This is a genomic window from Pseudomonas sp. FP1740, from assembly GCF_030687165.1.
Lineage (GTDB): Bacteria > Pseudomonadota > Gammaproteobacteria > Pseudomonadales > Pseudomonadaceae > Aquipseudomonas.
The window spans coordinates 4,722,768-4,837,416 of sequence record NZ_CP117461.1 but is presented as its reverse complement, the minus strand read 5'-3'; the positions used below and the strand labels follow the sequence as shown (position 1 = coordinate 4,837,416).

The following is a 114,649-nucleotide window of genomic DNA, read 5'->3' as shown; positions in this document are numbered from 1 at the left end:
GGCCTGGCCTTGATGTGCATGGCCCAGAACGCAGCGGCGGGTACAGTCCTGATCGTTGGCGATAGTATCAGCGCCGGTTTCGGCCTGGATACCCGGTTGGGGTGGGTGTCATTGCTCGAGCAACGGCTCAAGCACGAAGGTTTCGACGATAAGGTGGTCAATGCATCCATCAGTGGCGACACCAGTGCCGGAGGCCGGGCACGCCTGCCGGCGCTGCTTGCAGAGCATAAGCCTGAGCTCGTCATCCTCGAGTTGGGAGGCAATGATGGCTTGCGCGGAATGCCGCCAACACAATTGCAACAAAATCTTGCGTCGATGATCGACAGCTCCCGCGTCAGTGGCGCTAAGGTGCTGTTGCTGGGCATGCAATTGCCACCCAACTATGGCGTGCGTTACACCCAGGCATTCGCCGAGGTCTTCACCAAGGTGGCCGACGAGAAAAAAATCCCGCTGGTGCCGTTTTTTCTCGACGGTGTGGGCGGTCATCCAGACCTGATGCAATCCGACGGCCTGCACCCGGCGGCGGGGGCTCAGGGCAAGTTGCTGGAAAATGTCTGGCCGACACTGAAACCGCTGCTTTGACGCTTTTCTAGCGGCGGCGTTTCGGCTAAGGTGGCGCCCCCGATTTGGAGGCCCCGATGCCGCGTCCCGCCTGGTCCCTTTTTGCCTATCAACTGATCGAGCCTGACGAACAGCTGGATCTGTTCGCCTGCCAGGAAGTGCGGGTGCATCTGGTGACCCGTCAGCTGGAGCTGGGCGGCTCGGCGGACCGAACCCTGTGCGGCAGCCTGTTGCCGGCGCAACCACGCTGGTCGAGCGTCGATCGCACGGTCTTCCAGGACCAGCGCCTGTGCTCGCTGTGCCGGGCCATTCTGGAATCGCAAAAGCGCGGCACCTCGCCGATCTGGCCTGAGTTGCGGTTCGAACTGTAGGTCCCTCGCTACAAGCAAGCTCCCTTGCCACAGGAAAGCTTCCACCACAGGCAATCCCCCTCGCCGCAGGTCTTGCATCTCCCCGAAATAACGGGCGGCGGTGTACAATCGGGTTTTTATACCCTTGTCGATCATGCGAAGGATTTTCCGGATGTTGCCGCGCTTTCCCGCCGTCACCCGCTGCCTGTCTCTTGCTGCGCTCTGCGTGGCGGGTCCCGTTGCAGCATTGGAGTTGCCCCTGCCACCACCCGGTGAAGACATAGTCGGCCAGGTGCAAGTGATCAAGGCCAAATACGAAGACACCTTCGCCGACCTTGGCACCACCTACGACCTGGGCTATTTGGAAATGGTCGCGGCCAACCCTGGCGTCGATCCATGGCTGCCGGGCGCCGGTACCGAGATCGTCCTGCCGACGCGCTTCATCCTGCCGCCGGGCCCGCGTGAAGGCATCGTCATCAACCTGGCTGAATACCGCCTCTACTACTACCCGAAAGGCCGGAACGTGGTGTACACCTTCCCGCTGGGTATCGGTCGTGAAGGCTGGGGTTCGCCGATTGCCCACACCAGCATCGTCGCCAAGACGCCGAACCCGACTTGGACCCCTCCAGCGTCGATCAAGGCCGAGCACGCCGCCGATGGCGACCCACTGCCGAACGTAGTGCCGGCCGGTCCGGATAACCCGCTGGGGCCCTTCAAATTCACCCTGGGCACTCCTGGGTACCTTATCCACGGTTCGAACAAGAAGTTCGGCATTGGCATGCGTACCAGCCACGGTTGCTTCCGCATGTTCAACAACAACGTGCTGGAAATGGCCAGCATGGTGCCGGTAGGGACGTCGGTACGCATCCTCAACGATCCGTACAAGTTCGGCCTCAGTGGCGGCAAGGTTTATCTGGAAGCGCACACGCCGCTGGATGACAAGGGCAACCCTTCGGTGGTCGACAAGCACACCGCCGTGATCAATGCGATGCTCAAGCGTGAGGACATCACCAACAACTTGCGCATGAACTGGGATGTAGTGCGCGACGTGGTCGCCGCTGAGGATGGCCTGCCGGTGGAAATCGCCGTGCCGAATACGTCGGCACCGATGGTCTCGAGTGCGCCGATCGACCTGCAGCAGTAACGCGTTAAAGCAACCCGCCGATGCAGGCCGCATCGGCGGGTTTTTTATGGCCTGCAGAAACCTCAGGCAATAAAAAAGCCGACCCAAAAAATGGATCGGCTTGATAACAATCCCGAAGGATTATTACTTGCGGCTAGCTTTTTCCAGCATGCGCAGAGCACGCTCGTTAGCTTCGTCAGCAGTCTGTTGTGCTTTTTGAGCAGCAGCCAGAGCTTCATCAGCTTTACGGTAAGCTTCGTCTGCACGAGCTTGGGAGCGAGCTGCTGCGTCTTCAGTAGCAGTCAGACGTGCTTCAGTTTCTTTCGATACGCTGCTGCAACCGGTAGCCAGAACTGCGGCCAGAGCCAGAGCAGAGAATTTCAGAACGTTGTTCATCGTGTTCCCCTTCAAGGACTTTCTATTAAGTAGCTGTCTCCTCAGAGTGAGGAAATAGCCGGCGTACATACTACCCATTACTTGTAGTAAGTAAACTGACGTAGCGCAAGAAGCAAAAAAAATTGTAGGCGTTGATTCTTTTTCGAGCAACTTTTAACTGCGTTGTATAAAAAATATCCAGCTACGAGGCCCGAACTGAGCGAGCCGTTGGGAAAAAGTTCCCTGGCCCGGCAGCTGTTTTTTGGTCTTGCCCAAAGTCCGTCTAGATGGGTTTGTCTACACTTGTGTTCGAATTTTGCGCAGCCGCTCGCATAATCTTTATCCATGTTGAGGTGACTTAAACAAAGGGCGCTCGTCTTAAGTCTCAATATCCGGCAATGTTCAGGCTTTGACCCGTTCGGTCGAGCCGTTCCTGCGTAATCCGCGGCAACACCCGCCACCCGATGCACAATGACGAGCGTCCCTTGAGCATTTTTGCCAATGGTGCCTACTATTTGATACGTGCTCGGTTGCGCGAGATTGGTGCGGCTCTCTCGGTGTCCATTCAGGCACGGGGTGGCGTAGTTGTTCCTTCGCCGGAAAAACATCGGTAAGGTAGGGGTCAGAATTAAAGACCCGCGAGGAGTAGTGATGAGCGAGGCGTTGTCCATCCACCATGACCAGGCTGGTCATCAGTTCGAGACCACTGTGGACGGTTATCGTGCCTACCTGACCTATATGGATCTGGGAAAACAGACCCTGGATATTTATCGCACTTTTGTGCCCAACGCGTTGCGCGGTCGCGGCATTGCGGCGGCTCTGACCGAGCAGGCGCTGCAATACGCTGATGAAATGGGCTACACGGTGATTCCATCGTGCTCCTACGTGGAGCGCTACATGGAGCGTCATCAGCGGCATGCCGCCAAGTTGTGAGCAAAACCAACGCATAAAAAAACGCCAGGTTTAAACCTGGCGTTTTTTTATGCGCGAAACGGCGATCAGCTGCGATTGCGTTTAGGCAATACGTCCTTGAGCTTGGCATGCATGCTGCGCAAGGTGTTTTCAGTGGCAGTCCAATCGATGCAGGCATCGGTGATCGACACGCCGTATTGCAGGTCGGCGAGGTCTTTCGGGATTGCCTGGCAGCCCCAGTTCAGGTGGCTTTCGACCATCAGGCCGATGATTGACTGGTTGCCTTCGAGGATCTGGTTGGCGACGTTCTCCATCACCAGCGGTTGCAGGGCCGGATCCTTGTTGGAGTTGGCGTGGCTGCAATCGACCATGATGTTCGGCTTGATGTTGGCCTTTTTCAGCGCTTGCTCGCAGAGCGCGACGCTGACCGAATCGTAGTTCGGCTTGCCGTTGCCGCCGCGCAGTACCACGTGACCATAGGCGTTGCCCTTGGTGGTGACGATCGATACGCCACCTTCCTGGTTGATGCCCAGGAAACGGTGCGGGCTGGAAACCGATTGCAGGGCGTTGATGGCCACCGTCAGGCCGCCATCAGTGCCGTTCTTGAAGCCGACGGCCGAAGACAGGCCGGAAGCCATTTCACGGTGCGTCTGGGATTCGGTGGTGCGTGCGCCGATCGCCGACCAGCTGATCAGGTCCTGCAAGTATTGCGGGGAGATCGGGTCGAGGGCTTCGGTCGCGGTCGGCAGGCCCATCTCGGCCAGGTCCAGCAGCAACTGACGACCAATGTGCAGGCCATCCTGAATCTTGAACGAGTCGTCCAGGTACGGATCGTTGATCAAGCCTTTCCAGCCAACGGTGGTGCGTGGCTTCTCGAAATACACGCGCATGACCAGATACAGGGTATCGGACACTTCGGCCGCGAGCACTTTCAGGCGCTCGGCGTATTCGTGGGCGGCCTTGATGTCATGGATCGAGCACGGCCCGATCACGACGAACAGGCGGTGGTCGGTGCCATCAAGAATGTTGCGAATGACTTCGCGGCCCTTGGTGACGGTGCGCAGGGCAGCGTCGCTCAGAGGGATATCACGCTTGAGCTGATCGGGAGTGATCAGGGTCTCGTTGGAGGCGACGTTTAGGTCGTTGATCGGTAAATCAGCCATCGTTTACTCGTCAGGTCACGGGTGCCGGCCGCCAGCGAACCCGCGCGGCGGAGCACAGCAAATTAAGCGCGTCGGGGAGCAGAACCTTAGCGCGTTACACCGTGGCTCGACAATGGGCAGACACCGGTTTAATGGGCATTCCCCATCAGTTTCCCCCACCGTGGCGGGGAAACTGATGGGGAATGCACCCTAACCGGCCATTGGCTGCGCAAATGCCTTGCTGACCGTATCGTGGGAGAACTCGTCGGCGTGCTGCTGGACCCACTCGAGGGCCAGGGTCTCATTGTTCTGCTGTTGGCTTTGGGGTTCATGCTGACGGCAGTAACGTTCGATCTGGCAGATCTGCTCACCCATCCGCGCGCAAAACAGCGTCTGTTCGTCGACGAAGGCGATCCCCACCAGATAGCCACGTTTTCGTCGCAAACACCACGCCACATAACCCAGGAAACGCAAGTCCGGGTTCAGGGTCGGCATGCGTATTTCCAGCGCCGTACCGTGGCGCCACGCGCGGTGGTAATTGCAAGCCATGCCGCCGAGGCTGATAGTGTGCAGCTCTTGCCGCGAAATACACTCATGTTTGAGCAACGTTAATTCGACGGGTACATCGTCAGGATGAGGAAGATAACGTCTCATGAACACGGACTCCCTGTGTCGGCCACTTGACACTGTTTCTCCCAGTATAGTGGTCGAATCGGAACTGACCGATTTCGACGCCGACCAACGGTTGCTGGCGATGAGCGGCATTTCACTGGTGATTTTTACCAGCGTCGGCTGCGCCAGTTGCCGTTTTGCCCGCGAGCAGTTGCCCAGGCTCGAACTGGCGGTCGATCGGCTGTGCTGGATTGATGCCGGAAGCAATGGCGGGGTGGTCGAGCGTTATCGGGTCTTTCATTTGCCGGCACTGTTCGTGGTGCGCGACGGTGAGTATTTCGGGGCGCTACAGTCGCGCCTGACCCGCACAGCGCTCAACGAGGCTGTGGAGCAGGCGTTGAATCGACCAGCAGAGGAGCTGCCATGACAGGCACAGTGGCCAAGCCGACAATCGGCATTATCGGGACCGGCGCGATCGGTGGTTTCTACGGGCTGATGCTGGCGCGTGCCGGCTTCGATGTGCATTTTCTGTTGCGCAGCGAGTTTTCAGCGGTGGCCGAACGCGGCTTGCATCTTGACCATGCGTCGTTGGGCCCGCTGACCCTGAACCCGGTCCAGGCCTATTCGTCGGCTGCCGACATGCCGCCCTGTGACTGGCTGCTGGTGGGCGCCAAAACCACCAGCAACGCGGACCTGGCACCGGCCATTATTCAAGCCGCGGCACCTGATGCCAAAGTGCTGTTGCTGCAAAATGGCCTGGACGTCGAAGACCATCTGCGCGAGTTGCTCCCCGATTCGCTGCACCTGCTGGGCGGGCTTTGTCTGATCTGCGTCCATCGAGCCGGCCCCGGGGTCATCACCCATCAAGCACTGGGGGCGGTGAATGTCGGCTACCACAGTGGCCCCGCCGACGATGCACAGGCACGCATGAACATTGTCGAGGAGGGCGCCGGATTGTTCCGCACTGCCGGTATCGACGCCCAGGCCATGCCGAATCTGCAGCAGGCGCGCTGGCAGAAACTGGTCTGGAATATTCCCTACAACGGTCTGTCGGTGCTGCTCGGGGCCAGCACCACGCCGTTGATGGCGAATGCCGACAGCCGCGCACTGATTCAGGCCTTGATGGCCGAAGTGGTTCAGGGGGCCAAGGCCTGCGGTCATGACATGCCGCCGGGTTATGCCGATTATCTGTTCATGATGACCGAGAAAATGCCCGACTACTGGCCGAGCATGCATCACGATTTTCTGCACAAGCGGCCGCTGGAACTGGACGCCATCTACACTCGGCCACTGGCAGCGGCGAAGGCGGCGGGATGTGAGTTGCCGCGAATCGAGGCCTTGTATCGCAGCCTGAGTTTTATCGACCGACGTAACCACTGAGTCGGTCAAGAAGGGGGAAGGGCATGGCAAATGTCATAGACGACAAACTGGTGCTGGCGATTTCTTCGCGAGCGCTGTTCGACTTGAGCGAGAGCCACAAGGTCTATCTGTCGAGCGGCGTCGAGGCTTATCGGCAGTACCAGATCGAACACGAAGACGAAATTCTCGAGCCCGGCGATGCATTCCCGTTGGTGGAAAAACTCCTGTCCCTGAATACCCGTCTCGGCCGTGCCCGGGTCGAGGTGATCCTGGTGTCGCGCAACAGCGCCGACACCGGCCTGCGGGTTTTCAACTCGATTCATCACTATGGCCTGTCGATCTCGCGTGCGGCGTTCGTCGGCGGGCGCAGTCCTTATCCGTACCTCAAGGCTTTTGGTTGCGACCTGTTTCTTTCGACCCATGCCGAAGATGTGCGCAATGCGCTGGAGGCCGGATTCGCCGCAGCGACTATTCTATCGGGCGGTGCCAGTCGCGCCGCCAGTGATGAATTGCGCATTGCTTTCGACGGTGACGCGGTGCTGTTTTCCGACGAGTCGGAGCGGGTCTATCAGTCGGGAGGCCTGGCGGCGTTTCAGGCCAGCGAGCGTGAGGCGGCCCGTGAGCCTTTGCGTGGCGGGCCGTTCAAAGGCTTCCTCGCGGCGCTCAATCTGTTGCAGCAGGAGTTCCCCGATGATGCCTGTCCGATCCGCACCGCGCTGGTGACCGCGCGATCGGCGCCGGCCCATGAACGGGTGATCCGCACCTTGCGCGAATGGGACATTCGTCTGGATGAATCGCTGTTTCTTGGCGGCCTGACCAAATCGGCTTTTCTCGAGGCCTTTGCCGCCGACGTATTTTTCGACGATCAGGCAGGCCATTGCGAGTTGGCCCGTGAAGTGGTTGCCACCGGGCACGTGCCCCATGGCATCAGTAACGAACCGTCGGTTTAAAGCCCGGCGGTTCAATGCGTTGCGCCGGGCGCCGCACTCGCCACGGCACTGCTAAGCTGAATCAATCTCCGCCATGTTGGCATTCGAGGAGGTCATATGATTCGTTCGATGCTGTATGCCACTGACTTGGGTCTGTACGCACCATTGGTGATGCAGCATGCCTTGGAACTGGCTCGAACATTCAATGCCGACTTGTATGTGGTGCACGCGGTAGAGCCCATGGGGCTGTTTGCCGAATCCGTGTTGCAGAGCTATCTCGACGAGAAGGCCTTGAACGAATTTCACAGTCAGGGTCTGAACAATGTGATCGCCAATATTCAGCAACGGGTGCTCGACAACTTTCGCGAAGAGCTGGGGGATGAAGGAGTGCAGGATTTGCAGCGGATTCAGGCAGTGCGGGTGCTGCAGGGCGATCCGTCGCAAGTGATTCTCGACCAGGCGCAGAAACTCTCTGTCGATTTGCTGATCGTAGGGAGTCACAGCCATGGTGCTGGCGCGGAAACACCGTTGGGTCGAACCGCTGCGCGCGTGTTGCAACTGGCCAGGGTGCCGGTCTATCTGGTGCCGCTGGTGGAGCGTCGACGCAAAGGGGATCGCTAGAACACGAATAATGGCATTTTGACAAAAAAGTTCTAGATTTATTGGTCTAACCATTAATATAGTTATATACCGTCGCTGATGCCCGTGGCGTCTACCTGCTTTGAGGGATTCATATGAAGCTTCAACAATTGCGCTACATCTGGGAAGTGGCGCACCACGACCTCAACGTTTCTGCTACAGCCCAAAGCCTCTACACCTCGCAACCGGGCATCAGCAAACAGATTCGTCTGCTGGAAGACGAATTGGGGGTCGAGGTTTTCGCCCGCAGCGGCAAGCATCTGACCCGCGTTACCCCGGCCGGCGAGCGCATCATCACCACCGCCGGTGAGATCCTGCGCAAAGTTGAAAGCATCAAACAGATCGCCCAGGAATTCTCCAACGAGAAAAAAGGCACCCTGTCGATCGCCACCACCCACACCCAGGCGCGTTATGCATTGCCGCCGGTGATCAGCAATTTCATCAAGCAATACCCGGACGTTGCCCTGCACATGCACCAGGGTTCGCCGATGCAGATCGCCGAGATGGCTGCGGACGGCACCGTCGATTTCGCCATCGCCACCGAAGCCCTGGAGCTGTTCGGTGACCTGGTGATGATGCCGTGCTATCGCTGGAATCGCTGCGTGGTCGTGCCTCAGGGCCACCCGCTGACCAAGCTGTCGAAGCTGACCCTCGAAGCCCTGGCCGAATACCCGATCGTGACGTACGTATTCGGTTTCACCGGCCGTTCGAAACTCGACGAAGCCTTCAGCCACCGTGGCCTGACACCGAAAGTGGTGTTCACCGCCGCTGACGCCGACGTGATCAAGACATACGTTCGCCTGGGGCTGGGTGTGGGTATCGTGGCGAAAATGGCAGTCGATACCAAGCTCGATAGCGACCTGGTGGTGCTCGATGCCAGCGAGTTGTTCGAATCCAGTATTACCAAAATCGGTTTCCGTCGCGGCACTTTCCTGCGTGGCTTCATGTGCGACTTCATCGAGAAGTTCGCCCCGCATCTGACCCGCGAAGTGATGGCCAAGGCCATTCAGTGTCACAACAAACAGGAACTGGAAGAGCTGTTCGACGGCGTCGAACTGCCGGTCCATTAAGCGTCAACAGACGCTAGACCACCTCGGTGACAGCAAACTGTTGCCGAGCGCCCGCCACCAGAATCTCCACTTCATCCCCTTCGAACTTGCCCAGCAGGCTTTTACCCAGTGGCGAACGAGGGGTGATGACGGTAATCAGTTGCCCCACCAGATCAATCTTCAATCCGGCTGCGTCGGGGGCCAGGAACAGCCATTGTTCGCGACCCTTTTCGTCTTCCAGGCCGAGCAGGGCGCCGACCTCGATGCCGCGCCGCTCGTCATAAGGCCGCAGTGTCAGGTTCTGGCAAAGGGTCAATGACAGTTTGATTTCCTCCACTCGCCTGGCCTGCCCGGCCGCCAGATAAGATGCCTCCAGCCCCAGGGTGTCGTACTTGTTTTCGGCTATGTTTTCTTCGTGGGTCGCGGTTTCGTAAGCGGTTTGCGCGGCACGCTCGGCGATGTCGAGATCGATCCGCAGCTTGTCGATAATCAGTTGGTGGACGGTCGGCTTGTGCATAGAGAGCTTCATGATCAATCGCAGAATTGCAGGACGTTGGCGCGGCTTTTTTCGCTCGGCGCGGTCTGGTCCTGTTGCAGCCAGAACTGACATTTTGGATTGGCCAGATTGTGTTTGCTGCTTCTGGCCTGTTCCACCATTTGCTGCTGATCGTTCCTGCGCAGGTGTTCCTCGTACTGTTCGAACATCGGGTTTTGCGCAGCGGGTTGTTCAATCACCGGCGGCTTGGCCAGTTGCTCCACCGCCTGGGCCAAGGGTGCCAATTGCTCGTTGAACAACAGGCGCCAGGCGAGCCAGCAAGTCAGTGCGATCGCGATAAATCCCAGCCACAAACCGAGGGCGATGCTGCCGGTCAGTTGCAGCGCATTGAGCTGGATCGGCATGGAGCGGCGCGGGTGGGGACGGTAGGGCATGACTGCCTCCTGGCGGGTGGTCGCGGGCGAGTGGCGATTGTCGCACGAAGATTAATCGTCGTCGGCTCTTCTGCGCGGGGTAATTTATGCGGACAATCGGCGCTTTTGCCAACGGGAACCTGGAATGCCTGAAATGAAAACCCGCTGGGACATTTTTTGCACCGTGGTCGACAATTTCGGCGACATCGGTGTGACCTGGCGTCTGGCCCGCCAACTGGTGGCCGAACATTCAGTGACGGTGCGCTTGTGGGTCGATGACCTGCGGGCCTTCGAGCGGTTGTGTCCAGAAATCGACATCCACGCCACGCAGCAGTGGCAGCAGGGTGTCGAGGTGCGGCAGTGGTCAGCGCACTGGCAACCCACCGAAGCCGCAGATGTCGTTATTGCCGCGTTCGCCTGCCAGTTGCCGAGTGCTTATATGGAGGCCATGGCCGAGCGGGAAAAGCCGCCGCTGTGGATGAACCTCGATTATCTGAGCGCCGAAGACTGGGTCGTCGGTTGTCACGGCTTGCCGTCGGTGAAGTACAAGAACGTGCAGAAGTTCTTTTTCTTCCCGGGTTTTCGCAAGGGCACCGGTGGCTTGCTGCGTGAGAGGGGATTGCTCGAGCGGCGTCGGCAGTTTCAGCAAAGTCCCGAGGCTCAGCGAGAATTCCTGCAAGGCCTGGGGGTTGAACGCGCCCCGAATGCACAGCTGATCTCGCTGTTCGCCTACGAGAATAACGGGCTGGCCAGTTGGCTCGACGCCATGGCTGCCGACTCGACGCCCACTCATCTGTTGGTGCCCGAGGGGCGGATTCTCGGCGACGTCGAACGCTGGCTCGCAGTGGACGGGCTGACGGCCGGCGCGGTGCATGTGCGCGATGCCCTGACCGTGCAAGTGCTGCCGTTCGTCCGGCAGGATCAATATGACCTGCTGCTGTGGAGCTGCGATTTCAACGCCGTGCGCGGCGAAGATTCCTTTGTTCGCGCGCAATGGGCAGGCCGGCCACTGCTCTGGCACATCTATCGGCAGGACGAAGATATCCACCTGGACAAGCTCGACGCCTTCCTGACCCTGTACACCCAAGGCCTGTCCAAACCTGCTGGCGAGGCGATCAGCGGTCTATGGCGGGCATGGAATGCAGGTGAGACAATGGTCGAGCACTGGAAATCAACCCGCAAACATTGGCCGGAACTGGAAAAACATGCCGAGGCGTGGTGTCTGGAACAAGCCTTGCAGGCAGATCTTGCCGCAGCGCTGGTACAGTTTTACCTAAATTGGATATGATACGCGGCCTAGATTTTTGTAAATCCCATCCAAATTCGGATATTCGCAATGAAAACTGGTAAAGAACTGAAACCCGGTATGGTGATCCGTATCGACAACGATCCTTGGCTGGTTCAGAAAGCTGAATTCACCAAGTCGGGTCGTAACAGCGCGATCATGAAGACCAAGCTGAAAAACCTGTTGACCGGTTACAAGACCGAGACCGTTTACAGCGCCGACGACAAACTGGACGACGTGATCCTCGACCGCAAAGAAGCGACCCTGTCCTTCATCAGCGGCGACTCCTACACGTTCATGGACACCACTGACTACACCATGTACGAGCTGAACGCTGAAGACATCGAAGCCGTTCTGCCTTTCGTTGAAGAAGGCATGACCGATGTTTGCGAAGCGATCTTCTTCGAAGAGCGTCTGGTTTCCGTAGAACTGCCGACCACTATCGTGCGTCAGGTTGACTACACCGAAGGCTCCGCTCGCGGTGATACTTCCGGCAAGGTGATGAAGCCTGCCAAACTGAAGAACGGTACCGAGCTGTCGGTTGCTGACTTCATCGAAATCGGCGACATGATCGAGATCGATACCCGCGAAGGCGGTTCCTACAAAGGCCGTGCTAAATAAGCACTGCTTGAGGAATGAAAAAGCCCGACCATTGAGTCGGGCTTTTTTGTGGGCGCTGTTTCGTCCTTGGAGTCAGACGGTAACGTGCAGGCGCACATCGACGTTGCCACGCGTGGCGTTGGAGTACGGGCAGACCTGATGGGCGGCGTCGACCAGGCTTTGCGCATCGGCTTGTTCAAGGCCCGGCAGGTTGATGTTCAAGTCGATGTCCAGGCCGAAACCGCCAGGGATCTGGCCGATGCCGACATGGGCGGTGATCGAGGCGTCGTCGGGGATTTTGCGTTTGGTCTGGCTGGCGACGAATTTCAGCGCGCCGATGAAGCAGGCGGAATAGCCGGCGGCGAACAGTTGTTCAGGGTTGGTTGCCGCGCCGCCAGCACCGCCGAGTTCTTTCGGGGTAGCGAGTTTGACGTCGAGGACGTTGTCGCTGGAGATCGCACGACCGTCACGGCCGCCGGTGGAGGTTGCGATTGCGGTGTAGAGAGTTTGCATGGTGTGAGCCTCGTTTTGGATTGGGTGTTTCGCGCTAAATGTTTGCGCGCTAAGTAAGTTCGAAGTGAATCTAGCTCGCTAATATTTTGCGCGCAAGATAAATTTTTGAAAAAAATTGAGCCAGCCCATCACCTGGAGGTTCGATCAGGCGGGAGAGGCTTGAGATAGAGGCTTTCGTGCGGGATTTATGCGAAGTGAATTTTTTTGCGACGGAGAGGACGCCTTCGCGGGCAAGTCGGATCGCGAGCGGTGCGGCGATCCGACTTGCCCGCGAAGAGCGATAACGCGGTCTAAAGGCTGTCTTGCAGGTGGCTGCGCAGCTCCTGGAGATCCGCTTGCAGCTTCTTCAACTGTTCCAGCGTCTGCCCGCTGGCGCCGAGGATGCACTGCGGAATATCGCGTGCTTTGTCTCGCAGCGCATGGCCTTGCTCGGTGAGTTCGACAATCACCACCCGTTCGTCTTCGCGGCTGCGGGTGCGGCTCAGCAGGCCTTCGGCTTCCAGGCGTTTGAGCAGCGGGGTGAGGGAGCCGGGATCGGTCAGCAGTCGGCTGCTGATTTCGCCGACCGTCAATCCGTCCTTTTCCCACAACACCATCATTGCCAGGTACTGCGGATACGTCAGGCCCAGCGCTTGCAACAGCGGCTTGTAAACCTTGGTCATCAGCAACGAAGTGGAATGCAGGGCGAAGCAGACCTGATTATCCAGCAGCAGGTTATCGCAGTTGTCCGGGGTGTCGCGCTCGGTGTTCATTTCAAAGCCTTGATCAGTGATCGTCATGAATCTAGCGGGCGAATCTTTAATGCGCCAGATAATTATGGACTAGTGGCGGTCCAGGTTGGTTTGCAGCGCCAGATCCCACGGTGGGATGGGGCTGAAACGGGTCTTCAGGTATTCCAGCAGCAAGCGGCTACGCGAACTGGGCTGCTGCTCCAGGCGTAACGCATAAATACCGGTGCTTTCCGGTTTTGGCAGACCTTGTTCGCAGAACAGCGGCAGCAGTTCGCCGCGCAATAAATATTCACTGGCCAGCCAGGTCGGCAGATGCGCGACACCCAGCCCGGCCAGTGCGCCGCAGACCAGCGCCTCGGCGTTGTTGGCGCTCATGCGGATTCGCGCAGGCCGGTGCAAGTGCATCTGCCCATCCCGCTCGAAGCGCCAGGCGAACGGCGGAGCCAGGCCGTCCCAATCCAGGCCGTCGTGGTCGACCAATTGCGCCGGCTCGGTCGGCACGCCGCGGCGTTGCAGGTAATCGGGGCTGGCGCAGGCGATGCGCACCATGCTCGCCAGCGGCGTGGCCACCAGCCGGGTATCGGCCATTTGCCCGGCACGCAGTACCAGGTCGACCTTGCCCAGGTTCGAACCCTGCATGTCGACAAAGCTGTCGATCAGGTGCAATTGCACGTCGAGACCGGGGTAAAGGGTCAGGAAATCGGCAATCACCGGTGCCAGATGACGTCGTCCGAACGCTGCCGGCGCATCGACCCGAATCAAGCCTTCCGGCGCATTGCTCAGGGACACCGCTTCCGCCCGCGCCAGCCGCAGTTCCGCGACGATCCGCCGCGCGCGCTCGGCAAAGGCCAAGCCTGCCGGGGTAGCCCGCACCGCGTGGGTGCTGCGAATGAACAGCTGACTGCCGACGGCGCTTTCCAGGCTATCGATACGTCGCGCCACCGCCGATGGCGTCAGGGGATGACGGCGGGATGCAGCGGAAAAACTGCCGGTTTCCAGCACATCCAGAAACAGCCCGAGTTGTTCGGTCAATTGATTGGGGTTCATGGCTTCATCAACGCTTGTGCGAATTTGGCACAGCCATTGTGCGTTGCTATGCGTTTCCCTGCCAGAGCCGACTGCGTAGGATGAGCGGCCTGACAAGAGGAAACCGCCTGTGATTGAGTTCGTGATGTACCTGGTTTTTGGCGCCGCCATGGGCACCCTCGGCGGGCTCTTCGGCATTGGTGGCGGGTTGGTGGCGATTCCGCTACTGGGCGTGTGGTGCGGTCTCGATCAGCAGGTCGCCCAAGGCACGGCGCTGGTGATGGTGGTGCCGAACGTGATGCTGGCGCTATGGCGCTATCACCAGCGCAATCGCATCGAATTGCGTCATGCGCTGCCATTGGCTTCGATGGGATTCTGCTTCGCCTGGATCGGTTCGATCTGGGCGGTGGGCATCGATGCGCAATCCATGCGCGTGGGGTTTGTCGCGTTCCTGGTCGCGCTGTCGGCCTACAACCTGATGCGAATGTTCACCGCCACTGCGCCGGCGTCTTCACAGATGCATTATTCATGGCCGTGGCTGGGTGTGCTCGGCGCGGCTTCCGGGACCATGGGCGGGTTGTTTGGCGTGGGTGGGGCGGTGGTGGCCACGCCGGTGTTGACCAGTCTGTTCGGTACCAGCCAAGTGGTTGCCCAGGGCTTGTCGCTGGCACTGGCATTGCCGAGCACGGGCGTCACGTTGGCGACTTATGCGGTGCACCATCAGGTGCACTGGGCGATCGGTATACCGTTGGCGGTCGGTGGATTGATGAGCATCAGTTGGGGTGTGAGAATCGCCCACGCACTGCCGGAGCGGCTGTTGCGCGGGCTTTTCTGTGGGTTTCTGGTGTGCTGCGCGGTGATGCTCGCCTTTAAAGTTTGAAGCCTTCGACGATGTGCTCGGCCAGGCATTCGGTGATCGGCGAAGGGTTGTTCAGGTTGCGGATCAGCATGATGCTGGCTTCCGGTAACAGCGGCAGGTCTTCGTCGGCGCCAAGGATGCGCATGTCTGGCGTGATCAGGCTTTCCAGTTGCGCGGTGATCGCAAGCCCTGCACTGACCACGGCCATCAACGCCGACAGGCTGGAGCTGTTGTAGGCAATGCGATAATCGCGACCCATGGCGTCCAGCGCATTACACGCCCAGGCACGGCAGAAACAATCACTGTTGAACATCGCCAGCGGCAGCGGCGTCTGCTCGTGGGCGTTGAAGCATTGGGCCTCGGCCCAGACAAAACGCTCCTTGCGCAATAACTGGCCGATCTCGTTACCCGGCTCGCGGGTGACGATGGACAGGTCCAGGTCCTGGCGCTGCAACAGTTGCCGGGTTGATTCGCAATGAACCTCGATCTGGATCAGCGGGTAGAACTGCGCGAAGCGCGACAGGATGCCCGGCAGAAAGCGCATCACGTAATCGTCGGGCGTGCCGATGCGCACCGTGCCGACCATGTGCGGCTCGCGCAGGGTATTGAAGACTTCGCTGTGAAGTTTGAGTATGCGCCGCGCATAGCCGAGCAACACCTGGCCTTCGGCGGTCAGCTTGACCTGGCGCCCGTCGCGTTCGAACAGCTGGCGCTGCAACACGTCCTCTTCCAGACGTTTCATCTGCATGCTCACCGCCGACTGGGTGCGGTTGACCATTTCCCCGGCGCGGGTAAAGCCGCCCTGATCAGCGATCGCGACGAAGGTGCGCAGTACATCGGTGTCGATACTGGGGTAGGCGGACATTCATCAATCTCCGAGATGTATGCCATCAGAAACATTCGTTGGATTGATCTTAGCGCTGCGGCGAGACTGGATCCATCCCTAAAGGAGGGCTACACGATGAAAGGTCACAACGAGCATGTAACGGAACAAAAATTCTCAATCCACGCGGTATCCGATCTGCTGCACAAGTTTAGTCGCTGGTACGAACTTCACCGTGAACGTGAATTACTGGCGAGCTTGAGCGATGAAGCACTGAAGGATATCGGCGTGAGCCGCGCAGATGTGGAGCATGAGGCAGTAAGACCGTTCTGGGATGATCCGATGCACAAATGATGATGCCATCGCTACACAAACCGCTTTCGGGTGAGGTAGGTTGCGAGCAGACAAGGAGATGCTCATGCCCGCCACACTGTCCTTTTCCCTCAAACAGGCTCGGCGTCTGGCGCTGGCTGCCCAAGGGTTCAACGGGCGCCAGCCGCCGGCGGCGATCAAACCGGTTCAGCTCAACCGGCTGATCGAACGACTCGGCATTCTGCAGATCGATTCGGTCAATGCATTGGTGCGCTCGCACTACCTTCCCGTGTTTTCCCGTCTTGGCAATTATTCAACCGACTTGCTCGATCAAGCTGCCTGGAGTCAGGGCCGTCGGCGCACGTTGTTCGAGTATTGGGGCCACGAAGCTTCGATTGCCCGCGGGCGAGTGCGGCGAGGTTGCGGGGGGCATTGGTTCAAAGTGGCGGTGATTGAACTGGCGCCTTCGCGGGCAAGTCGGATCGCCGTACCGCTCGCTCCTACAAGAACGCGTGAACTGTAGGAGCGAGGCTGCCCGCGAAGGGCTCAACCGGATTTAACGCCGGACTTGCTTCAGGGTCTCTGCAATCAAAAACGCCAGTTCCAGCGACTGATCGGCATTCATCCGCGGGTCGCAATGGGTGTGATAACGATCCGACAACCCGTCTTCGGTAATCGGCCGCGCGCCGCCGATGCATTCGGTGACGTTCTGCCCGGTCATTTCGATGTGGATGCCGCCGGCATAACTGCCTTCCGCTTCGTGAACCTGGAAGAACTGCTTCACCTCGCCAAGGATCTGTGCGAAGTCGCGGGTCTTGTAACCGCTGCTGGCCTTGATGGTATTGCCGTGCATCGGGTCGGAGCTCCAAAGCACTTGCTTGCCTTCGCGCTGCACCGCGCGAATCAGCTGCGGCAGGTGATCGCCGACCTTGTTTGCGCCCATCCGCGCAATCAGGTTCAGGCGCCCCGGGTCGTTGTCCGGGTTGAGCACATCGATCAGGCGAATCAGGTCTTCAGGGTTCATGCTCGGGCCGACCTTGACCCCGATCGGGTTATGCACCCCGCGCAGGAATTCGACGTGAGCACCGTCCAGTTGACGGGTACGGTCACCGATCCACAGCATGTGGGCCGAGCAGTCGTAGTAGTCGTTGGTCAGGCTGTCGCGACGCACGAAGGCTTCTTCGTAGTTCAGCAGCAGCGCTTCGTGGGCGGTGAAGAAACTGGTTTCGCGCAGTTGCGGCGAGCTGTCCATGCCGCAGGCACGCATGAAGGCCAGGGTTTCATCGATGCGATCGGCCAGGTGGCTGTATTTCTCGGCCAGTGCCGAGTTGGCGATGAAGTCCAGGTTCCATTTGTGTACCTGATGCAGGTCGGCAAAGCCGCCCTGGGCAAAGGCGCGCAGCAGGTTCAGGGTCGCGGTGGACTGGTGGTAGGACTGCAGCAGGCGATCCGGGTCCGGCACGCGGCTTTTTTCGTCGAAACCGATGCCGTTGACGATGTCGCCACGGTAGGCCGGCAGCGTCACGCCGTTGATGGTTTCATCGTTGGCCGAACGGGGTTTGGCGAACTGACCGGCCATGCGTCCGACTTTGACTACCGGGCAACCGGCGGCGAAGGTCATGACGATTGCCATTTGCAGCAACACTTTAAAGGTGTCGCGAATTTTCGCGGCGGAGAATTCGGCGAAGCTTTCGGCGCAGTCGCCGCCCTGCAACAGAAACGCCCGGCCCTGGGTGACTTCGGCAAACTGACGGCGCAACTCCCGCGCTTCACCGGCAAACACCAGTGGCGGATAGCTCGCCAGGGTTTGCTCGACGTGCAGCAAATGCGCCGCGTCGGGGTATTGAGGTTGTTGCTGGATCGGCAGGGCGCGCCAGCTGTCAGGGCTCCAGGGTTGGCTCATCGCAGTCTCTAGTGTTTTACGCTCGGACGGTTATGTTATCAGCAATTAGTGCGTGACCTGCTCCCGTCGCTTCGCGGACAATCGCGCCTTTGCCGCTTTATGTTGCGGTTTATCGCGTTGCCGGGGCCGGTAATGATCAGGAGACGAAATGACTGAGGAGCGCGTCGAGCATCTGCTCGCCGAGGTACAGGATGAGTTCGGCGTGATTCGCGTGCTGGAAGTGGCCGATTACCGTTTTCTGGAGTTCGGTGACGCCATCGAACAGAGCTGCGTGTTCACCGCCGACCCTAGCTGGCTCGAGTACGATTACACCCGCGCGATGCTGATTGGTGCGCTGTGCCACGAGCAGCCGGAAAGCGCGCTGTTCCTCGGCCTTGGCGCCGGGACACTGACCCAGGCGTGCTTGAAGTTCCTGCCACTGGAAGATGTCGAAGCCATCGAGCTGCGCCCTGACGTACCGCGCCTGGCCATCGAATACCTGGGCCTGGATGACGATCCGCGGCTGTACATCCGCGTCGGCGATGCGCTGGAGTTGCTCGATACGGCTGAACCGGCCGATCTGATTTTCGTCGACCTGTATACCGATGTCGGGCCGGGTGTCGGGCACCTGGCCTGGAGCTTTCTGGAAAACTGTCAGAAACGCTTGAATCCGGGTGGCTGGCTGGTGATCAACCAGTGGGCCACCGACGACGGCAAGCCGTTGGGCGCAGCGTTGTTGCGCGGTCTCTATCACCGGCATTACTGGGAACTGCCAGTGAAGGAGGGCAATGTGATTCTGATCGTGCCATCGGAGCTGGATCAGGAGCTGGACATGGAAGGGCTGATCGCCCGTGCGGAAGGCCTGGCGCCGCGGTTGGGGTATTCGTTGCAATCGTTGATCAAGGATATTCGGCCGGCGACTTAATGCGATGAGGTCATCTGTGGCGAGGGAGCTTGCTCCCTCGCCACAAAAGCCGATCTGTCAGCAGCCTTTGAAGACGCCCGGCCGCTTCTCGATCATCGACCGCACACCCTCCTTGGCGTCCTCGCTGTTGAGCAGTTTCTTCACCAGCGGCGGCAATGCCTGGGCCGCAGCAATTTCACCCTCGTAGCGCGCCTGTCGCGCAGACATCAACGTCGCCTGAACCCCCAGCGGTGCCTGCCTCGCAATCCTCTCAGCCAACTCGATCGCCCGTGGCAGCAAGTCCTCGCTGGCCATGACTTCCTGCACCAGGCCCAGATGCAAGGCGTCATGTGCATCGAATTCATCGCCGGTGAGCAGCCAGCGCATGGCGTTGCCCCAACCGGCGACCTGATGCAGGCGCAAGGTGGCGCCGCCGAACGGGAGGAGTCCGCGCTGCACTTCCTTTTGGGCAAAACGGGTATTGCTGGCGCACAGGTTGATGTCGGCGGCCAGCATCAATTCGATGCCCGCGGTCAGGCAGTAGCCTTGCGCCGCGACAATCACCGGTTTGTTGACCCGGGGGCCGCCGAACACGCCCCAGGGGTCGCAGCCACCGGGCGGTGCCTGCCAGCCTTCGGCCAGGGCTGCGCCGGCGTTGACCAGGTCGAGCCCGGCAGTGAAATGCTCACCATGGCCGAACACCACCGCGACCCGCGCCTCACTGTCGGCTTCGAATTCGCCATAGGCCAGGCTGAGTGCATTGAGCAGGTCGAGGTCGAAGGCATTGCGCTTGGCCACCCGATCCAGGCCGATCATCAGGACATGACCGTGTCTTTCACGGGTGACACGACTGGGGCTGGGCTGATTCATGGAACATTTCCTCGGGCGGGAAGGGGGCGTCAGACCAAAGGTCTGCGTCGCAAGGGTGAACCGTTTTAGCGCCATCACCAGCAGGGCCGGGCCTTTGCAAAATAGACGGTTGTACGATTATCCGCAAAGCCCGTGACACAACGGCGTATGCCGGTTTTTTCCGATAAAAAAAGCTCCCTTTTTTGCCGAATTCCGGTATAGTGCGCGCCGGCCTTTAACCGGGCCGCGTTTAGGTAGCGCAATTCCCCGAAGCCAGCTTCGGCTGCACGTCCGCACCGCGGACTCTTCCTTGACGATTCTTTTCATTCATTCGTTTTCGCAAATCCCCGCCGACAAAGCTGCCAGGGCGACTCTTGAGTCTCAACACGGCATGCGCAGCTTTGGAGCATGGGTCTTTGCGGATGCACTTAGAGGCAGACCCATGACCCAGGAAATCGGCGGCTTCGCCGCTCTTGAACTTCACCCTAATATTGTCGCTGCAGTAGTCGCTACCGGCTATGAAGAGCCTTCGGCCATTCAGCAGCAGTCGATCCCGATCATTCTCGCCGGTCACGATATGATTGGCCAGGCGCAAACCGGTACCGGTAAAACCGCTGCCTTTGCCCTGCCGATCCTGCACCGCATTGATCCGTCCAAGCGCGAGCCGCAAGCTCTGATCCTGGCCCCAACTCGTGAGTTGGCGCTACAAGTTGCAACCGCTTTCGAAACTTACGCCAAGCAAATGCCGGGCGTAACTGTTGTGGCTGTCTACGGCGGCGCGCCGATGGGCCCACAATTGAAAGCAATCCGTAATGGCGCACAGATTGTTGTCGCCACTCCGGGTCGTCTGTGCGACCACCTGCGTCGCGACGAAAAAGTCCTGACTACCGTGAACCACCTGGTTCTCGACGAAGCGGACGAAATGCTCAAACTGGGCTTCATGGACGACCTGGAAGTTATCTTCAAGGCCATGCCGGAAACCCGTCAAACCGTATTGTTCTCGGCCACCCTGCCGCAATCGATCCGTGCCATCGCCGAACGCCACCTGCGCGATCCGAAGCACGTGAAGATCCAGAGCAAGACTCAGACCGTTACCGCGATCGAACAGGCTCACCTGTTGGTTCACGCTGACCAGAAGACTTCTGCCGTTCTCAGCTTGCTGGAAGTGGAAGATTTCGACGCCCTGATCATGTTCGTGCGCACCAAGCAAGCGACCCTGGACCTGGCCAGTGCCCTGGAAGCCAAAGGCTACAAAGCCGCTGCGCTGAACGGTGACATTGCTCAGAACCAGCGTGAGCGCGTAATCGAATCCCTCAAGGATGGCCGTCTGGACATCGTTGTGGCGACCGACGTTGCCGCTCGTGGCCTGGACGTTCCGCGTATCACTCACGTGTTCAACGTTGATATGCCGTACGACCCGGAATCCTACGTTCACCGTATCGGCCGTACCGGCCGTGCCGGTCGCGAAGGTCGTGCGCTGCTGCTGGTGACTCCTCGTGAGCGCCGCATGCTGCAAGTGATCGAGCGTGTGACTGGTCAGAAGGTTGCCGAAGTTCGTCTGCCGGACGCCCAGGCCGTTCTCGATGCCCGCATCAAGAAACTGACCAACAGCCTGTCGCCGCTGGTGGCTGATGCCGAATCGACTCACGGTGATCTGCTGGATCGTCTGACTGCCGATATCGGTTGCAGCCCGCGTGCCCTGGCCGCAGCCCTGCTGCGCAAGGCTACCAACGGTCAAGCGCTGACCCTGGCCGCGATCGAGAAAGAGCGTCCACTGGTGCCGAACAATGCACCGCGTGGCGATCGTCCAGAGCGTTCCGGTGATCGTCCGGACCGTGGTGACCGCGAGCGTCGTGCTCCGATCCCGCTGGCTGAAGGCCGTGCTCGTTGCCGTACCGCGCTGGGCGCGCGTGATGGTATCGCTGCCAAGAACCTGCTGGGCGCCATCCTCAACGAAGGTGGTCTGGCGCGTGAAGCCATCGGTCGCATTCAGGTGCGTGACAGCTTCAGCCTCGTCGAGCTGCCGGAAGATGGTCTGGAGCGTCTGCTGACCAAACTGAAGGACACTCGCGTTGCCGGTAAGCAGTTGAAGCTGCGTCGCTACCGCGAAGATTGATCTGCCCCCGGGCTGATTGATCGCACATAAAAAATCCCCGACTGGTTCGGGGATTTTTTTTGCCTGCTGTTTTGTGTCCGGCGTTTGAGCGGGGGCGGCGGTCGACTTATTAGCCGAAACGATAGATATCCATCCCCAGCGCCCCCATGGTGAACCCTTGGTGCACAATGCTGAACTCGCCCCCGGCCGCGCGGGCGAAGTACAGCGGTAGCAGATGTTCGTCACTCGGGTGGTTGCGCACCGCGTTCGGCGCTTGCTGGCGATAGTCGTGTAGCGCGGCTTCATCGTTCGCTTCGAGTTTTTCGATCATCCAGTCGCGGAACGCCTTGGCCCAGGGTTCGACGCTTTCCGGGCCGGCGTGCCAGTCCAGTTCGCGTAGGTTGTGGGTGATGCTGCCAGAGCCGATTAACAGCACGCCGCGCTCACGCAGGCTGGCCAGGGCATGTCCGACGCGGGTTTGTAGCGCCGGGCCGCCACGGGTGGGTAGCGAGACCTGCACCACCGGGACATCGGCCTGCGGGTACATCAACGACAAGGGGACCCAAACGCCGTGGTCGAAGGGGCGCTTGGCGTCGATGCGCGCAGGCAGGCCATCGGCTTTTAGCAGCTCGACAACCTCTGTCGCCAGTTGCGGGCTGCCGGGTGCCGGGTATTGCACCTCGAACAAGGCCCGCGGAAAACCGCCGAAGTCGTGCCAGGTTTCGGGTTGGGGGTTGCCGCTGACCAGCAATTCGCTGCTTTCCCAGTGTGCGGAAACGATCACGATGGCCTTGGGCTTGGGCATTGTCGCGGCCAGATTCGCGAGGGCCGGCCCACTGGCGCCAGGTTCCAGGGCCAGCATGGGGGAGCCATGAGAGATATACAGGCTGGGGAACATAATTGAGCTCCTGGGAGTAAGATGGCAGCATCTTCAGTCAGATCATTGATCTAAATCTAATATAAGTTTTAGAGTCTTTTGATCGAATTTTTCGGGGTTAATTATGCAGCCGGAGTTTTGGCACAAACGGTGGGCGTCGAATCAGATCGGCTTTCATCTGCCGGAAGTAAATCCCTATCTGCAACGGTTTTGGCCGCAACTGGGCCTTGATGAAGGTTCTCGCGTACTGGTGCCGTTGTGTGGCAAGAGCCTGGACCTGTTGTGGCTGGCGCACTGCGGTCATGAGGTGCTGGGTATCGAGTTGTCGGAAAAGGCCATCGAGGACTTTTTCAATGAGCATCAACTGGACCCGGCAATCAGCGACCAAGGGCCTTTCAACGTCTATCGGGCCGGGTCGATCGAGCTGTGGTGTGGCGATTTCTTCGAGTTGACGGCAGGCGATGTTGCCGATTGCAGTGCACTGTACGACCGCGCGGCGCTGATCGCGTTGCCGCCAGCGATGCGTGAGCAATACGCGGCTCATCTGATTCGGATTCTGCCGAAGGATTCTTTAGGGATTTTGATCACGCTGGATTACGACCAGATGCAAATGGCCGGGCCGCCATTTGCTGTGCTTGATGACGAAGTGCAACGGCTGCTGGGGGCTTCGTGGGGCCTGAAGATCCTGGAAGACCAGGATGTCCTGGGTGAGAGCTGGAAGTTTCTCGAGGCCGGTGTCACGCGGCTTGAGGAGCGTGTGTATCGGGTTTCCAGCTGATAAAGGCTGCTGATTATGCTGGCCTCATCGCCGGCTTGCCCGCGATGAGGCCCTGAAAAGCACCACACCACTTCGCAGACAAAAAAAGGCCTGCATTCACAGCGGGCCTTTTCTTTTAGTGCTGCGGAACCTGTCAGCCCCGACGACGCAGTGCGTCGATGCGTTCTTCCAGCGGCGGGTGGCTCATGAACATGCGGGCGAACCCTTGTTTGAGACCACCGTTGATGCCGAAGGCATTCAGGGTATCCGGCATATGCACCGGCAGCCCTTGTTCGGCACGCAGGCGCTGCAGGGCGCCGATCATTGCGCTGGTACCGGCCAGGCGTGCGCCGGCGTCGTCGGCGCGGAATTCACGCTTGCGCGAGAACCACATGACGATGGCGCTGGCCAGGATGCCCAGGACCAGTTCAGCGAAGATGGTCGCCACGTAGTAGGCGATACCCTGGCCTTCTTCGTTCTTGAAGATCACCTTGTCGACAAAGTTGCCGATGATTCGGGCGAAGAACATCACGAAGGTGTTCACCACGCCCTGGATCAGCGCCAGGGTGACCATGTCGCCATTGGCCACGTGGCCGATTTCGTGGGCCAGAACGGCTTTCACTTCATCCGGCGAGAAACGCTCGAGCAAGCCCTGGCTGACCGCGACCAGTGCGTCGTTCTTGTTCCAGCCGGTGGCGAAGGCGTTGGCTTCATAGGCCGGGAAAATCCCGACTTCGGGCATCTTGATCCCGGCTTCGCGGGACAGTTGCTCGACGGTTTGCAGCAGCCATTGCTCATGCCGGGTGCGCGGCTGGCTGATGATCTGGGTGCTGGTGCTCATTTTCGCCATCCACTTGGAGATGAATAGCGAGAACAGGGAACCGGCGAAACCAAAGACCGCACAGAAAATCAGCAGCTGATTGAGGTTGAGATCAACCCCGTTGGCCGCCATGAACCCGTTGAAGCCGAAAAGGCTCAGGGTGATGCTGGCAATCAGCACGACCGCCAGGTTAGTGGCCAAAAACAGCAAAATGCGCATCATGGTTGTAGAAATCTCCTCGTGCTAAAGATGTAGCGTACTGCGGGGTATATAAGGTGCTGCACCGGGCTATTCAACCGGGTGACTATTTCAAACTGTGTCCTACGGCAACAGTCTAGCTGCTTGAAGGGCATTTCCGACGTCGACATGGGAAACGGTTGTCAGCCGATTAGCTTCACAGGCCCCCGCCGTTGTTGGGCGTGGGCATGAAGCGTGTCGTCAGTCAGCGCTTGAAACAACGAGGCAGGGCAGGGCGCACAGAAGTGTTGCTGAATTAATCACCGTGCGACTTTTATCTGCGTCGCACGGTGACAGGCCAATTACTGGCGATAGGACTTGAGGAAGTTGCCGATCCGGCCAATGGCCTGATCCAGGTCGTCGACCCGTGGCAGGGTGACCACGCGGAAATGGTCTGGCCATGGCCAGTTGAAGGCCGTGCCTTGTACCACCAGCAGCTTTTCCGAGAGCAGCAGGTCGAGCACGAATTTCTCGTCGTTGTGGATCGGGCAGACTTTCGGATCGATCCGCGGGAACGCATACAGCGCACCCATCGGCTTGACGCAGCTCACGCCCGGAATGTCGTTGAGCAGTTCCCAGGTGCGATTGCGCTGTTCCAGCAGGCGCCCTTGGGGCAATACCAGGTCGTTGATACTCTGATAGCCACCGAGTGCGGTCTGGATCGCGTGCTGGCTCGGCACGTTGGCACACAGGCGCATATTAGCCAGCATGTCGATGCCTTCGATGTAGCTCTGGGCGTGGTGTTTCGGGCCGGAAATGGCGATCCAGCCGGAGCGGAAGCCGGCCACGCGATAGGACTTGGACAGGCCGTTGAAGGTCAGGCACAGCAGGTCCGGTGCCAGCGAGGCGGTGCAGATGTGCACGGCGTCGTCGTACAGGATCTTGTCGTAGATCTCGTCGGAGAACACCACCAGATTGTGCTGGCGGGCCAGCTCCAGCATGCCCAGCAGGACTTCTTTCGAATACACCGCGCCAGTCGGATTGTTCGGGTTGATGATCACCAGGGCCTTGGTGTTCGGGGTGATCTTGGCCTTGATGTCGGCCAGGTCCGGCCACCAGTTGGCCTGCTCGTCGCACAGGTAATGCACCGGGTTGCCGCCCGCCAGGCTCACTGCGGCGGTCCACAGCGGATAGTCGGGGGCCGGCACCAGCACTTCGTCGCCGTTGTTGAGCAGGGCCTGCATCGACATCACGATCAGCTCGGAAACGCCGTTGCCCAGGTAAATGTCTTCAATGCCGACGCCTTCCACCTGCTTTTGCTGGTAGTACTGCATCACGGCTTTACGGGCGCTGAACAGGCCTTTGGAGTCGCTGTAGCCCTGGGCGGTCGGCAGGTTGCGGATCACGTCCTGAAGGATTTCGTCCGGCGCTTCGAAACCAAAGGGCGCCGGGTTGCCGATGTTCAGCTTGAGGATGCGATGGCCTTCCTCTTCCAGGCGTTTGGCGTGCTTGAGCACTGGGCCGCGAATGTCGTAGCAGACGTTGGCGAGCTTGTTCGATTTGCTGACCTGCATGGCGATGTGTTCCCGAAAATGAACGATCCAGGCGGCGTGTGAACGGCCGTGCTGGGAATCCTGCGTATTCACACAGGCCTGACGCCTTGAGTGGCGGCACTCATAAATCCGTTTGAATGCGCGTGGTCTGGCTGCCAGACTGGCGTTTGACGAGGCGCAATCATACGTGCCGCCCGATCCGTGGAAAAGGTACAGATCGGGCTTTTTCAGCTGCTGAGGTGTATCAATGGAAAAGTTGGAAAAAACCCTGGAAGAATGGCGGGCCATGCTTGATCCGGAGCAGTACAACGTTTGCCGCCTCAAGGGCACCGAGCGACCGTTCTCCGGTAAATACAACGCCACCAAAACCGACGGCGTTTATCACTGCATCTGCTGCACCGCACCGCTGTTCGACTCCAAAACCAAGTTCGATTCCGGCTGCGGCTGGCCGAGCTTCTATGCGCCGATCGGCGACAGCGCGATGGTCGAGATCCGTGATATCAGCCACGGCATGATCCGTACCGAAGTGGTCTGCGCCAAATGCGATGCGCACCTTGGGCATGTGTTCCCGGACGGTCCGCCGCCAACCGGTTTGCGTTATTGCATCAACTCGGTGTGCCTGGACCTCGTTCCCCGCGAATAATCTGCTGATGTCGTGCGTCTGACTTGTGTACGCAGGAGCAGCCTCCGGCAGCTCCTGCAATGATGTTCGCGTGTCGGGCATCTATTGGTTTATTAAATTGCACACAATTCAATTGCTCGCTATGTTTGATCTTCCTTCATTCGGAGTTCGTGCCATGAGCGACAACCTGCTGAGCATCCCTTGCACCACCATCAAGGGGGAGCAAAAGACCCTGGCCGATTTCGCCGGTAAAGCGGTGCTGGTGGTCAACACTGCCAGCAAATGTGGTTTCACCCCGCAGTACAAAGGCCTTGAAGAGCTCTGGCAGAGCTACAAGGATCAAGGTTTGGTGGTGCTCGGGTTTCCCTGCAATCAGTTCGGCCAGCAGGAGCCGGGCAACGAAGGGGCGATTTCCGAGTTCTGCGAGCTGAATTACGGGGTGAGTTTCCCGCTGTTCAAGAAGATCGAAGTCAACGGTGCCGGCGCTCATCCGCTGTTCGTTCAGCTGAAAAAACGCGCGCCAGGTGTATTGGGTTCCCAGGGCATCAAATGGAACTTCACCAAGTTTCTGATCGGCAAGGACGGTCAGCTGGTCAAGCGCTTTGCTCCGGCCACCAAGCCGCAAGCGCTGCGCCGCGAGATCGAAGCCCTGCTCAAATGAACACGTTGTCAGTCGATTCGCTGAAACTCGACAGTCAGCTCTGCTTCAAGCTGTACGCCGCTTCTCGGGCGGTGATCCGTGCCTACAAGCCGATGCTCGATCAACTGGGCCTGACCTACCCGCAATACCTGGCGATGCTGGTGCTTTGGGAATGGCAGGAGGCGGCGCCGGAGCAGCCGACGGTCAAGGCGCTGGGTGAGCGCCTGGCACTGGATTCCGGGACCCTGACGCCGCTGCTCAAGCGTCTTGAGCAACTGCAACTGGTGCAGCGCCAGCGTTCGGCGCGCGATGAGCGCGAGGTGCACTTGAGCCTGTCGTCCACCGGCAAGGCCTTGCGCGATCAGGTCGGGCCGCTCAAGGCCCGCCTGTTGTGCGATAGCGGTGTCGATCTGGATCGCCTGAATGAGCTGCGCGATGGTCTCGATCACCTGTTGGGGCACATCAAATCGCTGTCGTAGTGGGTATCCACAAGTCGAGCAGGGCCGCCAGTTCTTCCCGGCGGAAGGGTTTGGCCAGGTAGTCGCTCATGCCCGCCGCACGGCAGCGTTCGCGTTCTTCGGACATGGCGTTGGCGGTCAGGGCGACGATGGGCAGTTGTGGCCAGCGCCCGCTGCGACGGATCTGCCGGCTGGCTTCATAACCGTCCATCACCGGCATGTTGCAGTCCATCAGCACCAGGTCGAATTCGCTGTGTTCGAGCTGATCCAGGGCTTCGGCGCCATGGGCCGCGACGCTCACCTCGCAGCCGAGTTTGCCGAGCATGCCCTTGGCCACCAGCTGATTGACCGGGTTGTCCTCCACCAGCAGGATGCGCCCGCGTCGCTGGGGCGAGAGGACTTCGACCCGGGCACCGTTGATCGTGTTGAGTTCCGGCTGCAGGATCCGTCGCAATGTCTGGTAAAGCGCGTTGCGCGCCAACGGTCGCGCCTGTTGCTGCAAAGGTGCCAGGGCGCTGGCTTGCTCGCTGGGCAGGAAACTGCCGTAAGCGGTCACCAGCAGAATCGGCGCGGTAAAAGTCGGGCGCAGGCCAAACAGGCATTCGGGGCAGTCGGTGATCAACACATCCGGTTTCAGGCCGATCAATCGGTCATCGATGGAACGTTGTTGATAGCCGAGCCCCCATTCGGGCAATAGATTCTGTAGCAGTTCTGCCAGACCGCTGCTGGCGGCCGTGATCGCGACGATGTTGCCTTGCAGAGCTGCTGGCGGGATGGCGCGAGTGTGGCAGGGCAGCGGCAGGTCGGCGCAGAACTGACTGCCGAAGCCTGCTTCCGAGCTGATCGTCAGACGCCCCTGCATGGCTTCGCAGAGGTTATAGGTCAGCGCCAGGCCCAGCCCGGTACCGCCGAATTGCCGGGTAATGCCGGCACCGGCCTGGGTAAAGGGCTGGAAGATTTTGACCTGCGCGTCTTGGGCGATACCGATGCCAGTGTCGCAGACCTCGATTCGCACGCCATCTTCGAACGTTGAAAGACGCACATCGACCCGCCCGAAGCGGGTGAACTTGAGGGCGTTGGACAACAGGTTGCTGACGATCTGCCGGACCCGGGTCGGATCACCGAGTACCAGCGCGGGAAATTGCGGGTCGATCAGGCACGTCAGCTCGACGCTCGGCGCGGCGTTCTGGGACAGCAGGTTGGCGGTGTCTTCGATCAGCGAGCCAAGGTCGAATGGAATGTGTTCGAGTTCCAGTTGGCCGGCATCGAATTTTGACAGGTCGAGGATATCGTTGAGCAGCTCCACCAGCACTTTGCCCGAGTCATGGGCGATGGACAGCTGTTGCTGCTGCTCGGCATTGAGCGGGCCGTCCAGCGAGAGCGCGATCATCCCCAGCAGACCGTTGAGAGGCGTGCGGATTTCATGGCTCATGTTGGCCAGGAACACCGAGCGTGCCTCGGCCATGTCCAGGGCGGTGCGGCGGGCGACTTCCAGTTCCTCGTTGGACTGGCTGAGCCGGGAGTTGATGGCCTTGAGTTCCGCCGTACGGGCCGAGACGATATTTTCCAGTTGCGAGAGGTAGTCGGTCAGGCGGTTTTCGGCATTGCGCCGCTGCTGGATCTCGGTGGCGATGTTATCGAACTGTTGATTGGCGACCTTGACCAAGACGCCGATTTCATCGTTTTCATGCCCCGCCGGATACTCCAGCCAGGTCGGCTCCGCGCTGCGCGGATCACGACCACTGAGTTCGCGGATGACCCGTACCAGCGGTTTGGTCAGCATCACGTAAAACAGCGCCAGCAGAATGCCCGTAAGGATCAGGCTGCGCGCGAAGCCATTGAGCAGGGTCACTTCGGCCCGGCGCAGGAAACGACTGCCGAAGGTGTAGGTATCGACATCCAGGTGCAAGGTCCCGAGGGATTCGTCCGGCAAGTGGTCGAGGTAAAGACGGTCTTCAAACTGTCGGTTGGCGCCGAACAGGAAGTCGCTGAGCACCCGGTAATTGTTTTCCAGGCCCGGACGTTTGGCGCTGGCCAGCACGGTATTGTTGTTGTCGGTCAATTTCGCGCCGATGATCGCCGGGGAGCGCAGCAGGCCCAGGATCAGCTCCTGGGCGAGTTCGGCGTCGATGTTGTAGGCGATGCGAGACGCGGGGTTATGGCTGATTTCCAGCAAAGACAGGATTTCGCGGTTGATGGAGGCGTCTTCGCTGGCATAATCGATGCCTATTTGCACAAGGCTGAGCAGCGTGCCCAGAATGAAACCGACCAGCACCGTAAGCTTGGCTTGCTTGTACGACAGCCGCTGGCTGAACTTGATATCCATGGGATGTTGAACCACTTCCGTTTCCCTTCGCTGCTCAAGCATAGTCGATCATCAATGGATACCGATGTTCTCGCAAAACACCTGTACGGGGTGTTGGCCGGGCATCGGATGCTGTGTTTCGTCGCTGTACCGCCATCATCACTGTGAACGTGCCCGAGGAGAAGACGTGGATTCCCGATTGAATGCTTTTCTTGAACGCGCCGATGCCGTTCTCGCCCGTATCGAACCGCTGCTGCCGGCGCCTCGGCAAACTGTCGACTGGACACACTGCCTGGCCGCACGCTGGCAACGCGAGGGTCGCAACGGTTTTCTGTTGCCGCTGCAAGTCAGCCTCGACATGCGCCTGTCCGACCTGATCGGCGTTGACCGGCAACTTGAACAATTGGGCCGCAATACTCAACAGTTCCTCGACGGCATGCCTGCCAATCACGCCTTGCTCTGGGGCTCGCGGGGCACCGGTAAATCGTCGCTGGTGCGCGCCTTGCTGGCCGAACACGCCAAGAACGGCCTGCGGCTGATCGAGATCGAGCGCGATCACCTGGCGGACTTGCCGCGGGTGGTCGAGCAGATTGCCAAGCTGCCTCAACGGTTTGTGCTGTTCTGCGATGACCTGTCGTTCGAGTCGGGCGAGGGCGATTATCGCGTGCTCAAGAGCGTACTCGATGGCTCTCTCGAGCAGGCGCCAGATAACGTTCTGCTGTACGCCACCTCCAACCGTCGCCATCTGGTGCCGGAAAAGGAAAGCGATAACGAAAACTGGAAAAGGGTCGATGGCGAGCTCCATCCCAATGAGGCGGTGGAAGACAAGATCGCGCTGTCGGACCGTTTTGGCCTGTGGCTGTCGTTCTATCCGTTTACTCAGGAACATTTCCTCAACGTCGTCGAGCACTGGATCGGCCAATTGGCCGACAAGGCCGGCCTCAAGTGGCAGCGTGACGAAGAGTTGGACATCCTCGCGGTGCGCTGGGCCACTGGCCGGGGTAATCGCAACGGACGTTGCGCGTATCAATTTGCCCGCTATTGGGTCGGGCTGAAGCTGTTGGAGCAAAAGGCATGATCGATTTACAAAAGAGCGGCCAGGGCCTTGAGGGCTACGGCATGCTATGGGCACAGCTGGAATCGTTGCTGGCGGACGAGCGTGATTTTATCGCCAACGCCGCGCAATTTTCCGCGTTTGTGTTCAACCAGCTCGATGACCTGAACTGGGCCGGTTTCTACCTTAATCGCAACGAAGAACTGGTGCTTGGCCCATTTCAGGGGCAGATCGCCTGTGTACGGATTCCATTCGGTCGCGGCGTCTGCGGGGCTGCCGCTGCCACCTTGCAGACCCAGCGGGTCGAAGACGTACATGAATTCCCCGGCCACATCGCTTGTGACAGCGCATCGAACAGTGAACTCGTCGTGCCGTTGGTCAAGGACGGTCGACTGATCGGCGTGCTGGACCTCGACAGCCCGAAGCTGGCGCGTTTTACCGCTGACGATCAGGCCGGAATCGAGCAACTGGCGGCGATTTTCCTGCGTCTGACCGACTGCTGATCAGCCCTTCAAGCCGGCCTTGATCAGCAGGCTTGTCGGGTCGACGGCATCGATCTGTTGTGGCTCCAGGAATTGGCTGGCGTACTGCAAGTAGATTTCGTCGTTGATGAACAGCCCGAACAATTCAGCGTCGATGTGGGCGTCACGGCACATGGTGGCCATGATGCCCAGCGCTTCGCTCAAGGACTTGGCTTTCTTGTAGGGGCGATCGGCGGCGGTCAGCGCTTCGAAAATATCGGCAATCGCCATCATCCGCGCCGGCAGGCTCATGTCTTCGCGCTTCAAGCGTTTGGGATAACCGGTGCCGTCCATTTTTTCGTGGTGGCCGCCGGCGATTTCCGCGACGTTATTGAGGTGACCGGGGAAGGGCAGGTGACTGAGCATCAGGATCGTCTGCACCATGTGGTGATTGATGATGTAACGCTCCTCGCGGGTCAGGGTGCCTCGGGCGATGCTCAGGTTGTAAAGTTCGCCCCGGTTGTACTTGTATCGCGGCACGTCGAGCTTGAATCCCCAGGGATTGTCGTCCGGGATCAGTTCGCTGTCGGCGCGCTCGAGCAGATGCTCGGGTTTATCCGCCAACAGTGGCTCGCTGACCGGCAGGGTCGGCGCCGGGGTCCGGGCCTGGCGCCGGTTCTCTTCCCACGAAACGCCTAGCCGATCGTCCAGGGTTCGGGTCCAGGTACGTTGGGCGATGGTGTTCAGCCGCTGCAGATCGGTCTCGGCCATGGCCTCGCTGCCCAGGTTGCAGCGCGCCACGAACGCGAAATCATCATCCAGCGCCGCCAGGCTCGCATTGCGCAATTGCGCCAGAGGCGACTCGTCACCCCCCAGGGCGATGGCCTGCCAATAATTGATCCAGGCATCACGCTTGAGGACTTCGAAACGGGTGCGGATTTCGTGGATGCGGTCGTACAGGGTCTCAAGTTTCGTGGCTTTGTCGACTACGTATTCAGGGGTGGTGACCTTGCCGCAATCATGCAGCCAGGCGGCGATGTGCAACGCCTCCCATTCATCTTCGCTGGGCTGATAGCTACGGAAGGCCGGGGCCTGACTGGCAGCGGCCGCCTGTGCCAGCATTAGCGTCAGTACCGGTACTCGCTGGCAGTGCCCGCCGGTGTAGGGACTCTTGGCATCGATTGCGCCGGCCAGCAGCTGAATGAATGAGTCCAGCAGCTGTTTTTGCCTGGCTTGCAGGCGCTGACTTTCGATACTCACGGCGGCCGCGCCAGATACCGCCTGGAGAAACGCGATGCGATCCGGGCGCAGTTTTTCCAGGTCGTCTTGTGCGCCGCTGTCGGCCAGCAACAGGACCAGCAGACCCACGGTTTCGTTATGACGATTGTGTAGCCGAATACCGACCAGATGAACCCGCGGGCACTCCAGCGCGAGCAAGACTTTCTGCAGATCTCCCGCCTGTTCGAAGCCCAGAGAGGTGACGACATTGTCGGCGGTCGACAGTGTTTGCATCCACTGAGGGCTCTGCGAATCCTGGGGTACGTGTCCTTGAATGTCGAATGACGGCAAGGCCTGTGAACTGCCGTTGATGACCAGCGCATGAGGTTCCACGCGATTTTCATCACCTTCGCGCAGGTAGATCAGACCGGCCTGGGCCTGGCCGATCTGCACGGTTTCAAACAACACCCGTTGCAGCAAGGGGGCGAAACGGGTTTCGGCGCTCAGGCTGTCGGTGATCCGGAAAAAACTCGCCAGAGTGTCTTTCATGCGTGCCATCGACACGCTTAATTGGTCGACTTCCAGCACCGGCGAGCGACGGCTGGCCGGAAAATTGAAATCGAAACTGCGAATCGCATCGGCTTCCCGCACCAAGGCGCGCAGGGGGGTGACCAGGACCCTCGAGGTCAGCCAACCCATGGGCAGGCACAACAGCAGCGTTGCCAGGGTAATCAGCGCGCCTTGCCAGCGCATGCGGTAGGCATCGACGAGCAATTCGTCTTCCGGCACCAGCAGCGCCAGTTGCAGCCCCTGGGGGCCACCCTCCTGCATGCTGCTACGCGCCGCGATCCATTGACGACCCGCAGCGTTCAGGCGATTGATCTCAGGGGAACTGGTGAGCAGGGCCGCGAGGCTGGGGCTCAGGTCGGCGGCTTTGATCAGCCGGGCCGTCTGGTCGTCGACGATCAGTTTGCTGCTGTCGGGGTAGGCGACGGCATTACCCTCGGCATCGAGCAGCACTATTTCGGTGCCGGGCGTCACCACATGTTTGGCCAGGGTAGCCGACAGTTCCGCCAGTGTAAGGTCGGCGCCCATCACCGCTTGCTCACCACTGCGCCGCGCCAGGGTTGTGCCGACGTTGTGGGTGGAGAAAAACAGGTAGGGCTCGGTGGTGATCTGATCACGGTCGCTGCGGGCGCTGGAGAACCAGGCGCGGGTGCGCGGATCGTAGATTTCGTCGGGGTTGTCCAGGCGGCTGACGAGGGCCAGGTTCTGATCGAAAAACAAGGATTGGGAGCGGACCTGACCGCCGCCTGGATGCTCGATGCTCCATACCTGATACGCCACGGTGTCCGGTGCCTTGAGCTGCGTTTTCAGGGCGACGCTGCGCAGGGGGCGAACCATGAAGAAGTCGCCATTGCTGTAACCCAGGTACAGCGAGGCCAGATCGGGGTTGTCCGTGAGTGATTGACTGAAGGGCTTGAGCAACGCCAGGCGTTGCTCAAGGTCGGGCGCCTGGGTTGCCGGATTGTCCGCCAGCAGGCTCAGCAGATGACGAATCGGCTCATAGGTGCGATGCAGGTCCAGACGGACATCCTGCTCGATGCGATTGAAGAGCTTTTCGCTGCTGGAAAGAATGATCCGTGTGGTTTGCCGATAGTTGAAAATGCCCAGTACCACCCCGGTCAGCAACAGCAGGAACGTGAACATCACGCTGATATGGATGTGCAGGGGAAATCGGCGCTGGTCCGGGCGCAGTGGGCTGGGCATTGCAGATTTCTCCATGACGATGAACACACTGCTCAGCCTTCCAGCATAGTTAACGCTCCGTCATTCTGCTGTTTGTCGTGGCGTGCGAGCTGTTGTCGCAACGCGTGATCCAGTTCGAGCATGGCGCGCTCCATGGACTTGCTGCAATCGGCCACTTGATCGTGGTGGGGCCTGTTATGGCAGGCCTTTTCGAGCGCCTCGCAACTTTCGATCAGTCGGGAGGCCTGGACGATTCGCGCCGCGCCCTTGATTTTGTGGGCAATGTCGAGGAGTGACTGCCGGTCGTTTGACCGGGACAACGTCAGCAGCGTTTGCCGATCCAGGTAGTTGCTATTCAGCAGCTCGGTCAACAATCGCCGGTTCAGTGCCGGGTTGCCACCGGTTAACAGGTGCAGCCCCTCCAGACTGAACGCCGGGTCGCGAACCGTCGGTGCAATGCCTTCGATCCATTGGCTTAAGGCTGTCAGGCTGAGAGGTTTGAACAGGCAATCGTCCATCCCGGCTTGTTTGCAGCGTTGTCTTTCCTCCGGTTGCGCATTAGCGGTGAAACCCAGAACGGTACAGGCGGGGCGCTGCATGCGCTGTTCATGTTGGCGAATGGCACGAGCCATCTCATATCCATTCATGATAGGCATATTGCAATCGGCAATCACCAGGTCGAATGGCTGATCTTTCCACGCCTCCAATCCCGCCTCGCCATCTGCTGCGACCTTGAACCGATGCCCCAGAAACTCCAGTTGCTGGCACATCAGCAAGCGATTGGCCGGGTGATCATCGACCACTAGAACGTTCAAGGGGACAGCGCTCTGGTGAATCTGTGGCTCGACAATTTCCGGCATCTGTACGGGCGGCAGGGTTGCCAGATTCAGCGAAACCCGAACCTGAGTACCGACCCCGGGCTGGCTGCTCAATTGCAGGTTGCCGCCCATCATTTCACACAGATTGCGGCTGATCACCAGCCCCAGCCCCGTACCGCCCCTGGCTAACTGGGCGGAGTTATTAGCCTGGACGAAAGGCTCGAACAGTCGCTGCTGATCCTGCTCGCTGATCCCGGCGCCACTGTCCTCAACCAGCAACTGCAGCTGCATGCGGTCGGGCTCCTCGGTCGGTTGCAACTCGAGGCTGATCCTGACCTGACCCTGTTGCGTAAACTTGATTGCATTGCTGACCAGGTTGGACAGCACCTGTTTGAAACGCATCGGGTCCAACAGGACATCGGTCGCAGGTTTAGCAGGGTTGAATGCCAGGTGCAGTCCGAGATTTTTTTGCCGGGCCAGACCGTCGAAGATCCTCACCACCGAGGCCACGGCTTCAGCCAGATTGACGCGTTCCGGGCTCAGGCTCAGACGTCCGGATTCGATGCGCGCGATGTCGAGAATGTCCCCGATCAGTTCCAGCAGGTCTTTTGCCGAGTGATACGCGACGTCGATGGCCGGTCGATCCAGATGGCCAGGATCAATACGTTTGAGTGTTAGCTCCAGCATGCCGATGATCGCGTTCATCGGCGTGCGGATCTCATGGCTCATGGTTGCCAGAAAGGTGCTTTTAGCCCGGTTGGCTTCATCGGCACGTTCTTTCGCCGCCTGCCGCTGTTTTATCTGGCGTCTCATATAGGCGTTCCAGGCAACGGAGATCAGCAGCAGTACGCCAGCACCGGTAACGATCTGATAGAACACTCTGTGATAGTTGCGCCAGGTGCTTTGCGAGGCCGCCGAATAGCCACGCCAGCGGTTATTGATGATACCCAGCTCTTCCGGTGCGATGCTCAACAGCGCTTTGTCGAGGATGGCATTCAGTTCTTTGGCGTCGCGCCCGGTCGCCAGGGAAAATGCCGCCTGTTGGGTGCCAATGGTGGTGGTGATCTGAAGTGTCCGCTCGAAGATCCGCGATGAGATGAAGTAGTTGGCGATCACCAATGAGTTCACAGCACCTTCTGCCTTGCCCTCGGCGAGCAACTCCACGGCACTGAACGTGTCTGGAGTTTCAACCAGGTTGATCCGCGGAAACTCGCTACGCAGGTAATCCACCAGTGGATTGCCTTGGGCAATAGCCAGGCGTTTGTCCTGCAGCTGGTTGAGATTGGTCGGGCTGTCGGCCGCTTTGCGTGTCAGCAGAACAAAGGAGTTTTCCAGATAAGGGCGGCTGAAGTTCAACATCGTTTCACGCTGTGCGCTGGGGAGCAGGGCGGCGATCAGGTCGGCCTGCCGGTTAGCGATCTGCTCGACCATCTCGTCATCGCTTCGGCTGCGCTGGATCTCAAACCGCAAACCGGTGCGCAGTCTGATCAGTTCGAGCAGGTCAGCCGTGACACCCCGAAAGTTGCCGTCGCTGTCAAAAAACGTCAGCGGCGCAAATGCTTCATTAACCACCACCCGCACAACCGGATGTTGCGCCAGCCAGCGTTCTTCTTGGTGGGTGAGTTGCAGTTTTTGATCGGTGAGAAGAATGTCGCTGCCGGCACTCCAGCGTTTGGCGATGTTTTCCCGTTCGCTGGTGGGGATGGCCTTGAGTACCGCGTTGATGATCCCGAGCAGGTCCGGGTTGTCCTTCTGTACGGCAAAGCTGAAACCATGGGCTTCGTGTTTACCGAAGTTGGCCATGCGGATGTTGTTCAGATACCCCTTGTTGATCATGTAATGAGTTGAAATGGTGTCACCGAGAAAAACGTCGGCCTGGTCGAAGGCAACCGCGTTGATTGCATTTTGGTAGGACGGGTAGGAGGTGATGATTGCCTTCGGATACAGCGCCCTGACTTCGTCCAGGGGCAGATAGTGATAGACCATGCTAAGCCGCAGGCCGGCGAGTCCATCTGTCAGTGATCGGGTTTCTCCTTCCCGTGTGACCAGCACGGGTTGATCCACTGCGTAAGGGATGGACAGCGCAATGTCGGCATTGTCGGCCTCGAACCCGTTGGCGGTGCCGAGCATGTCGACCTGACCCTTTTCCAGTGCCTCGATCGCAGCCCCTCGGGACGCGAAGCGCTGAACCTTGACGGGCAGCCCCGTCACCTTGCCGAGGATGCCGGCGTAGTCGGCGGTGAAACCTTCGTAGTCGTGGCCGCTGAGGGTCAGGTCGAAAGGCGGATAATCCGGGCCTGACGTGCCCAGGATCAATTCACGTTTGTCTTTGACCCATTGTCGTTGTGAGGTATCCAGTCGGACTTCCATGTGCCCGGTCGTTGAGCGACTGAGCAGGGTGTAGTTTTCACTGGCTGTCTGCGCCGCGAGCACCGGGGTACTCATGCATAAAGCCGTGACCATGAGTCTTAGATAATCCTTCAAACGACTGGGCATCCTGTTCCTCACACTAGCGCGTTACGTTTTGCCATATCGATGAGTTCAACCAGAGATTTGGCTTTGAGTTTCTGCATAAGTCGTTTTTTATAGGTGCTGACAGTCTTGTTGCTGAGGAACATGCCCTTGGCAATTTCCTTGTTGGTGCGGCCTTGGGCAAAAAGTTGTAATACCATCAACTCTCGATCATTTACGGATTTGAACAAGTCCAGGTCTGCCCACTGTGCGTCGTCACAACGAACTGGGTTCAAGGCCTCGCTGGGGAAGTAGTTGTAACCTGATAATACTGCTTTGATCGCGCTTACCAGTTCACTGAGCTCTTCCTGTTTGCATACATACCCTGATGCACCTGACTGCATGCAGCGAATACCAAAAAGTTTTGGGCATTGTGCAGTCAACACCAGTGTTTTTAATGGCGTGCTCATTGCGTTGAAACGTGAGAGCACTTCCAGCCCATCCAGTTTGGGAATACTGATGTCGAGGATGATCAGGTCGGGCATGCATTCGCGCACCATTTGCATGGCATCGACGCCATTGTCAGTTTCACCGACGACTTTGTAACCTTCATGTTCCAGCAGCATTCGAACGGCAAGGCGGATGACAGGGTGATCGTCGACAATAAAAACGGAGTTCATAATCAAATCCCATACGTGCACAAATAAAGCGCGCACCTTAGCTCAGTAGTTGAGGGGGCGCATGAACTGACAAGCCGATAGCAGCAATATAGGAAAAGTCCTACAGCTGAAAAAGAAATGGACTACGTGTCAACTAGGTTTTGAATGAGGAAGGGTTAAAAATTTGATAGTTTAGTCAAGAGGCTAAAAGGCGTTTGGCTATAAGTATTAATCTGTGTTTTGGATGTGGTTCTAGTGTGTGAGAGTTGGTGTTTTTTATTGTGAGGCCAAGGTCAACAAGTTTCTAAAGTCTGATTGTTTCAATGGCTTGATCAAGTAACCCAGCAAGGGAAGTCCGTGTTCGTAGGCTACTGTTTTAAGTTTTTCCAGCTCGGCGGATGTCAGGCTGCTCAGCAGTATTGCCTGTCTGATCATTCCCCGGTGACTGGCGAACTCGATCAAATCAAGACCGGGAAGGTCGGGCAGGCATTGGTCGCACAGAAGAATATCGAACGGTTGCGCAGCTTTGAGCATTTGTTGCAAGGCGCCTTCGGCACTGTCAGTGGTGGTCAGTTGGGTGAAGCCGTAACTCTCGAGCAGGTATTGAGCCGCTCTCAGCTGAAACGGATGATCTTCCACCAGCAATATGTGCCAATCGTGTTTGAACGTAGGAGTTTTCATGCGTCATCTGTCGAGCAGTGGGTGTGCAATTGTTTCGCGAGATGGTCGAACAATCGATCAGTCAGCTCTGCACAAGGTGTAGGGCGATTCTGTCGATGTTGAAATACAGATGAATGTCGAGACATTCGATCAGCCGTTCAGACGTCGCTGACGCGGCTGATCGATGCGCTGTTATCCGTGGCTTGAACGACCGGTCATTTCCAGCGCCATTTCACCGGCATAGCTGTCGGTCATGCCGGCGATGAAATCAATCATGCGCAAGAAAGAGGTGTGCAACGGGCCATGCGGGTCGGGTGCATTGTTGCCCAACAGGTCGAGTATGCGCCGGTTCTTGAAGGAGGGCGTACGACCATTGTGTTGCTCCAGTGCTGCGCCGCAAAAAGCATTGAGCAGGATTTCCAGGGTGGTGTAGGCGCCGATTTCGTGCAGCGTCTTGCGCTTGTCCTGGAAGATTTTTTTGCGTGCCATGTCCTTGGCATTCAAGACACAGCGTTTGGCCGGGCCATGCATGTGTTCGACAAGGTCCCCCGGTAGCGTGCCGGACAGCAACGCGTCCTGTTGCTCGACAAAGGCTCGGGCTGCTGCGTTGGTCAGGTGTTCGATGGCTTTGCCCCGCAGGATCGCCAGTTTGCGCCGCCGCGAATCCTGTGGACCGAGCTGGCGATAGGTTTCCGGGAGATCGTCGCCCACCAGGTCCAGCAGCAGGGACTCGACTTCGGCGTACTCCAGCAGCTCCATCTCCAGGCCATCTTCCAGATCGATCAGCGCGTAGCAGATGTCGTCGGCGGCCTCCATCAGATACACCAGCGGATGGCGCGCCCAGCGCTGTTCTTCCAGTTGGGGCAGGCTGAGTTTATGAGCGATCTGTTCCAGCAGCGGCAGTTCGCTCTGGTAGCAGCCGAACTTGTGCTTCTTGTAGCCCAGTGAGTCGGCGTGCCGGGCCGTCCACGGGTATTTCAGGTAGGTGCCCAAGGTGGCATAGGTCAGCCGGGTGCCTCCTTCGAACTGATGGTATTCAAGCTGGGTGAGCACCCGGAAACCTTGGGCATTGCCTTCGAAGTTGAGGAAGTCGTTGCGTTCGGCTTCGCTCATGGCATCCAGCCAGCCACGGCCGGCGGCCTGCTGGAACCAGTGGCGGATCGCGTCTTCGCCAGAGTGGCCGAAGGGTGGGTTGCCGATGTCGTGGGCCAGGCAAGCCGATTGCACCACCATCCCCAGGTCGCTCGGTTCACACCAGTCGGGCAGCGCGCTGCGGATGGTTTCACCGACGCGCATCCCCAGCGAACGGCCGACGCAGCTGACTTCCAGCGAGTGGGTCAGGCGCGTATGAATGTGATCGTTGCTGGAGACCGGATGGACCTGGGTCTTGCGCCCGAGACGGCGAAACGCGCCTGAGAAAATGATCCGGTCATGGTCTTTATGGAAAGGACTGCGGCCGAGTTCTTCCGGGCTGTGCACAGGTTTTCCGAGGCGTTCGCGGGTAAGCAGGGTGTGCCAATCCAAGGCTGGTTTCTCCGTCAGGTGACTGTACCCCTAGCTTCCCGTTTCGCGCCGGTACCTGCAAGGAGAACTACAACCCCGCTGCGTCGATATCGATGAGCAGTAGCCGTTCGCCGTTATCGAAAAACTGCCCCGCAGTGAGGCAGTACTGATTGCTGGTGGCGTCGCGGTAAGTGTTGGAAAGCGTCAGACGGCGCTCATCCCAACCTTCGGCCAGCAAGTGATAGAAATAGGGGCGCCATGACCAGTTATGGCCCAGGTAGCGGTTATCGGCTTCCCAGCCGTTGTTGCGCCATTCCAGGTTGGGGGTCAGTTGCGTGCCGTGGCGGTCGCACTGATAAAAACGCAACAGCCAGGGAAACGCTTCCAGCTGCGGCAAGGCGCTGAGGGGGGCGCTGGCTTGAGCCCAGGCTTGCAGGATGGTCATCAGTTCGCTGAGTTGCTGGCGCATGATCATCAGGCGAGCGCGTTCAGTCAGCTTTTGCTGAACGTAACGCTGGCGCAGTTGCGCGAAGCGCTCGACAAAGGCGTCGGTGGCGAAGAAATCCGCTTGCGCTCGGGCGAACAGAAAGCCCTGTACGTAGCGTGAGCCGCACTCCAGGGCAAAATTCAGTTGAGCTTCGGTTTCCACGCCTTCGGCGATGATCCAGCAACCGGTTTTTTCTGCCATTTGCGCCAGTGCCTTGACCACATCGCTGCTGGGACCGCCCAGCGCGGCGGCCTGGAACAGTCGCATGTCGAGTTTGAGAATGTCCGGTTGCAGGGCCAGCACGCGATCGAGTTGAGAGTAACCGGCACCGAAATCATCAATGGCGATCCGCGCCCCGGCTTGCCGGTAGCGGGCCACGACTTCAGCCAGACGCTGGCTGTCGCCGCCCAATTCGGTGATCTCGAAGACGATTCGCTGTGCATCGACACCATGCCTGCTCAGTTGCTTGAGGCTCGGCAGTGCCTGGTCCCGGCGCAAGCGGCTGATCCAGCGGGGTGAGATGTTCAGGCTGAGAAACCAGTCCGCAGGCGCTTCATGCAGACGGCTCAGGGCGTTGTCGCGAATCTGGCGATCGAGACGTCGCAGGGCGATGGCCGGGGTTCGCGGATCGGCGAACAGCGCACCTACCGAGGCCAGTTGACCATCGGCCTGGCGCAGTCGGCCCAGCGCTTCGACACCCGCGATACGGCCTGTGGCGGTATCGATGAATGGCTGAAAACAGGCGAGCGGTTGCCCGTCGATCACGAGGCCTCCTTATTAAGGTGTTGTTCTGGATAAATACCTGATCGCCAGGTAGGCACGCAGGATCAACCTCTTGATAAAGAGGTTGATCCTGGTGGTATTGCAAGAATGCAGCCAGACAAGACTGATTAGTGTTTGCGCGAAGCGCTCTGCATGACCAGCTTGATAAGCGGCCCCAGTGCGGCGCCCAGGCTAACCAGCTTGGTCAGGCTGCCGATACCGCCGCCCTTGGCACCCTTGCCGGTCAGAAAACCCAACCCGATCACGGCGGCGATGCCCCAGAGCGGGGCGTGTTTGATGCCGAAGCCGTCTTGCAGGCTTTGTGTCATGCCGCGCACCCGTTGCAGGGGCTGCAGCAGTTGTTGGGATTCGTGGCGAATTTCCTGGCGATGCATTTCCATGCGCAGACGGATCAGTGCCTTGCGCATTTCCGTTCGCGAACTATTGCGGGGAAGTTCAGGCATGCTCATGGCAACAGACGCTCCCGATCATTGGCCAGCTCTTCGAGGGTGCCATGGAAGGGCGAGGACTCATCGAAAATCGCTGCCCTCAAGCGCATCGCGCAGAACAACGTAGCGAGGGTGTAGAACACACAGAGCCCGATGATCGCCGCCAGGCGATAGGTGTCCCAGAACAGGATCAACACCAGCGTCGACAACCCCACCAGCAACAACAAGGCAAAGACCAGCGTCAGGCCTGCAAACAGCAACAGGCTTACGGTTCGTGCTTTTTGCTCCTGCAGTTCGATGCCGAACAGTTCGACATGGCTATGCAGCAATCCAAGAAACGCGGCACCCAGGCGCCGCGATGAAGAGCGGGTGCCCGTCGCGGACGAGCCGGATTCATCGATTGCCATATCAGCGCCGAGTAGCCAGCAGACCAATCAGGAAACCCACGCCGGCTGCAATCCCGACCGATTGCCATGGGTTGGCCTGGACGTAATCTTCCGTGGCGGCGACAGCCGCTTTGCCGCGCTCTTGCAGGGCGTCTTCGGTCAGCTTCAGGGTTTCCCGGGCACGCAGCAGGCTGTCGCGGATCTGTTCGCGCAGCTCATCGGCCTGATCACCGGCCAGGGAGGCGGTGTGTTCCAGCAACCGTTCGGTGTCGCTGACCAGTGTCTGAAAATCTTCCATCAGAATTTCTTGAGCAGTCTTTGCCTTGATGCGTGCCATTGGTGATCTCCGTAAGTGGCTTCTGAAGCGTTCGAGTATGAGCCTTGCGCGAAGGTTCAGTACAAATGACTGGTACATCTTTTGCTACGTCGTGGTGCGTCAGCCGGCGCTATTGCGCTGTTGCCGGGCATGATTTCAGGAAAACCCTAACTCAAACAATCAAAACTCGCGCAGAGGCGGCGGTCTTGTGCGCCAAAGCGGTTCATCCGGATCAGCGTTGCGGTCTGGATTAGCTGCAACTTGGTGCGTCGACCATCTGTGCGAACTGCTTTGGTGCTTTTTTCAGCCTTCAGGTCTGCCAATCCATGGAAAATCTGCAAAGTGCTGTGGACAATCTGGTCCATAGCTCCAACACGTTGTTCATCCTTATCGGTGCGGTCATGGTTCTGGCCATGCACGCCGGTTTCGCCTTTCTTGAGGTCGGTACGGTTCGCCAAAAGAATCAGGTCAACGCCTTGTCGAAGATCCTCAGCGACTTCGCCATTTCGACCCTGGCCTACTTCTTTATAGGCTATTGGATTTCCTATGGGGTCAGTTTTATGCAACCGGCGGCGGTGATCACCGCCGATCATGGCTATGGGCTGGTGAAGTTTTTCTTTCTGCTGACCTTTGCCGCGGCGATACCGGCGATCATTTCCGGAGGCATCGCCGAGCGCGCCCGGTTCGTCCCGCAGTTGTGTGCGACGGTGCTGATCGTGGCGTTTATCTACCCCTTCTTCGAAGGTGTGGTCTGGAACGGCAACTTCGGCCTGCAAGCCTGGTTGCTGGCACATTTTGGCGCCAGTTTCCATGATTTCGCCGGCTCCGTGGTGGTTCACGCCATGGGCGGTTGGCTGGCACTCGCGGCGGTGTTGCTGCTGGGGCCGAGGCAAGGTCGTTATCGCGACGGGCGACTGGTGGCATTCGCGCCGTCGAGCATTCCCTTTCTGGCGTTGGGGTCGTGGATCCTGATCGTCGGCTGGTTCGGCTTCAACGTGATGAGCGCCCAGACCCTGCAAGGAGTCAGCGGGCTGGTGGCAGTGAATTCGTTGATGGCCATGGTCGGCGGCACGGTGGCAGCGTTGATCGTCGGGCGCAATGACCCGGGCTTCCTGCATAACGGCCCGTTGGCCGGATTGGTGGCGATCTGCGCCGGCTCGGATCTGATGCACCCGGTGGGCGCATTGGTGACCGGCGCCATCGCCGGGGGCCTGTTTGTCTGGTGCTTTACCGCGGCTCAAGGCAAATGGCGTATCGACGATGTGCTGGGTGTCTGGCCTTTGCATGGGTTGTGTGGTGTCTGGGGCGGGATCGCTTGCGGCGTTTTCGGGCAAACCGCTTTGGGTGGATTGGGAGGCGTGAGCCTGATCAGCCAGTTGATCGGCACCTCTTTGGGGGTAGTCGTGGCGCTGGCCGGTGGTTTTGCCGTGTATGGCGCGATCAAGGCGGTCCATGGCTTGCGCCTGAGCCAGGAAGAAGAGTATTACGGCGCGGATTTGTCGGTGCACAAGATCGGCGCCGTGAGCCAGGATTGAATCAGCGTTCTTCATCGTTGGCGCCGGGATAAAAATCGTGCAGCAGGCGATAGCGGTCATGCCGTACCTGGTCGACCCGGTCCTGCACCTGCTGGCCGGGTATGCCCAGCATGATCAGCGCGTGGGAGGCGAGCATCAGGCTGGACTCCAGCAACTCGGGTACGACTTCGCTGGCGCCAGCCGCCTTCAACTCGGCCAACTGACTGTCATCCCGGGTGCGCACCAGGATCGGCACGGTCGGGTTGAACCGCCGTGCTTCCTTGAGAATCAGCAGGGCGATGTCCGTCTTGTCCACGGCAACCACCAACAGTCTTGCGCGCTCCAGCCCTATCGCGATCAGCAGCTCGCCGCGGCGTGAGTCGCCGTAATGCACACTGCTCTCATTGACCACGGCTTCCTGGACCCGCACCGGATCGGTGTCCAGCGCGATGTACGGTTGCTGAACATGACGCAGGAAGCGCCCGATGGATTGACCGACGCGGCCGTAGCCACAGATCACCACGTGATTGTGCAAGCCGGCGTTGAGCGCGCTGATTTCTTCGAGCTCGGCTGCTTTGTTGGGTTTGCGGTGCAGACGCATGGCGATGCGGGGAGCGGCGCGCAGGAGTAAAGGCGTGACCAGCATCGAGCAGAACGTAGCGGCCAGCAGCAGGCCGCCGAGGTCGGCGGGCATCAGTTTGTTCTGTTGCATCTGCGCCATCAGGGCAAAACAGAACTCACCCCCCTGGGCCAATGCCAGGCCGCTGCGCCATGCAGTTTCGCCATCGCTGCCGCGCCATTTGACCAGCAGTGCGACCAGGGTGCCCTTGATCAGCAGCAACCCCAACGTCAGACCGAGAATCAGCAGACCGTGGCTGGCAAACAGGCGCAAGTCGATCAGCATGCCGATACTGACGAAGAACACTCCGAGCAGAATATCGCGGAACGGACGGATATCGGCCTCGATCTGATGTCGGTAATGGCTTTCCCCCAGCAGCATGCCGGCGAGAAAGGCGCCCAGGGCAGGGGAGAGGCCGAGCAGGTGAGTCAGCCAGGCCGTCAACAGAACAATCACCAGTGCCAACAGCACGAACAGCTCCGCGGACCGGGCCGCGGCGACTTCATGGAACAGCCGTGGCAGAAACCAGCGACTGACCAGCAGCAAACCGACGAACAGCACCAGGGTCTTGGCCAGCGTCAGCGGCAGCGCCCAATACCAGGCCTGGTCACTGCTGCCGGCGAACACCGGCACAAGCGTCAGCAGCAACACCGCAATCACGTCCTGGAACAACAGCACGGCGATGGCATTCTGGCCGTGACGGCTGAATATTTCGCCGAGGCTGCTCAACTCCTTGCTGACAATGGCGGTAGACGACAGCGCCAGACCGGCGCCGAGTAACAGGGCCGGTGTGATTGGCATGCCGAACAGCATCAGCAATGCTCCCAGCAAGATCCCGGACCCCAGCACTTGCAGGCTACCCAGGCCAAACACCACCTGGCGCAGTGCGAGCATCTTCGACAGGGAAAACTCAAGCCCCAGGGAGAACAGCAGGAACACCACGCCCAATTCGGCCAGATCGGGCAAATCTTCGTTTTCATTCACCCAGTTGAACGCTGTCGGCCCGATCATCAGCCCTACGCACAAGTAGCCCAGCACCGGTGGCAAACGCAGGCGCTGGAATAGCGCAATCACCACCAGGGAGGAGGCGAGGATGATCAACAAGTTGGCAAACACAAAAAACTCCGGTGAGGGTTCTGGCTACTCAAGCGTAGAGGCAAAAAAGACGCGAGCATTGCGCAAATGACCGGCGCCGCAAATGATTTGCGTCAGAGTTTTGCCGAAATCTCTTGAAGTCACCGTTGCTCGGACGTCGGCTCGACGGCGTTTGATGGCGGGCCTAGAATGAGCGCTTACTTCGTTTGGTCTTGTCGTCATGCCTCCTGAATGTCAGCTGTTCGGCACCGTTGGTTGCCATCTTTGTGAAGTCGCCGAAGCACTTCTGATGCCCTTTGTCGAAAACGGGCTGTTGGTGGAGCTGGTGGATATCGCTGACGATGAAACCTGGTTCGAAGCCTACAGCCTGCGTATTCCGGTGTTGCGTCGGGTCGATACCGGCGCTGAGCTGGGCTGGCCGTTCAGTGCCGATGAAGTAGTGGCGTTCCTGCGCGATTCCTGACGCTGCTGGCGATGCCCCACCTGTCGCGATCCTCGTTTCATTCGTTGGCGAAAGGTTGGTTATTCGGTTACTGTATGTGCATACAGTTATTCGGATTGCCTGCCATGCTTCTCCCTGTTCGGGTTTGGGCAGATGATCCCGGACGTCAGAGGGATGAAATGTGGTCAATGTCGAACAATTGAAGAACAGCGTGAACCGGATGTCGGCAGACGTGGTGCGCGAGGCGGTTCTCGAGTTGCGTCTGGATGGTCTGGTCACGGAAGGAAAAACGCCTTTCAACAAACTGCATTTCAATACCTGTTTCGCCGAAATCGAAGCCTTGTTCCAGCGTGCGGGTTATCACCGGCAGCTCGATGTCGTGGGCTATCAGGGGTTGTTGTATGCGCTCTATGATCCGGGGCGCTGGGAAGCGGTTGATGTACTGCGCTGGCTCAAGGAGTTCACCGAAGCGGCCGCTCGAACGCAGTCAATACCGGCCTGAGGATTCTCTTCTAGGTTCGTTCCGGCCACTGTTGGATAATACCGCCCTGCATTGAGGGTTAGAGTTTTCCGTATGTCCACTTCATCGTTTTCTGCTGCGCACAACCAGGCCAGCACGCTCTATCTGCCGCCTGGTCCGTGGCAGACCGTATTCGATTGCCTGTGCGAACACTTCAGCGCCATCGGTCGTGAGCAATGGCTGGACAGAATTGCTCGCGGTCGTGTCCTCGATGGGCAAGGCATGCCGATCGCTCTGGATCTGCCTTACAAGGAAGGTCTGCGGATTCATTATTTTCGTGAAGTACCGGACGAAAAACCGATTCCGGTGGTGGAGTCGATCCTCTATGCCGACGAGCATCTGGTGGTGGCGGACAAACCGCACTTCCTGCCGGTGACGCCGGCTGGGGAGTATGTGGAGCAGACATTGCTGCGGCGACTGATCCGGCGACTGGATAACCCGCATCTGGTGCCTTTGCATCGTATTGACCGGCATACGGCAGGGCTGGTGCTGTTCTCAGCCAATCCTCAGAGTCGGTCGGCGTATCAGTCGTTGTTTCCTACACGCCAGATCGAAAAACGCTACGAAGCAATCGCCCGGGCATTGCCTGAACTGACTTTTCCGATGGTTCATAAAAGTCGACTCATCGATGGCGAGCCGTTCTTTCGCATGCAGGAAGGTCCGGGCGTCAGCAATACCGAGACGGCTGTCGAGGTCAGGGAAAAAAACGGTGAATTGTGGCGCTATGCGCTTTACCCGGTAACAGGCAAGAAACATCAGTTGCGAGTGCACATGGCGGCCCTGGGAGCTGGCATCTGCAATGACCCGTTCTATCCGCGAGTGCTCAAGGACGTAGAAGACGACTATGCCAACCCCTTGAAGCTGCTGGCCCAGGGATTGCGATTTGTCGATCCGGTCACGGGGCAGGAAAGAGAGTTCGAAAGCACAATCACCCTGGAGTGGTGATTACAGGCAAACCTGCTTTTCTTCAGCCACGAAAAAGCCCGCTTTCAAAGCGGGCTTTTCTGTATCCGATGGTCGCCGCAAAGATTACAACTCTTTAACGGTACGAACCTGATCCTTGTTGATACGGATGTGTTTGCCATCCAGCTGTTCGAACTCGTAGAAGCCCGATTCTTGATCGTACTTAGGCGCGTCGACGGCCTGGATTTCTCGACCGTCATTCAAGGTGATCACTGAAGGCGATGCACAACCGGCGAGGGTCGCAAGGCCCAGGGCGAGCATGAAAGTGGCGAGGGTCCGTTGGGTCATGGGTGTGTCTCCGAATGGAAAATCTTTTGAATACTGAGCTTGAGACGTATGCAGCGCGCGCAAGTTCCTTCGAGTGTCAGTCTGACACAGTGTGATGCGTGCTTAATAGTTCCGGCGTATTGAGGTTGGCCAGGCGAGGGTCGTTATCGGGGCACTGCAGGGCCATGGCGCCCAATGTGCGCATCAGTCGGCCCGGGCTGCGCTCGCCTTCGTTCCAGGCCGTCTCGAAAGCCCCTGAAAGAACGACGGGAATCATGCACAGCAAAGGTTCCCAGTGTTCTCCATGACGCAGCATCAACGGTTTGTCCGGATGCTGCGCGGCAGTTTCACGCATGTTCTGGAGCAGCGCCGCATCGATGCGTGGCACATCGCAGGGTAATACCAGCAGATGCGTGTGGCGGGCGGCCTTCAGGCCTGCGCGAATACCCGCCAATGGCCCCGGAAAGTCGCCTTCATCGTCATGGACCAGTTGATCCGCATAAGGCGCATATTTCTCCAGGTTTCTGTTGCAGGAGATGATCAGATCATCACTCAGCAGACGGGTCTTGCGGTGCAGATGCGCGATCAGTGGCTCGCCGTGCCATTCCAGCAAACCCTTGTCCTGACCGCCCATGCGTTGGCCACGCCCGCCCGCCAGGAGCAAAATGGAGCACGGCGCCAAAGGTGTATCCGAGGTCATTGCACTTCTCCATGGGGGCGGCGAAAAAATGAGGCGCTGTGATATAACACCGGGCTGTTTCTCCTACAACTGGACGAGCCTATGAAAGCCAAGGCTGATGTACCTTTCGCACCGCTCAACATCGCGGTGCTGACTGTCAGCGATACCCGTACCCTGGAAACCGACACCTCAGGCCAGGTCTTCGTCGACCGCTTGAGCGCTGCCGGTCATAACCTGGCGGCCCGTGTATTGCTCAAAGATGATCTCTACAAAATTCGTGCGCAAGTGGCCAACTGGATTGCCGATGAAGTCGTGCAAGTGGTGCTGATCACTGGCGGTACCGGGTTTACCGGTCGTGACAGCACGCCCGAAGCGGTGAGTTGCCTGCTGGATAAGCAGGTCGATGGTTTTGGTGAACTGTTCCGGCAGATATCGGTGGCGGATATCGGTACTTCCACGGTTCAGTCCCGGGCCTTGGCCGGTCTGGCCAATGGCACGCTGGTTTGCTGCTTGCCGGGTTCGACCAATGCGGTGCGCACCGGTTGGGATGGCATTCTCGCCGAACAACTGGATTCCCGGCACCGTCCGTGCAATTTCGTGACCCATCTGAAACAGGCGGCACCCTGTGAATCCCGCGGGTAAGCCAGGCAAGACTGGCAGTCTGATGGCTGTCGAGGTGGCGCTCGCGCGGTTACTGGAAATGGCCGACGCCTCGAGAATTCATGAGCACCAACGCTTGCCGTTGGCACAGGTCCAGGGGCGTGTACTGGCTGCTGATCTGGTCTCGACACTTGATCTGCCGCCTTGGCCCAACAGTGCCATGGACGGGTATGCCTTGCGCGTCGCCGACTGGACGGGAGAACCGTTGCCGGTCAGCCAGAAGATTTTTGCGGGTCAGGCTCCGGAGCCCTTGAAGCCGGGGACCTGTGCGCGGATCTTCACCGGCGCGCCTGTGCCCGCGGGTTCTGACTGTGTCGAGATGCAGGAGAACGCCGAGGTTCAGGCGGATGAGCGGGTACGTTTCACCGAGACCATGACCCCGGGGCAGAACATCCGTCCACAAGGCCAGGAAACCACCGCCGGTGAGTTGATCTTGCCCGCCGGTACACGCCTGGGTCCCATCGAACAGGGGCTGGCGGCATCGTTGGGATGCGCTGAACTGGACGTGGTTCGTAAGGTTCGTGTTGCGGTTTTGTCTACCGGGGATGAGCTGATTGAGCCGGGCCAGGCCCTTGGACCGGGACAGATCTACAACAGCAATCGAGTGTTGCTTTGCAGCTGGTTGCAGCGCTTGGGTTGTGAGGTGATCGATGCTGGCATTCTTCCCGATGATTTAGTCACCACGCGTGCCCGTCTCGGCGAATTGGAGGATGTCGACCTGATTCTCTCCACCGGTGGGGTATCGGTGGGAGAAGCCGACTTTCTGGGCATTGCCTTGCGGGAAGAGGGCGAGTTGACCCTGTGGAAGCTTGCCATCAAGCCAGGCAAGCCGCTGACGTTCGGGCATTTTCGCGGTGTGCCTGTCATTGGTTTGCCCGGCAATCCGGCGTCAACCCTGGTGACTTTTGCTCTGTTGGCGAGGCCCTACCTCTTGCGCCGCCAAGGCGTAAAAGAGATCGAACCCCTGAAGTTTCAGGTACCGGCAGGGTTTGTCTGGCCAAAGGCTGGTAACCGACGTGAGTACTTGCGCGGACGCCTGGAGAATGGCCGGGCAATCATCTACAAGAATCAGAGCTCTGGCGTACTGCGCAGTGCCGCCTGGGCGGATGGCCTGGTTGAAGTGCTGGAGGACCGTACGCTGATCGAGGGTGATAGTGTGAGCTTCATCCCGTTGAGTGAAGTCCTGGGCTGATGCAGGTCCTGGTTCTACCACGCAAGCCCGGTCGAAAGCGTTGGGGCTTGCGTGCATGACCGTTCCTTAATTTGCCAGAAGTGTCACGACCTGGTCGAAGCGACTGTTGGAGATCCAGCTCAAAAGCCCCAGGACCACAGCTGTTCCGCCAGCTGAATAGGCAAGCCTGTGTTTGATGGATTTGACGTCGCCGCGGACTTCATCCAGGTCTCTGCGGATGTACTTGAGATGTGTCTCCAGTTCAGTGACGCGAGGTTCCATATCAACTTCTCCGGTGGGCTTTGCGCTGCTGTTGAATTCAGCCTGCTGATTGACGTGATTATCTGAGAACGGCGTAACCGGAGTTACCGGTATTCTGAGGTCATGGCTTTGCATGGAATAATTGGCTCCTTGGGTTAAAACCATTCAGGTGGCCGATACTGTTATTACTTACGATTTTTGAGGACCTTAAAGGGGTTCCATTCATTGTTTGCACGTCCCTGTGTAATTTACTGGTGATAACTGATAACCGCTGACACAACGGTGTACCAATTGCCCTGATGGGTCAATTGAGCCGATTCCTCAGGTTTTGTAAGAAAAAATACCGCTCTGTAGGACTCAACTGTCCTTCCCCTGAAAATAATTGAAATCCTTGCGACTTTTATGAGGGGCTGCGAGGTCAACATCTCCCATACGGATTCGGAAAGGGGGGGGATCACAATGAGCGAGCGCAAGGCGCTGTTGATTCTGCATGGCAAGCAGGCACTCAATGAGCAGGTCCGTTCAGCTGTCGAAGGCAAGCGCCAACAAGGCTGGGAACTGGCTGTTCGACTAACCTGGGAGGCCGGTGATGCGCAGCGGCTGGTGGGGGAAGCGTTGACGGCGGGCTATACGCAGCTGATTGCCGGCGGCGGCGATGGCACCTTGCGTGATATCGCCGAAGCCATGGCGGCGCATTCGACGCAGGCTAGCCTGGTGCTTTTGCCCTTGGGCACCGCCAACGATTTTGCACGCGCCGCGGGTGTGCCCCTGGAGCCCGCTCAAGCGCTGGAGCTTTTGGAGGCCGCCCCGCATGCCATTGATCTGGGGGAGGTCGGCGGGCAGGTTTTTCTGAACATGGCCACGGGCGGCTTTGGCAGTCAAGTCACGGCCAATACTTCCGAGGATCTGAAAAAAATTCTTGGCGGCGCGGCTTATCTCTTCACCGGTTTATCGCGCTTCAGTGAGTTGCATGCGGCCTATGGCGAGTTGCAGGGGCCGGATTTTCACTGGGCCGGTGAGCTGTTGGCATTAGGCATCGGCAATGGCCGACAGGCTGGCGGTGGTCATATGTTGTGCCCGCAGGCGCTGGCTGACGATGGTCTGCTGGATATCAGCATTTTGCCCGCGCCCCAGGAAGTGGTCGGTACCTTGAAAGACCTGCTGACCGATGGCTTCGGAATCGACAACATGTTTGTGCGAGCCCGCTTGCCATGGGTCGAGATCAAAGTATCGGAGGGCCTTTATATCAACCTTGATGGTGAGCCTCTGGAGGGCGATAACCTGCGTTTTTCGGCACGGCCGGCGGCATTGCGGGTGCATTTGCCCGAGGGCTCGCCGCTGCTGAGCGGCTCGAATCCGGCTAATCGTCCAGACTGATGATTTGCTCGCGCACGGCGAACAACACCAGGCCGGCCACATCGTAGATCTGCAAGCGTTTCATGATCTGCGAGCGGTGGGTTTCGACAGTCTTGATGCTCAGGCCCAAGCCATTGGCAATTTCCCGGGTGGATTTTCCGCGAACAATCAATCGCAGGATTTCCAGCTGGCGTGCCGTCAGGTTGTGCGAGTCCTGGGTTGGTGCCTGATTTTTCTGGGTTCGGGTCAGCGCCTGGTTGATGACGGTGTGGGCAATGGCCGGGCTCAGGTAGCGTTCGTTATTGCGCAAGGCATCCAGGGCATGTTCGAGCTCGGTGGCCGTGGTGTCTTTGAGCAGGTAGCCATGAGCCCCGGATTCGAGAGCTTGCATGATGAGCGCCGGGTCGGTGTGCATCGACAGGATGAGCACTTTGCACTGCGGACGTACTCGTTTGAGTCGCTGCAAGGCTTCAAGGCCACCGGTTTTCCTCATGGAGATATCCAGCAGGATGATGTCCGGGGACAGTTGCTCGACCATCTCGAGTAACTGCGAGCCGTCACTGGCTTCCCCAATGACCGCATAGCCGGGAATATCCAGTACCAGAGCGCGCACGCCAGCCCTGATAAGCGAGTGGTCGTCCACCAGAAGTAAGTTACAAGTCAACGCATAACCTTATTCGTACTGGCCCGTTCCAGCGCACGGGGCGCCCAGGGGAAGAGTGCTTCGATTTGAGTGCCTTTGCCCGGCTCGCTGGTCACGGTCAGCGTGCCGCCTAACTGATCGATCCGTTCCGACATTCCGGCCATTCCGCGTTGCCCCTCGCGAGCAGGGTCTGCCGCTGGCTCGAACCCCAGGCCATCGTCACTGATTAACAACGTCAGGCCTTGGGGCAGACGTTGCAGGCGGACCAACAGATTCCTGGCTTCAGCATGGCGCAGCATATTGGTAACCGCTTCTTGAGTGATGCGAAAGGCCGCCACCGCCATTTCTTCCGGTATGCCAGTCAAACGTTGATGGCATTCCAGGCTCCAGTTCACGGACGTATTGGCCAGGGTTCTGAGTAAATGCGCACGCAGACTGGCTTCCAGCCCGAGACTGGTCAACTGTCGTGGGTTCAGGATGGCTGATACATCACGAACTTTGGTCAGGGTTTCGTCCAGCGTATCGCAGAGGACCGAACATTGACCCTGCAGTTCTTCAGGCAATCGACGTTTGAGCCATTCACTTTGAAGTTTTGCGGCGGTCAGCAATTGGCCAATATCATCATGCAGTTCCCGACTGAGCCGGTGACGTTCGTTTTCCTGAACTTCCAGCAGACGGTCGGCCAATTCTTGAGGCTGAAACTTTATCGATTTGAGCGAGAGGCGATGCCCCACCCAGACGCAGGTCAGCGCCGCAGTATTGAGCACCAGCAGACTCACCGGCAGAGGCATCGACAAGCTGTAGACCAACAGGCTGCCAAGCGTCGAGCAGGTGCACACGAAAAGCGTGAACCGGCGCGCGCTTTTTCGGGAGGGTGGCCACAGGGCGATTGACTTGAGGCTGGCGTACATAGCGGATGGAGCCAATGGATGTTCGCTGCGGGCAGACCGGTCATAAGGGCTGACGGGTCTCTGTTTGAAAATAGGTTGTATGAGTCGCCTTTAATGATGGCAGTGCAATGCTCGAAATAAAGCCTTCAATGTTATGGGCTTGTTCGCGCCAAAGGGTACTCTGTCATTAATTGACGTCAACGAATGGGCGGCATAATACCACTTAAGATACCGTTGGTCGCGTTCGGCATATAGGTAGGTACCTTCAGGAAATAACGTTTTTGGACGATAGTTCCACAATGGATAAACTTTTGATTTTTATCTTCGAAAGATATCGAGTGTGTCAGGCGTTTTGTCTTTATTGGCAGGCACTATCTGAAGTCGGGGCCGGGGTATCTATTTGTTTCGAGCTGCCACCGACGGGAATGAAATATTCAATTGCGGTATGCGCACACTCAAGTTACAGGGCGACATCATTACAATTAAAAATGCGCAACACGGGGTTGATGAATTTAAGCCTGTCGTTCAGAGAACGAAACGAGCCTGAACTGCTTGGAGTGGCTGGGCGGCTGAAACTGACTTTGTCCCACTTGAAATGCAAACGCTTCGATCAGGGACGTCTGTTCACTGTCATCCAGGCCGAGTTGGCCGGTGGTCTGGTCGATGAGTTCGAGTTGCCAGGCCATTAACGTGAAGCAATCCTTGAGCGCCTCCAGGGCCTGATCATGCAGGTCCATGTGATTCTGGGCGTGGCTCAGCAATCCATGAATGTGCAGCGAGAATTCCGAAACCGTTGCCAGTGCCAAGGCATCGGCCTTGCTTGCCAGCTTGAGAAGGGTACTGAGCATGCAATCGATGGCGTCCTTGTCATTGCTGATCAACTGCAAATGACTCAGGCACTCCTCGGACTTGGCCAGGAGTGTTTCAGCCTCGACGAGAAACTCAGGTAATCGCTGGGCCCACTCTTTAGGGTTGTTCGCCATGCTTATCTCCACAACGTCATGTCAGATGAGGGAATGTCGTGTGTGTCGACGAGAACCTTGCGTGTCCCGGCGCTGCCATGCCTTGGTGAGATCGCGCTCTGGCAGGCTTGGGCACCGACTGGGGAACTCGAGCGGGTGGATGGCCACTGACCTGCGATCGCACACAAAAGCCTGACTCCGTTCATGCAATGAGAATGGCGTCACATTAATGGCTATTGGATATTGCGAATATCAGGTTGGGCCTGATTGTGCCTAGGGGAATCCCTTACACAGGGGAACCTAACGTGCAAACCAAGGTCGCGCCGCAAGGGATGAAGCAGATGGAATCACGGGGTCAGTAAAGCATGATGTTAATGTGACATCAATGCTTGGACATGGCATTTTGTCCGGGGGTCAAGATTCGGCAAAAACTGTCGATAACTCTCTTTAGTGAATTCATCAGAACAAGCCCAGGAGTCATTAATGGCCGGCATTCTCGACACGGTAGACCAACGCACGCAACTGGTGGGTGAGAATCGCCTGGAAATCCTCATGTTCCGGCTGGCCGGACGGCAATTGTTCGCGATCAACGTCTTCAAGGTCCAGGAAGTGCTGCAGCTGCCGAAGCTGACCCTGATGCCGCAGCGCCACCCTTTTGTTTGTGGCGTGGTCAACCTGCGTGGCCAGACGCTGCCGGTGATCGACCTGTCCCAGGCCATCGGCATGCGTCCGCTGGTGCCAAGCCCCACCAGTACGATTATCGTCACCGAGTACAACCGCTCGGTGCAGGCATTTCTGGTCGGTGGCGTGGACCGCATCGTCAATATGAACTGGGAAGCCATTCTGCCGCCGCCGACCAGCGCCGGTCGCCAGCATTACCTGACCGCCATCAGCAAGGTCGACGATCAACTGGTGGAAATCATCGACGTCGAAAAAGTCCTGGCCGAAATCGTGCCGTACAACGCCAAGGTCTCTCGCGACAAACTCGACGATCCGGTTCTGGAGCGCGCCCGTGGCCGTGAAGTGCTGCTGGTGGATGACTCGAACGTGGCTCTGTCGCAATTGCGCGACACCTTGGGTCAGTTGGGCGTGAAAATGCATATCGCCAGTGATGGCTTGAAGGCGCTGAACATGCTCAAGGCCTGGGCTGATACCGGTGTGAACATGACTGACAAATTGTTGATGATCTTCACCGATGCGGAAATGCCGGAGATGGACGGCTATCGCCTGACCACCGAGATCCGCAACGACCCCCGTTTGCGCGGCCTTTATGTGGTCTTGCACACCTCGCTGTCGGGGAGCTTCAATGACTCGATGGTCAAGAAGGTCGGCTGCGACAACTTCCTCTCCAAATTCCAGCCCGACAAACTCGTCGACGTGGTGCGTCAGCGCCTGATGCTCGACGAAGTGCCGGCCTGATAACAATCTGGAAAAGCGCGGTGGCAGGGTTTGGGGCTGCTGTGCAGCCCAACGGGGGCAAGCCCCCTCGCCACAGGGTCTTTGATTCGGCGATCAAGCTCGTATAGGGTGGCGTTTTTGCCCACCAGGGAGCTGTGGCCATGCATCTGAGCGCGCTTTATCGTTTTCCGTTGAAATCCGGCAAGGGCGAGACCTTGAATCAGGTCAGCCTGGACAAACTGGGGCTGGACGGCGACCGGCGCTGGATGCTGGTGGACGAGGCCAGCGGGCGTTTTCTGACCCAGCGCGCGGAGGCGAAAATGAGTCAGCTGTCGGCGTTGTGGAACGCAAGCGGTGGCTTGACCCTCAGTGCCCAAGGCCATTCACCGATCGATATCGCCTTGCCCGCCAGCGATGCAGAGCTGCGTGGCGTGACCATCTGGCGCGACACCTTGCGCGTGCCTGATGCCGGCATTGCTGCGGCTGCCTGGGTCAGTGAGTTCATCGGCAAGCCGACGCGTCTGGTGCATGTGCCGCTCGATCGTGCGCGGACCACCCAGGCCGGCTACGGCAAGGACGACGATCAGGTGGCTTTTGCCGACGGTTTTCCGTTGTTGCTGATTGGCCAGGCGTCGCTGGAAGACTTGTCGCAACGGGTCGGGCGACCGCTGGAGATGCTGCGCTTTCGGCCCAATCTGGTGATCGAGGGCAGCGAGGCGTTCGCCGAAGATGGCTGGAAGCGCATCCGCATTGGCGATGTCGAGTTCCGCGTGGTCAAATCCTGCTCACGTTGCATTCTGACCACCATCGACCCGCAGACCGGCGAACGTAGCGACGACCGCGAACCTCTGGCGACCTTGCAGCAATATCGGGCTCAAGAGGACGGCGCGATGTTCGGGCAGAACCTGGTCAATGACGGTAACGGTCGGCTCGAAGTCGGCATGCCGGTGACGATCCTCGAATAGCAGCCCTGAAAAAAAATGCCCGTGTTCTTGGACACGGGCATTTTTTTCGCTGTAAAACCCTAGGGGTTTAGCCGCGGTATTCGCACAGGTAAGCGGTGTCGACGGCCACTTTCAGCTGGAACTTGCTGTTGGCGGGCACGTTGAACTGGCTGCCGGCGGCGAAGGTTTGCCAGTCGCTGCTGTCAGGCAGTTTGACGGTCAGGGCGCCGGACACCACGTGCATGATTTCACGCTGGCTGGTGCCGAATTCGTATTCGCCCGGTGCCATGACGCCGATGGTCGCCGGACCTTCAGCGGTGCCAAAGGCGATCGACTTGACGGTGCCGTCGAAGTACTCGTTGACTTTAAACATGGGCGATTCCTCGAAAAGGGCTAAAAAGGGCCGGCCAGTATGCACAAGGTGTCGATAGGCGTCACCTCCTGCACTCAAGGATTGGCGGGGAAAATCAGCGGTAACAGGCGCGCGGTATTGCGCGCATCCTCCAGCGCCCGATGCTGCTGACCGTTGAACTGCAGGCCCGCCAGTTGCAGGGCGCCATTAAGCCCCAGCGGGCGCTCCAGTCGACAGGCCTTGGCGAAACGTTGCTTGAGATTCATGTGCGGCACCCGGCTCAGGGCGCTGTCGAGTTGCAGCCGCTGCCATTCCTGAAGCAGCTGTTTGCGGTCGTAGTCACCCCAACTGGCCCAGCCTTCCAGATTCGAGAGATGCTGGTCGAGCCAGTGTTCGAACGAAACCCAGACGTCGCTCAGAGGCTGGGCAGCATCGACATTGGCCTGGGTGATGTGGGTCAATTCGCGGCAAAACGGGGTCAATAGGGGCCGACGCAACGGGCGCACGAAGCACTGGAAGTGATCCAGTTCCCGGCCTTTGCGGTCCACGAGGGTGGCGCCGATTTCGATGATTTCCATTTCTGTTACTGGCCAGCCGCCCTCATCGGTGGTGGCTTCCAGATCAATGACCAGCCAGTGAGGCATTGCAGGTTTCCTGGTATCCGCATCTTGATAGGGCTTGAGCGTAGCCAAACCCGGCGGATCCGCCTAGCGGCTTATTCGACCTCCAACAGAATCTGACGATTTTTTACCTGGTCTCCAACCCTGACCTGCAAGCGCTTGAGCACGCCGTCGATACCCGATTTGAGTGGATGCTCCATTTTCATCGCTTCAAGCACCACCAGCAGTTGCCCTTTGCTGACCGGGCTGCCCTCACTGACCAATACGTCGACGATCGCCCCGTCCATCGGCGCCTTGAGCGTGCCGGAGCTGACTCTGGCCTGGCCGCTGACCAGCGCCCGGGTCCGATCGACCAGCCGCAGGCTGCCGGGGCGCGCGAACAACCAGAGTTGCCCGGCTTCGAGGTGGTAGGCATGGCGTTGGCGGATGCCGTCGATTTGCAGGGTGGCCCAGCGTTCGTCGCACTGGATGACCTTCAGTTCGAGGGTCCGGGCACCGATCTGAACACGGTAGGGTTCGCCAGGTTCAGCGTGCAGTTCGACCGGCCATTCCTGATCCCCCAAGCCGATCCGATAGTGCAGAGGCACGCTGGCATTGTTGCGCCAACCGGCCAGCGGGGTGGGGTGAGCCTGCGCTGATGCTTGATAAAAAAGCACCGCGGCGATGGCCAGCTCGTCGGCGCTCGGCGCATGAGGGTGCAGGCAGGGATGGTCGGCGAAGTACGTGGGGATGAACCCGGTGCTGAACTCGCCACTGATGAACTGGGGGTGTTCCAGCAGATTGGCGAGCAAGCGCTGATTGCTCTGCACGCCCAGCAGCACACTGTCCTGTACCGCCCGCAGCAACTTGCGCCGGGCTTCTTCACGGGTGGCACCGTGGGCGATGAGCTTGCCCAGCAGCGGGTCATAGAACGGGCTGACAGACTGGCCTTCGATCAGGCCATGGTCGATCCGTACGCTGCCCTGGATCGCTGGCTCCCAGGCCACGATTCGACCGGTTTGCGGCAGAAATCCCTGGGTTGGATCTTCGGCGTACAGGCGCACCTCCATGGCATGTCCGTTGAGCTGCACCTGTTCCTGTCGTAGCGGCAGCGGTTGCCCTTCGGCGATGTGAAATTGCCAGGCCACCAGATCGAGGCCGGTGATCAGTTCAGTCACCGGGTGTTCCACTTGCAACCGGGTGTTCATCTCCAGAAAGTAAAACCGGCCATGCGCATCCAGCAGGAATTCCACGGTACCCGCCCCCACATAATTCACCGCGCGACCCGCCTTGAGTGCCGCCTCGCCCATGGCCTGGCGCAACTCAGTGGTCATCGCCGGGCAGGGTGCTTCTTCGATGATTTTCTGGTGGCGGCGCTGGATCGAACAGTCGCGCTCGCCGAGGTAGATCAGGTTGCCATGCTGGTCGCCGAACATCTGAACTTCGACATGACGCGGATCGATCAAGGCTTGTTCGAGGATCAATTCGTTGCTGCCAAACCCGTGCAGCGCTTCGGAGCGTGCGCTGCGGAGCTGTTCCAGCAATTCGGCGGCGCTGTGCACCAGGCGCATGCCGCGACCGCCACCGCCGGCACTGGCCTTGATCATCAGCGGGTAGCCGATGCGTTCGGCTTCGCGGCGCAGGGTGGCGTCGTCCTGTTCGCTGCCCTGATAGCCTTTGATGCAAGGCACGCCGGCTTTGATCATGGCGAGTTTGGACAGTCGTTTACTGCCCATCAGCTCGATGGCTTCGGGGCTGGGACCGATGAAGATGATGCCGGCCTGCTGGCAGGCGAGGGCGAAGCCTGAGTTTTCCGAGAGGAAGCCGTAACCGGGATGGATTGCATCGGCACCGGTGCGCCGGGCGGCATCGATGATGGCCGGGATGTTCAGATAAGACTGCTGCACCGGGGCCGGGCCGATGTTCACGGCTTCGTCGGCCATCTGCACATGCAGCGCATTGGCGTCGGCGTCGCTGAATACGGCGACGGTGCGGTAGCCCAGGTTTTGCGCGGTGCGTTGGACGCGGCAGGCGATTTCACCGCGGTTGGCGATCAGGATTTTCTTCAGGGCCGGCATGAGGTATTTCCTTGGTTTTTGCGGTGAATGTAAGGGCTCATCGCGCGCTTGCCCGCGAGGCTCTTTAAACGGCCCACCCTGGTTTACGCTTCTGCACAAAAGCCATCGTCCCCTCGATCCCTTCAGCCCCGGTCACTGCTTCGCTGAACCACTCGGCTGCCTGATCCAGTAGATCATCCGAGGGTTGTCCGGCACTCGCCAGCAACAGCTTTTTGGTCGCCGCATTCGCCCCCGGTGCGCAACACAACACATGGGCCAGCACCTCATCGAGGCGTTCGGCCAAGGCTTGTGGGTCATGTTCGACAAAATGCACCAGCCCCATGCGCCGCGCCTGGGTGCCATCGAAGCGTGCGGCGGTCAGGGCCAGTCGGCGGGCCTGGGTCAGGCCGATGCGTTGCACCACGTAAGGCGCGATCTGCGCCGGCAACAGGCCGAGGCTGGTTTCCGGCAGACCGAATTGCGCCTGATGATCGGCCATCGCGATGTCGCTGACACAAGCCAGGCCGAAGCCACCGCCAAGCACCGCACCTTGCAGCACCGTCATCACCACTTGCGGCGCGTGTTGCACCTCTTGCAGTAGCGCACCGAACGCACGGTTCAGATCGCGGTAGGCGGGCTGGCCTTGAGCGCGGGCGTTGGCCATGTCCTTGATGTCGGCACCGGCACAAAAATGCCCGCCGGCACCGCCGATCACCAGCGCGCGAATCTGCCGGTCATCTCGTACCGCCGCCAGCACCGCGCGCAGTTCGGCGACCATCTGCAAGCTCATGGCATTACGGCTTTCGGGACGATTGAGGGTGATGTGCAGCACGCTGTCATGCAGGTCGACCAGCAGGGTTTGACAGGCGGGGAGGGTGCTCATTTGTTTTTCCCCGGCAGGATGCCCATGAGTTTGCAGATGATCCCCAGCATGATTTCGTCGGCACCGCCGCCAATCGATACCAGCCGCACATCGCGGTAAGCCCGGGCCACCGGGTTGTCCCACATGAAGCCCATGCCGCCCCAGTATTGCAGGCAACTGTCGCTGACTTCCCGGCCCAGTCGTCCGGCCTTGAGTTTGGCCATGGAGGCCAGACGGGTGACGTCCTGGCCTGTGATGTATTGCTCGGTGGCCTGGTAGACCAGCGCCCGCAGGCATTCGATTTCGGTTTGCAGCTCGGCCAGGCGAAAGTGGATGACCTGGTTGTCGATCAGCGCATTGCCGAAGGTTTTGCGCTCCTTGCAGTACTCGATGGTGCTGTCGACGCAGTACTCCAGGCCTTTGATCATGTTCGCCGCGCCGAACAGCCGTTCTTCCTGGAACTGCAGCATCTGCATCATGAACCCCGCGCCTTCGTGGCCGATGCGGTTGCGTTGCGGCACGCGCACGTTGTCGAAAAACACCTGGGCGGTTTCCGAGCTGCGCATGCCGAGTTTGTCCAGGGGCGAGCTGAGGCTGATCCCGGGCCTGTTCATCGGCACCATGATCAGCGACTTGTTGATGTGCGGTTTGTCGTCCGAGGTGTTGGCCAGCAGGCAGATAAAGTCGGCGCTCGGCGAGTTGGTGATCCACATCTTGCTGCCGTTGATCACGTAGTCGTCGCCGTCCTTGCGGGCGGTGGTTTTCAGCCCGGCGACGTCGGAGCCGGCACCGACTTCGGAAACACCGATGCAACCGACCTGCTCGCCGGTGATCGCCGGCCGCAGGAATTCTTCGCGCAGTTCATCGGAGCCGAAACGCGCCAAGGCCGGGGTGCACATGTCGGTCTGCACGCCGATGGACATCGGGATACCACCGCAATGAATGGTGCCGAACTCTTCGGCGGCAACAATCGAATAGCTGTAGTCGAGGCCCATGCCGCCGAATTTTTCCGGTTTGGAAATCCCCAGCAAACCGAGCTCGCCGGCCTTGCGGAAGATCTCATGGATCGGAAAGCGCCCGGCCTTTTCCCATTCCTCGACATGAGGATTGATCTCGTGATCGACGAACTGGCGGACGGTGCGGCGCAGTGCTTCGTGTTCCTGGGTGAAGATCATTTTTATTGTTCTCCTGTCGAACCCGATCGTTCCCACGCTCTGCGTGGTAACGCCTCTATGGACGCTCCGCGTCCGCTTTTGGGACGCGGAGCGTCCCGGGCTGCATTCCCACGCAGAGCGTGGGAACGATCAATCAAAACCTCGCGACACCAAAGCTGTTGGGTTGCAGCGCCCGAACCTCGGCCTCATGGCAGATGTCCAGCAAGTATCCAAGCAACGTGCGGGTATCCCGTGGATCGATCAGCCCGTCATCCCACAGGTTGGCGCTGCCATACAGCGCGGTGGACTGGCTGTCGAGTTTCTGCGCGGTGACCTGTTCCAGCATGTCGAGCATTTTCGGGTCGGGCACCAATCCGTCCTTGAGTTGTTTGGCTTCGGTGACGATCCGCAGCACTTTGCCGGCCTGGGCGCCGCCCATCACCGCGGTGCGGCTGTTGGGCCAGGCGAAGATGAAGCGTGGGTCGAGACCGCGGCCGCACATCGCGTAATTGCCGGCACCGTAGGAACCGCCGACGACGATTGTCAGTTTAGGCACCCGGGCATTGGCCACCGCTTGAATCATTTTCGCGCCGTGCTTGATCACGCCTTGCTGTTCCGACTCGGTGCCGACCATGAAGCCGGTGGTGTTGTGGAAAAACAGCAGCGGCGTCTGGCTCTGGTCGCAGAGTTGAATGAACTGCGCGGCCTTGCTCGCGCCTTTGGGGGTGATCGGGCCGTTGTTGCCGATGAAACCGCAGGCTCGACCCTGGATCTGCAAATGCCCGCACACCGTCTGCTGATCGAACTCGCTTTTGAATTCGAGGAAGTTCGAAGCGTCGGCAACCCGCGCGATGATTTCACGCACGTCGTAAGGTTTTTTCGGGTCATCCGGGATCAGCCCCAGCAGTTCGTCGATGGGGTAGAGCGGCTCTTCCCACCGACGTTCCGGTAACCACGGCAACTGATCGTTCCACGGCAACAGACTGACAATCTCGCGCACCTGGCGCACGCCATCGGCATCGTTCTCGGCCAGGTATTCGGCGGTGCCGGCGGTTTGCGCATGCATCTCGGCACCGCCCAGTTCTTCGTCGGTGGCGACTTCACCGGTGGCTGCCTTGAGCAGCGGGGGGCCGGCGAGAAACAGCTTGGCCTTGCCGCGCACCACCACCACGTAATCCGACAACCCTGGCTGGTAAGCGCCGCCCGCCGTGGCCGAGCCGTGGACCACGGTGATCTGCGGCAAGCCCATCGCCGACATCCGCGCCTGATTGGCAAAGCTGCGCGCGCCTTCGACGAAAATCTCCGCCGCATAATTGAGGTTGGCGCCACCGCTTTCGGCGAGGGTGATCACCGGCAGTTTGTTTTCCATGGCGATCTGTTGCAGGCGCAGGGACTTTTTCAGGCCGCTGGGGGAAATGGTGCCGCCCTTGATTGCGCTGTTGTTCGCCACCACCAGCACCCGCACGCCGGACACGTAGCCGATCCCGGCGATCAAACCGCCGCCGGCCGCGCTGCCGTCCTTGTCATCGTGCAACTTGTAGCCGGCCAGGCTCGCCAGTTCGAGGAACGGCGCGCCGGGGTCGAGCAACAGGTTCAGCCGCTCCCGGGGCAGCAATTGCCCGCGCTTGTCGAACCTCGGTTTGGCTTCTGCGGCTTTATTCAACAGGTTCTGTTCGAGCTGGCGGACCTGCTCGATGCCGGCCAGCATGGCCGCACGGTTGCGGGCGAATGGTTCGCTGAACGGGTCTATCTGGGACTGGATGACCGGCATGGTTATTCCTTGTCCTTCGGTTCGTCTGGTTTGGAGGCGTCCGGCCTGAGTACTTCAGGTAAATAGGCGCGGTGAAAGCCGTTGTACGAGTGACTGTTCTGCGCCTTGTGCATTGGCCAGGCCCGCCCGCCGAGGCTGGCGGCACCGTCGATGCGCAACGTACTGCCGCTGACAAACGCCGCTGCCGGGCTGAGCAGGAACACAATCGCCGCGCTGATTTCCGATTCGGTGCCGATGCGCTTGAGCGGCACGTGTTCGCACAGCGTCGGAATTACCGCCCGGAACGCGCCTTCGTAGGTGTCCATGCCGCTGGACGCGACCCAGCCCGGCGCGACGGCGTTGACCCGCACGCCGGCGTAGCCCCATTCGAACGCGGCGGTCTTGGTGAAGTTGTCCATGCCCGAGCGCGCCGCGCCTGAATGGCCCATGCCGGGCATGCCGCCCCACATGTCGGCGAGCATGTTGACGATGGCACCGCCGTGCTTGCTCATGGACTGATTGAACACCTCCCTGGCCATCAGAAAACCGCCCACCAGGTTGGTGCGCAGGATGGTTTCGAAACCTTTCTGATTGATCGACGCCAGCGGCGAGGGGTACTGCCCGCCGGCATTGTTGACCAGCCCGTGGATTGGGCCGTATTTGCGGATCAGCTCGCTGACCAGTTGCGTGACGGCGTCTTCGTTGCGGATATCGCAGACCTGCCAATTGGCTTTACCGCCGTCTTCGGTGATTTCGGCGCTGACCTTTTTCAATTTGTCGGCATTGCGCCCCACCAGCAGCACCTGCGCGCCGAGGGCCGCGAGCTCATGGGCGGTGCAACGACCGATGCCGCTGCCGCCACCGGTGACGATGATGGTTTGGCCGGCGAACAGGTCGGGTTTGAAAATCGAGTCATAGGCCATGGCGACAGTCCTCTAATTGAACTGATCGGCGATGCGCTGGGGCACCGGAATCTGGATTTCCAACAGTTGTTGGGCGAACGCCTTGCCCTGCGGATCGATCCGCAGGCTGGCCACGCCACCGCCGCCGAGTGCGTTTTCCAGAAGAAAATTAAAGCTCTGAGTGCCGGGTAAATACCAGCGTTCGACGCGTCCGTGAATCGGGTCGAGGACATGGCTCATCCAGTCGACCATCACCTCGGGTGTCAGTGCTTCGGCGATCCACGGCAGGTAGTCGGGGTGGCGGGCCATGACGCCGATGTTGCTGTGGTTACCCTTGTCGCCAGAGCGCGCCACGGCGAGTTTGATCAAGGCCACGCTGGCGTCGGCGCGTTCTGCGGGTTGGGGCGGATCGAACGGTAGTGGCAAGTCCGCCGGGTCGAGCGTATCGAGGGCGGGCAGGGCGCATGGATGGCGCTCACCGGCAAGATCGATATCCAAGGCGCAGGCGGTTTTGTCGATCAGGAACGAAAACAGCCGGATCAACGGATACACCGTCGGCCGTCCGCCGACGATTCCCGTCAGCCCGGGCGCCATACCGGTGGCAGCCTGAGCGATTTCCCGGGAGAACAGAATCAAGGCCTGTTTGCTTGGATGGCGCACGGCGAGTTTGATCACCACCTCACGGCTGTCCTGGCGCTGGCCGTGGGGGCCGTAAGTGGCCTCGCTGCCCAGCAGTTCGATGTTCACCTCGCTGTAAGGCGCCCAACCGCGCTGGCTGAACATTTCCGAGGTCTTGTTGATGATTGCCTGGCTGACCCGTCGGGCCTTGGCCACGGCATCGATCCCGGCGATCAGGCAACTGGCGGTGCAGCGGAAACCGTCCGGGTACGTTGCGCTGACCTTGTACTGAGCGGTCGGCGGCAAGCCTTTCGCGCCATGCACCTGAACCGCGTTTTTGCCTTGTTGCACAAGTTTGACCTGGCTGAAATCGCACACCACATCGGGCAGCAAATAGGCCTGCGGATCGCCGATTTCATAGAGCATCTGCTCGCCTACCGTCAGGGGCGTGACCAGGCCGCCGGAGCCGTCGGGTTTGCTGACGATGAACTGGCTGTCGGCACCGACTTCGACGATCGGAAAACCGATGTGTTCGTAGTCGGGCACGTCGTGCCAATCGGTGAAATTACCGCCGGTGCACTGGGCGCCACATTCGATCAGATGCCCGGCCAATGCGGCTTGGGCGAGTTTGTCGTAGTCGTGCCACGACCAGCCAAACTCATGCACCAGCGCGGCGCTGACCACGGCGCTGTCGACCACGCGCCCGGTGATCACAATGTCGGCGTCCAGGCGCAGGGCTTCGACGATGCCCGGTGCACCGAGGTAGGCGTTGGTCGACACGCACATCGGCGGCAGGGGCACGCCACTGAACATCTCATGGATACCAAGACTGCTCAGGTGTTTGAACTGCGGTTGCAGGTCGTCACCCGACAGCACGGCGATTTTCAGCGCCACCCCGGCCTTGTCGCAGGCCGCTTGCAGGGCAGCGGCGCAGGCCTGTGGATTAACTCCGCCGGCATTGCTGATCACCCGGATCTGTTGTTTCGCGAGCTGCTCAAGGAGGGGGCTGAGGACTTCGATGAAGTCGCTGGCGTAGCCGGTGGCGGGATCTTTCATCCGCGCCCCGGCCATGATCGACATTGTTATTTCAGCCAGATAATCGAACACCAGATAGTCCAGGCGGCCGCCCTCCACCAACTGTGCGGCGGCGGTCGAGGTGTCGCCCCAGAATGCACTGGCACAACCGATGCGAATTGTTTTAGGCACAGTCAACTCCATAGCCACCTGCGACAGAAGTGCTTCGAGACTACCAAGCAAGCGCTTGGTTTGTAAACGCCTTGATTATCTTCTTCCCGAGCGCTTGCTTGGTCGCCCCCGCCAGCTTAAATTGCCCGCGCAACCCTACTGTTTTAACGGGCAGCGGCGCATTTGATTGATCGACTGTAGGAGAGAACGGGTGGACGAGCAAAAAGCCCTGAGGGTGATGCGCGAATTGGTTGACAGCGGCCAATTGACCGACCCCGACAGCGCCCGCGGCAAACTGCTGCAAGTGGCCGCTCACCTGTTTCGCAACAAAGGTTATGAACGCACCACCGTGCGTGACCTGGCCAGTGCGGTGGGCATTCAGTCAGGCAGCATTTTTCATCACTTCAAAAGCAAGGACGAGATCCTGCGGGCAGTGATGGAGGAGACCATTCGCTACAACACCGCGTTGATGCGTGCAGCGCTGGCCGAGGCCGGCAATGTGCGCGAGCGGGTGCTGGCGCTGATTCGCTGCGAATTGCAGTCGATCATGGGCGGCAGTGGCGAGGCCATGGCGGTGCTGGTATATGAGTGGCGTTCGCTGTCCGAGCAAGGCCAGGCGCAGGTTCTGGCGCTGCGCGATATTTATGAAGCCATCTGGCTGCAGGTGCTGGGAGAAGCCAAGGACGCCGGTTTTATCCGGGGCGACGTGTTCATCACCCGCCGCTTCCTGACGGGCGCGCTATCCTGGACCACCACCTGGTTTCGCCCCGGTGGCAGTATGAACCTCGATCAATTGGCCGATGAAGCGCTGATTTTGGTGCTTGAAGAACGGTAAGAGCCGTCTATCTCGGCAAGAAACTGGCTAAGTTGACGAAACCGCCTAGTTTGTATGCATTGGTGAGTATTTTTTTTGGGGAGTGTGCTGTTTTGATGTCTTCATCAATTCGAATGGCGTCGCGGCTTTTGCTGGCGGCGCTTGTAGTGTGCTGGGTGTTGCCATCTCAGGCCGCGCAGCAGGTGCGGGTCGGGGCCGCCCATTTTCCACCCTATACCGTGCGCCCGGAGTCCGGTGCCGACACCGGTCTGCTGCCGCAACTGGTGGAAGCGTTGAATCAGCTGCAAACCGATTATCAGTTTGTGCTGGTGCCCACCTCGATTCCCAGGCGTTTCAACGACTTCAAGGAAGGCCGGGTCGATATGGCGATTTTCGAGAACCCGGACTGGGGCTGGAAGGACATCCCGCATACCCTCGTTGACATGGACCTGGAAGATGCAGAAATCTTTGTCGCGCAGAAGCAACCCGGTCGCGATGAGAGTTACTTCAAGGACCTGACGGGCAAGCGGCTGGCGCTGTACAGCGGCTATCACTACGAGTTTGCCAATTTCAATGCCGATCCCAAGTATCTGGCCGACACTTACAAGGCCACGTTGACCTATTCCCACGACAGCAACCTGCTGATGGTGCTGCGCGGGCGAGCGGACATTGCCCTGGTGACACGCTCTTATCTGAGCGATTACCTGCTGCGCAACGAAAAAGTCGGCGAGCAGTTGCTGGTGTCGCAACGCATCGATCAGGTCTATCACCATTACGCGCTGATTCGTCCAGAGGCGCCGATTACGGGGGAAGCATTCGGCAAGTTGCTGCAAGGCCTGCGAAACAACGGCCAGATGCTGAAGATTTTCGATCCCTACAAAATTGCCCTGGTGCCGGTGGGCAAGCACTGAATCGCGCCATGGGGCGCGTATTTGGCGACGGCGCTTAAATTTTCTGCCCCGGCTCACGTCACATCGTTGAACTGTCGACGATTACCGTGAGCCCGCCCCATGTCCAATCTGAATGACCTGACCGCCCTGGCCTTGCCGTCAGGCAACCGTCTTGTAGCCGATGAAACCGCAAGTCGCCTGAGCCTCAGCCTGGAAGGGCAGCCGCTGATCGAACTGCGGCTGATCCGCGAGCCCGAGTTGCATCTGCGGCTGGAGGAGCGCTTTGGCCGTCCTGACGGTCAAGCATTCTGGGCGGCCTGTTATTGGCTGTTTGCCCGTGATGCGCAGTGTCAGCGTCTGACCTGGCACCTCGATCAAGTGCCCACCGAAGCCTTGCTCAGCGGGTTGCTGATCGCGACCGACGTCAACGGTCAATATCGCTGTGAACGCACGCTGTTCTGGCAATTGCCTCAGCCTTGGCTGGGTGAGTCGTTGACCGGTAGCTATCCACAGCAGATGGTCATCAGTGACGGCAAGCGCCACCCCCAGCGTGCGGTGAAACCCCGTGGTGAGGTCTATCGGCGCTTCGATGCGCGGCTCGGTGCATGGGTTTCCCTGCGTACGCTGGAAATCGAGCAGGATCTGGCGCGTTTCAATCGTTGGCAGAACAACCCGCGGGTCGCGAGTTTCTGGCAGGAGGAGGGCAGCCTCGAGAAGCATCGGGAATACCTCGGCAAGCTCGAAGCCGACCCGCACACCTTGACCCTGATCGGTTGCTTCGATGATCAGCCGTTTGCCTACTTTGAAGCCTACTGGGCCAAGGAAGATCGCATTGCGCCGTTCTATGACGCCGGCGATTACGACCGTGGCATTCACATGCTGGTGGGTGAGGAAGATCACCGTGGCCCGCACAAGGTGGCGAGTTGGCTATCGGCGCTGGTGCACTACCTGTTTCTCGATGATCCGCGCACTCAACGGGTGGTCGCCGAACCTCGCGCCGACAACGCGAAGATGATCGGGCATCTGCATAATCAGTGTTTTCACTGCGAGAAAGAGTTCGACTTCCCGCACAAGCGCGCGGCGCTGATGGTGCTGGGGCGTGAGCGGTTTTTTGATCGGTGTTCGTTGGCTTGAGTCAGTCTTCGCGGGCAAGTCGGATCGCCGCACCGCTCGCTCCTACAGTGACAGGCAATATTCCCTGTGGAGCGAGGCTTGCCCGCGAAGCTTTTAACGACGAGCGAAGGTGTCCGCACGATTGCCCGACACCTTGCGGCAATGCACCAGCGCATCACGAATCATGAAGTTCACCAGGGTCGGCGAGACGCCCAGTTCCTTGGCGATGTCTTTTTGCGGCACGCCGTGCAGGCGGTACATCTCGAAGGCGTAGCGGGTGCGGCTGGGCAACTCTGTCAGTGCATCGGCAATGTTTTCCAGGGTCGAGAAATTCATGTGCGAGGTTTCCGGCGAAGCGCCCTGGATCACCACGTTCAGGCCTTCCTCTTCCGGGCCCGAATACTTCTGCTCCAGCGCCTGCTTGCGGTAGTGATCGATCGCCAGGTTGCGCACGATCTGGAACAGGTAACTGAGCTGCGCCTTGATGGACGAGGTGATCTGCGGCGCCGATTGCAACCGGAAGAACGCATCCTGCACCACGTCTTCGGCGCGGGATCGGCAGCCGGTAATGCGGGCGGCGATCTTGACCAGAATCAGTCGGTTGTCGACGAAGGCCTGAAGTAGCGGTGAATCGCACCTGCTTGTGGATACTTGTTCCGTCATTGGAAATCACCTTGCTGCAAATAGGGTTGTGGGACGACAAGGGGGGGCGGAGCCGTCCTACATATCGAGCGACAAATTATGTTGAATGATAATGATTGTCAATTGAGAAAGAGAATTAATGCTCCGTTAAGGTGCGCAGTGAGAAGGGCGACACACTGACTCACCCACCGGCCACAAGCCTGCCGGCGCTCAAGCCCGGCGACTAATTATTCCAAGACCTCATCCGTTCTCATTGGTGAATGGCTGCGGGCGCAAACCCCGGCCAAAACAGCATTCCCAAGCCTTGCGCGGTCGGCGAAGACCGCGTCCTGCATGCCCGTGAACGGGCGTGAAATATGAAAACCGATTCCACTTGCAAGCCGAATTCAGGCAGGAAACCTCATGACCGACGCGTTCGAACTCCCCAGCACACTGGTCCAAGCCCTCCAGCGCCGCGCGGCCCTGACGCCGGACCGGGTGGCCTTGCGTTTTCTCGCCGAAACCCAGGATCAGGCTGTGGTGCTCAGTTATCGTGAGCTGGACCAACGGGCGCGCACCATTGCCGGCGCGTTGCAGGCCCAGGCGTCGTTCGGTGATCGCGCGGTGCTGTTGTTTCCCAGCGGTCCGGATTACGTCGCGGCGTTCTTTGGTTGCCTGTACGCCGGGGTGATCGCGGTGCCGGCCTATCCGCCGGAATCGACCCGCCGTCATCATCAAGAGCGCCTGCTGTCGATCATCAGCGATGCCGAGCCGCGCCTGCTGTTGACCAGCGCCGACCTGCGCGACGCCTTGCTGCAAATCAACGGGGCGCCGCGGCTGCTGTGTGTCGACACCCTCGACAGCGCCCTGGCTGAACATTGGGTTGCGCCGGACCTGCAAGGCGAGCACATCGCTTTCCTGCAATACACCTCCGGCTCCACCGCGTTGCCTAAAGGTGTGCAAGTCAGCCACGGCAACCTGGTGGCCAACGAACGATTGATTCGTCACGGCTTTGGCATCGACCTCAATCCTGATGACGTGATTGTCAGCTGGCTGCCGCTGTACCACGACATGGGCCTGATCGGTGGTTTGCTGCAGCCGATTTTCAGTGGTGTGCCGTGCGTGTTGATGTCGCCGGCGTACTTCCTCGGTCGCCCGTTGCGCTGGCTGGAAGCGATCAGCGAATACGGCGGCACCATCAGCGGCGGGCCGGACTTCGCCTATCGACTGTGCAGCGAGCGCGTCAGCGAATCGGCTCTGGAACGCCTTGATTTGAGCGGCTGGCGCGTGGCGTATTCCGGTTCCGAACCGATTCGCCTCGACACCCTGGAACGCTTCGCCGAGAAATTCGCGGCCTGTGGTTTTACGCCAGACAGCTTCATGGCCTCTTACGGTCTCGCGGAAGCCACGCTGTTCGTTGCCGGCACTCCGCGCGGTCGGGGCATTCCGGCATTGCGCGTGGATGATCAGGCCTTGGCGCAAAACCGCGCCGAACCGGGCGACGGCAGTCCGGTCATGAGTTGCGGCATCAGCCAGCCGGATCACGCGGTGCTGATTGTCGATTCGGTATCGCTCGAAGAACTCGCCGACAATGCGGTCGGTGAAGTCTGGGCCGCCGGGCCGAGCATCGCCCATGGCTACTGGCGCAACCCTGAAGCCACGGCCAAGACCTTCGTCCAGCATGCGGGCCGCACCTGGTTGCGCACCGGCGACCTGGGCTTTTTGCGTGACGGTGAACTGTTCATCACCGGGCGCCTGAAAGACATGCTGATCGTTCGTGGTCACAACCTCTATCCGCAGGACATCGAGCAGACCATCGAGTGCGAAGTGGAGGTGGTGCGCAAGGGGCGTGTGGCCGCGTTCGCGGTCAATCTCGAGGGACAGGAAGGTATCGGCGTCGCCGCGGAAATCAGCCGCAGCGTGCAGAAAATCCTGTCGCCCGAGGCGCTGATCAAAGCCATCCGCCAAGCGGTGGCCGAGGCGTATCAGGAGGCGCCGAGCGTGGTGGTTTTGCTCAATCCGGGGGCGCTGCCCAAGACCTCCAGCGGTAAGTTGCAACGTTCGGCCTGCCGCAATCGCCTGGCCGATGGCAGCCTCGACAGCTATGCGGTTTTCCCGTTGGCAGCGAACGAAAGTGAAGGCTGCAGCGAGTCGGGTTCCGAACTGCAAACCCTGATCGGCCAGATCTGGTGCGAGCAATTGCAGGTCAAGCAAGTCAACGCCGACGATCACTTCTTCCTGCTCGGCGGCAACTCCATCGCCGCTACTCAAGTGGTCGCTCGACTACGTGAAACGTTGGGTCTGGAGCTGAATCTGCGTCTGTTATTCGAAGCGCCGACCCTCGGCGCGTTCGCCGCCGCCGTCGCCCGGCAACAACAGGATGGTGGCCTCGCCCAAGGCGCGATCACTCAGCTGTCGCGCAATGAAGCCATGCCGCAATCCCTGGCGCAAAACCGTTTGTGGATCACCTGGCAACTCGACCCGCAGAGCAGCGCCTACAACATTCCCGGCGCCTTGCGCCTGCGCGGCGAACTGGACGAAGACGCCTTGCGCGCCAGTTTCCAGCAACTGATCGAACGTCACGAATCCCTGCGCACGCGGTTTTTCGAGCGCGACGGTGTGGCCCTGCAACGGGTCGATGCTGCCGGTGAGTTCAATCTTCGAGTGATCGACATCAACGATGTGCCGGCCGCCGAGCGTGAAGTCCGCGCGCAACAAATCCGCGAGGACGAAGCCCGCACCCGGTTCGACCTGGAGAACGGCCCGCTGCTGTGGGTGACCCTGGTGCGCCTCGATGATGAGGATCATCAACTGCTGGTGACGATGCACCACATCATCGCCGACGGCTGGTCGCTGAACGTGCTGATCGACGAATTCTCGCGCCTGTATGCGGCAGCCTCTCAAGGCCAGACCGCCAGCCTCCCGGCCTTGCCGACCCAATACGCTGACTACGGCAGTTGGCAGCGCCAGTGGCTGGCGCAAGGGGAGGGCGAACGGCAACTCGCTTACTGGAAAGAGCAGTTGGGTGATGAGCATCCGACCCTGAGCCTGGGCACCGACCACCCACGTTCGGCGCAGCACACTTACAGCGCCGCCCGCCACACGCTGCGGTTGGACGCGAGCCTGAGCAACGCGATTCGCCAGACCGCCCTAGCTCATGAGTCGACGCCGTTCATGCTGTTGCTCGCGGCATTCCAGAGCCTGCTGCATCGCTACAGTGGTCAGCGCGACATCCGCATCGGCGTGCCGAATGCCAACCGTCCACGTCTGGAAACCCAAGGGTTGATCGGCTTCTTCATCAACACCCAAGTGTTGCGTGCCGAAGTGGACTCGCGACTGCCATTCGTGGAGTTGCTGGCGCAAACCCGGCAAGCCTCATTGGAGGCGCAAGCGCATCAGGACCTGCCGTTCGAACAACTGCTCGAAGCTTTCCCGCAGGCCCGTGAACAAGGACTGTTCCAGGTCATGTTCAACCATCAGCAACGGGATCTCGGCGCTCTGCGTCGTCTGCCGGGGCTGCTCGCCGAAGAGCTGCCGTGGCACAGCCGCGAAGCCAAGTTCGACCTGCAACTGCACAGCGAAGAAGACCGCAACGGACGCTTGAGCCTGTCGTTCGACTACGCCTGCGAACTGTTTGACGCGCCGACCATCGAGCGTCTGGCCGAGCATTTCAGCAATCTGCTGCGAGCCATCTGCGAGCGTCCGCAACAAGCGATTGGCGACCTGCAACTGCTGACCGCCGCCGAACACGCTCAGCAAAATGACTGGAGCGTTGCCCCCTGCAACCCGGCGCAGCAGTGGTTGCCGGAACTGCTCAACGAACAACTGCGCCAGACCTCGGAGCGCACCGCGTTGCTGTGGGACGGCGGCAGCCTGGACTTCGCCGAACTGCATACTCAGGCCAACCGCTTGGCGCATTATCTGCGCGACAAAGGCGTCGGCCCGGACGTGTGCGTGGCCATCGCCGCCGAGCGTTCGCCGCAGTTGCTGATCGGCTTGCTGGCGATCATCAAGGCCGGTGGCGCTTATGTGCCGCTCGACCCTGATTACCCGACCGAGCGCCTGGCCTACATGCTCCGCGACAGTGGCGTCGAGTTGCTGCTGACCCAAACCGAATTGCTCGACTGCTTGCCGGCGACTGATGGCGTCTGCGTGATTGCCATGGACGCCCTGCACCTGGAGAACTGGCCAAGCCATGCACCGGGTTTGCACCTGCACGGCGACAACCTGGCCTACGTGATTTATACCTCGGGTTCCACCGGCCAGCCCAAGGGCGTTGGCAACACTCACGCAGCGCTCGCTGAACGTCTGCAATGGATGCAGAGCACTTATCGCCTGAACGATACCGACGTGCTGATGCAAAAAGCCCCGATCAGTTTTGACGTGTCGGTGTGGGAGTGTTTCTGGCCGCTGATCACCGGGTGCCGTTTGCTGATCGCTGGTTCCGGCGAACACCGCGATCCACACCGCATCGCACAACTGGTTCAGCAATACGGTGTGACCACGCTGCACTTTGTGCCGCCCTTGTTGGCGTTGTTCATCGACGAACCGCTGACCGCCGAATGCACCAGCCTGCGCCGGGTGTTTTCCGGCGGCGAAGCCTTGCCCGTCGAACTGCGCAACCGCGTGCTGACGCAACTGCCGGCGGTGCAACTGCACAACCGCTACGGCCCGACCGAAACCGCGATCAACGTCACCCACTGGCACTGCACAACCGCCGATGGCGAGCGCTCGCCGATTGGCCGGCCATTGGGCAACGTGCTGTGCCGGGTGCTCGACAGTGACCTCAACCCGGTGCCGGCCGGCGTGCCGGGTGAACTGTGCATCAGCGGTATCGGTTTGGCTCGGGGCTATCTGGGCCGTCCGGGGCTGACCGCTGAGCGTTTCGTGGTCGATCCACTGGGCGAGCAGGGCGCGCGTCTGTACCGCACCGGCGACCGTGCGCGCTGGACCGCCGATGGCGTAATCGAATACTTCGGTCGTCTCGATCAGCAGGTCAAACTGCGTGGCTTTCGTGTCGAGCCGCAAGAGATCGAAGCGCGGCTGTTGGCACAATCCGGCGTCGCCCAAGCGGTGGTGCTGGTGCGCGAAACAGCGGTCGGCGGGCAGTTGATCGGTTACTACACCGCCACTGATTCCACTGAAGACCTCGACACTCAAACCGCACGCCTGACAGCTACGCTGGCCGCCGAGTTGCCGGAATACATGGTCCCGGCGCAACTGATGCGTCTGGACCAAATGCCCCTGAGCCCGAGCGGCAAACTCGATCGCCGCGCCTTGCCGGAACCTCAGTGGCACGTCCGCGAGCACGTCGAACCGGTCACGGCGCTTGAGCAACAAATCGCTGACATCTGGCGCGAAGTGTTGGGCCAAGCGCAGATCGGTCTGCGCGACGACTTCTTCGCCCTTGGCGGCCACTCGCTGCTGGCCACGCAAATCATCTCCCGCACCCGCCAGGCCTGCGACGTCGAGTTACCGCTGCGGGCGCTGTTCGAGGCCAGTGAGCTGGGCGCGTTTGCCGAACAGGTTCGCTTGATCCAGGCCAGCGGCAAAACCAACCGGCAGCCTCCGATCGAGAAGGTCGACCGCCGTCAACCGGTGCCGTTGTCCTACTCCCAGCAACGCATGTGGTTCCTCTGGCAGATGGAACCGGACAGCCCGGCCTACAACGTCGGCGGCATGGCGCGGTTGCGCGGCGTGCTGGATGTCGGGCGTTTCGAAGCGGCGCTGCAAGCGCTGGTCATGCGTCACGAAACCCTGCGCACGACATTCCCGAGCGTCGACGGCGTGGCCCGGCAACAGGTGCATCCAGACACCGGTATGCGCATGGACTGGAAGGATTTCTCCGCGCTGGCGGCCGATACCCGTGAGCAGCGAGTCCAGCAACTGGCCGACAGCGAGGCGCACACGCCTTTCGATCTGGAAACCGGACCGTTGCTGCGCGCCTGCCTGGTCAAGACCGCCGAGCAGGAACATTACCTGGTGCTGACCCTGCACCACATCGTCACCGAAGGCTGGGCGATGGACATCTTCGCCCGGGAACTCAGCGCGCTCTACGAAGCCTTCGTCGATGACCGCGAATCGCCACTGCAACCCTTGCCGGTGCAGTACCTGGATTACAGCGTGTGGCAGCGTCAGTGGCTGGAATCCGGCGAACGTCAGCGCCAGCTCGATTACTGGACCGCGCAACTGGGCCGTGAACATCCGCTGCTGGAATTGCCGGCTGATCGTCCGCGTCCGCCGGTGCAAAGTCATCAGGGCGAACTGTTCCGCTTCGACCTCAGCGATGACCTCGCGGCGCGGGTTCGTGCCTTCAACGCAGACAACGGCCTGACCCTGTTCATGACCATGACCGCCGCCCTGGCCGTGCTGCTTTACCGCTACAGCGGCCAGACCGACCTGCGCATCGGTGCGCCGGTGGCCAACCGCATCCGCCCGGAAAGCGAAGGGCTGATCGGCGCGTTCCTCAACACCCAAGTGCTGCGTTGCCAGCTCGACGGGCAGATGTCTGTCGGCGAGTTGTTCGAGCAGGTTCGCCACACGGTGATCGAAGGCCAGTCCCATCAGGACCTGCCGTTCGATCACTTGGTCGAAGCCTTGCAGCCACCGCGCAGCGCCGCGTACAACCCGCTGTTCCAGGTGATGTGCAACGTGCAGCGCTGGGAATTCCAGCAGCGCCGCACCCTGGCCGGGATGACCGTCGAGTACCTGGCCAACGATGCGCGCGCGACCAAGTTCGACCTCAACCTGGAAGTCACCGACCTCGACCATCGCCTCGGTTGCTGCCTGACTTACAGCACCGATCTGTTCGATGAGCCGCGCATTGCGCGCATGGCCGGGCACTGGCGCAACCTGCTGGAAGCGTTGCTGGCCGATCCGCAACAGCGCTTGAGTGAGCTGCCATTGCTCGACGCCACTGAACAGCAAAACCTGCTCGACAGCCTCGGCATCGAGCCGGGTGAGCATCGCCTCGATCAATGCATCCACCAGCTGTTCGCTGAGCAGGCGCTGGTGCGCATGGGCGCACCGGCGCTGACGTTCGCCGGGCAAACCCTGAGCTACGCCGAGCTCGACAGCCGCGCCAATCGTCTGGCCTGGATGCTCCGTGAGCGCGGTGTCGGGCCGCAAGTGCGGGTCGGCTTGGCGTTGGAACGTTCGCTGGAGATGGTCATCGGCTTGCTGGCAATCCTCAAGGCGGGCGGCGCCTATGTGCCGCTGGACCCGGAATACCCGCTGGATCGCCTGCACTACATGATCGAAGACAGCGGCATCGGTTTGTTGCTCAGCGATGCGGCGATGTTCGCGGCACTCGGTGAGTTGCCGGCCAGCGTCGGTCGTTGGTGCCTGGAAGACGATGCCGCGGACCTGGCCAATTACCCGGCCAGCGAGCTGCCGTTTATCAGCTTGCCGCAGCATCAGGCGTACCTGATTTACACCTCGGGCTCGACCGGAAAACCGAAAGGCGTGGTGGTGTCCCACGGCGAAATCGCCATGCATTGCCGCGCGGTGATCGAGCGTTTCGGCATGCGCCCCGATGACTGCGAGTTGCACTTCTATTCGATCAACTTCGATGCCGCGACCGAGCGTCTGCTGGTGCCGCTATTGAGTGGTGCGCAGGTGGTCCTTCGCGCTCAAGGCCAGTGGGACGCGCAAGAAATCTGCGGGCTGATTCGTCGCCATAACATCAACATCCTCGGCTTCACCCCAAGCTACGGCAGCCAGTTGGCGCAATGGCTGGCGACCCAGGGCGAAACCCTGCCGGTGCGCATGTGCATCACCGGTGGCGAAGCCCTGACCGGCGAACACTTGCAGCGGATTCGCGCGGCGTTCAAACCGAGCCTGTTTTTCAACGCTTACGGCCCGACCGAAACTGTGGTCATGCCGCTCGCCAGCCTGGCCCCCGAGCAATTGGAAGAAGGGCTGGGCAGTGTGCCGATTGGCAGCGTGATCGGCGCTCGGGTGGCGTACGTTCTCGACGCCGACCTGGCGTTGCTGCCACAAGGCGCGACCGGCGAGTTGTATGTCGGCGGCGCCGGTCTGGCGCAGGGTTATCACCAGCGTCCGGGGATGACCGCCGAACGGTTTGTCGCTGATCCTTTTGCCGCGAACGGCGGACGCTTGTACCGCACCGGCGATCTTGTCCGTCAGCGCGCCGATGGCCTTGTCGAGTACCTCGGCCGTATCGACCATCAAGTGAAGATCCGTGGTTTCCGCATCGAACTGGGCGAGATCGAAACCCGTCTGCTGGAACATGAGTCGATCCGTGAAGCGGTCGTGCTGGCGCTCGATGCACCGAGCGGCAAACAACTGGTGGGCTATCTGGTCACAGACGTGGCCGAGCAGGATGAAGCGCAACAAACTGCACTGCGCGAAGCGTTGAAGGCGCACCTCAAATCTCAGTTGCCGGATTACATGGTGCCGACGCACTTGATCCTGCTGGCCAGCATGCCGCTGACCGCCAACGGCAAACTCGACCGTCGCGCACTGCCGGCACCGGACCCGGAGTTGAATCGTCAGCAGTACGTGGCGCCGAGCAACGAACTAGAGCTGACCCTGGCCGGCATCTGGTGTGAAGTGCTCAACGTTCAACAGGTCGGCCTCAACGACAACTTCTTCGAACTGGGCGGCGATTCGATCCTGTCGATCCAGGTGGTGAGCCGTGCGCGGCAGCAGGGCATTCACTTCAGCCCCCGCGACCTGTTCCAGCACCAGACGGTGCAGACCCTGGCTGCCGTCGCGACCCGCACCGAGCAAGTCACTGCCGAGCAAGGTCTGCTCACTGGAGAATCGCGACTGACGCCGATCCAGCACTGGTTCTTCGATACCGATATTCCACAACGTCAACACTGGAACCAGGCGTTGCTGCTGGAACCGACCGTGGCGCTGGAGCCGCATCGCCTGGAGCAAGCGCTGTTGGCGGTGATCGAACAGCACGATGCCTTGCGCCTGCGCTTCACCGAAGTCGCCGGTCATTGGCAGGCCGAGCATCAGGCAGTTTCCGACGCTACCGTGCTATGGCAGGTGCAAGTGCCGACCCTGGACGCGTGCGCGGCGCTGTTCGCCGATGCCCAGCGCAGCCTCGACCTTGAGCAAGGGCCGCTGATGCGGGCGCTGCTGGTCGATGATCCCGAGGGGCACCAACGGCTGTTCATTGCCATTCACCACTTGGTGGTGGACGGGGTGTCGTGGCGGGTGCTGCTGGACGATCTGCAAACGGTTTATCGTCAACTGGACGCAGAGCAGTCAGTAAAACTGCCAGCGAAAACCAGTGCCTTCAGGGACTGGACCGCACGGTTGCAGGCTTATGCCGGCAGCGAATCCTTGCGGGAAGAATTGAGCTGGTGGCAGGCGCAACTGGCCGGCCCAAGCGCTGAATTACCGTGTGATCGTCCGCAGGGCGGGCAGCAGAATCGTCACGCGCAAACCGTCAGCGTGCGCCTCGACAGCGAGCGCACCCGCCAACTGTTGCAACAGGCGCCGGCGGCCTATCGCACCCAGGTCAACGATTTGCTGCTGACTGCATTGGCCCGTGTGTTGTGCCGCTGGAGCGGTCATGAGTCGGCGTTGATTCAACTCGAAGGCCACGGCCGCGAAATGCTGTTCGACGACATCGACCTGACCCGCACCGTCGGCTGGTTTACCAGTGCTTATCCACTGCGCCTCACGCCGGTGAGTGAACAGGGTGCGTCGATCAAGGCGATCAAGGAGCAACTGCGCGCGGTGCCGCGTAAAGGCCTGGGGTATGGCGTGCTGCGTTACCTGGCTGATGGCCTGTGTCGGCAGACCATGGCCGCGCTGCCGGTGGCGCCGATCACCTTCAACTACCTTGGCCAGTTCGACCAGAGCTTCGGCAGCGATGCGCTGTTCCGTCCGCTCGATGAGCCGGTCGGCGCGGCCCATGATCCGCATGCGCCGCTGCCCAACGAACTGAGCATCGACAGTCAGGTGTACGGTGGTGAACTGGTGCTGCGCTGGACCTTCAGCGCCGAACGCCACGACCGGCAAACCATCGCCGACCTGGCGCAGGCGTATCGGGATGAATTGCACAGCCTGATCCAGCACTGCCTGAGCGACCACGCGGGCGGCCTGACGCCGTCGGACTTCCCGTTGGCCAGACTGACTCAACCGCAACTCGATGCACTGCCCGTGCCGGCGGCGATGATCGAAGACGTCTACCCGCTGACCCCGATGCAGGAAGGCATGCTGCTGCACACCTTGCTCGAACCGGGCACCGGCCTCTACTACATGCAGGACCGCTACCGCATCAACAGCGAGCTCGACCCCGAGCGTTTCGCCCTGGCCTGGCAAGCGGTGATCGCCCGTCACGAAGCCTTGCGCGCCTCGTTCTGCTGGAACGTCGGCGAAGACATGCTGCAAGTGATCCATAAGCCGGGCAGCACGCCGATCGAGTATCTGGACTGGAGCGCGGTTGCCGAAACCGAGCAAGAGCCGAAGTTGCAGGCGCTGCTGAAAAGCGAGCGCGAGGCCGGGTTCGATCTGCTCAATCAGGTGCCGTTCCACCTGCGCTTGATCCGCGTGGGCGCGGCGCGCTACTGGTTCATGATGAGCAACCATCACATCCTCATCGATGCCTGGTGCCGTTCGCTGCTGATGAACGACTTCTTTGAAATCTACACCGCCCTCGGCGAAGGCCGCGAAGCGCAACTGGCGGTGCCGCCGCGTTATCGCGATTACATCGGCTGGCTGCAACGCCAGAGCCTGACCGAGGCGCGGCAGTGGTGGCGGCAGAACCTGCAAGGTTTCGAGCGCACCACGCCGATTCCGAGCGACCGGCCGTTCCTGCGTGAACACGCCGGCGACAGCGGCGGCATGATCGTCGGCGACCGTTACACAAGGCTTGATGCCCGGGACGGCGCGCAATTGCGCGAACTGGCCCAGACCTATCAGCTGACCGTCAACACCTTCGCCCAGGCGGCGTGGGCGCTGGTGCTGCGTCGCCTGAGCGGTGAGCGCGACGTGCTGTTCGGCGTCACCGTGGCCGGGCGTCCGGTGGACATGCCAGAGATGCAACGCACAGTCGGGCTGTTCATCAACAGCATCGCCCTGCGGGTGAAAATGCCCGAGGACGATCAGCGCTGCAGCGTTCGTCAGTGGCTCAGTGGTTTGCTCGACAGCAACATGCAACTGCGCGAGTACGAGTACCTGCCGTTGGTGAGCATCCAGGAAACCAGCGAACTGCCGAAAGGCCAGCCGCTGTTCGACAGCCTGTTCGTGTTCGAAAACGCCCCGGTGGAAGTCTCGGTGCTGGACCGTGCGCAAAGCCTCAACGCCACCTCGGATTCGGGCCGCACCCACACTAACTTCCCGTTGACGGCGGTCTGCTATCCGGGGGATGACCTGGGTTTGCACCTGTCCTACGACCAGCGTTACTTCGACGAATCTACCGTCGAGCGCATGCTCGGTGAGTTCAAGCGCCTGTTGCTGGCGCTGGTCGAGGGCTTCCACGGTGACATGGCCGATTTGTCGCTGTTGGGCGCCGAGGAACAGGACTTCCTGATCCATGGCTGCAACCAGAGCCAACACGACTATCCGCTGGAGCAGAGCTATGTCTCATTGTTCGAAGCGCAGGTTGCCCGGCATCCGCAGCGGATTGCCGCCAGTTGTCTCGATCAGCAACACAGCTATGTTGAGCTGAACCAGCGCAGCAACCGTCTCGGCCATGCCTTGATCGCTGCAGGCGTCGGCCTCGATCAACCGGTGGCGCTGCTCGCCGAGCGTAATCTCGATCTGCTGGGCATGATCGTCGGCAGCTTCAAGGCTGGTGCCGGTTACTTGCCGCTGGACCCGGGCCTGCCGAGTCAGCGCCTGAGCCGGATCATTGACCTGAGCCGCACGCCGTTGCTGGTCTGCACCCAGGCGTGCCGTGACCAAGCCGTCGCGCTGCTGGAGGAATTCGGTTGTGCCAACCGGCCTCGATTGCTGGTCTGGGAAGACGTGCAGGCGAGCGACGTTTCGGTGGCCAATCCGGGTGTCTACAGTGCCCCGGACAACCTCGCCTACGTGATTTACACCTCGGGCTCCACAGGCCTGCCTAAGGGCGTGATGGTCGAGCAGCGCGGCATGCTCAATAACCAGTTGAGCAAGGTGCCGTACCTGAAGCTGAGCGACGCCGATGTGATCGCCCAGACCGCTTCGCAAAGCTTCGATATTTCGGTCTGGCAGTTCCTCGCGGCGCTGTTGTTCGGTGCTCGGGTGGACATCGTGCCGAACAGCATCGCCCATGATCCCCAAGGCTTGCTGGCCCACGTCCAGAGCCAGGGCATTAGCGTGCTGGAAAGCGTGCCGTCGCTGATTCAGGGCATGCTCGCCCAGGACTGCATGAGCCTCGATGGCCTGCGCTGGATGTTGCCGACCGGTGAAGCGATGCCGCCGGAACTGGCGCATCAATGGTTGCTGCGTTACCCGCAGATGGGGCTGGTGAACGCTTATGGCCCGGCGGAATGCTCGGACGATGTGGCGTTCTTCCGCATCGACCTGGCTTCGACCCGTGGCAGCTATTTGCCGATCGGTTCGCCGACCGACAACAACCGTTTGTACCTGCTCGATGGCGCGCTGGAGCTGGTGCCGTTGGGGGCGGTGGGTGAGTTGTGCGTGGCCGGCACCGGGGTCGGTCGCGGTTATGTGAGCGATCCGTTGCGCACGGCGCAAGTGTTTGTGCCGAACCCGTTCGGTGCGCCTGGGGATCGCCTGTATCGCACCGGTGACCTGGCCCGTCGGCGCAGTGATGGCGTGCTGGAATACGTCGGGCGTATCGATCATCAAGTGAAGATCCGCGGTTACCGCATCGAACTGGGTGAAATCGAGGCGCGTCTGCATGAACAGCCGGAAGTCCGCGATGCGGCGGTCGGGGTGCAGGAGGGCGTCAACGGCAAGCATCTGGTCGGCTATCTGGTGGCAGCGGATTCGGCGCTCAATCCGAACGAACGACTGGAGCGGATCAAGCAGCGCCTGCGTGCCGAGTTGCCGGAATACATGGTGCCGCTGCACTGGTTGTGGCTCGACAAGCTGCCGCTCAACGCCAACGGCAAACTCGATCGCAAGGCCTTGCCGGCACTGGAGATCGGCCAGTTGCAGAGTCAGGACTATCAGGCGCCGGGCAATCAGCTGGAGCAGACCTTGGCGGATATCTGGGCCGAAGTGTTGAAGGTCGAGAAGGTTGGCGTGCGTGACAACTTCTTCGAGCTTGGTGGGCATTCGCTGCTGGCCACGCAAATTGCCTCGCGGGTACAAAAAGCCCTGCAACGCAACGTGCCGCTGCGGGCGATGTTCGAGTGCAGCACGGTGGCGGAACTGGCCGAGTACATCGACGGGTTAGCGGCGAGCGACATTACCGAGGAGAAGGTGGATCGGTTGAATGACCTGATGGCGGAGCTGGAGGGGCTTTAACCCGGGTTGACTGCCGAGCCCACGCGGCTCAGGCTTCCTGTGGTTTTTTAATGGATCCTATTTCACCAGGGAGACAGTCGATGCCCTTCGTAACGGTTGATGGACAAGCGCTTCACTACATAGATCAAGGCACAGGCCCGGCGGTATTGCTGGCCGGGAGCTACCTGTGGGACCAGGCCATGTGGGCACCGCAGATTGCGGCGCTGTCGCAGCACTATCGGGTCATTGCCCTGGATCTCTGGGGCCATGGCGAGTCCGGGCGGATGCCCGAGGGCATGACGTCGCTGGATGACGTGGCGCGTCAGGCACTGGCATTGCTCGATCATCTGGACATCGATCGCGTCACGCTGGTCGGTCTTTCGGTCGGTGGCATGTGGGGCGTTCGCCTGGCACTGTCGGCGCCGCAGCGGCTCAACGGGTTGGTGCTGATGGACACCTACGTTGGTGTCGAACCGGCACCGACTCGTCAGTATTACTTCTCGCTGTTCAAACAGATAGAAGACAGCGGTGAGATCTCGCCGCAACTGCTCGACATTATTGTGCCGATCTTCTTCCGTCCGGGCATCGATCCGCAGTCGGCTTTGTATCAGGATTTCCGCGCCAGGCTGGCTGCATTGCCAGTCAACCGGCTGCGTGAAAGCATCGTGCCGATGGGGCGGATCACGTTTAGTCGTGATGATTTGTTGCCGCGCCTGGCTCAACTGAACCCTGAAACCACGCTGTTGATGTGTGGCGACCAGGACAAACCGCGACCGCCATCGGAAACCAGAGAAATGGCCGAGTTGATCGGTTGCCCGTATGTGCTGGTGCCGGAGGCGGGGCATATCTCCAGTCTGGAGAACCCCGAGTTTGTCACTGAGGTGCTGCTGAAGTTTCTGGCCGACAGAAATCCGTGTAGCGCTTGATTAAAAAGATCGCGACCTTCGGTAGCTCCTACACCGGTCTCATGCAGGAACTGCCGAAGGCTGCGATCTCTTGATCTTTATTTGGGCCCGAGAATCTTCAGCAACTTGTCCGGCGATGGCGCGCCTTGCTGTTGTTGCAACTGGCCCTTTTCATCCATGTAGAAAATCGCCGGAGTGGCGGCCAGTTCCAGGTCTTCCATCAACTTCATGTTCGCCGCCAGTTTCGCCTGAACCGCCGGTGGTACGTCTTTCAACGCCTTGAGCGAGCTGCCCTTGCCGGATTTCTCGTGTTCCTCCAGGGCTTTCTGCGGGTCCTTGGCGGCCAGCAGCGCGGCGGATTTGCCCGGACTGTCTTCGCGAATGATGCCGACCATGATGTGCCGCAGCTGCACCTTGCCGGCCTGGACCCACGGCCGTGCCTGTTCCCAGAACATGTTGCAGTAGGGGCAGTTCGGGTCGCTGAACAGGTAGACGACCCGTGGTGCGTCCTTATTGCCGTCACCGATCCAGCTGCTTGCTTCCATCTTGCCCCAGACTTCCTTGGCCATCGGCGCGTAGACCAGTTTCTGCAACGGTGCGCTGCTCAGGTCATTGCCGTCGGCGTCGTACAGATTGCCGAGCAGCACATGTTTGCCGTCCGGGGTCAGGTACAGCGTCATGCCGCGGTTCTGGTACTGCGCCGCGTAACCGCGCAGGCCGTCGGGCGCGTCGAAGGTACCGACGATTTTGGCGCCCTTGGCTTCGATCTTCTTGATCGCTTCAGGCAGTTCTTCGGCCTGTACCGACGGCAGGTGCAGCAGGGCGGCACCCAGGGTCAGTGTCAGCAGGTGGCGGAGGCGGAGCATGGCAATTTCCTTGAAGGCGTGGCCGAGGTGGCCGGGTTCGGGGTGTCGAAGTGTTCCAGGGCGCGGGCCAGGCTGGCTTCCGACAACTCACCCAGGTGACTGCCCAACAGATACCCGTTGGGGCTATAGAACAGCGTAGTCGGCAATGCCATGGAACCCACGGCCTGGCTCAATCGACCGCTGCCATCGAACAGCACGTTGGTCAGGCTCAGGCCCTGGGTTTCGAGGAAAGTGGCAACGCTCTGCATGCTTTCGCTCTGGTTGACGAACAGGAAGGTCAAGTCCGGGCGCTGTTGCTGGGCGTTTTCCAGCACCGGCATTTCCCGGCGGCACGGCGGGCACCAGGTGGCCCAGAGATTGATGACCAACGGGCCGCCCTGGTAGTCGCTGAGTTGGATGGTCTGGCCGGCGGCATTGCGCAGGGTGATCTGCGGCAGGCGCGTGCCTTGTTCGTAAAGACTCAGGGAGAAACTCGCCAGCAGCCAGAACGCCAGACCGCTGGCCACGCCAAAGCCCAATGGCCGACGCAGGCCCGGTTGACGCCAGCCTCGGTACAACGCAGCCAGCAAGAGCACGACGACCCCCGGCCAGGCGAGAAAACCACCGTCGCGCAGGTCGATGATCTGCCACGGATCGTTGCGATACTGTGCCCAGTAGGCAATCACGAAGCCGACCCGGGCCGCCAACATGCCCAACAGGAACAGGCTGAACAGCACCGATTCCGGGTTCTCGCCGCCACGCTTGGCCACCCGCCAGCCGACAAACGTCGCCAGCGCCAGGGCACTGATCAGCAGCAAGTGGTTAAGCGCGATGGCAAAGGTGCCGAGGGTGAAGGTCAGCATTAACGAGCGTCTCGGGTGGTGGTCCAGCGTTGCAGGAAAGTGTCGGCATCGACCTCGCCGGTGATGCGCTGGCTGCGACGCTCTTCGCCGTCGGTGCCGATCCACAACAGGCTCGGCGGCCCCGGCACTTTATAACGGCCGAGCAGTTCGCGGCTGGCGGCATTGTCGGCGGTGACGTCCAGCCGTAGCAAGCGCACATCGCTCAGCGCATCCAGCACCTGGGGTTTGCCGAAGACCTGTTTTTCCATGACTTTGCACGACACACACCAGTCGGCGTAGTAGTCCAGCAGCACCCATTGGCCCTGGGCCCTGGCCGCATCGAGCTCACGTTGCAGGGCCGCGGGCTCCTTGATCGTCGTGAATGCATCGTGAGCGCTCGGCGAGATAGCGCCGGTACGACCGGCGCTGTACACCTGCAACGGCTGATACGGATCGTCACTGCCGCCCGCCGCACCGACCACCAGCAGGCTGCCCCATAAACCCAAGAGCAGCGAACTGGCGCCGAACAGGTGGGCCACGCGGCCAAATCCCTGGGACTGCTTCCAGGCGCTGTAGGCGGCGATCAGCAGCAAACCGCCACACATACCGAGCCACAGCGATTCATCCAGCACCGGGCGCAGCATCAGCAAAGCCGTGGCGAGAAACAGGAAACCGAACACACCCTTGAGCAGGTTCATCCAGGCGCCAGGTTTAGGCAGGAAGCGATTGCCGACGGTCACCAGCAGCAACAGCGGCACACCGATGCCAACGCCCAGGGCGAACAGAATCAACCCTCCGTGCAGCGCATTGCCGCTCTGGGCGATATAGAGCAGGGCGCCGGCCAATGGGGCAGTCATGCACGGTCCCACCAACAGACCGGACAAGGCCCCCAGCACACCGGCACCGATCAGGTTGCCACCGCGCTGGCTGCGTGAAACATGTTCCAGCCGATCCCGTACGGCCACCGGCAATTGCAGTTCAAAAAAACCGAACATCGGCAAGGCCAGCAGCACGAACACCGCCGCAAAGCTGCCCAACAGCCATTGATTCTGCAGCAGAGCTTGAAGGTTCGCGCCGAGCGACGCCGCCAGAACACCCATCGCCGCATACACCAGCGCCATGCTGATCACATAACTGCCGGCGAGGGCAAAACCGCGTTTGGGCGTGGCACCACTGCCAACGATCAACCCCGCCAGAATCGGCAGCATCGGCAACGAGCAAGGGGTGAAGGCCAGCAACAGGCCCAGACCAAAGAACACCAACAAGCTCCAGCCCAGCGCGCGTTGTTGCAGGCTGCTGGCCAAGGCTTGGTCCGGTGCTTCGCTGGCCGCAGATGCAGTAGCCTTGCCGCCCAGGTCCACGATCTGGGTTTGCGGCGGATAACACAAACCGGCATCGGCACACCCCTGGAAACCCACCTTGATCTGACCGGTGGTTCCCGCCGGAATCTTCAGCTCCAGGCCTTGGCGATAAACCTCCTGTTCGCCGAAGAACTCATCGCTGTGTGCTTCGCCTTCCGGTAATACCGGCTGCTGTTGCGCAGACAAACCTTCGAAATTCAGGCGCTTCTGATAAAGGTAATAACCGTCCGTAATCTGCCAATAGAGCTGTGTTTCACCTGATTCGAGGCGTTCGGAGGTAAAGGCAAAGGCCTTTTCCACTGGCAAGAATTCAGGTTTGGTGTCGAACGGATTTATCCCTGCCTGGGCCACACCCGAGATCAAGAGAACAAAAAATAGAAACAGTCGACGCATGGGTAAGCCTTATCCCTGTGCAAGTTGACTGCACAATGGGTGGCGGCGATTAACCGATGATTAACCGCCGCCGGTACCGCCTGCTCGACCCGTCAGGAGGTAGTCACTACGGCTTGAAACTTCAGTTGCGCAACAGGCCTGGCCAGGATTGGCTATCAACCACATGCGGACCGGAAACCAGGCGATTTTTCGGAATGTTATAAGTCAGAAACTGATTGTCAGTCAGAAAGATATAGTAATAACTGTCGGCGAAAGTCCGATCGTTTTGCACAGCCGTAATGATCCGGTCTTTGTAGGGAGCAAGACCGGGCCAGGTAGCCTCTGTAATGGGCTCTGTCCTCAGTGACTGGACCGGGGTCACAACAGGGGGAGGGAGGTCGTCGTCAAGTTTGCCACCGATATAACCGTGGTCCCGGTTGGGATCCTCATCCAGATCCAGATAGAGGGAGTTCCCGTCATTCATGATGAATCGAAAGAGTGAGGGGCGACTTACTTGCCACCATGTCCCTGCAACGATTCGATCAAAGTGAGGCAACAGCAGCTTCCATTTAGTGTCTTCAACCTTGCGGGTCTGCATCACCGCATCGGTATCCTGATTGTAGGCGCAGACCATCGGCGTAGTGCGCTCGTAATAGAAAAGCCAAAGGATATCGAGGTCAGAAGAGTCCATGGGACGATCAAGCGTTATGCCCGTGGTCGTAAATCCAAACCGCAGGTTTTTCATGTGGTTTTCCAACGTCCCCCAGTTTCCTTTAATCGGCCAGGGGTATCCATCAGAGACCTTGTTACCGGGAATATCAAAGCGGGAATAAGTATCGGTGTCTTTGAAGATGAAGTAGATCTTGTCTTTGCCTGAACGCCAATCGACGGTCACGATGTTTTTAAGTGTCGGCATGATCTGATTCCTTTCAGATAATTAAGTAGGGTTCGGGTCTTTAATGACTTTCTTCCAGGCAGTTATTGGCCTGGCGTGGAGCCGTGCTAGGGTAGCGTGATGTTTTAGGCTGTTGTCATGTTTTCAGGATGGAATATGTTTCGGTTTGAAACGACATGTTCGCAGGCGTCCGGCCATGCATTAACAGCAAACTTCACGTTCAACTTCGTCGATTTGCGATCGCGACGCCTGCGTGGGAAGCGCTGCTTCTCGTCAGCGGCGGGCCTTGCCATAATTGCGGCTTAATCCTCAGCTGCTTCACTCGCTTTTTTGTCCTGGGGGCTCCCATGCATGTACTGGTTTGCGAAGACGATGAGCTGATCGCCAGCGGTATTGTTGCCGGCCTGACCGCGCAAGGCCTGACCGTCGAGCACGTCGCCACCGCGTCGGCTGCCCGGGCGATGCTCAAGGTGGCTGAGTTCGATGTCATGGTGCTCGACCTTGGCCTTCCCGATGAGGATGGCCTGAAGCTGTTGCAGCAGTTGCGTCACAGTGGCCTGGAGATTCCGGTGTTGATTCTCACGGCGCGGGATTCGGTCACCGATCGCGTCGACGGTTTGCAGGCCGGGGCCGACGATTACTTGCTCAAGCCTTTTGACCTGCGCGAACTGGCAGCGCGCCTGCACACCTTGCTGCGACGAGTGGCGGGGCGCAGCGTCAACCTGATCGAGCACGGTCGTTTGACCTACGATCCGAGCAGCCGCGAAACCATGCTGGGCGGCCAGCCGGTGGACCTTTCCCGTCGCGAGCAATCGCTGTTGCAAGCCTTGCTGCACAACCGTGGTCGCGTACTCTCAACCGAGCAACTGAAAGACAGCGTCTACGGTTTCAACGATGAGCTGGAAAGCAACGCCCTTAACGTCCATATCCATCACCTGCGGCGTAAACTCGGCAATGGCATTGTCGAGACGGTGCGTGGCCTGGGCTATCGCCTGGGGCCGGCCGATGGCGGAGAAGAAACGAAGTGATGAGCCTGCGTTTGCGTCTGAGCCTGACCCTCGGCGCCGCATTTGCGCTGATCTGGGCCCTGGCCGCCGCCTGGATGCTCAGTGATCTGCGCAACCAGATGATGTTTTCCCTCGACCAGCGGCTGGTAGCCTCGGCGCGGATGGTCGCCGGGTTACTGGAGCAACTGCCGGCATTGCCGAGCAAGGGCGAGGGCACCCATTTCAGCGCTGAACAACTGAATATCCCTGGCGGCATGGCCTGTCAGGTCAGCTCGTTGCGCGGCGAGATTCTGGCCCGCAGCCACAGCAACCCCGAGCAAGCGCTGGAAGCCGAGAAAATGGGCTTCCACGATCAGATTATCGACGGCGCGCCATGGCGCAGTTTCACCCTGGCGCGGGGCGATGTGCGCATCACCACCGCCGACCGGCAGATCGAGCGTGAAGCGCTGAACATGTCCATTCTGCTGGCGGCTTCGGTGCCCGTCGGCGTGGCGCTGCTTGGCTGCCTGTGCCTGTTGTGGCTCGGCATCGGTCAGGGGCTGGCACCGCTCAATCGTATGCGCGATGCGTTGATGCGGCGTAGCGCCGATTCTCTGGAGCCATTGCAGATCCAGCCGTTGCCCAGCGAATTGCAACCGCTGCTGGAAACCCAGAATCAGTTGTTCCAGCGCATCGGCAAGACCATCGAGCGTGAACGGCGCCTGACCGGTGATGCGGCGCACGAATTGCGTAGCCCGCTGACTGCGATCAAAACCCATCTGCAAGTGGCGCGCATGACCGACGGTGCCGCGCGGGATCAGTCCCTGGCCCGGGCTGAAGAGGGCGCTGACCGCCTGCACCGTACCCTTGAACAATTGCTGCTGCTGGCGCGTGTCGAGGGCAGCTTGTCGTTCGATGATGGCGTGCAGTGCAGCGCCGAGCAGGTGGCGAAACTGGCGATTCAGGATGCCGCCAGCGGCGATCGTCAGCGGATCAAGTTTCAGGTGCCGGCCAGATTCTCCGATGCGCCGCTGCAAATGCCCGCAGTGCTGTCGATTGCTGCATTACGCAACTTGCTCGACAACGCCCTGCGCCATACACCGGGCGATAGGGCGGTGGAGCTGAGCCTGGAAACCAATGGCAATCGCGTGCACTTTCTGGTGCGCGACCACGGTCCGGGAATTGCCGAAGACGACTTGCAACACCTGACCCAACGCTTCTGGCGCAACGGCCAGAGCACCGGTTGCGGCCTCGGCCTGGCGATTGTCCAGGCCATCGTCCAGCGCTGCGGCTGTACCCTGCATTTCGACAGCCGGCCGGATGGCTTGCGGGTTGAATTGACGATGCCGTTGCAACCTGTCTAACAGACACCGCTCCTACAGGGTGTCTATGTCGTCGCACACCAAATGTAACGTCTCTCCGTTGGCCTCCCGGCCCCCATGGCGTTATCGTCCCCGGCAGCTTTGACTCAATGGATTGAGGTAACAGCGCCATGACTGCATCGATACACATCTGCAAGGCAACGTCTGCCGACGCCGGCATCATCAGCCGGATCGTCGAGCGCTCCATTCGCGTCGGCTGCGCGCTCGACCACCGTAACGACCCGCGAACCGTCGCCACCTGGACCCACAACAAAACCATCGAACACGTGCAGCCCTGGCTGAACGACCCGCGGTTGTACCTGAACATCGCTCTGTTGCAAGACAAACCGGTCGGCGTCGCCATGGCGGCGATCAGCGGCAAGGTTGCGTTTTGTTACGTGCAACCGGAATGGTTTCGACGGGGCGCCGGACAAGCGCTGGTGCATGATCTGGAGACGTGGTTGATCGCTCAGGGTTTGCCCCAGGCACGTCTCAACAGCACGCGCACCGGCGAAGCGTTTTACCACCGCCTGGGTTACCGGGCTTGCGCCGAAGCTTTCACGGTGGCAGGGCTCCACGCCATTCCCATGCACAAGGCGCTGCCGCCACCTCCATAGAAAGCTGATCGAGGGTCTAAATCCTCGAGCCCTTGATGCGTTTCCAGAACAGGAAAACCTGCAAGTGCGCCCCGTGAACGGAATGCGCACCTGCCCGGTGTGCAGTTTTGGTCACTATCAACAGGGGTCGAGAGATGTCAGTCGCTACCAGCCTTATCGAAGATCAGCCGGCCCGGATTGCCCCGACGCCTGCCGAGACGCTTTATCAGTTCAACGAGTCGCCGCTGCTGGCCCGTCAGAGCCAACAGGAATCGAACGCCCGCAGCTACCCGCGACGCATACCCCTGGCACTCAAGCGTGCCAAGGGCATTTATGTCGAAGACGTCGAAGGCCGCTGTTTCATCGATTGCCTGGCCGGTGCCGGAACCCTGGCCCTGGGGCACAACCATCCGGTGGTGATCGAAGCGATCCAGCAAGTGCTGAGCGATGAACTGCCGCTGCACACCCTCGACCTGACCACGCCGGTCAAGGACCGGTTTGTCCAGGACCTGTTCGGCCTGCTGCCGCCGGCATTGGCCGCTGAAGTGAAGATTCAGTTCTGTGGCCCCACTGGCACCGATGCGGTGGAAGCCGCGCTGAAGCTGGTGCGTACCGCCACCGGGCGCAGCACCGTCTTGTCGTTCCAGGGCGGTTACCACGGCATGAGTCAGGGCGCGCTGAGCCTGATGGGCAGTCTGGGACCGAAAAAGCCGTTGGGTGCCTTGCTCGGCAATGGCGTGCAGTTCATGCCGTATCCCTACGATTACCGTTGCCCGTTCGGGCTCGGTGGCGCGCAGGGAGTGCAGGTGAACCTGAGTTACCTGGAGAACCTGCTGAACGATCCAGAGGCTGGCGTGCAACTGCCGGCTGCGGTGATCGTCGAAGTGGTGCAGGGCGAGGGCGGGGTGATTCCGGCCGATCTCGACTGGCTGCGCGGTTTGCGGCGCATCACCGAGCAGGCCGGCGTGGCGCTGATCGTCGATGAAATCCAGAGCGGCTTTGCCCGCACCGGCAAGATGTTCGCCTTCGAGCACGCCGGAATCATTCCGGATGTGGTGGTGATGTCCAAGGCCATCGGCGGCAGCCTGCCGCTGGCGGTGGTGGTCTATCGCGACTGGCTCGATACTTGGCTGCCGGGCGCCCATGCCGGAACCTTCCGCGGTAATCAGATGGCCATGGCCGCAGGCTCTGCGGTGATGCGCTACCTGACCGAACACAAGGTTTGCGAGCACGCCGCCACCATGGGCGAGCGCTTGAGCGAACACCTGCACATCCTGCAGCGGGACTTCCCGCAGCTGGGCGACATTCGCGGACGTGGCTTGATGCTGGGCGTTGAACTGGTCGACCCGGCTGGTGCGCCGGACGCTCAAGGCCATCCACCGGTATTCGGTCGTCTGGCGGCGTTGGTGCAGCGCGAATGCCTCAAACGCGGGTTAATCCTCGAGCTGGGCGGGCGTCACGGCGGTGTCGTGCGTTTTCTGCCGCCGTTGGTGATCACCGCCGCCGAAATCGATCGGGTGGCCGACATTTTCGGCAGGGCCATGGCCGCAGCCGTCGCCAGCCTCTAAATTTTTCTGCGCCTTTAACGTTCCTTCTACATAACGGCTGCGCACGGTGTGCAGCCCACCCTATAGCGATGGAGAGACAGCATGACGTCAGTATTCGACCGCGAGGACATCCTCTTTCAGGTCGTGGTCAACCACGAAGAGCAATACTCGATCTGGCCCGACTACAAAGCCGTGCCACAAGGCTGGCGCACCGTGGGCAAGAGCGGCCTGAAAAAGGAATGCCTGGCCTACATCGAAGAGGTCTGGACTGACATGCGTCCACTGAGCCTGCGCCAGAAAATGGAAGAGCAGGCGGCCGTGGCTCACTGAGTCGCCGCGCAAAAAGAAACCCGCTGAACCGGTGACGGTCAGCGGGTTTTTCACGTTTGAAATCTCTGTTGTCTGCGCGGCTGCCATCGCGGGTTTAACTGACGTTATGCCCCGCTCAACCCCTTGATCACTTGATCCACATTCCCTTCCAGCTCGGCCACCGGATCCGCCGCATCGACACTCAACACCACCAACCGACTGCCTGCCTGCGAGATCGCCGCTTTCACCGCCTCCGACGGCTGTCGATGATGCAACACCACCGCCACGTCATGGTCCTTGAGCGTCGCGCTCAACTGCTTGAGCGCTTCAGGCGTCCACTCGGCATCCGGCCGTGCATCGAGGCCGATCAGCTCCAGGTTGAGGCCGCCGATCAGGTAGCCGAAATGATCGCTCAGGCTCATCACGCTCAGGTTATCGGCACTGGCCAGCCGCGCTTCGCTGTCGGCACTGAGCTTGAGCAGGCGCTGCTTGAGCGCTGCGAGATTGGCCTCGATGGTCGGTTTGGCCGCCGGCGCCAGGCGCACCAGGTCCGCCGCCATCACGTCTGCCATGCGCCCCATGTTGTTGCTGGAAAGCCACGGCTGGCTATTCAACCCGTCGACCTTGCTGCCGGGCTGCACGGCGATGCCGGGAAGGGCGCCGTCCACCGGGCGGGCGGCGTCGACTTCGACGATACGAATATTGCTGCGCCGGGATATCGGGTACAGCGGATCATCCGCCCACAGGGAACGCAGACCAATCACGGCATCGGCGTCGGTCGCCAGCTTGGCCAGCGCCGGAGCGCCACGACCGGTGAAATAGGCGGTCTGTCGGCTGCCGGGGAGATTGACCGGCGCGGCCCGTTCCAGTTTGACTTCGGTGCCTTTGAGCAACACTTCGCCCAGACCATAGGTGATCGGCAAGGACGCCAGCACGTGCAGCGGTTTGGCGCTGTCCGCCGCAGCGCAAGTATTGGCCAGACCGCACAGGGGCAATGTGAAGGTCAATGCCAGGGTCAGTTGACGCAGAGAAAAACACATTTATCCGAGGTTCCCTTTCAGGCTGGGGACGATGCCGCGAGCGATCGCGGCCAGGGCGAAGGCGATACCGGCCACCAGAATGATCGCGGCACCGGACGGGATGGGCAGGTCAAAGACAATCGGCGCGAGAATTCCGCACAAGGTGCTCACCGTGGCAATCAGCACCGAACACCAGAAAAAACCCTTCAACGACTGGCTGAGCAACCGCGCGGCCGCCGCTGGAATCACCAGCAGGGCGCCGACCAGAATCGCGCCGATGACTTTCACCGCTGCCACCGTGATCAGCGTCACCAGGATCACGAACAGGTAGTCCAGGGTTTTCACCGCCACGCCACGTACCGCCGCCAGTTGCGGGTTGAAACTGGCGAGCATGATGCGGTTGTACAGCGGTAGGGCCAGTGCCATGACCAGCGAGCCGACGATGGCCAACACCAGCAGGTCGTTGCCGTTGACCGTCAGTACCGAGCCGAACAGCACGTTTTCCAGAATGTGCACATTGATCTTGCCCGCCAGGATCAACAGCAGGCTTGCGCCCAGTGCCAACGACACCGACAGAAACACGCCGATCAACGTATCCGGCGCCAGACCCGTGCGGTTGCGCAGGTAGTTCAGCAAAATCCCGAACAGCAGACAGTAACCGAACAGGCTGCCATAAGGCCCGGTGTAAGGTTCACCGAGCAGAATGCCGATGGCCACGCCAGTCAACGCCGCGTGACCCACCGCTTCGGAAAAAAACGCGAAGCGCTTGACCACCACCAGCGTGCCCAAACCGCCCAGCACCGGGCCGATCAGTAATCCAGCGAGCAGGGCGTTGACCACAAATCCATAGGCCAGCGCTTCCGGCAGGTAACCCGACGAGGCCCAACCCTGGACCATCAAACGAAAGGCTTCGTAGCTCATCAGGCAGCGCTCCGGGGATGGGTCGAGAACAAGGTCAGCAGTCGCTCCGGGGTCAGCGCCTGTTTCGGCGTGGCATCGAACAACACCCGACGATTGAGCCCGGTGACCCGGTCCGCCAGACGCCCGACCGCTTCCAGATCATGCTCGATCCACAGCACGGTGATGCCGCTCTGGCGCCAATCGCCCAGCAGCCGTTCGAACACTTGGATACCGGCCTCATCGAGCGCCGACATCGGTTCATCGAGCACCAGCAACTGTGGCGCCGGAATCAGCCCTTGGGCCAACAAAACCCGCTGGCGTTCGCCGCCGGACAGCGCGCCCATGCGCCGTTTGCGTTTGTCCTGCATGCCGACCCGTTCCAGCGCCTCGCCAATGGCCGTTGCGTAATGCTTGCTCAAGCCGAGAAACGCCGGGCGTCGCTGACACATGGCCGCCATGAAGTCGTCGACGGTCATTGGCAAACCGCGATCAAACTCCAGCGCTTGCGGCACGTAGCCGATCGTCCCGGGTTCGCCGGGCCATTGCAGGCTCAAACGGCCCTGATGCGGCATCTGCCCGAGCAGGGTCTTGATCAGCGAACTCTTGCCGCCACCGTTGGGGCCGACCAGGGCATGCACGCTGCCGGGCCGGACCTGAAAAGTTACGTTGTCGAGGATGGTCGTGCGCCCCAGCGTCAGGCTGACTTCGGCGAAGTCGAGGGTCGGGCCGGCGCTTTGTACGGTCAGGGTTTCTTGAGCGGTCATGCGCCGGACTCCTGAATCGCCCGAACCACGGTATTGAGGTTGCCGGTCATTTCCTTTTCGTACTTGTCGGCGGTGTATTCGCCATAGGAAATGTGCGACAGCGGATACAGCTTCACCCCGGACTCACGCTGGATGGTCTCGACGTAGGTGGAGGGGAAATCCATCTCCGAGAAGATCACTTTCACGTCCAGCTCCCGCAGTTGATCGATGGTTTTTTTCAGCTGGCTGGGGCTGGGTTCGATGCCGTGGGCCGGCTCGACCACGGCGGTGACTTCCAGGCCGAACTCGCGCAGCAGATAGTCGTAGGCGGCATGGACCGTGGCCACGCGCAGCTCGGCGTTCGGCGCCTGGGTCAGTTTGGCCAGGGCATCGGCGCGCATCTGCCGCAGGCGCTTACCGTAGGCGCGGGCATTCTGGGTGTAGGTTTTAGCGTTGGCCGGGTCGAGCTTGCCCAACTCGCGGGCAATGTTGTTGACCTGGGCAATCGAAGCGCTGATCGACAAGAACGTGTGCGGGTTGACCACTTTACCGGCACCGCGAGCGGCGACACCGGTGGCGGCCAGCAGCGGCACATTTTCGTTGGCTTCGATCACTTTGATATTCGGGGTTTCGCTGGCGGCGATCATGCGGTCGGCGAAGTCGTCATGGCCCACACCGTTGAGCACGATCACGTCGAGCCCGCTGATGCGTTTGATGTCCTCGGCGCGGGGCTCATAGGCGTGCGGGTTGAAACCGGCCGGGATCAACGGCACCACTTCGGCCTTGTCGCCGACGATATTGGCCACGTAGCTGTAATAAGGGTGCAGGGTGATGCCGATGCGCAGGCGCTTGGCTTCGTCGGCACTGGCCAGAGGCGTCAGCAAACAGGCAAGCAGGCCGACCAGCAGCAGGCGCAAAAAACGACGTTGAGATGAACTAGGCATGGGAAAGCGGTCTTCTCTCGGGTGTGGGCGAGGGTTCAGTGCCGATGCTGGCGGGTGACCCCGGCATCGAATTGCGCGACGATCTGCTGCCAGCCGGCGCTTTCGAGTGCGGCGTCAGTCAGATCAGCCGGGGGCGCGAGGGCTTTGGAGCGGTTGAGCCAGACGTCTGGCGCATCGTCGTCAGCGGTCAAACGCATCAGGAAAGAGCCGGCCACGGTGGGTGCCTGGCTCTGGCCGAAATACGCCTTGGCGTCCAGCAATTGCCAGGCATGATCACCGCGGCTGACAGCGCTGGCGTCCTGGGCAAACGGCGCGAAACCCTCCTCGGCGAGGGTGGCGGGTGTGGGCAGTGCTTGTTGTTCCTCGCGCAACAGGTGGATTTCATCCAGCGTGACCCGTAGGTCTGCGTAAATACCTTGCTCGGATGCGCTCAGGTCGCGGCGGGCATCCAGTTGATGGCTGCCGACGCTGCTCATTTCCCGGGACTCGCCGCGCCAGGCGACTACCGAACCGGCCACCGCCAGAATCATCAGGCACAACAGCAACACATAGAGGGTTTCATGGCCGGCTCCGGCCGGGCGCACCATTTGGGTGGTTGGCGTGGTCATGCTCAGGGCGCCTCGATGTCGGCTTGGTCGATCTCGACCACGTGGCCGGGACCGGCGTCGAACAGCACGTAGAATTCAGCGCCGGGCTTCTTGAACGTCAGGGTCGAGTCGGCGCCGAGCTTGCCTGGCACCAGAATGGTTTCGTCGTAGCCGATCACATCCAGGGTCACGCCCGGCGCGCCGCTGCCGTCGGAGAAACCACCGGTGCAACGGATCTGTTCGGCGTCGATGGCCTTGCACTCGCACATCGGGTTGTGGGCCAGGGCGCTGGTGCTGAAGACGGTGCAGAGCACCAGTAAAACGGGGCGAAAAACGCTGGTCATGGTTTGCCTCCTTGTCTGTTCAGCCATGCGACGGTGGCCGGGGACGCCTGGCTCAGGGGGATGGAGGCTTGATGCATGGCGCCGTCCCAGCCTTCCATGGTGATCCACAGCTCAGCATCGTTTTTGGTCTTTTCGGGTACCGGTAGCGCGGCGCCCATGTGGTATGGCGTGCCGAAGAAAATCACCCCGGCTGCGCGCAGGCTGCGCGGTTTGCCAATGCGCAGGTAAGTCGCCTTGACCTGATCGCGACAACTGTCGCAGAGCGCAGCATTGAAGGACTTCAAGTAGCCGGCCGGGCCATCGGATACCGGGGCTGCGTTGCGCAATTCAGCCAGTCGCAGGCTCCAGGGGCCGACCTGAATTTCACCGACTTCACGCTCACCCAGGCCGGTGTCTCCGCGAAACAGCGCTGCGTCGGCGAAGTATTTGGGCATGAACCCCAGCGGCACCAGCAACAGCAGCACGTTGATGTGGAAGCGCCATGTGTGCCAGAAGCGGCTTAGCGGCGAGCGCGGTTTTTCTGCTGCGACCTGGCTCATCGGCTGCCCTCCGTGGCTTCGCGGCTCATGGCCGGTGCGGGCTGGCCGGTCAGCGCAGCCCGTGGACGCTTGTTGCTGCGCTTGAGGGCATTGGCCGTGGCCAGGGCGGTGCGTTTGGTCCAGATCAACAGGCCACTGAGGACCATCATGCTCAGGATCAGGCCGAAGAAGAACCAGATCAGCTTGATCCAGATACCGCCGAAATCGCCGGTGTGCAGCGGACGCATGGATTCGGTCACCAGCTCCAGACCCGAACGATCCGACAGCAGGCGCGTGGTGGAAATGTCACCGGTGTAAGGGTTGACCTCGGCGCTCTGGTAGATCAACGGGTACCAACTGCGCCCGCTCACCAAAAGATGGCTATAGGCATTCGCGGGCAGGCTGACAGAGCTGTCTTCCAGACCGGGAATGCGTTCCTTGGCCTCGCGGATCGCGCTTTCCAGGCTGATCATCGGCGCCGGTGCGCCATCGACGGTGAGCGGCACGCTCTCACGCGGGACGACGGGGGCGACCGGCGCGGTGGAAATCGAAATATGGTTATCGAACAGGATCGCTTCAATCATGAACCAGGTGCTGGTGACGGAAATCACCGCAATGAACCAGATCGACCAGATGCCGCTGAGCCGGTGAAAGTCGCCCCAGAAAATCCGCGCGCCATGACGAATGCGCAGGGTCGGTCGCAAGAAGCCTTTCCAGAACCGTTTGTAGACCACGAGCCCCGTCACCAGTGAAGCCAGCATCGGCAAGCCGAGGAACGACACCAGATACCAGCCCCAGCTGTAGCCGTTGGTGAATGGCACCAGCCACCAGCCATGCAGCGCGCGAGTGAAGGCCTGGAAGTTGAAGGGTGGAGCGGTGCCCTGAATCGCCCCGCTGTAGGGGTTCACATAGACCGTCACCGAGCGTCCGTCCGGGTAACTGACCTTTACGTCCAGGGCGAAATGCGACTCGTCGGGACGGTTGATACTTTCGACCAGCGTTTGGGGCTCGGCCTTTTTGATGGCGGCGATGATCTGGTCATAGCTGAGCAGCGGCGCGTCGTCCGAAGGCGGGCTGGCGCGCATTTGCGGGTTGGCCAGCCAGACGATTTCCTGACTGACCACCGCCAATGTGCCGGTCACACAGACGATCAATACAAAGAACCAGATGGGCAGGGCCAGCCAGCTATGGACCAGAAACCAGAGTTTTGAGCGGGATTTCTTCGACATGATTAAAGGTCTTGTTTCGATGAGAGGACCTCTGCTGCGGGCTTCCCAGCGTTGAGGTCCATGAAAGGCCCGGTCGTGGCTTTTGCCTACGCGACCAGCTGCATCTAAATAAGACGTATGAGCATCGGAAATCCCGAAAGGGGATATGAAAGTAAATGTTTCGTGTTTCTGCGCTGTGTGGGAACAGCCAATATTGATGTTGAATGTGATGCCCCCATCGCGAGCCTGCTCGCGATGGGGGCTGATCACATACCGAAGCTATCAACCCTGCTTGAACATCTCCTTCGCCCGCTGTTCGATCTGTTCCTGCGTCAGATCCTCCTTGCGCGTGGCCAGAAACCACACATGCCCATAGGGATCCTTCAAGGTCCCCGTGCGGTCGCCATAAAACTGATCCTTGACCTCGGACACCACTGTGGCACCGGCATCGATGGCCTGTTTATAGGACTTGTCCACATCGTTCACATACAAATGCAGGCCCACGGACGGCGATTTGTCCGGGTTGCTCAAGGGCCCCTGGTCACAGGGTGTGCCCAGCATGATCGGGCTATCGCCGATACGCAGTTCGGCGTGCCCGATGCCGCCGTCGGGCATGGCCAGACGCATGACTTCGGTGGCGCCAAAGGCTTTCTTGTAGAAGTCGATGGCTTCGGCAGCTTTCTGAATGCCCAGATAAGGGGTGATGCTGTGGTAACCCTCTGGAATAGGTTTGACGCTCATGACGGTTCTCCCTTTATTGTTATGGAGTTAAGGTGTTCCTTCGCCGTTTTCCGGTCGGATAACTATAGGTCAACCCCTTCGCCACAACCGAGTGCCCGACGAGTAGCCGCAGTCACGACAACGCGCTGCACTGTAATTTGGTGCATCAGCGGTAAGAACCTGGATCGACGGGTTCTCCGTGGCGCGACGCTTGTTCACTGCCAGTTCACCAATTCCCGATACCCACTATCGAGAGCATTGATTTCTGCCCGTCGGGGCGCGCCGGTAGCCTGTGTTCATTGCCCCGAACCCAGCTATCCGGACTTTCGAAATGAAAACTCTACTCACCACTTTTCTGTTGCTCGCCGTTTCCGTCCTCGCCGGATGTGCCAGTCATGTTTCACCGGAACTACGCCCCTACACCGCTGAAGAAACCCGGGAACTGGCGCTGGAAGCCTTGAACCGTCGGGGCTTGTCCTTCGAGGAGTACCACGCGAAGAAAGCCGAATTGCTCGGTCAGCCGACCAAATCGATCAGTTTTGACAAGCAAGGCGAGATGAACGCCGAGCGCACAGTACAGCTGCACGGTCGCCAAAGCTGAGCGACAACTGTACTGCTCGAACTTTCACGCAACTGTCCATGGGTTTCCCTCAAGGCGTGCGATAGGGTCAACACCTGACTGACTCTGATGGACTGCCCCCCCATGCTCTCGCTCGACCTGCTGCTGGGCTTTGCCCTGTTCGCCCTTGTCACCTCGATCACCCCCGGCCCGAACAACACGATGTTGCTGGCCTCGGGCGTGAATTTCGGCTTTAGCCGCACCATCCCTCACATGCTGGGCATTACCTGCGGCTTCTTCGTGTTGGTGGTGGCCGTTGGTTTCGGCCTGGGCACAGTGTTTCAAACCTATCCACTGCTTTACACCGTGCTGCGTTATGTCGGCGCGGCGTATTTGCTGTACCTGGCCTGGAAGATTGCGCATTCCGGGCCGGTCGCCGAGGGTGAGCAGGGCGAGGGCAAGCCGATCAGTTATTTGGGCGCGGCGGCGTTTCAATGGGTCAACCCCAAGGCCTGGATCATGGCCATCGGTGCCATCAGCACCTACACGCCGATGCAGGGCTATTTCACCAATGTGATTGTGATTGCCGCGGTCTTCGCTCTGATCAACCTGCCGAGCGTCGGTGTGTGGGCTGGTTGTGGCACGCTGTTGCGCAATGTGCTGCGCGATCGCCGCTGGCTACGCCTGTTCAACTGGGGCATGGCCTTGTTGCTGGTGGCTTCCATGTATCCGTTGTTGCTTGAAAGTTTTAGCTGACGCATTGCTTCAACCGGTTGCCCGATGCCTGTTAAGCTCGACTTCAGGAGCGTTCCTACGCACTTTTAAATGAAGTTGTTCTTCTTTAACGGCCTCCGATCAGGTATTGCTATCGTTCTGCAAATTCGGCGCCGCTCATAAGGCGGCGCTTTGATATTTCCAGTGACGAGCTTCCTGATCCCGGAACACGCTCTGCGAGTCTTCTATGAATAAACGTCCGTTGTATTTCGACTACGCCGCCACCACGCCGGTGGATGAGCGGGTCATCAAGGTGATGGTTGAGTGTCTGGGCTTCACGGGTAACTTCGGCAATCCAGCGTCCAGCTCCCATGCCTTCGGTCAACAGGCCCGGCAATCGGTCGAGCACGCACGGCGCCAGGTCGCCGAACTGGTGGGCGCCCAGGCCGAGCAGATCGTCTGGACCTCCGGAGCCACCGAATCCAACAACCTGGCACTCAAGGGCGTTACCCAGGCCCGCGGTGTGTCCGGCGGACATATCATCACCAGCCAGATTGAACACAAGGCAATTCTCGACACCGCCAAACAATTGCAGGATGCCGGCGTTGCCGTGACGTATCTGGTGCCCGATGCCGAAGGCCTGATAACTCCGCAAGCAGTCAGCGAGGCGATGCGCGAAGACACCTTTCTGGTGTCGCTGATGCTGGTCAATAACGAACTGGGCACCGTCAACGACATCCCGGCCATCGGCCAGGTGGTGCGTGATCGCGATGCGTTGTTCCACGTTGACGCGGCTCAGGGCGCGGGCAAAGTAGCGATCGACCTGGCCCGGTGGCCGGTGGATCTGATGTCGTTCTCGGCGCATAAGGTCTACGGCCCCAAAGGCATCGGCGCGCTGTGCGTCGGGCCCCGTGCGCAACAGCGCCTGCAGGCGCAGATCCACGGTGGCGGCCATGAGGGCGGGTTGCGTTCCGGTACTCTGGCAACGCACCAGATCGCAGCCATGGGCGCCGCTTTCGCACTGGCGGCCGCATTGTTCGATGAAGAAAAAGCCACCATCGTGCGCCTGCGTGAACGCTTGCTCGATCAGCTGCTGAGCATTTCCGGTATTCGCGTCAATGGCAGTCCGACCCAACGCATTCCCCATACCCTGAGCCTGACCTTCAACGAAGGTGAGTTCAATTCCGCGGCGTTGAGCACCTCGATCGCGTTTTCCGCGACGTCGGCCTGCAACTCCGCCAGTAATGCACCATCTCATGTGCTGCTGGCGCTGGGGCATGACGCGCGCTCGGCCAGTCGCACCATTCGCCTGAGCCTGGGGCGTTTCACCACCGAGCAAGATATCGACCAGGCTGCGCACCTGATCAAAACGGCCGCCGCCAGTGCTCCGGCATTCTGGGCGACAGGTCCTTAAGCGCCGACTCTGATCGGCATCCAACAATAATGATGAAGTGGTTAGCAGGAGACACGATGAGTACGCAGCCTTCGATCAATGGATTGGTACCCCGGCGCCTGGCGCAAACCCGCGAGCTGATGAGCCGGGAGGGCATTCATGCTCTGTTGGTGCCGTCGGCCGACCCGCACCTGTCGGAATACCTGCCGGGCTATTGGCAGGGGCGGCAGTGGCTGTCGGGTTTCCATGGCTCGGTCGGCACGCTGATCGTCACGCCGGATTTCGCCGGCGTCTGGGCCGACAGCCGCTATTGGGAACAAGCGAGCAAGGAACTCAAGGGCAGCGGTATCGAGCTGGTCAAGCTGCAACCGGGTCAACCCGGCCCGCTTGATTGGCTGGCCGAGCAAACGCCTGAAGGCGGTGTCGTCGCAGTCGATGGCGCGGTGATGGCCGTGGCGTCGGCGCGTACCCTGAACAGCAAACTCCAAGAACGCGGCGCACGTCTGCGCACTGACATCGATTTGCTGAGCGAAGTCTGGAGTGATCGCCCGAGCTTGCCGAACGAGCCGATTTATCAACACTTACCGCCTCAGGCGACCGTCAGCCGTGGCGAAAAACTCGCCCAGCTGCGTGACGTGTTGAAAGAGCGCGGTGCCGACTGGCATTTCATTGCCACCCTCGACGACATCGCCTGGCTGTTCAACTTGCGCGGCGGCGATGTGTCGTTCAACCCGGTGTTTGTGTCTTTCGCGCTCATTAGTCAGCAACAGGCCACCTTGTTCGTCACCCTGAGCAAAGTCAGCGCCGAGCTGCGTGCCATCCTTGAACAGGACGGCGTGACCCTGCGCGATTACAGCGAAGTGGCCGCCGCCTTGCGCGCCATACCAAGCGGCGCGAGCCTGCAAGTCGATCCGGCGCGGGTTACGGCAGGTCTGCTGGATAACTTGAACAGTGATGTGAAACTGGTCGAAGGCCTGAACCCGACCACCCTGGCCAAGTCACAAAAAAGCCTGGCCGATGCCGAGCACATCCGTCGGGCCATGGAGCAGGATGGCGCGGCGCTGTGCGAATTCTTCGCCTGGCTGGAGGCAGCATGGGGGCGTGAGCGCATCACCGAACTGACCATCGACGAACACCTGACCGCGGCCCGCACCCGGCGCCCGGATTATGTGTCGCTGAGCTTCAACACCATTGCTGCGTTTAACGCCAACGGTGCGATGCCGCATTACCACGCCACCGAAGAAGAGCATGCGGTCATCGAGGGTGACGGCCTGTTGCTGATCGACTCCGGCGGCCAATACCTCGGCGGCACTACCGACATTACGCGGATGGTGCCGGTGGGGACGCCGACTGACGAGCAGAAGCGCGATTGCACCCGCGTACTCAAAGGCGTGATTGCACTCTCCCGCGCGCAGTTCCCGCGGGGCATTCTGTCGCCATTGCTGGACGCCATTGCCCGCGCACCGATCTGGGCCGAAAGTGTCGACTACGGTCATGGCACCGGTCACGGCGTCGGCTACTTCCTCAACGTTCACGAAGGCCCGCAAGTGATCGCCTATCAGGCGGCAGCCGCGCCGCAAACTGCAATGCAGCCAGGGATGATCACTTCCATCGAACCGGGCACCTACCGTCCGGGCCGCTGGGGTGTGCGGATCGAGAACCTGGTATTGAACCGCGAGGCGGGCAAGAGCGAGTTCGGTGAATTCCTGAGGTTCGAAACCCTGACCCTGTGCCCGATCGACACCCGCTGCCTGGAACCGTCGCTGCTGACCGAAGACGAAAAGCAGTGGTTCAACGGCTACCATGCCGAAGTGCGCGAGCGCCTGAGCCCGTTGCTCGATGGCGCGGCCCTTGAGTGGTTGAACACCCGGACCGCGGCTATTTGATCGGCTTGAGTTCAGGCGCTGGAAACAGCGCCTGGCTCATGCCTGGCTATTGTGCCCGCAGGGCTTCAAGGACGAAGTCCAGCCGATCCTGGCCAAAGAACAGCTGATTCCCGACAAACATGCTCGGTGCGCCGAATACACCGCGTTGTACTGCTTCCTCGGTGTTTTTCTTGAGGGCGGCTTTGACGTTCTCGTCGGCGGTCAGTGCCAGCACTTCATTCGGATCGAAACCGTTTTGCGTCAGCACGGCGGCAACGGTCGCGGGATCATCGAGGCTGCGCCCTTCCACCCACAGGGCATGAAACAGGCAATCGATAAACGCCTGAAAGCGTTCGGGATGACGTAATTGCATACCCGTGACCGCGCGCATCAACATCAGGGTATTGATGGGGAAGTGCGGGTTGAACTTCAGCGGTACACCGTAACGTTTGGCATAGCGGTCCAGATCCTGAAACATGTAGCGACCCTTGGCCGGAATGGTCACCGGGGAGGCGTTGCCGGTGGCTTTGAAGACGCCGCCCAGCAGCATCGGTTTGTAGATCAGCTGACTATCGGTCTGCGCGCAGATTTTCGGCAGTTGGGTGTAGGCCAGGTAGGTGGCGGGGCTGCCGAGGTCGAAAAAGAACTCCACGGTTTTGCTCATGGTCGATGTGCTCTTCTTTTTGTCGTAGGGGAAGGCTTACCAGCGTTCGTTCCAGGGGCGCAGATCCAGCTCGAACGTCCAGGCGTCCCGTGGCTGGCTGTGTAAGTACCAATAGTTTTCGGCGATGTGCTCGGGATTGAGGATGCCGTCCTGATCCTTGGTCGCGTATTTTTCCGGAAAACTGTCGCGAATAAAGTCGGTGTCGATGGCACCATCGACCACCACATGGGCGACGTGGATGTTCATCGGCCCCAGTTCGCGGGCCATGCTTTGGGCCAGGGCGCGAATCCCGTGCTTGGCGCCGGCGAAGGCAGCAAAACCTGCGGCACCGCGCAAACCGGCGGTGGCCCCGGTGAACAGGATCGTGCCCCGTTGGCGGGTGACCATGCGCTTGGCCACTTCGCGAGCGTTGAGAAACCCTGAGAAACAGGCCATTTCCCAGATCTTGAAATACTTGCGAGCGGTTTCTTCGAGAATACTGCACGGCACATTGGCGCCGATATTGAAGACGAACGCTTCGATGGGGCCGATCTCGGTTTCGATCTGCTCGATGAGCGCAATCACGTCCTCTTCTTTGCGCGCATCGCAGGCAAAGCCATGAGCCTCGCCGCCGCTGTTCGTGATGGCATCTACCAGTGGCTGAAGTTTGTCTGCGCTGCGACGTGTGACGCAGGCGACGTAGCCTTCCCGGGCAAAACGCTTGGCGATGGCGCCGCCGGTGGCATCGCCTGCGCCGACGACCAATACGATTCTCTTGTTATTGATAGCGGTGGTCATGGATGTCGCCCTTTGCTGAACGGTCAGTGACTGACGAACGTTAGCAGCATCCTGGGCGAGGCGCCTATCGGGCTACGCAAGCCCGATAGGGTTGGAGGATCACTTGCAGATGACGATCATACTGCGGCTGGTATAGCCGGCGGGGTTAAGGCCAAACGGATAATCTCCTGGTTCTTCGACCGCATCCCCTGACTTGGCGATCACCTTGTAACCCTTGGGCGCGCACGAGTTGGCAGCGCTGGTGTAGCACTGGTCCCAGGAGGACGACAGCCCGGAACAGTTGATATGCAGCCCTTTCTTGCCGTGTTTGATCTGGGTTTTCGAGGTCGCCGCGCAGCCCGCAACTGCAAGCACGGCGATCAGTATCAAAATTCGTTTCATTGCTGTCCTTATTGAGGCTCCGGATCTTTGTGCCCGGGTCTGCCTGCATTCGCTTTTGCTTGAAGCGTTCTGATATCCCTATCTGAAAAAGTCCATGTCTGACACTGAGTTACGTGACCTAAACATGGCCTAATTGAGCGGTAAATACCAGACCTTCGTCAAATCTCGTATCAATCCGCCGCAACTGCGGGCTTGGCGGTGCTCCCCATGGTCATGGTTGCGCCGATGGACGCCAGAATGATGCACAGGATTGCCATCCACTGAGACAGGGAAAGGTATTCATGGAGGAACAACAGGCCGGACAGCGCACCGAACGCGGGTTCGATGCTCATCAATGTGCCGAAGGTCCGGGCCGGCATCCGTGTGAGGGCGACCATCTCCAGGGTGTAGGGCAGGGCAGTGGACAGAATCGCGACCCCGATGGCCACGGGAATCAGCGAGGGGGTCAACAGTGCAGCACCAGCATGGACGATACCGATGGGGGCTACGAACAGTGCAGCAATCATCACGCCCAATGCGGCGGTCTGCACGCCATTGTCGGCACCGGCCTTCTGGCCGAACAGAATGTACAACGCCCAGCAGACACCGGCGCCAAGGGCATAACCCGCGCCAACCAGATCAATACCTGCACTCGTGGCGCCAGTCGGAATCAACAGCAGTAAACCCACGGCTGCCAGAGTGATCCACAGAAAGTCGATCGCCCGACGTGAGGCATAAATAGCGACCGCTAATGGGCCAGTGAACTCCAGGGCTACCGCGATACCCAGAGGGACAGTGTTCAAGGACATATAGAAGAGGAAGTTCATGCCGCCCAGCGCCATCCCATAGACAATTACCGTGCGCAGGGACTTTGCGGTGAGCTTCGCTCGCCATGGGCGTAATAGCAGCAGCATGATCACGCTGGCGAAGATCAGCCGCAGGGTGGTGGTCCCTTGAGCGCCGATAACCGGGAACATGCTTTTGGCCAGGGAGGCTCCGGACTGGATCGATGCCATGGCTATCAAGAGCAGGCCTACCGAGAACAGGGTCGAGGCAAGACTGCGGGGGTGGTCATTCATTGCGTGGCATCGTCCGAGGTGAGAAACGAGAGTAGTGTGTAATGTGTTGGGCAATATACTGCGCATTCGTTGCGGTTGCGTCTATATATAAGCAGGGATTTTGAACATCCTGATAGAAAAGCGTAATAAGGGGTTGACGGCAGATTCTGGACGTCTATAATTCGCCCCACTTCCGGCGCAGTCGAAACGGAAAACTCCTTGGCAAACAACGAGTTACGCAGTTTTCGGCAGCGGTTACGCTTCAGTTCATCGAAGCCAGAAGGAGTTGATAAGGCAGGATGTTATCGCCTTATTGACGGTTCGATCTTCTCGGTCGAAAGCGGAGAAAAAAGAGGTGTTGACAGCAGCGACTAACGCTGTAGAATTCGCCTCCCGCTAACGAGAGATCGGAAGCGCAAGTGGTTGAAGTTGCTGATGTTTCTTGCGAGAAACTTTGAAAGCTTCTGAAAATAATCACTTGACAGTAAGTGAGGCTGCTGTAGAATGCGCGCCTCGGTTGAGACGAAAGCTCTTAACCAACCGCTCTTTAACAACTGAATCAAGCAATTCGTGTGGGTGCTTGTGGAGTCAGACTGATAGTCAACAAGATTATCAGCATCACAAGTTACTCCGCGAGAAATCAAAGATGTAACCAACGATTGCTGAGCCAAGTTTAGGGTTTCTTAAAAACCCAAAGATGTTTGAACTGAAGAGTTTGATCATGGCTCAGATTGAACGCTGGCGGCAGGCCTAACACATGCAAGTCGAGCGGCAGCACGGGTACTTGTACCTGGTGGCGAGCGGCGGACGGGTGAGTAATGCCTAGGAATCTGCCTGGTAGTGGGGGATAACGTTCGGAAACGAACGCTAATACCGCATACGTCCTACGGGAGAAAGCAGGGGACCTTCGGGCCTTGCGCTATCAGATGAGCCTAGGTCGGATTAGCTAGTTGGTGAGGTAATGGCTCACCAAGGCGACGATCCGTAACTGGTCTGAGAGGATGATCAGTCACACTGGAACTGAGACACGGTCCAGACTCCTACGGGAGGCAGCAGTGGGGAATATTGGACAATGGGCGAAAGCCTGATCCAGCCATGCCGCGTGTGTGAAGAAGGTCTTCGGATTGTAAAGCACTTTAAGTTGGGAGGAAGGGCAGTTACCTAATACGTAATTGTTTTGACGTTACCGACAGAATAAGCACCGGCTAACTCTGTGCCAGCAGCCGCGGTAATACAGAGGGTGCAAGCGTTAATCGGAATTACTGGGCGTAAAGCGCGCGTAGGTGGTTCGTTAAGTTGGATGTGAAATCCCCGGGCTCAACCTGGGAACTGCATTCAAAACTCGAGTAGAGAGGTGGTGGAATTTCCTGTGTAGCGGTGAAATGCGTAGATATAGGAAGGAACACCAGTGGCGAAGGCGACCACCTGGACTGATACTGACACTGAGGTGCGAAAGCGTGGGGAGCAAACAGGATTAGATACCCTGGTAGTCCACGCCGTAAACGATGTCAACTAGCCGTTGGGAGCCTTGAGCTCTTAGTGGCGCAGCTAACGCATTAAGTTGACCGCCTGGGGAGTACGGCCGCAAGGTTAAAACTCAAATGAATTGACGGGGGCCCGCACAAGCGGTGGAGCATGTGGTTTAATTCGAAGCAACGCGAAGAACCTTACCAGGCCTTGACATCCAATGAACTTTCCAGAGATGGATTGGTGCCTTCGGGAACATTGAGACAGGTGCTGCATGGCTGTCGTCAGCTCGTGTCGTGAGATGTTGGGTTAAGTCCCGTAACGAGCGCAACCCTTGTCCTTAGTTACCAGCACGTAATGGTGGGCACTCTAAGGAGACTGCCGGTGACAAACCGGAGGAAGGTGGGGATGACGTCAAGTCATCATGGCCCTTACGGCCTGGGCTACACACGTGCTACAATGGTCGGTACAGAGGGTTGCCAAGCCGCGAGGTGGAGCTAATCCCACAAAACCGATCGTAGTCCGGATCGCAGTCTGCAACTCGACTGCGTGAAGTCGGAATCGCTAGTAATCGCGAATCAGAATGTCGCGGTGAATACGTTCCCGGGCCTTGTACACACCGCCCGTCACACCATGGGAGTGGGTTGCACCAGAAGTAGCTAGTCTAACCTTCGGGGGGACGGTTACCACGGTGTGATTCATGACTGGGGTGAAGTCGTAACAAGGTAGCCGTAGGGGAACCTGCGGCTGGATCACCTCCTTAATCGACGACATCAGCTGCTCCATAAGTTCCCACACGAATTGCTTGATTCATTGAAGAAGACGATATGAAGCAGCCTGTATCAGGTTGTAGCTGTGTTGGTTAGAGCGCACCCCATGCTGTGTGGTAAAGAGCAGGGTGAGGTCGGCCTTAGTAGCTCGAAATTGGGTCTGTAGCTCAGTTGGTTAGAGCGCACCCCTGATAAGGGTGAGGTCGGCAGTTCGAATCTGCCCAGACCCACCAATTTTGTGTGGGAATACCTGTAGAAATACGGGGCCATAGCTCAGCTGGGAGAGCGCCTGCCTTGCACGCAGGAGGTCAACGGTTCGATCCCGTTTGGCTCCACCACTACTGCTTCTGTTGTTGAAAGCTTAGAAATGAGCATTCCATCGTGATGATGGTGAATGTTGATTTCTAGTCTTTGGCTAGATCGTTCTTTAAAAATTTGGGTATGTGATAGAAAGATAGACTGAACGTTACTTTCACTGGTAACGGATCAGGCTAAGGTAAAATTTGTGAGTTGCTCTTAATTGAGCATGCGAATTTTCGGCGAATGTCGTCTTCACAGTATAACCAGATTGCTTGGGGTTATATGGTCAAGTGAAGAAGCGCATACGGTGGATGCCTTGGCAGTCAGAGGCGATGAAAGACGTGGTAGCCTGCGAAAAGCTTCGGGGAGTCGGCAAACAGACTTTGATCCGGAGATGTCTGAATGGGGGAACCCAGCCATCATAAGATGGTTATCTTGTACTGAATACATAGGTGCAAGAGGCGAACCAGGGGAACTGAAACATCTAAGTACCCTGAGGAAAAGAAATCAACCGAGATTCCCTTAGTAGTGGCGAGCGAACGGGGACTAGCCCTTAAGTGGCTTTGAGATTAGCGGAACGCTCTGGAAAGTGCGGCCATAGTGGGTGATAGCCCTGTACGCGAAAATCTCTTGGCCATGAAATCGAGTAGGACGGAGCACGAGAAACTTTGTCTGAATATGGGGGGACCATCCTCCAAGGCTAAATACTACTGACTGACCGATAGTGAACTAGTACCGTGAGGGAAAGGCGAAAAGAACCCCGGAGAGGGGAGTGAAATAGATCCTGAAACCGTATGCGTACAAGCAGTGGGAGCCCACTTTGTTGGGTGACTGCGTACCTTTTGTATAATGGGTCAGCGACTTATTTTCAGTGGCGAGCTTAACCGAATAGGGGAGGCGTAGCGAAAGCGAGTCTTAATAGGGCGTCTAGTCGCTGGGAATAGACCCGAAACCGGGCGATCTATCCATGGGCAGGTTGAAGGTTAGGTAACACTGACTGGAGGACCGAACCGACTACCGTTGAAAAGTTAGCGGATGACCTGTGGATCGGAGTGAAAGGCTAATCAAGCTCGGAGATAGCTGGTTCTCCTCGAAAGCTATTTAGGTAGCGCCTCATGTATCACTGTAGGGGGTAGAGCACTGTTTCGGCTAGGGGGTCATCCCGACTTACCAAACCGATGCAAACTCCGAATACCTACAAGTGCCGAGCATGGGAGACACACGGCGGGTGCTAACGTCCGTCGTGAAAAGGGAAACAACCCAGACCGTCAGCTAAGGTCCCAAAGTTATGGTTAAGTGGGAAACGATGTGGGAAGGCTTAGACAGCTAGGAGGTTGGCTTAGAAGCAGCCACCCTTTAAAGAAAGCGTAATAGCTCACTAGTCGAGTCGGCCTGCGCGGAAGATGTAACGGGGCTCAAACCATACACCGAAGCTACGGGTATCACTTAGGTGATGCGGTAGAGGAGCGTTCTGTAAGCCTGTGAAGGTGAGTTGAAAGCTTGCTGGAGGTATCAGAAGTGCGAATGCTGACATGAGTAACGACAATGGGTGTGAAAAACACCCACGCCGAAAGACCAAGGTTTCCTGCGCAACGTTAATCGACGCAGGGTTAGTCGGTCCCTAAGGCGAGGCTGAAAAGCGTAGTCGATGGAAAACAGGTTAATATTCCTGTACTTCTGGTTATTGCGATGGAGGGACGGAGAAGGCTAGGCCAGCTTGGCGTTGGTTGTCCAAGTTTAAGGTGGTAGGCTGGAATCTTAGGTAAATCCGGGATTCTAAGGCCGAGAGCTGATGACGAGTGTTCTTTTAGAACACGAAGTGGTTGATGCCATGCTTCCAAGAAAAGCTTCTAAGCTTCAGGTAACCAGGAACCGTACCCCAAACCGACACAGGTGGTTGGGTAGAGAATACCAAGGCGCTTGAGAGAACTCGGGTGAAGGAACTAGGCAAAATGGCACCGTAACTTCGGGAGAAGGTGCGCCGGTGAGGGTGAAGCATTTACTGCGTAAGCCCACGCCGGTCGAAGATACCAGGCCGCTGCGACTGTTTATTAAAAACACAGCACTCTGCAAACACGAAAGTGGACGTATAGGGTGTGACGCCTGCCCGGTGCCGGAAGGTTAATTGATGGGGTTAGCTAACGCGAAGCTCTTGATCGAAGCCCCGGTAAACGGCGGCCGTAACTATAACGGTCCTAAGGTAGCGAAATTCCTTGTCGGGTAAGTTCCGACCTGCACGAATGGCGTAACGATGGCGGCGCTGTCTCCACCCGAGACTCAGTGAAATTGAAATCGCTGTGAAGATGCAGTGTATCCGCGGCTAGACGGAAAGACCCCGTGAACCTTTACTATAGCTTTGCACTGGACTTTGAATTTGCTTGTGTAGGATAGGTGGGAGGCTTTGAAGCGTGGACGCCAGTTCGCGTGGAGCCATCCTTGAAATACCACCCTGGCAACTTTGAGGTTCTAACTCAGGTCCGTTATCCGGATCGAGGACAGTGTATGGTGGGTAGTTTGACTGGGGCGGTCTCCTCCTAAAGAGTAACGGAGGAGTACGAAGGTGCGCTCAGACCGGTCGGAAATCGGTCGTAGAGTATAAAGGCAAAAGCGCGCTTGACTGCGAGACAGACACGTCGAGCAGGTACGAAAGTAGGTCTTAGTGATCCGGTGGTTCTGTATGGAAGGGCCATCGCTCAACGGATAAAAGGTACTCCGGGGATAACAGGCTGATACCGCCCAAGAGTTCATATCGACGGCGGTGTTTGGCACCTCGATGTCGGCTCATCACATCCTGGGGCTGAAGCCGGTCCCAAGGGTATGGCTGTTCGCCATTTAAAGTGGTACGCGAGCTGGGTTTAGAACGTCGTGAGACAGTTCGGTCCCTATCTGCCGTGGACGTTTGAGATTTGAGAGGGCTGCTCCTAGTACGAGAGGACCGGAGTGGACGAACCTCTGGTGTTCCGGTTGTCACGCCAGTGGCATTGCCGGGTAGCTATGTTCGGAATAGATAACCGCTGAAAGCATCTAAGCGGGAAACTAGCCTCAAGATGAGATCTCACTGGGACCTTGAGTCCCCTGAAGGGCCGTCGAAGACTACGACGTTGATAGGTTGGGTGTGTAAGCGCTGTGAGGCGTTGAGCTAACCAATACTAATTGCCCGTGAGGCTTGACCATATAACACCCAAGCAATTTGCTGATCCGAAAGGACACCAGATTGCGGTGTGTGAAGACGCAATGAACCGAAAGTTCGCAACCATTCACAAAAGCCGCACAAACTATCGCATACCCAATTTGCTGAAGCGTCGAAAGACGGTTCGGTACCCGAATTTCTTGACGACCATAGAGCATTGGAACCACCTGATCCCATCCCGAACTCAGAAGTGAAACGATGCATCGCCGATGGTAGTGTGGGGTTTCCCCATGTGAGAGTAGGTCATCGTCAAGATTAAATTCCGAAACCCCTATCTGCTTATGCAGGTAGGGGTTTTGTTTTGCCCGCAGGAAAGTGCTTTGGCAACAGAGGGCTAGCGGATGGCCATCCCTGGTAATGGTCGCATCGTTCGTGAAACTTCGGCAGAGCGCGCTAAAAACCATGCCGTTTTTGGTATGGTGCAGCTCGTTTCAACGGACTGACTGCAAGCCTACGGATCGGTACTCCCGTTTATAGTCAAAGAGTTGCTGCAGAAATGCCCGAACCGATACCAATCAAGGACCACGAGAAAGAGACGCTCCTGGTCAACAAAAGACTGATGGCCTGCGCCTTGTTCGTCGCCGCCATTACTTGCGCGCTGGTGGTGCGCATGTACGTCCTGCAGGTTGTCGAGTTCGACTATCACTCGACAATCTCCGAAAACAACCGCGTCCATGTTCTGCCGATCACTCCAACTCGTGGGCTGATCTACGACCGCAATGGTGTGGTCCTGGCAGACAACCGGCCCAGCTTCAACCTGACCATCACCCGCGAACGCGCTTCCGATGTCAAACGCGAGCTGGATGAAGTGGTCAACCTCCT

At 59.5% G+C, this 114,649-nt stretch carries 102 protein-coding genes, 2 tRNA genes, 3 rRNA genes and 1 pseudogene (2 of these 108 only partly in view); 51 read left to right on the top strand and 57 right to left on the bottom strand.

Annotation, left to right across the window (positions count from 1 at the left end; translation table 11 throughout):
* The 3 genes from PSH69_RS21565 to PSH69_RS21555 form a co-directional block, all read left to right on the top strand.
* Window positions 1–582, top strand: partial view of an arylesterase gene (locus PSH69_RS21565; RefSeq protein ID WP_305409767.1) — the 3' portion only. 24 nt of this gene lie to the left of the window's left edge; only the last 582 of its 606 coding nucleotides appear in the window; its start codon lies beyond the left edge, outside the window; the stop codon is at window positions 580–582.
* A 56-nt stretch (window positions 583–638) separates the two neighbouring features.
* On the top strand, window positions 639–932 hold the full coding sequence (locus PSH69_RS21560; protein WP_007899882.1) for a hypothetical protein: 294 nt from the start codon (window positions 639–641) through the stop codon (window positions 930–932).
* A gap of 151 nt (window positions 933–1,083) precedes the next feature.
* Window positions 1,084–2,055: a L,D-transpeptidase family protein gene (locus PSH69_RS21555; protein ID WP_018929800.1), complete on the top strand. Its 972-nt coding sequence runs from the start codon at window positions 1,084–1,086 to the stop codon at window positions 2,053–2,055.
* A 123-nt stretch (window positions 2,056–2,178) separates the two neighbouring features.
* Here PSH69_RS21555 and oprI read toward each other — a convergent pair whose 3' ends face one another.
* The gene (gene oprI, locus PSH69_RS21550) at window positions 2,179–2,430 is read right to left on the bottom strand and encodes an outer membrane lipoprotei OprI (RefSeq protein WP_003172710.1); all 252 of its coding nucleotides are present in this window, start codon (window positions 2,428–2,430) and stop codon (window positions 2,179–2,181) included.
* 630 nt (window positions 2,431–3,060) lie between these two features.
* Between oprI and PSH69_RS21545 the strand changes: the two genes are divergently transcribed.
* Window positions 3,061–3,342, top strand: a complete 282-nt coding sequence (locus PSH69_RS21545; RefSeq protein WP_007939987.1) for a GNAT family N-acetyltransferase — start codon at window positions 3,061–3,063, stop codon at window positions 3,340–3,342.
* A gap of 65 nt (window positions 3,343–3,407) precedes the next feature.
* Here the strand turns inward: PSH69_RS21545 and PSH69_RS21540 are convergent, their stop codons facing one another.
* Together PSH69_RS21540 and PSH69_RS21535 are read right to left on the bottom strand one after the other, a co-directional pair.
* Entirely contained in the window at window positions 3,408–4,484 is a 1,077-nt protein-coding gene (locus PSH69_RS21540; RefSeq protein ID WP_018929799.1) for a 3-deoxy-7-phosphoheptulonate synthase, read from the bottom strand.
* A 189-nt stretch (window positions 4,485–4,673) separates the two neighbouring features.
* The gene (locus PSH69_RS21535) at window positions 4,674–5,117 is read right to left on the bottom strand and encodes a PilZ domain-containing protein (RefSeq protein WP_081625788.1); all 444 of its coding nucleotides are present in this window, start codon (window positions 5,115–5,117) and stop codon (window positions 4,674–4,676) included.
* Between PSH69_RS21535 and PSH69_RS21530 the strand changes: the two genes are divergently transcribed.
* The 5 genes from PSH69_RS21530 (at window position 5,116) to cysB (ending at window position 9,072) form a co-directional block, all read left to right on the top strand.
* The gene (locus tag PSH69_RS21530) at window positions 5,116–5,502 is read left to right on the top strand and encodes a co-chaperone YbbN (RefSeq protein WP_026286693.1); all 387 of its coding nucleotides are present in this window, start codon (window positions 5,116–5,118) and stop codon (window positions 5,500–5,502) included. The two genes, PSH69_RS21535 and PSH69_RS21530, sit on opposite strands and share 2 nt — an antisense overlap.
* On the top strand, window positions 5,499–6,455 hold the full coding sequence (locus PSH69_RS21525) for a putative 2-dehydropantoate 2-reductase (RefSeq protein WP_305409762.1): 957 nt from the start codon (window positions 5,499–5,501) through the stop codon (window positions 6,453–6,455). Before PSH69_RS21530 ends, PSH69_RS21525 begins: the two co-directional genes overlap by 4 nt.
* Window positions 6,456–6,478: 23 nt before the next feature.
* Window positions 6,479–7,384 (top strand): 5'-nucleotidase, encoded by a 906-nt coding sequence (locus PSH69_RS21520; protein WP_305409761.1) that lies wholly within the window; start codon window positions 6,479–6,481, stop codon window positions 7,382–7,384.
* Between the two features lie 96 nt (window positions 7,385–7,480).
* Window positions 7,481–7,984: a universal stress protein gene (locus PSH69_RS21515; protein ID WP_305409760.1), complete on the top strand. Its 504-nt coding sequence runs from the start codon at window positions 7,481–7,483 to the stop codon at window positions 7,982–7,984.
* A gap of 113 nt (window positions 7,985–8,097) precedes the next feature.
* Entirely contained in the window at window positions 8,098–9,072 is a 975-nt protein-coding gene (gene cysB, locus PSH69_RS21510) for an HTH-type transcriptional regulator CysB (protein ID WP_007899921.1), read from the top strand.
* Between the two features lie 13 nt (window positions 9,073–9,085).
* Here cysB and PSH69_RS21505 read toward each other — a convergent pair whose 3' ends face one another.
* Window positions 9,086–9,568, bottom strand: a complete 483-nt coding sequence (locus tag PSH69_RS21505) for a transcription elongation factor GreAB (protein WP_305409758.1) — start codon at window positions 9,566–9,568, stop codon at window positions 9,086–9,088.
* A 14-nt stretch (window positions 9,569–9,582) separates the two neighbouring features.
* On the bottom strand, window positions 9,583–9,981 hold the full coding sequence (locus PSH69_RS21500; RefSeq protein ID WP_007939998.1) for a hypothetical protein: 399 nt from the start codon (window positions 9,979–9,981) through the stop codon (window positions 9,583–9,585).
* A 124-nt stretch (window positions 9,982–10,105) separates the two neighbouring features.
* On the opposite strand from PSH69_RS21500, the gene earP reads away from it, so the two are divergent.
* Window positions 10,106–11,248 carry an elongation factor P maturation arginine rhamnosyltransferase EarP gene (gene earP / locus PSH69_RS21495; RefSeq protein WP_033051726.1) on the top strand — a complete coding sequence of 381 codons (1,143 nt, stop codon included), beginning with the start codon at window positions 10,106–10,108 and terminating at the stop codon, window positions 11,246–11,248.
* A gap of 48 nt (window positions 11,249–11,296) precedes the next feature.
* The gene (locus PSH69_RS21490; RefSeq protein WP_007940000.1) at window positions 11,297–11,866 is read left to right on the top strand and encodes an elongation factor P; all 570 of its coding nucleotides are present in this window, start codon (window positions 11,297–11,299) and stop codon (window positions 11,864–11,866) included.
* A gap of 72 nt (window positions 11,867–11,938) precedes the next feature.
* Here the strand turns inward: PSH69_RS21490 and PSH69_RS21485 are convergent, their stop codons facing one another.
* The 3 genes from PSH69_RS21485 to PSH69_RS21475 all read right to left on the bottom strand — a co-directional run bounded on the left by PSH69_RS21485 (window position 11,939) and on the right by PSH69_RS21475 (window position 14,136).
* Window positions 11,939–12,358 carry an organic hydroperoxide resistance protein gene (locus PSH69_RS21485; protein ID WP_305409752.1) on the bottom strand — a complete coding sequence of 140 codons (420 nt, stop codon included), beginning with the start codon at window positions 12,356–12,358 and terminating at the stop codon, window positions 11,939–11,941.
* A gap of 290 nt (window positions 12,359–12,648) precedes the next feature.
* The gene (locus tag PSH69_RS21480; protein ID WP_026286713.1) at window positions 12,649–13,110 is read right to left on the bottom strand and encodes a MarR family winged helix-turn-helix transcriptional regulator; all 462 of its coding nucleotides are present in this window, start codon (window positions 13,108–13,110) and stop codon (window positions 12,649–12,651) included.
* A gap of 69 nt (window positions 13,111–13,179) precedes the next feature.
* Window positions 13,180–14,136: a LysR family transcriptional regulator gene (locus PSH69_RS21475; RefSeq protein WP_086944663.1), complete on the bottom strand. Its 957-nt coding sequence runs from the start codon at window positions 14,134–14,136 to the stop codon at window positions 13,180–13,182.
* A gap of 109 nt (window positions 14,137–14,245) precedes the next feature.
* Between PSH69_RS21475 and PSH69_RS21470 the strand changes: the two genes are divergently transcribed.
* On the top strand, window positions 14,246–14,995 hold the full coding sequence (locus PSH69_RS21470; RefSeq protein ID WP_305409748.1) for a sulfite exporter TauE/SafE family protein: 750 nt from the start codon (window positions 14,246–14,248) through the stop codon (window positions 14,993–14,995).
* On the opposite strand, the gene PSH69_RS21465 is transcribed toward PSH69_RS21470, so the two are convergent.
* On the bottom strand, window positions 14,985–15,839 hold the full coding sequence (locus tag PSH69_RS21465) for a LysR substrate-binding domain-containing protein (protein WP_305409746.1): 855 nt from the start codon (window positions 15,837–15,839) through the stop codon (window positions 14,985–14,987). The genes PSH69_RS21470 and PSH69_RS21465 overlap by 11 nt on opposite strands.
* Window positions 15,840–15,935: 96 nt before the next feature.
* On the opposite strand from PSH69_RS21465, the gene PSH69_RS21460 reads away from it, so the two are divergent.
* Both PSH69_RS21460 and PSH69_RS21455 read left to right on the top strand, forming a co-directional pair.
* A complete protein-coding gene (locus PSH69_RS21460) occupies window positions 15,936–16,151 on the top strand; it encodes a DUF1127 domain-containing protein (RefSeq protein WP_018930023.1) in 216 nt (71 codons plus the stop codon).
* Window positions 16,152–16,215: 64 nt separating this feature from the next.
* Window positions 16,216–16,506 (top strand): annotated as a pseudogene (locus PSH69_RS21455) (DNA glycosylase AlkZ-like family protein); the annotation flags it as partial.
* 159 nt (window positions 16,507–16,665) lie between these two features.
* Here the strand turns inward: PSH69_RS21455 and PSH69_RS21450 are convergent.
* Window positions 16,666–18,012, bottom strand: a complete 1,347-nt coding sequence (locus PSH69_RS21450) for a class II 3-deoxy-7-phosphoheptulonate synthase (RefSeq protein ID WP_007899909.1) — start codon at window positions 18,010–18,012, stop codon at window positions 16,666–16,668.
* Between the two features lie 148 nt (window positions 18,013–18,160).
* On the opposite strand from PSH69_RS21450, the gene PSH69_RS21445 reads away from it, so the two are divergent.
* The gene (locus PSH69_RS21445; protein ID WP_007940010.1) at window positions 18,161–18,916 is read left to right on the top strand and encodes a spermidine synthase; all 756 of its coding nucleotides are present in this window, start codon (window positions 18,161–18,163) and stop codon (window positions 18,914–18,916) included.
* 57 nt (window positions 18,917–18,973) lie between these two features.
* Here PSH69_RS21445 and PSH69_RS21440 read toward each other — a convergent pair whose 3' ends face one another.
* Window positions 18,974–19,765, bottom strand: a complete 792-nt coding sequence (locus tag PSH69_RS21440; RefSeq protein WP_305409745.1) for a crotonase/enoyl-CoA hydratase family protein — start codon at window positions 19,763–19,765, stop codon at window positions 18,974–18,976.
* 421 nt (window positions 19,766–20,186) lie between these two features.
* On the opposite strand from PSH69_RS21440, the gene PSH69_RS21435 reads away from it, so the two are divergent.
* On the top strand, window positions 20,187–21,860 hold the full coding sequence (locus PSH69_RS21435; RefSeq protein ID WP_370695218.1) for a DEAD/DEAH box helicase: 1,674 nt from the start codon (window positions 20,187–20,189) through the stop codon (window positions 21,858–21,860).
* A 109-nt stretch (window positions 21,861–21,969) separates the two neighbouring features.
* Here the strand turns inward: PSH69_RS21435 and PSH69_RS21430 are convergent, their stop codons facing one another.
* Entirely contained in the window at window positions 21,970–22,737 is a 768-nt protein-coding gene (locus PSH69_RS21430) for a class III extradiol ring-cleavage dioxygenase (protein ID WP_305409744.1), read from the bottom strand.
* 103 nt (window positions 22,738–22,840) lie between these two features.
* Between PSH69_RS21430 and PSH69_RS21425 the strand changes: the two genes are divergently transcribed.
* Window positions 22,841–23,494 (top strand): thiopurine S-methyltransferase, encoded by a 654-nt coding sequence (locus PSH69_RS21425; RefSeq protein ID WP_305409743.1) that lies wholly within the window; start codon window positions 22,841–22,843, stop codon window positions 23,492–23,494.
* 133 nt (window positions 23,495–23,627) lie between these two features.
* Here the strand turns inward: PSH69_RS21425 and htpX are convergent, their stop codons facing one another.
* Together htpX and PSH69_RS21415 are read right to left on the bottom strand one after the other, a co-directional pair.
* A complete protein-coding gene (htpX, locus tag PSH69_RS21420) occupies window positions 23,628–24,515 on the bottom strand; it encodes a protease HtpX (RefSeq protein WP_008075669.1) in 888 nt (295 codons plus the stop codon).
* A gap of 317 nt (window positions 24,516–24,832) precedes the next feature.
* Window positions 24,833–26,044: a pyridoxal phosphate-dependent aminotransferase gene (locus tag PSH69_RS21415; protein ID WP_007940017.1), complete on the bottom strand. Its 1,212-nt coding sequence runs from the start codon at window positions 26,042–26,044 to the stop codon at window positions 24,833–24,835.
* 226 nt (window positions 26,045–26,270) lie between these two features.
* Between PSH69_RS21415 and msrB the strand changes: the two genes are divergently transcribed.
* From msrB to PSH69_RS21400, 3 genes are all read left to right on the top strand, one after another.
* The gene (gene msrB, locus PSH69_RS21410) at window positions 26,271–26,666 is read left to right on the top strand and encodes a peptide-methionine (R)-S-oxide reductase MsrB (RefSeq protein WP_019582529.1); all 396 of its coding nucleotides are present in this window, start codon (window positions 26,271–26,273) and stop codon (window positions 26,664–26,666) included.
* Between the two features lie 154 nt (window positions 26,667–26,820).
* Window positions 26,821–27,306 (top strand): glutathione peroxidase, encoded by a 486-nt coding sequence (locus PSH69_RS21405; protein ID WP_018930016.1) that lies wholly within the window; start codon window positions 26,821–26,823, stop codon window positions 27,304–27,306.
* Window positions 27,303–27,764: a MarR family winged helix-turn-helix transcriptional regulator gene (locus PSH69_RS21400; protein WP_305409742.1), complete on the top strand. Its 462-nt coding sequence runs from the start codon at window positions 27,303–27,305 to the stop codon at window positions 27,762–27,764. Before PSH69_RS21405 ends, PSH69_RS21400 begins: the two co-directional genes overlap by 4 nt.
* Here the strand turns inward: PSH69_RS21400 and PSH69_RS21395 are convergent.
* Window positions 27,748–30,069 (bottom strand): response regulator, encoded by a 2,322-nt coding sequence (locus PSH69_RS21395; RefSeq protein WP_111455021.1) that lies wholly within the window; start codon window positions 30,067–30,069, stop codon window positions 27,748–27,750. The genes PSH69_RS21400 and PSH69_RS21395 overlap by 17 nt on opposite strands.
* A 166-nt stretch (window positions 30,070–30,235) precedes the next feature.
* On the opposite strand from PSH69_RS21395, the gene PSH69_RS21390 reads away from it, so the two are divergent.
* On the top strand, window positions 30,236–31,126 hold the full coding sequence (locus PSH69_RS21390; protein WP_018930014.1) for an ATP-binding protein: 891 nt from the start codon (window positions 30,236–30,238) through the stop codon (window positions 31,124–31,126).
* Entirely contained in the window at window positions 31,123–31,605 is a 483-nt protein-coding gene (locus PSH69_RS21385) for a GAF domain-containing protein (protein ID WP_111455020.1), read from the top strand. Before PSH69_RS21390 ends, PSH69_RS21385 begins: the two co-directional genes overlap by 4 nt.
* Here PSH69_RS21385 and PSH69_RS21380 read toward each other — a convergent pair whose 3' ends face one another.
* The 9 genes from PSH69_RS21380 to PSH69_RS21340 all read right to left on the bottom strand — a co-directional run bounded on the left by PSH69_RS21380 (window position 31,606) and on the right by PSH69_RS21340 (window position 43,042).
* Entirely contained in the window at window positions 31,606–34,551 is a 2,946-nt protein-coding gene (locus tag PSH69_RS21380; protein WP_305409741.1) for an HD domain-containing phosphohydrolase, read from the bottom strand.
* A gap of 32 nt (window positions 34,552–34,583) precedes the next feature.
* Window positions 34,584–37,844 (bottom strand): transporter substrate-binding domain-containing protein, encoded by a 3,261-nt coding sequence (locus PSH69_RS21375; protein WP_370695217.1) that lies wholly within the window; start codon window positions 37,842–37,844, stop codon window positions 34,584–34,586.
* 8 nt (window positions 37,845–37,852) lie between these two features.
* Window positions 37,853–38,479: a response regulator transcription factor gene (locus tag PSH69_RS21370; protein WP_007940027.1), complete on the bottom strand. Its 627-nt coding sequence runs from the start codon at window positions 38,477–38,479 to the stop codon at window positions 37,853–37,855.
* A gap of 255 nt (window positions 38,480–38,734) precedes the next feature.
* Entirely contained in the window at window positions 38,735–39,139 is a 405-nt protein-coding gene (locus tag PSH69_RS21365; RefSeq protein ID WP_018930010.1) for a response regulator, read from the bottom strand.
* Between the two features lie 171 nt (window positions 39,140–39,310).
* Window positions 39,311–40,642 carry a deoxyguanosinetriphosphate triphosphohydrolase gene (locus PSH69_RS21360; protein WP_305409738.1) on the bottom strand — a complete coding sequence of 444 codons (1,332 nt, stop codon included), beginning with the start codon at window positions 40,640–40,642 and terminating at the stop codon, window positions 39,311–39,313.
* Between the two features lie 67 nt (window positions 40,643–40,709).
* Window positions 40,710–41,873: an EAL domain-containing protein gene (locus PSH69_RS21355; RefSeq protein ID WP_230139273.1), complete on the bottom strand. Its 1,164-nt coding sequence runs from the start codon at window positions 41,871–41,873 to the stop codon at window positions 40,710–40,712.
* 125 nt (window positions 41,874–41,998) lie between these two features.
* Entirely contained in the window at window positions 41,999–42,340 is a 342-nt protein-coding gene (locus PSH69_RS21350; RefSeq protein WP_019020946.1) for a hypothetical protein, read from the bottom strand.
* Window positions 42,337–42,726 (bottom strand): phage holin family protein, encoded by a 390-nt coding sequence (locus PSH69_RS21345; RefSeq protein WP_018930007.1) that lies wholly within the window; start codon window positions 42,724–42,726, stop codon window positions 42,337–42,339. The genes PSH69_RS21350 and PSH69_RS21345 overlap by 4 nt, the downstream gene beginning before the upstream one ends.
* A gap of 1 nt (window position 42,727) precedes the next feature.
* Window positions 42,728–43,042 (bottom strand): YqjD family protein, encoded by a 315-nt coding sequence (locus PSH69_RS21340; RefSeq protein WP_007940034.1) that lies wholly within the window; start codon window positions 43,040–43,042, stop codon window positions 42,728–42,730.
* A gap of 305 nt (window positions 43,043–43,347) precedes the next feature.
* Here PSH69_RS21340 and PSH69_RS21335 point away from each other — a divergent pair, with 305 nt between their 5' ends.
* Window positions 43,348–44,556, top strand: coding sequence for an ammonium transporter (locus tag PSH69_RS21335; RefSeq protein ID WP_305409737.1), 1,209 nt, complete (start codon window positions 43,348–43,350; stop codon window positions 44,554–44,556).
* A 1-nt stretch (window position 44,557) separates the two neighbouring features.
* Here PSH69_RS21335 and PSH69_RS21330 read toward each other — a convergent pair whose 3' ends face one another.
* Window positions 44,558–46,270, bottom strand: a complete 1,713-nt coding sequence (locus tag PSH69_RS21330; protein ID WP_305409736.1) for a monovalent cation:proton antiporter-2 (CPA2) family protein — start codon at window positions 46,268–46,270, stop codon at window positions 44,558–44,560.
* A 199-nt stretch (window positions 46,271–46,469) separates the two neighbouring features.
* On the opposite strand from PSH69_RS21330, the gene PSH69_RS21325 reads away from it, so the two are divergent.
* The 3 genes from PSH69_RS21325 (at window position 46,470) to PSH69_RS21315 (ending at window position 48,156) form a co-directional block, all read left to right on the top strand.
* Window positions 46,470–46,712, top strand: coding sequence for a glutaredoxin family protein (locus PSH69_RS21325; RefSeq protein ID WP_305409735.1), 243 nt, complete (start codon window positions 46,470–46,472; stop codon window positions 46,710–46,712).
* A 160-nt stretch (window positions 46,713–46,872) separates the two neighbouring features.
* Window positions 46,873–47,193, top strand: a complete 321-nt coding sequence (locus tag PSH69_RS21320; protein ID WP_007895054.1) for a hypothetical protein — start codon at window positions 46,873–46,875, stop codon at window positions 47,191–47,193.
* A gap of 72 nt (window positions 47,194–47,265) precedes the next feature.
* Window positions 47,266–48,156, top strand: coding sequence for a pseudouridine synthase (locus PSH69_RS21315; RefSeq protein ID WP_019650569.1), 891 nt, complete (start codon window positions 47,266–47,268; stop codon window positions 48,154–48,156).
* Window positions 48,157–48,240: 84 nt separating this feature from the next.
* Here the strand turns inward: PSH69_RS21315 and PSH69_RS21310 are convergent, their stop codons facing one another.
* Together PSH69_RS21310 and mobA are read right to left on the bottom strand one after the other, a co-directional pair.
* Entirely contained in the window at window positions 48,241–48,462 is a 222-nt protein-coding gene (locus tag PSH69_RS21310) for a YgdI/YgdR family lipoprotein (protein WP_007940041.1), read from the bottom strand.
* Between the two features lie 76 nt (window positions 48,463–48,538).
* Window positions 48,539–49,141 carry a molybdenum cofactor guanylyltransferase MobA gene (mobA, locus tag PSH69_RS21305; RefSeq protein WP_019582513.1) on the bottom strand — a complete coding sequence of 201 codons (603 nt, stop codon included), beginning with the start codon at window positions 49,139–49,141 and terminating at the stop codon, window positions 48,539–48,541.
* Between the two features lie 81 nt (window positions 49,142–49,222).
* Here mobA and moaB point away from each other — a divergent pair, with 81 nt between their 5' ends.
* Window positions 49,223–49,762, top strand: coding sequence for a molybdenum cofactor biosynthesis protein B (gene moaB / locus PSH69_RS21300; RefSeq protein WP_007940044.1), 540 nt, complete (start codon window positions 49,223–49,225; stop codon window positions 49,760–49,762).
* Entirely contained in the window at window positions 49,746–50,972 is a 1,227-nt protein-coding gene (glp, locus tag PSH69_RS21295) for a gephyrin-like molybdotransferase Glp (RefSeq protein WP_305409734.1), read from the top strand. Before moaB ends, glp begins: the two co-directional genes overlap by 17 nt.
* Window positions 50,973–51,038: 66 nt before the next feature.
* Here glp and PSH69_RS21290 read toward each other — a convergent pair whose 3' ends face one another.
* Window positions 51,039–51,347 carry a hypothetical protein gene (locus tag PSH69_RS21290; RefSeq protein WP_305409733.1) on the bottom strand — a complete coding sequence of 103 codons (309 nt, stop codon included), beginning with the start codon at window positions 51,345–51,347 and terminating at the stop codon, window positions 51,039–51,041.
* Between the two features lie 324 nt (window positions 51,348–51,671).
* On the opposite strand from PSH69_RS21290, the gene yegS reads away from it, so the two are divergent.
* Window positions 51,672–52,589 carry a lipid kinase YegS gene (gene yegS, locus PSH69_RS21285; protein ID WP_305409732.1) on the top strand — a complete coding sequence of 306 codons (918 nt, stop codon included), beginning with the start codon at window positions 51,672–51,674 and terminating at the stop codon, window positions 52,587–52,589.
* Here yegS and PSH69_RS21280 read toward each other — a convergent pair.
* From PSH69_RS21280 to PSH69_RS21270, 3 genes are all read right to left on the bottom strand, one after another.
* Window positions 52,573–53,232: a response regulator transcription factor gene (locus PSH69_RS21280; RefSeq protein ID WP_019582509.1), complete on the bottom strand. Its 660-nt coding sequence runs from the start codon at window positions 53,230–53,232 to the stop codon at window positions 52,573–52,575. The genes yegS and PSH69_RS21280 overlap by 17 nt on opposite strands.
* On the bottom strand, window positions 53,229–54,122 hold the full coding sequence (locus PSH69_RS21275; RefSeq protein ID WP_018929997.1) for a sensor histidine kinase: 894 nt from the start codon (window positions 54,120–54,122) through the stop codon (window positions 53,229–53,231). Before PSH69_RS21275 ends, PSH69_RS21280 begins: the two co-directional genes overlap by 4 nt.
* Before the next feature lie 491 nt (window positions 54,123–54,613).
* Window positions 54,614–55,084 carry a hypothetical protein gene (locus PSH69_RS21270; RefSeq protein ID WP_305409731.1) on the bottom strand — a complete coding sequence of 157 codons (471 nt, stop codon included), beginning with the start codon at window positions 55,082–55,084 and terminating at the stop codon, window positions 54,614–54,616.
* A gap of 462 nt (window positions 55,085–55,546) precedes the next feature.
* Between PSH69_RS21270 and PSH69_RS21265 the strand changes: the two genes are divergently transcribed.
* A complete protein-coding gene (locus PSH69_RS21265) occupies window positions 55,547–56,482 on the top strand; it encodes a chemotaxis protein CheV (RefSeq protein ID WP_018929995.1) in 936 nt (311 codons plus the stop codon).
* 140 nt (window positions 56,483–56,622) lie between these two features.
* Window positions 56,623–57,426, top strand: coding sequence for an MOSC domain-containing protein (locus tag PSH69_RS21260; protein ID WP_019582506.1), 804 nt, complete (start codon window positions 56,623–56,625; stop codon window positions 57,424–57,426).
* 67 nt (window positions 57,427–57,493) lie between these two features.
* Here PSH69_RS21260 and PSH69_RS21255 read toward each other — a convergent pair whose 3' ends face one another.
* From PSH69_RS21255 to PSH69_RS21220, 8 genes are all read right to left on the bottom strand, one after another.
* Complete coding sequence (locus PSH69_RS21255) at window positions 57,494–57,778, bottom strand: pyrimidine/purine nucleoside phosphorylase (protein WP_018929993.1); 285 nt, start codon at window positions 57,776–57,778, stop codon at window positions 57,494–57,496.
* 74 nt (window positions 57,779–57,852) lie between these two features.
* The gene (locus PSH69_RS21250; protein ID WP_018929992.1) at window positions 57,853–58,401 is read right to left on the bottom strand and encodes an exonuclease domain-containing protein; all 549 of its coding nucleotides are present in this window, start codon (window positions 58,399–58,401) and stop codon (window positions 57,853–57,855) included.
* A 71-nt stretch (window positions 58,402–58,472) separates the two neighbouring features.
* Window positions 58,473–60,434: an acetyl/propionyl/methylcrotonyl-CoA carboxylase subunit alpha gene (locus tag PSH69_RS21245; RefSeq protein WP_305409730.1), complete on the bottom strand. Its 1,962-nt coding sequence runs from the start codon at window positions 60,432–60,434 to the stop codon at window positions 58,473–58,475.
* Between the two features lie 64 nt (window positions 60,435–60,498).
* On the bottom strand, window positions 60,499–61,296 hold the full coding sequence (locus tag PSH69_RS21240) for an enoyl-CoA hydratase/isomerase family protein (RefSeq protein WP_305409729.1): 798 nt from the start codon (window positions 61,294–61,296) through the stop codon (window positions 60,499–60,501).
* The gene (gene atuD / locus PSH69_RS21235) at window positions 61,293–62,450 is read right to left on the bottom strand and encodes a citronellyl-CoA dehydrogenase (RefSeq protein ID WP_305409728.1); all 1,158 of its coding nucleotides are present in this window, start codon (window positions 62,448–62,450) and stop codon (window positions 61,293–61,295) included. The genes PSH69_RS21240 and atuD overlap by 4 nt, the downstream gene beginning before the upstream one ends.
* 133 nt (window positions 62,451–62,583) lie before the next feature.
* The gene (gene atuC / locus PSH69_RS21230; protein ID WP_018929988.1) at window positions 62,584–64,200 is read right to left on the bottom strand and encodes a geranyl-CoA carboxylase subunit beta; all 1,617 of its coding nucleotides are present in this window, start codon (window positions 64,198–64,200) and stop codon (window positions 62,584–62,586) included.
* A gap of 2 nt (window positions 64,201–64,202) precedes the next feature.
* A complete protein-coding gene (locus tag PSH69_RS21225) occupies window positions 64,203–65,102 on the bottom strand; it encodes an SDR family oxidoreductase (protein WP_305409727.1) in 900 nt (299 codons plus the stop codon).
* A gap of 12 nt (window positions 65,103–65,114) precedes the next feature.
* Window positions 65,115–66,905: an acyclic terpene utilization AtuA family protein gene (locus tag PSH69_RS21220; protein ID WP_305409726.1), complete on the bottom strand. Its 1,791-nt coding sequence runs from the start codon at window positions 66,903–66,905 to the stop codon at window positions 65,115–65,117.
* Between the two features lie 190 nt (window positions 66,906–67,095).
* Here PSH69_RS21220 and PSH69_RS21215 point away from each other — a divergent pair, with 190 nt between their 5' ends.
* From PSH69_RS21215 to PSH69_RS21205, 3 genes are all read left to right on the top strand, one after another.
* Window positions 67,096–67,719, top strand: coding sequence for a TetR/AcrR family transcriptional regulator (locus PSH69_RS21215; protein WP_305409725.1), 624 nt, complete (start codon window positions 67,096–67,098; stop codon window positions 67,717–67,719).
* Between the two features lie 95 nt (window positions 67,720–67,814).
* Window positions 67,815–68,609, top strand: coding sequence for an ABC transporter substrate-binding protein (locus PSH69_RS21210; protein ID WP_026345972.1), 795 nt, complete (start codon window positions 67,815–67,817; stop codon window positions 68,607–68,609).
* Between the two features lie 99 nt (window positions 68,610–68,708).
* Window positions 68,709–69,722, top strand: a complete 1,014-nt coding sequence (locus tag PSH69_RS21205) for a GNAT family N-acetyltransferase (RefSeq protein ID WP_305409724.1) — start codon at window positions 68,709–68,711, stop codon at window positions 69,720–69,722.
* A gap of 93 nt (window positions 69,723–69,815) precedes the next feature.
* On the opposite strand, the gene PSH69_RS21200 is transcribed toward PSH69_RS21205, so the two are convergent.
* On the bottom strand, window positions 69,816–70,364 hold the full coding sequence (locus PSH69_RS21200) for an RNA polymerase factor sigma-70 (protein WP_007894994.1): 549 nt from the start codon (window positions 70,362–70,364) through the stop codon (window positions 69,816–69,818).
* A gap of 381 nt (window positions 70,365–70,745) precedes the next feature.
* Here PSH69_RS21200 and PSH69_RS21195 point away from each other — a divergent pair, with 381 nt between their 5' ends.
* Together PSH69_RS21195 and PSH69_RS21190 are read left to right on the top strand one after the other, a co-directional pair.
* Window positions 70,746–83,729 (top strand): non-ribosomal peptide synthetase, encoded by a 12,984-nt coding sequence (locus tag PSH69_RS21195; RefSeq protein WP_305409723.1) that lies wholly within the window; start codon window positions 70,746–70,748, stop codon window positions 83,727–83,729.
* An 80-nt stretch (window positions 83,730–83,809) separates the two neighbouring features.
* Window positions 83,810–84,634, top strand: coding sequence for an alpha/beta fold hydrolase (locus PSH69_RS21190; RefSeq protein WP_305409722.1), 825 nt, complete (start codon window positions 83,810–83,812; stop codon window positions 84,632–84,634).
* 77 nt (window positions 84,635–84,711) lie between these two features.
* Here PSH69_RS21190 and dsbG read toward each other — a convergent pair whose 3' ends face one another.
* The 4 genes from dsbG to PSH69_RS21170 form a co-directional block, all read right to left on the bottom strand.
* Window positions 84,712–85,479, bottom strand: a complete 768-nt coding sequence (gene dsbG / locus PSH69_RS21185; protein ID WP_018929978.1) for a thiol:disulfide interchange protein DsbG — start codon at window positions 85,477–85,479, stop codon at window positions 84,712–84,714.
* A complete protein-coding gene (locus tag PSH69_RS21180; RefSeq protein WP_138867058.1) occupies window positions 85,455–86,321 on the bottom strand; it encodes a TlpA disulfide reductase family protein in 867 nt (288 codons plus the stop codon). The genes dsbG and PSH69_RS21180 overlap by 25 nt, the downstream gene beginning before the upstream one ends.
* Window positions 86,321–88,054 (bottom strand): protein-disulfide reductase DsbD, encoded by a 1,734-nt coding sequence (dsbD, locus tag PSH69_RS21175; protein ID WP_305409721.1) that lies wholly within the window; start codon window positions 88,052–88,054, stop codon window positions 86,321–86,323. Before dsbD ends, PSH69_RS21180 begins: the two co-directional genes overlap by 1 nt.
* 121 nt (window positions 88,055–88,175) lie before the next feature.
* Entirely contained in the window at window positions 88,176–88,949 is a 774-nt protein-coding gene (locus tag PSH69_RS21170) for a hypothetical protein (protein WP_305409720.1), read from the bottom strand.
* A gap of 326 nt (window positions 88,950–89,275) precedes the next feature.
* Here PSH69_RS21170 and PSH69_RS21165 point away from each other — a divergent pair, with 326 nt between their 5' ends.
* The 5 genes from PSH69_RS21165 (at window position 89,276) to PSH69_RS21145 (ending at window position 93,748) form a co-directional block, all read left to right on the top strand.
* Window positions 89,276–89,956, top strand: a complete 681-nt coding sequence (locus PSH69_RS21165; RefSeq protein WP_305409719.1) for a response regulator — start codon at window positions 89,276–89,278, stop codon at window positions 89,954–89,956.
* Window positions 89,953–91,278, top strand: coding sequence for an ATP-binding protein (locus PSH69_RS21160; RefSeq protein ID WP_026286707.1), 1,326 nt, complete (start codon window positions 89,953–89,955; stop codon window positions 91,276–91,278). The genes PSH69_RS21165 and PSH69_RS21160 overlap by 4 nt, the downstream gene beginning before the upstream one ends.
* Before the next feature lie 128 nt (window positions 91,279–91,406).
* Complete coding sequence (locus PSH69_RS21155; RefSeq protein ID WP_305409718.1) at window positions 91,407–91,892, top strand: GNAT family N-acetyltransferase; 486 nt, start codon at window positions 91,407–91,409, stop codon at window positions 91,890–91,892.
* Window positions 91,893–92,026: 134 nt separating this feature from the next.
* Window positions 92,027–93,439 (top strand): aspartate aminotransferase family protein, encoded by a 1,413-nt coding sequence (locus PSH69_RS21150; protein ID WP_138867062.1) that lies wholly within the window; start codon window positions 92,027–92,029, stop codon window positions 93,437–93,439.
* Window positions 93,440–93,520: 81 nt separating this feature from the next.
* Complete coding sequence (locus PSH69_RS21145) at window positions 93,521–93,748, top strand: MbtH family protein (RefSeq protein WP_007934245.1); 228 nt, start codon at window positions 93,521–93,523, stop codon at window positions 93,746–93,748.
* Between the two features lie 104 nt (window positions 93,749–93,852).
* Here the strand turns inward: PSH69_RS21145 and PSH69_RS21140 are convergent, their stop codons facing one another.
* The 9 genes from PSH69_RS21140 to PSH69_RS21100 form a co-directional block, all read right to left on the bottom strand.
* Window positions 93,853–94,767, bottom strand: coding sequence for a metal ABC transporter solute-binding protein, Zn/Mn family (locus PSH69_RS21140; protein ID WP_305409717.1), 915 nt, complete (start codon window positions 94,765–94,767; stop codon window positions 93,853–93,855).
* On the bottom strand, window positions 94,768–95,667 hold the full coding sequence (locus PSH69_RS21135) for a metal ABC transporter permease (protein WP_007906536.1): 900 nt from the start codon (window positions 95,665–95,667) through the stop codon (window positions 94,768–94,770).
* Window positions 95,667–96,410: a metal ABC transporter ATP-binding protein gene (locus PSH69_RS21130; RefSeq protein ID WP_019650594.1), complete on the bottom strand. Its 744-nt coding sequence runs from the start codon at window positions 96,408–96,410 to the stop codon at window positions 95,667–95,669. The genes PSH69_RS21135 and PSH69_RS21130 overlap by 1 nt, the downstream gene beginning before the upstream one ends.
* A complete protein-coding gene (locus PSH69_RS21125) occupies window positions 96,407–97,333 on the bottom strand; it encodes a metal ABC transporter substrate-binding protein (protein WP_019582483.1) in 927 nt (308 codons plus the stop codon). Before PSH69_RS21125 ends, PSH69_RS21130 begins: the two co-directional genes overlap by 4 nt.
* A 35-nt stretch (window positions 97,334–97,368) precedes the next feature.
* The gene (locus tag PSH69_RS21120; RefSeq protein ID WP_305409716.1) at window positions 97,369–97,941 is read right to left on the bottom strand and encodes a DUF6162 family protein; all 573 of its coding nucleotides are present in this window, start codon (window positions 97,939–97,941) and stop codon (window positions 97,369–97,371) included.
* Between the two features lie 2 nt (window positions 97,942–97,943).
* Complete coding sequence (locus PSH69_RS21115; protein ID WP_138867065.1) at window positions 97,944–98,264, bottom strand: hypothetical protein; 321 nt, start codon at window positions 98,262–98,264, stop codon at window positions 97,944–97,946.
* Window positions 98,261–98,803 (bottom strand): hypothetical protein, encoded by a 543-nt coding sequence (locus tag PSH69_RS21110; RefSeq protein WP_018929964.1) that lies wholly within the window; start codon window positions 98,801–98,803, stop codon window positions 98,261–98,263. The genes PSH69_RS21115 and PSH69_RS21110 overlap by 4 nt, the downstream gene beginning before the upstream one ends.
* Window positions 98,800–100,011, bottom strand: coding sequence for a PepSY domain-containing protein (locus tag PSH69_RS21105; protein ID WP_305409715.1), 1,212 nt, complete (start codon window positions 100,009–100,011; stop codon window positions 98,800–98,802). Before PSH69_RS21105 ends, PSH69_RS21110 begins: the two co-directional genes overlap by 4 nt.
* 261 nt (window positions 100,012–100,272) lie before the next feature.
* Window positions 100,273–100,731, bottom strand: coding sequence for a VOC family protein (locus PSH69_RS21100; RefSeq protein ID WP_019582478.1), 459 nt, complete (start codon window positions 100,729–100,731; stop codon window positions 100,273–100,275).
* Window positions 100,732–101,041: 310 nt separating this feature from the next.
* Between PSH69_RS21100 and PSH69_RS21095 the strand changes: the two genes are divergently transcribed.
* From PSH69_RS21095 to PSH69_RS21080, 4 genes are all read left to right on the top strand, one after another.
* On the top strand, window positions 101,042–101,311 hold the full coding sequence (locus tag PSH69_RS21095) for a hypothetical protein (protein WP_192379612.1): 270 nt from the start codon (window positions 101,042–101,044) through the stop codon (window positions 101,309–101,311).
* A 102-nt stretch (window positions 101,312–101,413) separates the two neighbouring features.
* Window positions 101,414–102,025, top strand: a complete 612-nt coding sequence (locus PSH69_RS21090; protein WP_019582476.1) for a LysE family translocator — start codon at window positions 101,414–101,416, stop codon at window positions 102,023–102,025.
* 205 nt (window positions 102,026–102,230) lie between these two features.
* Window positions 102,231–103,397 (top strand): cysteine desulfurase family protein, encoded by a 1,167-nt coding sequence (locus PSH69_RS21085; protein WP_305409714.1) that lies wholly within the window; start codon window positions 102,231–102,233, stop codon window positions 103,395–103,397.
* Between the two features lie 56 nt (window positions 103,398–103,453).
* Window positions 103,454–105,262 (top strand): aminopeptidase P family protein, encoded by a 1,809-nt coding sequence (locus tag PSH69_RS21080; RefSeq protein WP_305409713.1) that lies wholly within the window; start codon window positions 103,454–103,456, stop codon window positions 105,260–105,262.
* Window positions 105,263–105,308: 46 nt separating this feature from the next.
* On the opposite strand, the gene PSH69_RS21075 is transcribed toward PSH69_RS21080, so the two are convergent.
* The 4 genes from PSH69_RS21075 to rhtA form a co-directional block, all read right to left on the bottom strand.
* Window positions 105,309–105,905 (bottom strand): 2-hydroxychromene-2-carboxylate isomerase, encoded by a 597-nt coding sequence (locus tag PSH69_RS21075; protein WP_204124618.1) that lies wholly within the window; start codon window positions 105,903–105,905, stop codon window positions 105,309–105,311.
* 36 nt (window positions 105,906–105,941) lie between these two features.
* The gene (locus PSH69_RS21070; RefSeq protein ID WP_305409712.1) at window positions 105,942–106,682 is read right to left on the bottom strand and encodes an SDR family oxidoreductase; all 741 of its coding nucleotides are present in this window, start codon (window positions 106,680–106,682) and stop codon (window positions 105,942–105,944) included.
* Between the two features lie 99 nt (window positions 106,683–106,781).
* A complete protein-coding gene (locus PSH69_RS21065) occupies window positions 106,782–107,063 on the bottom strand; it encodes a hypothetical protein (RefSeq protein WP_018929955.1) in 282 nt (93 codons plus the stop codon).
* Between the two features lie 170 nt (window positions 107,064–107,233).
* Window positions 107,234–108,121 (bottom strand): threonine/homoserine exporter RhtA, encoded by an 888-nt coding sequence (rhtA, locus tag PSH69_RS21060; protein WP_305409711.1) that lies wholly within the window; start codon window positions 108,119–108,121, stop codon window positions 107,234–107,236.
* A gap of 682 nt (window positions 108,122–108,803) precedes the next feature.
* On the opposite strand from rhtA, the gene PSH69_RS21055 reads away from it, so the two are divergent.
* From PSH69_RS21055 to mrdA, 6 genes are all read left to right on the top strand, one after another.
* Window positions 108,804–110,330 (top strand): 16S ribosomal RNA (locus tag PSH69_RS21055).
* A gap of 163 nt (window positions 110,331–110,493) precedes the next feature.
* A tRNA-Ile gene (locus PSH69_RS21050) sits at window positions 110,494–110,570 on the top strand.
* A gap of 29 nt (window positions 110,571–110,599) precedes the next feature.
* Window positions 110,600–110,675: transfer RNA gene (locus PSH69_RS21045), tRNA-Ala, on the top strand.
* 246 nt (window positions 110,676–110,921) lie between these two features.
* Window positions 110,922–113,811, top strand: a 23S ribosomal RNA gene (locus PSH69_RS21040).
* A gap of 155 nt (window positions 113,812–113,966) precedes the next feature.
* Window positions 113,967–114,082, top strand: a 5S ribosomal RNA gene (gene rrf / locus PSH69_RS21035).
* Together the 16S, 23S and 5S rRNA genes with 2 tRNA genes alongside form the textbook arrangement of a ribosomal RNA operon.
* Before the next feature lie 241 nt (window positions 114,083–114,323).
* Window positions 114,324–114,649 carry the beginning of a penicillin-binding protein 2 gene (gene mrdA, locus PSH69_RS21030; RefSeq protein ID WP_305409710.1) on the top strand. The gene runs 1,567 nt beyond the window's last position, so 326 of the gene's 1,893 nt are visible here — the first part of the coding sequence; its start codon is at window positions 114,324–114,326; the stop codon falls past the right edge of the window.

Coding starts and splice junctions, on each gene's coding strand:
- PSH69_RS21485 (WP_305409752.1), bottom strand. CDS start 12,358: ATGCAAACTCTCTACACCGCAATCGCAACCTCCACCGGCGGCCGTGAC.
- PSH69_RS21450 (WP_007899909.1), bottom strand. CDS start 18,012: ATGAGCCAACCCTGGAGCCCTGACAGCTGGCGCGCCCTGCCGATCCAG.
- PSH69_RS21415 (WP_007940017.1), bottom strand. CDS start 26,044: ATGCAGGTCAGCAAATCGAACAAGCTCGCCAACGTCTGCTACGACATT.
- PSH69_RS21385 (WP_111455020.1), top strand. CDS start 31,123: ATGATCGATTTACAAAAGAGCGGCCAGGGCCTTGAGGGCTACGGCATG.
- PSH69_RS21350 (WP_019020946.1), bottom strand. CDS start 42,340: ATGAGCATGCCTGAACTTCCCCGCAATAGTTCGCGAACGGAAATGCGC.
- PSH69_RS21440 (WP_305409745.1), bottom strand. CDS start 19,765: ATGAATCAGCCCAGCCCCAGTCGTGTCACCCGTGAAAGACACGGTCAT.
- PSH69_RS21255 (WP_018929993.1), bottom strand. CDS start 57,778: ATGTTTAAAGTCAACGAGTACTTCGACGGCACCGTCAAGTCGATCGCC.
- PSH69_RS21080 (WP_305409713.1), top strand. CDS start 103,454: ATGAGTACGCAGCCTTCGATCAATGGATTGGTACCCCGGCGCCTGGCG.
- PSH69_RS21190 (WP_305409722.1), top strand. CDS start 83,810: ATGCCCTTCGTAACGGTTGATGGACAAGCGCTTCACTACATAGATCAA.
- PSH69_RS21270 (WP_305409731.1), bottom strand. CDS start 55,084: ATGGCGAACAACCCTAAAGAGTGGGCCCAGCGATTACCTGAGTTTCTC.
- PSH69_RS21460 (WP_018930023.1), top strand. CDS start 15,936: ATGAAAGGTCACAACGAGCATGTAACGGAACAAAAATTCTCAATCCAC.
- PSH69_RS21445 (WP_007940010.1), top strand. CDS start 18,161: ATGACTGAGGAGCGCGTCGAGCATCTGCTCGCCGAGGTACAGGATGAG.
- PSH69_RS21340 (WP_007940034.1), bottom strand. CDS start 43,042: ATGGCACGCATCAAGGCAAAGACTGCTCAAGAAATTCTGATGGAAGAT.
- PSH69_RS21195 (WP_305409723.1), top strand. CDS start 70,746: ATGACCGACGCGTTCGAACTCCCCAGCACACTGGTCCAAGCCCTCCAG.
- dsbD (WP_305409721.1), bottom strand. CDS start 88,054: ATGCGTCGACTGTTTCTATTTTTTGTTCTCTTGATCTCGGGTGTGGCC.
- PSH69_RS21165 (WP_305409719.1), top strand. CDS start 89,276: ATGCATGTACTGGTTTGCGAAGACGATGAGCTGATCGCCAGCGGTATT.
- PSH69_RS21170 (WP_305409720.1), bottom strand. CDS start 88,949: ATGCCGACACTTAAAAACATCGTGACCGTCGATTGGCGTTCAGGCAAA.
- PSH69_RS21130 (WP_019650594.1), bottom strand. CDS start 96,410: ATGACCGCTCAAGAAACCCTGACCGTACAAAGCGCCGGCCCGACCCTC.
- PSH69_RS21545 (WP_007939987.1), top strand. CDS start 3,061: ATGAGCGAGGCGTTGTCCATCCACCATGACCAGGCTGGTCATCAGTTC.
- PSH69_RS21120 (WP_305409716.1), bottom strand. CDS start 97,941: ATGACCACGCCAACCACCCAAATGGTGCGCCCGGCCGGAGCCGGCCAT.
- earP (WP_033051726.1), top strand. CDS start 10,106: ATGCCTGAAATGAAAACCCGCTGGGACATTTTTTGCACCGTGGTCGAC.
- PSH69_RS21325 (WP_305409735.1), top strand. CDS start 46,470: ATGCCTCCTGAATGTCAGCTGTTCGGCACCGTTGGTTGCCATCTTTGT.
- PSH69_RS21515 (WP_305409760.1), top strand. CDS start 7,481: ATGATTCGTTCGATGCTGTATGCCACTGACTTGGGTCTGTACGCACCA.
- dsbG (WP_018929978.1), bottom strand. CDS start 85,479: ATGCTCCGCCTCCGCCACCTGCTGACACTGACCCTGGGTGCCGCCCTG.
- PSH69_RS21335 (WP_305409737.1), top strand. CDS start 43,348: ATGGAAAATCTGCAAAGTGCTGTGGACAATCTGGTCCATAGCTCCAAC.
- PSH69_RS21345 (WP_018930007.1), bottom strand. CDS start 42,726: ATGGCAATCGATGAATCCGGCTCGTCCGCGACGGGCACCCGCTCTTCA.
- PSH69_RS21205 (WP_305409724.1), top strand. CDS start 68,709: ATGTCCAATCTGAATGACCTGACCGCCCTGGCCTTGCCGTCAGGCAAC.
- PSH69_RS21560 (WP_007899882.1), top strand. CDS start 639: ATGCCGCGTCCCGCCTGGTCCCTTTTTGCCTATCAACTGATCGAGCCT.
- moaB (WP_007940044.1), top strand. CDS start 49,223: ATGAAAGCCAAGGCTGATGTACCTTTCGCACCGCTCAACATCGCGGTG.
- PSH69_RS21210 (WP_026345972.1), top strand. CDS start 67,815: ATGTCTTCATCAATTCGAATGGCGTCGCGGCTTTTGCTGGCGGCGCTT.
- PSH69_RS21425 (WP_305409743.1), top strand. CDS start 22,841: ATGCAGCCGGAGTTTTGGCACAAACGGTGGGCGTCGAATCAGATCGGC.
- PSH69_RS21240 (WP_305409729.1), bottom strand. CDS start 61,296: ATGAGCACCCTCCCCGCCTGTCAAACCCTGCTGGTCGACCTGCATGAC.
- PSH69_RS21535 (WP_081625788.1), bottom strand. CDS start 5,117: ATGAGACGTTATCTTCCTCATCCTGACGATGTACCCGTCGAATTAACG.
- oprI (WP_003172710.1), bottom strand. CDS start 2,430: ATGAACAACGTTCTGAAATTCTCTGCTCTGGCTCTGGCCGCAGTTCTG.
- PSH69_RS21145 (WP_007934245.1), top strand. CDS start 93,521: ATGACGTCAGTATTCGACCGCGAGGACATCCTCTTTCAGGTCGTGGTC.
- PSH69_RS21435 (WP_370695218.1), top strand. CDS start 20,187: ATGACCCAGGAAATCGGCGGCTTCGCCGCTCTTGAACTTCACCCTAAT.
- PSH69_RS21250 (WP_018929992.1), bottom strand. CDS start 58,401: ATGCCTCACTGGCTGGTCATTGATCTGGAAGCCACCACCGATGAGGGC.
- PSH69_RS21200 (WP_007894994.1), bottom strand. CDS start 70,364: ATGACGGAACAAGTATCCACAAGCAGGTGCGATTCACCGCTACTTCAG.
- PSH69_RS21310 (WP_007940041.1), bottom strand. CDS start 48,462: ATGACCCAACGGACCCTCGCCACTTTCATGCTCGCCCTGGGCCTTGCG.
- PSH69_RS21375 (WP_370695217.1), bottom strand. CDS start 37,844: ATGCCCAGTCGTTTGAAGGATTATCTAAGACTCATGGTCACGGCTTTA.
- PSH69_RS21150 (WP_138867062.1), top strand. CDS start 92,027: ATGTCAGTCGCTACCAGCCTTATCGAAGATCAGCCGGCCCGGATTGCC.
- PSH69_RS21275 (WP_018929997.1), bottom strand. CDS start 54,122: ATGTACGCCAGCCTCAAGTCAATCGCCCTGTGGCCACCCTCCCGAAAA.
- PSH69_RS21125 (WP_019582483.1), bottom strand. CDS start 97,333: ATGCCTAGTTCATCTCAACGTCGTTTTTTGCGCCTGCTGCTGGTCGGC.
- PSH69_RS21370 (WP_007940027.1), bottom strand. CDS start 38,479: ATGAACTCCGTTTTTATTGTCGACGATCACCCTGTCATCCGCCTTGCC.
- PSH69_RS21520 (WP_305409761.1), top strand. CDS start 6,479: ATGGCAAATGTCATAGACGACAAACTGGTGCTGGCGATTTCTTCGCGA.
- yegS (WP_305409732.1), top strand. CDS start 51,672: ATGAGCGAGCGCAAGGCGCTGTTGATTCTGCATGGCAAGCAGGCACTC.
- PSH69_RS21135 (WP_007906536.1), bottom strand. CDS start 95,667: ATGAGCTACGAAGCCTTTCGTTTGATGGTCCAGGGTTGGGCCTCGTCG.
- PSH69_RS21490 (WP_007940000.1), top strand. CDS start 11,297: ATGAAAACTGGTAAAGAACTGAAACCCGGTATGGTGATCCGTATCGAC.
- PSH69_RS21105 (WP_305409715.1), bottom strand. CDS start 100,011: ATGTCGAAGAAATCCCGCTCAAAACTCTGGTTTCTGGTCCATAGCTGG.
- PSH69_RS21290 (WP_305409733.1), bottom strand. CDS start 51,347: ATGCAAAGCCATGACCTCAGAATACCGGTAACTCCGGTTACGCCGTTC.
- PSH69_RS21115 (WP_138867065.1), bottom strand. CDS start 98,264: ATGACCAGCGTTTTTCGCCCCGTTTTACTGGTGCTCTGCACCGTCTTC.
- cysB (WP_007899921.1), top strand. CDS start 8,098: ATGAAGCTTCAACAATTGCGCTACATCTGGGAAGTGGCGCACCACGAC.
- PSH69_RS21260 (WP_019582506.1), top strand. CDS start 56,623: ATGCATCTGAGCGCGCTTTATCGTTTTCCGTTGAAATCCGGCAAGGGC.
- mobA (WP_019582513.1), bottom strand. CDS start 49,141: ATGACCTCGGATACACCTTTGGCGCCGTGCTCCATTTTGCTCCTGGCG.
- PSH69_RS21465 (WP_305409746.1), bottom strand. CDS start 15,839: ATGTCCGCCTACCCCAGTATCGACACCGATGTACTGCGCACCTTCGTC.
- PSH69_RS21245 (WP_305409730.1), bottom strand. CDS start 60,434: ATGCCGGCCCTGAAGAAAATCCTGATCGCCAACCGCGGTGAAATCGCC.
- PSH69_RS21505 (WP_305409758.1), bottom strand. CDS start 9,568: ATGCACAAGCCGACCGTCCACCAACTGATTATCGACAAGCTGCGGATC.
- PSH69_RS21265 (WP_018929995.1), top strand. CDS start 55,547: ATGGCCGGCATTCTCGACACGGTAGACCAACGCACGCAACTGGTGGGT.
- PSH69_RS21400 (WP_305409742.1), top strand. CDS start 27,303: ATGAACACGTTGTCAGTCGATTCGCTGAAACTCGACAGTCAGCTCTGC.
- PSH69_RS21155 (WP_305409718.1), top strand. CDS start 91,407: ATGACTGCATCGATACACATCTGCAAGGCAACGTCTGCCGACGCCGGC.
- PSH69_RS21540 (WP_018929799.1), bottom strand. CDS start 4,484: ATGGCTGATTTACCGATCAACGACCTAAACGTCGCCTCCAACGAGACC.
- PSH69_RS21430 (WP_305409744.1), bottom strand. CDS start 22,737: ATGTTCCCCAGCCTGTATATCTCTCATGGCTCCCCCATGCTGGCCCTG.
- PSH69_RS21405 (WP_018930016.1), top strand. CDS start 26,821: ATGAGCGACAACCTGCTGAGCATCCCTTGCACCACCATCAAGGGGGAG.
- PSH69_RS21180 (WP_138867058.1), bottom strand. CDS start 86,321: ATGCTGACCTTCACCCTCGGCACCTTTGCCATCGCGCTTAACCACTTG.
- PSH69_RS21365 (WP_018930010.1), bottom strand. CDS start 39,139: ATGAAAACTCCTACGTTCAAACACGATTGGCACATATTGCTGGTGGAA.
- PSH69_RS21555 (WP_018929800.1), top strand. CDS start 1,084: ATGTTGCCGCGCTTTCCCGCCGTCACCCGCTGCCTGTCTCTTGCTGCG.
- PSH69_RS21090 (WP_019582476.1), top strand. CDS start 101,414: ATGCTCTCGCTCGACCTGCTGCTGGGCTTTGCCCTGTTCGCCCTTGTC.
- PSH69_RS21140 (WP_305409717.1), bottom strand. CDS start 94,767: ATGTGTTTTTCTCTGCGTCAACTGACCCTGGCATTGACCTTCACATTG.
- PSH69_RS21095 (WP_192379612.1), top strand. CDS start 101,042: ATGAAAACTCTACTCACCACTTTTCTGTTGCTCGCCGTTTCCGTCCTC.
- atuC (WP_018929988.1), bottom strand. CDS start 64,200: ATGCCGGTCATCCAGTCCCAGATAGACCCGTTCAGCGAACCATTCGCC.
- PSH69_RS21085 (WP_305409714.1), top strand. CDS start 102,231: ATGAATAAACGTCCGTTGTATTTCGACTACGCCGCCACCACGCCGGTG.
- PSH69_RS21380 (WP_305409741.1), bottom strand. CDS start 34,551: ATGCCCAGCCCACTGCGCCCGGACCAGCGCCGATTTCCCCTGCACATC.
- PSH69_RS21475 (WP_086944663.1), bottom strand. CDS start 14,136: ATGAACCCCAATCAATTGACCGAACAACTCGGGCTGTTTCTGGATGTG.
- PSH69_RS21530 (WP_026286693.1), top strand. CDS start 5,116: ATGAACACGGACTCCCTGTGTCGGCCACTTGACACTGTTTCTCCCAGT.
- msrB (WP_019582529.1), top strand. CDS start 26,271: ATGGAAAAGTTGGAAAAAACCCTGGAAGAATGGCGGGCCATGCTTGAT.
- PSH69_RS21075 (WP_204124618.1), bottom strand. CDS start 105,905: ATGAGCAAAACCGTGGAGTTCTTTTTCGACCTCGGCAGCCCCGCCACC.
- htpX (WP_008075669.1), bottom strand. CDS start 24,515: ATGATGCGCATTTTGCTGTTTTTGGCCACTAACCTGGCGGTCGTGCTG.
- atuD (WP_305409728.1), bottom strand. CDS start 62,450: ATGATCTTCACCCAGGAACACGAAGCACTGCGCCGCACCGTCCGCCAG.
- PSH69_RS21065 (WP_018929955.1), bottom strand. CDS start 107,063: ATGAAACGAATTTTGATACTGATCGCCGTGCTTGCAGTTGCGGGCTGC.
- PSH69_RS21500 (WP_007939998.1), bottom strand. CDS start 9,981: ATGCCCTACCGTCCCCACCCGCGCCGCTCCATGCCGATCCAGCTCAAT.
- PSH69_RS21395 (WP_111455021.1), bottom strand. CDS start 30,069: ATGGATATCAAGTTCAGCCAGCGGCTGTCGTACAAGCAAGCCAAGCTT.
- PSH69_RS21110 (WP_018929964.1), bottom strand. CDS start 98,803: ATGAGCCAGGTCGCAGCAGAAAAACCGCGCTCGCCGCTAAGCCGCTTC.
- PSH69_RS21480 (WP_026286713.1), bottom strand. CDS start 13,110: ATGAACACCGAGCGCGACACCCCGGACAACTGCGATAACCTGCTGCTG.
- PSH69_RS21525 (WP_305409762.1), top strand. CDS start 5,499: ATGACAGGCACAGTGGCCAAGCCGACAATCGGCATTATCGGGACCGGC.
- rhtA (WP_305409711.1), bottom strand. CDS start 108,121: ATGAATGACCACCCCCGCAGTCTTGCCTCGACCCTGTTCTCGGTAGGC.
- PSH69_RS21315 (WP_019650569.1), top strand. CDS start 47,266: ATGTCCACTTCATCGTTTTCTGCTGCGCACAACCAGGCCAGCACGCTC.
- PSH69_RS21225 (WP_305409727.1), bottom strand. CDS start 65,102: ATGGCCTATGACTCGATTTTCAAACCCGACCTGTTCGCCGGCCAAACC.
- PSH69_RS21070 (WP_305409712.1), bottom strand. CDS start 106,682: ATGACCACCGCTATCAATAACAAGAGAATCGTATTGGTCGTCGGCGCA.
- PSH69_RS21100 (WP_019582478.1), bottom strand. CDS start 100,731: ATGAGCGTCAAACCTATTCCAGAGGGTTACCACAGCATCACCCCTTAT.